86 protein-coding genes and 7 pseudogenes are annotated in these 99,590 nt (G+C 58.0%); 45 read left to right on the top strand and 48 right to left on the bottom strand.

What is annotated here, in order from left to right; translation table 11 throughout:
- Positions 1 to 328: 328 nt before the first annotated feature.
- Positions 329 to 1,486: a rubredoxin-NAD(+) reductase gene (gene alkT / locus ACODSV_RS16565; protein WP_126589108.1), complete on the bottom strand. Its 1,158-nt coding sequence runs from the start codon at positions 1,484 to 1,486 to the stop codon at positions 329 to 331.
- 48 nt (positions 1,487 to 1,534) lie between these two features.
- Positions 1,535 to 4,015, bottom strand: a complete 2,481-nt coding sequence (locus ACODSV_RS16560) for a LuxR C-terminal-related transcriptional regulator (RefSeq protein ID WP_223820630.1) — start codon at positions 4,013 to 4,015, stop codon at positions 1,535 to 1,537.
- A gap of 403 nt (positions 4,016 to 4,418) precedes the next feature.
- Between ACODSV_RS16560 and ACODSV_RS16555 the strand changes: the two are divergent.
- Positions 4,419 to 5,509: pseudogene (locus ACODSV_RS16555) on the top strand (IS630 family transposase).
- A 501-nt stretch (positions 5,510 to 6,010) separates the two neighbouring features.
- Here the strand turns inward: ACODSV_RS16555 and ACODSV_RS16550 are convergent.
- From ACODSV_RS16550 to ACODSV_RS16525, 6 genes and pseudogenes are all read right to left on the bottom strand, one after another.
- Positions 6,011 to 6,646 (bottom strand): annotated as a pseudogene (locus ACODSV_RS16550) (transposase); the annotation flags it as partial.
- 264 nt (positions 6,647 to 6,910) lie between these two features.
- Positions 6,911 to 7,066, bottom strand: a pseudogene (locus tag ACODSV_RS16545) (IS5/IS1182 family transposase); the annotation flags it as partial.
- A gap of 63 nt (positions 7,067 to 7,129) precedes the next feature.
- Positions 7,130 to 8,698, bottom strand: a complete 1,569-nt coding sequence (locus ACODSV_RS16540) for an efflux transporter outer membrane subunit (protein ID WP_454843932.1) — start codon at positions 8,696 to 8,698, stop codon at positions 7,130 to 7,132.
- Positions 8,699 to 8,756: 58 nt separating this feature from the next.
- Positions 8,757 to 9,836, bottom strand: a complete 1,080-nt coding sequence (locus ACODSV_RS16535; RefSeq protein ID WP_126589729.1) for a lipid A deacylase LpxR family protein — start codon at positions 9,834 to 9,836, stop codon at positions 8,757 to 8,759.
- The gene (locus ACODSV_RS16530) at positions 9,833 to 13,159 is read right to left on the bottom strand and encodes an efflux RND transporter permease subunit (RefSeq protein WP_025167810.1); all 3,327 of its coding nucleotides are present in this window, start codon (positions 13,157 to 13,159) and stop codon (positions 9,833 to 9,835) included. Before ACODSV_RS16530 ends, ACODSV_RS16535 begins: the two co-directional genes overlap by 4 nt.
- A complete protein-coding gene (locus tag ACODSV_RS16525) occupies positions 13,156 to 14,256 on the bottom strand; it encodes an efflux RND transporter periplasmic adaptor subunit (protein ID WP_150056066.1) in 1,101 nt (366 codons plus the stop codon). Before ACODSV_RS16525 ends, ACODSV_RS16530 begins: the two co-directional genes overlap by 4 nt.
- 100 nt (positions 14,257 to 14,356) lie before the next feature.
- Here ACODSV_RS16525 and ACODSV_RS16520 point away from each other — a divergent pair, with 100 nt between their 5' ends.
- The 3 genes from ACODSV_RS16520 to ACODSV_RS16510 are packed head-to-tail and all read left to right on the top strand — an operon-like array spanning position 14,357 to position 16,467.
- On the top strand, positions 14,357 to 15,016 hold the full coding sequence (locus ACODSV_RS16520; protein WP_126589731.1) for a CerR family C-terminal domain-containing protein: 660 nt from the start codon (positions 14,357 to 14,359) through the stop codon (positions 15,014 to 15,016).
- A gap of 59 nt (positions 15,017 to 15,075) precedes the next feature.
- A complete protein-coding gene (locus ACODSV_RS16515; protein ID WP_126589732.1) occupies positions 15,076 to 15,684 on the top strand; it encodes a sll1863 family stress response protein in 609 nt (202 codons plus the stop codon).
- A 57-nt stretch (positions 15,685 to 15,741) separates the two neighbouring features.
- Positions 15,742 to 16,467 carry a hypothetical protein gene (locus tag ACODSV_RS16510; RefSeq protein WP_126589733.1) on the top strand — a complete coding sequence of 242 codons (726 nt, stop codon included), beginning with the start codon at positions 15,742 to 15,744 and terminating at the stop codon, positions 16,465 to 16,467.
- 278 nt (positions 16,468 to 16,745) lie between these two features.
- On the opposite strand, the pseudogene ACODSV_RS16505 reads toward ACODSV_RS16510, so the two are convergent.
- A pseudogene (locus ACODSV_RS16505) lies at positions 16,746 to 17,192 on the bottom strand (IS630 family transposase); the annotation flags it as partial.
- On the opposite strand from ACODSV_RS16505, the pseudogene ACODSV_RS16500 reads away from it, so the two are divergent.
- Positions 17,189 to 17,359: pseudogene (locus ACODSV_RS16500) on the top strand (IS1595 family transposase); the annotation flags it as partial. The pseudogenes ACODSV_RS16505 and ACODSV_RS16500 overlap by 4 nt on opposite strands.
- Here ACODSV_RS16500 and ACODSV_RS16495 read toward each other — a convergent pair.
- Entirely contained in the window at positions 17,292 to 17,642 is a 351-nt protein-coding gene (locus ACODSV_RS16495) for a LysR substrate-binding domain-containing protein (RefSeq protein WP_269816595.1), read from the bottom strand. The pseudogene ACODSV_RS16500 and the gene ACODSV_RS16495 sit on opposite strands and share 68 nt — an antisense overlap.
- Positions 17,623 to 17,952, bottom strand: a pseudogene (locus ACODSV_RS16490) (transposase); the annotation flags it as partial. The pseudogene ACODSV_RS16490 and the gene ACODSV_RS16495, both read right to left, overlap by 20 nt.
- 440 nt (positions 17,953 to 18,392) lie before the next feature.
- Here ACODSV_RS16490 and ACODSV_RS16485 point away from each other — a divergent pair.
- From ACODSV_RS16485 to ACODSV_RS16430, 12 genes and pseudogenes are all read left to right on the top strand, one after another.
- Positions 18,393 to 19,601, top strand: a complete 1,209-nt coding sequence (locus ACODSV_RS16485; RefSeq protein WP_025167106.1) for an alkane 1-monooxygenase — start codon at positions 18,393 to 18,395, stop codon at positions 19,599 to 19,601.
- A gap of 282 nt (positions 19,602 to 19,883) precedes the next feature.
- Positions 19,884 to 20,288 carry a rubredoxin gene (locus ACODSV_RS16480; RefSeq protein WP_126588970.1) on the top strand — a complete coding sequence of 135 codons (405 nt, stop codon included), beginning with the start codon at positions 19,884 to 19,886 and terminating at the stop codon, positions 20,286 to 20,288.
- A gap of 40 nt (positions 20,289 to 20,328) precedes the next feature.
- Positions 20,329 to 20,856 carry a rubredoxin gene (locus ACODSV_RS16475; protein ID WP_126588969.1) on the top strand — a complete coding sequence of 176 codons (528 nt, stop codon included), beginning with the start codon at positions 20,329 to 20,331 and terminating at the stop codon, positions 20,854 to 20,856.
- A gap of 41 nt (positions 20,857 to 20,897) precedes the next feature.
- Positions 20,898 to 22,349 carry an aldehyde dehydrogenase family protein gene (locus ACODSV_RS16470; protein WP_022963143.1) on the top strand — a complete coding sequence of 484 codons (1,452 nt, stop codon included), beginning with the start codon at positions 20,898 to 20,900 and terminating at the stop codon, positions 22,347 to 22,349.
- A gap of 38 nt (positions 22,350 to 22,387) precedes the next feature.
- Entirely contained in the window at positions 22,388 to 24,046 is a 1,659-nt protein-coding gene (locus ACODSV_RS16465) for a GMC family oxidoreductase (RefSeq protein WP_022963142.1), read from the top strand.
- 84 nt (positions 24,047 to 24,130) lie between these two features.
- The gene (locus ACODSV_RS16460) at positions 24,131 to 25,771 is read left to right on the top strand and encodes a long-chain-fatty-acid--CoA ligase (RefSeq protein WP_126588968.1); all 1,641 of its coding nucleotides are present in this window, start codon (positions 24,131 to 24,133) and stop codon (positions 25,769 to 25,771) included.
- Positions 25,772 to 25,874: 103 nt separating this feature from the next.
- Entirely contained in the window at positions 25,875 to 26,567 is a 693-nt protein-coding gene (locus tag ACODSV_RS16455) for an OmpW/AlkL family protein (RefSeq protein WP_022963140.1), read from the top strand.
- A 117-nt stretch (positions 26,568 to 26,684) separates the two neighbouring features.
- Positions 26,685 to 28,244 carry a methyl-accepting chemotaxis protein gene (locus ACODSV_RS16450; RefSeq protein ID WP_126588967.1) on the top strand — a complete coding sequence of 520 codons (1,560 nt, stop codon included), beginning with the start codon at positions 26,685 to 26,687 and terminating at the stop codon, positions 28,242 to 28,244.
- Positions 28,245 to 28,483: 239 nt separating this feature from the next.
- Positions 28,484 to 28,588 (top strand): annotated as a pseudogene (locus tag ACODSV_RS16445) (lycopene cyclase family protein); the annotation flags it as partial.
- 453 nt (positions 28,589 to 29,041) lie between these two features.
- Positions 29,042 to 30,037 carry a BtrH N-terminal domain-containing protein gene (locus ACODSV_RS16440; protein WP_232925853.1) on the top strand — a complete coding sequence of 332 codons (996 nt, stop codon included), beginning with the start codon at positions 29,042 to 29,044 and terminating at the stop codon, positions 30,035 to 30,037.
- 35 nt (positions 30,038 to 30,072) lie between these two features.
- Entirely contained in the window at positions 30,073 to 30,543 is a 471-nt protein-coding gene (locus ACODSV_RS16435; protein ID WP_025167099.1) for a PaaI family thioesterase, read from the top strand.
- Complete coding sequence (locus ACODSV_RS16430; RefSeq protein ID WP_198717401.1) at positions 30,540 to 32,486, top strand: hypothetical protein; 1,947 nt, start codon at positions 30,540 to 30,542, stop codon at positions 32,484 to 32,486. The genes ACODSV_RS16435 and ACODSV_RS16430 overlap by 4 nt, the downstream gene beginning before the upstream one ends.
- Positions 32,487 to 32,588: 102 nt before the next feature.
- On the opposite strand, the gene ACODSV_RS16425 is transcribed toward ACODSV_RS16430, so the two are convergent.
- The 5 genes from ACODSV_RS16425 to ACODSV_RS16405 all read right to left on the bottom strand — a co-directional run bounded on the left by ACODSV_RS16425 (position 32,589) and on the right by ACODSV_RS16405 (position 36,311).
- Complete coding sequence (locus ACODSV_RS16425) at positions 32,589 to 32,801, bottom strand: hypothetical protein (RefSeq protein ID WP_126588966.1); 213 nt, start codon at positions 32,799 to 32,801, stop codon at positions 32,589 to 32,591.
- Positions 32,802 to 32,854: 53 nt separating this feature from the next.
- Positions 32,855 to 33,751 carry a recombination directionality factor gene (locus ACODSV_RS16420; RefSeq protein ID WP_126588965.1) on the bottom strand — a complete coding sequence of 299 codons (897 nt, stop codon included), beginning with the start codon at positions 33,749 to 33,751 and terminating at the stop codon, positions 32,855 to 32,857.
- A gap of 86 nt (positions 33,752 to 33,837) precedes the next feature.
- Positions 33,838 to 34,839 (bottom strand): YqaJ viral recombinase family nuclease, encoded by a 1,002-nt coding sequence (locus ACODSV_RS16415; protein WP_126588971.1) that lies wholly within the window; start codon positions 34,837 to 34,839, stop codon positions 33,838 to 33,840.
- A gap of 78 nt (positions 34,840 to 34,917) precedes the next feature.
- A complete protein-coding gene (locus ACODSV_RS16410) occupies positions 34,918 to 35,886 on the bottom strand; it encodes a DUF932 domain-containing protein (protein WP_126588964.1) in 969 nt (322 codons plus the stop codon).
- Between the two features lie 95 nt (positions 35,887 to 35,981).
- A complete protein-coding gene (locus ACODSV_RS16405) occupies positions 35,982 to 36,311 on the bottom strand; it encodes a hypothetical protein (RefSeq protein ID WP_126588963.1) in 330 nt (109 codons plus the stop codon).
- A 283-nt stretch (positions 36,312 to 36,594) separates the two neighbouring features.
- Here ACODSV_RS16405 and ACODSV_RS16400 point away from each other — a divergent pair, with 283 nt between their 5' ends.
- Complete coding sequence (locus ACODSV_RS16400; protein ID WP_126588962.1) at positions 36,595 to 36,864, top strand: hypothetical protein; 270 nt, start codon at positions 36,595 to 36,597, stop codon at positions 36,862 to 36,864.
- Positions 36,865 to 36,957: 93 nt separating this feature from the next.
- Here ACODSV_RS16400 and ACODSV_RS16395 read toward each other — a convergent pair whose 3' ends face one another.
- On the bottom strand, positions 36,958 to 37,917 hold the full coding sequence (locus ACODSV_RS16395) for a hypothetical protein (protein ID WP_126588961.1): 960 nt from the start codon (positions 37,915 to 37,917) through the stop codon (positions 36,958 to 36,960).
- 37 nt (positions 37,918 to 37,954) lie between these two features.
- Between ACODSV_RS16395 and ACODSV_RS16390 the strand changes: the two genes are divergently transcribed.
- On the top strand, positions 37,955 to 38,194 hold the full coding sequence (locus ACODSV_RS16390; RefSeq protein WP_126588960.1) for a hypothetical protein: 240 nt from the start codon (positions 37,955 to 37,957) through the stop codon (positions 38,192 to 38,194).
- 298 nt (positions 38,195 to 38,492) lie between these two features.
- Here ACODSV_RS16390 and ACODSV_RS16385 read toward each other — a convergent pair whose 3' ends face one another.
- Together ACODSV_RS16385 and ACODSV_RS16380 are read right to left on the bottom strand one after the other, a co-directional pair.
- Positions 38,493 to 39,911 carry a YfjI family protein gene (locus tag ACODSV_RS16385; protein WP_126588959.1) on the bottom strand — a complete coding sequence of 473 codons (1,419 nt, stop codon included), beginning with the start codon at positions 39,909 to 39,911 and terminating at the stop codon, positions 38,493 to 38,495.
- A 67-nt stretch (positions 39,912 to 39,978) separates the two neighbouring features.
- On the bottom strand, positions 39,979 to 40,323 hold the full coding sequence (locus tag ACODSV_RS16380) for a helix-turn-helix transcriptional regulator (RefSeq protein ID WP_223817932.1): 345 nt from the start codon (positions 40,321 to 40,323) through the stop codon (positions 39,979 to 39,981).
- 397 nt (positions 40,324 to 40,720) lie between these two features.
- Between ACODSV_RS16380 and ACODSV_RS16375 the strand changes: the two genes are divergently transcribed.
- The gene (locus tag ACODSV_RS16375; protein ID WP_126588958.1) at positions 40,721 to 41,842 is read left to right on the top strand and encodes a hypothetical protein; all 1,122 of its coding nucleotides are present in this window, start codon (positions 40,721 to 40,723) and stop codon (positions 41,840 to 41,842) included.
- A 276-nt stretch (positions 41,843 to 42,118) separates the two neighbouring features.
- On the opposite strand, the gene ACODSV_RS16370 is transcribed toward ACODSV_RS16375, so the two are convergent.
- From ACODSV_RS16370 to exaC, 10 genes are all read right to left on the bottom strand, one after another.
- Positions 42,119 to 43,321 (bottom strand): tyrosine-type recombinase/integrase, encoded by a 1,203-nt coding sequence (locus ACODSV_RS16370; protein ID WP_095039838.1) that lies wholly within the window; start codon positions 43,319 to 43,321, stop codon positions 42,119 to 42,121.
- Positions 43,322 to 43,698: 377 nt separating this feature from the next.
- Complete coding sequence (locus ACODSV_RS16365) at positions 43,699 to 44,472, bottom strand: LexA family transcriptional regulator (protein ID WP_081329255.1); 774 nt, start codon at positions 44,470 to 44,472, stop codon at positions 43,699 to 43,701.
- A gap of 213 nt (positions 44,473 to 44,685) precedes the next feature.
- Positions 44,686 to 45,213, bottom strand: coding sequence for an inorganic diphosphatase (gene ppa / locus ACODSV_RS16360; protein WP_003176323.1), 528 nt, complete (start codon positions 45,211 to 45,213; stop codon positions 44,686 to 44,688).
- Between the two features lie 108 nt (positions 45,214 to 45,321).
- The gene (locus ACODSV_RS16355) at positions 45,322 to 46,137 is read right to left on the bottom strand and encodes a M90 family metallopeptidase (protein WP_024077599.1); all 816 of its coding nucleotides are present in this window, start codon (positions 46,135 to 46,137) and stop codon (positions 45,322 to 45,324) included.
- A gap of 6 nt (positions 46,138 to 46,143) precedes the next feature.
- Positions 46,144 to 46,803 carry a DedA family protein gene (locus ACODSV_RS16350; protein ID WP_150295765.1) on the bottom strand — a complete coding sequence of 220 codons (660 nt, stop codon included), beginning with the start codon at positions 46,801 to 46,803 and terminating at the stop codon, positions 46,144 to 46,146.
- A gap of 291 nt (positions 46,804 to 47,094) precedes the next feature.
- Positions 47,095 to 47,553 carry a GNAT family N-acetyltransferase gene (locus tag ACODSV_RS16345; protein ID WP_069077089.1) on the bottom strand — a complete coding sequence of 153 codons (459 nt, stop codon included), beginning with the start codon at positions 47,551 to 47,553 and terminating at the stop codon, positions 47,095 to 47,097.
- 90 nt (positions 47,554 to 47,643) lie between these two features.
- Positions 47,644 to 48,477, bottom strand: coding sequence for an ethanolamine ammonia-lyase subunit EutC (gene eutC / locus ACODSV_RS16340; RefSeq protein WP_150095509.1), 834 nt, complete (start codon positions 48,475 to 48,477; stop codon positions 47,644 to 47,646).
- Positions 48,474 to 49,868 carry an ethanolamine ammonia-lyase subunit EutB gene (locus ACODSV_RS16335; RefSeq protein ID WP_150054209.1) on the bottom strand — a complete coding sequence of 465 codons (1,395 nt, stop codon included), beginning with the start codon at positions 49,866 to 49,868 and terminating at the stop codon, positions 48,474 to 48,476. Before ACODSV_RS16335 ends, eutC begins: the two co-directional genes overlap by 4 nt.
- 52 nt (positions 49,869 to 49,920) lie before the next feature.
- Positions 49,921 to 51,354 (bottom strand): ethanolamine permease, encoded by a 1,434-nt coding sequence (eat, locus tag ACODSV_RS16330; protein WP_024077594.1) that lies wholly within the window; start codon positions 51,352 to 51,354, stop codon positions 49,921 to 49,923.
- Positions 51,355 to 51,499: 145 nt separating this feature from the next.
- On the bottom strand, positions 51,500 to 53,020 hold the full coding sequence (gene exaC / locus ACODSV_RS16325; RefSeq protein WP_454843930.1) for an acetaldehyde dehydrogenase ExaC: 1,521 nt from the start codon (positions 53,018 to 53,020) through the stop codon (positions 51,500 to 51,502).
- A gap of 273 nt (positions 53,021 to 53,293) precedes the next feature.
- Here exaC and ACODSV_RS16320 point away from each other — a divergent pair, with 273 nt between their 5' ends.
- The 4 genes from ACODSV_RS16320 (at position 53,294) to ACODSV_RS16305 (ending at position 57,525) form a co-directional block, all read left to right on the top strand.
- Positions 53,294 to 55,198 (top strand): sigma-54-dependent Fis family transcriptional regulator, encoded by a 1,905-nt coding sequence (locus tag ACODSV_RS16320; RefSeq protein ID WP_150095545.1) that lies wholly within the window; start codon positions 53,294 to 53,296, stop codon positions 55,196 to 55,198.
- A gap of 74 nt (positions 55,199 to 55,272) precedes the next feature.
- Positions 55,273 to 56,622 (top strand): UDP-N-acetylmuramate:L-alanyl-gamma-D-glutamyl-meso-diaminopimelate ligase, encoded by a 1,350-nt coding sequence (gene mpl / locus ACODSV_RS16315; protein ID WP_150095544.1) that lies wholly within the window; start codon positions 55,273 to 55,275, stop codon positions 56,620 to 56,622.
- The gene (gene ubiX, locus ACODSV_RS16310; RefSeq protein ID WP_010206807.1) at positions 56,619 to 57,248 is read left to right on the top strand and encodes a flavin prenyltransferase UbiX; all 630 of its coding nucleotides are present in this window, start codon (positions 56,619 to 56,621) and stop codon (positions 57,246 to 57,248) included. Before mpl ends, ubiX begins: the two co-directional genes overlap by 4 nt.
- The gene (locus ACODSV_RS16305) at positions 57,241 to 57,525 is read left to right on the top strand and encodes a YceK/YidQ family lipoprotein (RefSeq protein WP_024077590.1); all 285 of its coding nucleotides are present in this window, start codon (positions 57,241 to 57,243) and stop codon (positions 57,523 to 57,525) included. Before ubiX ends, ACODSV_RS16305 begins: the two co-directional genes overlap by 8 nt.
- 339 nt (positions 57,526 to 57,864) lie before the next feature.
- Here the strand turns inward: ACODSV_RS16305 and ACODSV_RS16300 are convergent, their stop codons facing one another.
- From ACODSV_RS16300 to ACODSV_RS16290, 3 genes are all read right to left on the bottom strand, one after another.
- Entirely contained in the window at positions 57,865 to 58,506 is a 642-nt protein-coding gene (locus tag ACODSV_RS16300) for an oxidoreductase (protein ID WP_024077589.1), read from the bottom strand.
- A gap of 31 nt (positions 58,507 to 58,537) precedes the next feature.
- On the bottom strand, positions 58,538 to 60,256 hold the full coding sequence (locus ACODSV_RS16295; protein ID WP_024077588.1) for a C13 family peptidase: 1,719 nt from the start codon (positions 60,254 to 60,256) through the stop codon (positions 58,538 to 58,540).
- A 105-nt stretch (positions 60,257 to 60,361) separates the two neighbouring features.
- Entirely contained in the window at positions 60,362 to 60,817 is a 456-nt protein-coding gene (locus ACODSV_RS16290) for a MaoC family dehydratase (RefSeq protein ID WP_003194496.1), read from the bottom strand.
- A gap of 287 nt (positions 60,818 to 61,104) precedes the next feature.
- Here ACODSV_RS16290 and ACODSV_RS16285 point away from each other — a divergent pair, with 287 nt between their 5' ends.
- Genes ACODSV_RS16285 through ACODSV_RS16275 form a run of 3 tightly spaced genes read left to right on the top strand, consistent with a single transcriptional unit; the run spans position 61,105 to position 62,795 of the window.
- A complete protein-coding gene (locus tag ACODSV_RS16285) occupies positions 61,105 to 61,467 on the top strand; it encodes a CidA/LrgA family protein (RefSeq protein ID WP_069077075.1) in 363 nt (120 codons plus the stop codon).
- The gene (locus ACODSV_RS16280) at positions 61,464 to 62,180 is read left to right on the top strand and encodes an LrgB family protein (RefSeq protein WP_024077585.1); all 717 of its coding nucleotides are present in this window, start codon (positions 61,464 to 61,466) and stop codon (positions 62,178 to 62,180) included. The genes ACODSV_RS16285 and ACODSV_RS16280 overlap by 4 nt, the downstream gene beginning before the upstream one ends.
- A gap of 21 nt (positions 62,181 to 62,201) precedes the next feature.
- Positions 62,202 to 62,795, top strand: a complete 594-nt coding sequence (locus ACODSV_RS16275) for an LON peptidase substrate-binding domain-containing protein (protein ID WP_024077584.1) — start codon at positions 62,202 to 62,204, stop codon at positions 62,793 to 62,795.
- Here the strand turns inward: ACODSV_RS16275 and ACODSV_RS16270 are convergent.
- Both ACODSV_RS16270 and ACODSV_RS16265 read right to left on the bottom strand, forming a co-directional pair.
- On the bottom strand, positions 62,789 to 64,105 hold the full coding sequence (locus ACODSV_RS16270; RefSeq protein ID WP_150095391.1) for a bifunctional DedA family/phosphatase PAP2 family protein: 1,317 nt from the start codon (positions 64,103 to 64,105) through the stop codon (positions 62,789 to 62,791). The genes ACODSV_RS16275 and ACODSV_RS16270 overlap by 7 nt on opposite strands.
- A gap of 134 nt (positions 64,106 to 64,239) precedes the next feature.
- Positions 64,240 to 64,923 (bottom strand): DNA-3-methyladenine glycosylase, encoded by a 684-nt coding sequence (locus ACODSV_RS16265; protein WP_024077582.1) that lies wholly within the window; start codon positions 64,921 to 64,923, stop codon positions 64,240 to 64,242.
- A 174-nt stretch (positions 64,924 to 65,097) separates the two neighbouring features.
- On the opposite strand from ACODSV_RS16265, the gene ACODSV_RS16260 reads away from it, so the two are divergent.
- From ACODSV_RS16260 to ACODSV_RS16200, 13 genes are all read left to right on the top strand, one after another.
- Positions 65,098 to 66,363 carry a glutamate-5-semialdehyde dehydrogenase gene (locus ACODSV_RS16260; protein ID WP_150054685.1) on the top strand — a complete coding sequence of 422 codons (1,266 nt, stop codon included), beginning with the start codon at positions 65,098 to 65,100 and terminating at the stop codon, positions 66,361 to 66,363.
- A complete protein-coding gene (gene nadD, locus ACODSV_RS16255) occupies positions 66,363 to 67,007 on the top strand; it encodes a nicotinate-nucleotide adenylyltransferase (protein ID WP_041161029.1) in 645 nt (214 codons plus the stop codon). The genes ACODSV_RS16260 and nadD overlap by 1 nt, the downstream gene beginning before the upstream one ends.
- Before the next feature lie 69 nt (positions 67,008 to 67,076).
- The gene (gene rsfS / locus ACODSV_RS16250) at positions 67,077 to 67,571 is read left to right on the top strand and encodes a ribosome silencing factor (RefSeq protein ID WP_003176298.1); all 495 of its coding nucleotides are present in this window, start codon (positions 67,077 to 67,079) and stop codon (positions 67,569 to 67,571) included.
- Positions 67,572 to 67,580: 9 nt separating this feature from the next.
- A complete protein-coding gene (gene rlmH, locus ACODSV_RS16245) occupies positions 67,581 to 68,048 on the top strand; it encodes a 23S rRNA (pseudouridine(1915)-N(3))-methyltransferase RlmH (RefSeq protein ID WP_003176297.1) in 468 nt (155 codons plus the stop codon).
- Between the two features lie 15 nt (positions 68,049 to 68,063).
- Entirely contained in the window at positions 68,064 to 69,962 is a 1,899-nt protein-coding gene (mrdA, locus tag ACODSV_RS16240; protein WP_024077579.1) for a penicillin-binding protein 2, read from the top strand.
- Positions 69,963 to 69,993: 31 nt separating this feature from the next.
- Complete coding sequence (gene rodA, locus ACODSV_RS16235) at positions 69,994 to 71,097, top strand: rod shape-determining protein RodA (protein ID WP_051448934.1); 1,104 nt, start codon at positions 69,994 to 69,996, stop codon at positions 71,095 to 71,097.
- A 17-nt stretch (positions 71,098 to 71,114) separates the two neighbouring features.
- Positions 71,115 to 72,125: a lytic murein transglycosylase B gene (gene mltB / locus ACODSV_RS16230; RefSeq protein WP_024077577.1), complete on the top strand. Its 1,011-nt coding sequence runs from the start codon at positions 71,115 to 71,117 to the stop codon at positions 72,123 to 72,125.
- On the top strand, positions 72,125 to 73,123 hold the full coding sequence (locus ACODSV_RS16225) for a septal ring lytic transglycosylase RlpA family protein (RefSeq protein WP_024077576.1): 999 nt from the start codon (positions 72,125 to 72,127) through the stop codon (positions 73,121 to 73,123). The genes mltB and ACODSV_RS16225 overlap by 1 nt, the downstream gene beginning before the upstream one ends.
- 183 nt (positions 73,124 to 73,306) lie before the next feature.
- Positions 73,307 to 74,464, top strand: coding sequence for a D-alanyl-D-alanine carboxypeptidase family protein (locus tag ACODSV_RS16220; protein WP_010562459.1), 1,158 nt, complete (start codon positions 73,307 to 73,309; stop codon positions 74,462 to 74,464).
- Positions 74,465 to 74,549: 85 nt separating this feature from the next.
- Positions 74,550 to 74,825, top strand: a complete 276-nt coding sequence (locus ACODSV_RS16215) for a DUF493 domain-containing protein (RefSeq protein ID WP_024077575.1) — start codon at positions 74,550 to 74,552, stop codon at positions 74,823 to 74,825.
- A complete protein-coding gene (gene lipB / locus ACODSV_RS16210; protein WP_024077574.1) occupies positions 74,825 to 75,472 on the top strand; it encodes a lipoyl(octanoyl) transferase LipB in 648 nt (215 codons plus the stop codon). Before ACODSV_RS16215 ends, lipB begins: the two co-directional genes overlap by 1 nt.
- Positions 75,473 to 75,498: 26 nt before the next feature.
- Positions 75,499 to 76,500, top strand: a complete 1,002-nt coding sequence (lipA, locus tag ACODSV_RS16205; RefSeq protein WP_162163623.1) for a lipoyl synthase — start codon at positions 75,499 to 75,501, stop codon at positions 76,498 to 76,500.
- A 139-nt stretch (positions 76,501 to 76,639) separates the two neighbouring features.
- Positions 76,640 to 77,560, top strand: coding sequence for a S66 peptidase family protein (locus tag ACODSV_RS16200; protein ID WP_150056136.1), 921 nt, complete (start codon positions 76,640 to 76,642; stop codon positions 77,558 to 77,560).
- A gap of 68 nt (positions 77,561 to 77,628) precedes the next feature.
- Here the strand turns inward: ACODSV_RS16200 and ACODSV_RS16195 are convergent, their stop codons facing one another.
- The 5 genes from ACODSV_RS16195 to leuS form a co-directional block, all read right to left on the bottom strand.
- Complete coding sequence (locus ACODSV_RS16195; protein ID WP_150056137.1) at positions 77,629 to 78,954, bottom strand: lytic murein transglycosylase; 1,326 nt, start codon at positions 78,952 to 78,954, stop codon at positions 77,629 to 77,631.
- Positions 78,955 to 79,015: 61 nt separating this feature from the next.
- Positions 79,016 to 79,180, bottom strand: coding sequence for an alternative ribosome rescue factor ArfA (gene arfA / locus ACODSV_RS16190; RefSeq protein ID WP_003176285.1), 165 nt, complete (start codon positions 79,178 to 79,180; stop codon positions 79,016 to 79,018).
- Between the two features lie 228 nt (positions 79,181 to 79,408).
- Positions 79,409 to 80,446, bottom strand: a complete 1,038-nt coding sequence (gene holA / locus ACODSV_RS16185) for a DNA polymerase III subunit delta (protein WP_150055651.1) — start codon at positions 80,444 to 80,446, stop codon at positions 79,409 to 79,411.
- 39 nt (positions 80,447 to 80,485) lie between these two features.
- Complete coding sequence (locus ACODSV_RS16180; protein WP_024077569.1) at positions 80,486 to 81,091, bottom strand: LPS-assembly lipoprotein LptE; 606 nt, start codon at positions 81,089 to 81,091, stop codon at positions 80,486 to 80,488.
- An 89-nt stretch (positions 81,092 to 81,180) separates the two neighbouring features.
- Positions 81,181 to 83,787 carry a leucine--tRNA ligase gene (leuS, locus tag ACODSV_RS16175; protein WP_024077568.1) on the bottom strand — a complete coding sequence of 869 codons (2,607 nt, stop codon included), beginning with the start codon at positions 83,785 to 83,787 and terminating at the stop codon, positions 81,181 to 81,183.
- 262 nt (positions 83,788 to 84,049) lie between these two features.
- Between leuS and ACODSV_RS16170 the strand changes: the two genes are divergently transcribed.
- Positions 84,050 to 84,367: a hypothetical protein gene (locus ACODSV_RS16170; RefSeq protein ID WP_102624170.1), complete on the top strand. Its 318-nt coding sequence runs from the start codon at positions 84,050 to 84,052 to the stop codon at positions 84,365 to 84,367.
- Positions 84,368 to 84,474: 107 nt separating this feature from the next.
- A complete protein-coding gene (locus ACODSV_RS16165; protein WP_069077079.1) occupies positions 84,475 to 85,236 on the top strand; it encodes a YdcF family protein in 762 nt (253 codons plus the stop codon).
- A 122-nt stretch (positions 85,237 to 85,358) separates the two neighbouring features.
- Here the strand turns inward: ACODSV_RS16165 and lnt are convergent, their stop codons facing one another.
- From lnt to miaB, 5 genes are all read right to left on the bottom strand, one after another.
- A complete protein-coding gene (gene lnt, locus ACODSV_RS16160; protein WP_150055088.1) occupies positions 85,359 to 86,882 on the bottom strand; it encodes an apolipoprotein N-acyltransferase in 1,524 nt (507 codons plus the stop codon).
- 8 nt (positions 86,883 to 86,890) lie between these two features.
- The gene (locus ACODSV_RS16155; RefSeq protein WP_010206772.1) at positions 86,891 to 87,730 is read right to left on the bottom strand and encodes a CorC family transporter; all 840 of its coding nucleotides are present in this window, start codon (positions 87,728 to 87,730) and stop codon (positions 86,891 to 86,893) included.
- A 42-nt stretch (positions 87,731 to 87,772) separates the two neighbouring features.
- Positions 87,773 to 88,231 (bottom strand): rRNA maturation RNase YbeY, encoded by a 459-nt coding sequence (ybeY, locus tag ACODSV_RS16150; protein ID WP_024077563.1) that lies wholly within the window; start codon positions 88,229 to 88,231, stop codon positions 87,773 to 87,775.
- Positions 88,224 to 89,228: a PhoH family protein gene (locus tag ACODSV_RS16145; protein ID WP_024077562.1), complete on the bottom strand. Its 1,005-nt coding sequence runs from the start codon at positions 89,226 to 89,228 to the stop codon at positions 88,224 to 88,226. The genes ybeY and ACODSV_RS16145 overlap by 8 nt, the downstream gene beginning before the upstream one ends.
- Positions 89,229 to 89,446: 218 nt before the next feature.
- Complete coding sequence (miaB, locus tag ACODSV_RS16140; protein WP_024077561.1) at positions 89,447 to 90,775, bottom strand: tRNA (N6-isopentenyl adenosine(37)-C2)-methylthiotransferase MiaB; 1,329 nt, start codon at positions 90,773 to 90,775, stop codon at positions 89,447 to 89,449.
- Positions 90,776 to 90,906: 131 nt separating this feature from the next.
- On the opposite strand from miaB, the gene ACODSV_RS16135 reads away from it, so the two are divergent.
- Positions 90,907 to 91,233 carry a DUF1820 family protein gene (locus ACODSV_RS16135; protein ID WP_003194436.1) on the top strand — a complete coding sequence of 109 codons (327 nt, stop codon included), beginning with the start codon at positions 90,907 to 90,909 and terminating at the stop codon, positions 91,231 to 91,233.
- Positions 91,234 to 91,377: 144 nt separating this feature from the next.
- On the opposite strand, the gene ACODSV_RS16130 is transcribed toward ACODSV_RS16135, so the two are convergent.
- The 4 genes from ACODSV_RS16130 to ACODSV_RS16115 form a co-directional block, all read right to left on the bottom strand.
- The gene (locus ACODSV_RS16130) at positions 91,378 to 91,932 is read right to left on the bottom strand and encodes a tetratricopeptide repeat protein (RefSeq protein ID WP_024077560.1); all 555 of its coding nucleotides are present in this window, start codon (positions 91,930 to 91,932) and stop codon (positions 91,378 to 91,380) included.
- Positions 91,933 to 92,156: 224 nt separating this feature from the next.
- A complete protein-coding gene (gene hemL, locus ACODSV_RS16125; RefSeq protein ID WP_024077559.1) occupies positions 92,157 to 93,440 on the bottom strand; it encodes a glutamate-1-semialdehyde 2,1-aminomutase in 1,284 nt (427 codons plus the stop codon).
- Positions 93,441 to 93,451: 11 nt separating this feature from the next.
- Positions 93,452 to 94,081, bottom strand: coding sequence for a thiamine phosphate synthase (gene thiE / locus ACODSV_RS16120; RefSeq protein WP_150055105.1), 630 nt, complete (start codon positions 94,079 to 94,081; stop codon positions 93,452 to 93,454).
- Positions 94,082 to 94,099: 18 nt separating this feature from the next.
- A complete protein-coding gene (locus ACODSV_RS16115) occupies positions 94,100 to 94,897 on the bottom strand; it encodes a hydroxymethylpyrimidine/phosphomethylpyrimidine kinase (protein WP_024077557.1) in 798 nt (265 codons plus the stop codon).
- A gap of 288 nt (positions 94,898 to 95,185) precedes the next feature.
- Here ACODSV_RS16115 and ACODSV_RS16110 point away from each other — a divergent pair, with 288 nt between their 5' ends.
- Both ACODSV_RS16110 and ACODSV_RS16105 read left to right on the top strand, forming a co-directional pair.
- Positions 95,186 to 97,585: a hybrid sensor histidine kinase/response regulator gene (locus tag ACODSV_RS16110; RefSeq protein ID WP_150055106.1), complete on the top strand. Its 2,400-nt coding sequence runs from the start codon at positions 95,186 to 95,188 to the stop codon at positions 97,583 to 97,585.
- 189 nt (positions 97,586 to 97,774) lie between these two features.
- Positions 97,775 to 99,430, top strand: a complete 1,656-nt coding sequence (locus ACODSV_RS16105; protein WP_150054936.1) for an acyl-CoA dehydrogenase family protein — start codon at positions 97,775 to 97,777, stop codon at positions 99,428 to 99,430.
- The last annotated feature ends 160 nt before the right edge of the window (positions 99,431 to 99,590 follow it).

Here is a 99,590-nt window from a genome sequence, read left to right as displayed (position 1 = left end):
TATGCGGTAGTTCCGCACGTACGGATCTGTGCGGGGGGCGGCAGGTAACTGCCGTCCCTACCGCGACCTGAGCATCCACCGCGAGCTGCGCCGCAAGGGTGTCACCTTGCAACTGCTGTGGGAGGAATATCTCGCCGCGCATGCGGGGCATGCCGACCTACCGCTACACCCAGTTCGTCGAGCACTACCGACGCTACGCCCAGACGCTTACCGATTTAACCGGGGGGACGCTTCGATCTGAGTACGCGGCATTCGTGTCTACTAATCGCCGCCACTACCTGCCCCCCTCACAACACTTGCGGTTGGTTCGAGTGGCTGAGCATCATTGCTAATCAGGTAATTTTATACTCCCTCCAAGCGCACCTTGACGTTTAGGCCGATTTATTGTCTCAGTTGCAATCAGTCGCTCCTGCTTGTACGCAAGGACTTCTAGTTCAACAGTTTCGTTATTAATTGCAACAACGAGTTTATCGTAGTCCTTTAGAGCACCAAGTCCTTGCAGCGTCATCCCTTTAAGATCAGACCAGAACCGTGGTGGGGTTGGTGCTGGCGTTGACGTGCCACAGATGCTGCTTGCGACAATTTGAGCTTGTGTAACCGCATTATGAATTGTTTCTAAACGTACCATCGTTCCAAAAAAAAGATTCCTAGCCAGTGCGCAGTCGCCGATCGCATATATACTGGTATCCGATGTACGCATCTGATCATCGACCACAACGCCATTACTCACTTCAAGGGCCGCCTCAGTTGCCAGCTCTAGCTCAGGGATAGCACCGATTCCAACTATAATCAGATCCGCCTGAATTTCTTCTCCACTTTCAAGTACGCATTGATCAACATGGCCATTCCTGCCCTTTATGGACGTTAATTTCGCATTCAGCTTGAACCCAACTCCTTCAGCCTCCAGGCGGGCTCTGACTAAGTTGGCTGCTGCCGGCGTAACCACGCGCGCCATTACACGCGGGGCGGCTTCTATCACTGTGACCCTCCTCCCTATGCCCACCGCAGCTGAGGCGACTTCAAGCCCGATCACTCCGCCGCCCAACACAACAACAGACGCACTCTCCACAAGTTTCCTACGTAAATTTTTGGCGTCTTCCATACTGCGTAAATAGCAGACTCCAGACAGCTCAGATCCCTCGCAGGTTAATCTACGCGCGCTAGCACCTGTTGCAAGAATCAATTTTTCATACGCGTACTCTTCTCCGTCTTTAGCAGCAACTACCTTACGCCCCACGTCAATTGATACAATCTGTGTATTTAACGAAATGCTAATATTATTATTCGTATAAAAACTTTCTGGCTTTAGTGGTATTGCGGATTCTGCAGTCTCACTTGTCAGAAAAGACTTGGATAGGGGAGGCCGCTGATAAGGTACCACAGACTCCCTGCTCAAAAGTCTAATGCCCCCTTTATAACCATATTGACGAAGCCAGAACGCAGCATTTACTCCAGCTGTACCAGCGCCAACAATAACAATTGCCATAATATTCTCTCTGATATATTTTCACTATATTGCTTAATGCCGATCACCTCAGATAACACCCTGACGTTCGGCTTCACTTATTGCTTGCGTGCGACTCTTTACATTAAGGATGGTAAATATTTTCCTCATATGCCACTTTATAGCATCTTCGGTGACATACATCTTTGTTGCTATTTGTTTGTTTGAGCACCCCTCTTTTACAAGTTTCAAGATACTGACCTGCTTCAGTGTCAAAAAATCACCAGCTTTATTTTCTGCGGATTTTCTAATCTCCACCATTTGCGGCAGACTAAAAGCTCCAATCGCTTGATCTAAATTAACTGCTGCGAAGACTTCACATGAAGTCGGTATTAACCTCTTAATCAAACGTATTTCATCCAGCACTGTTTGAAAGCATTGAAGCTGTTTTGCCATCTCCAATGCATAAGCAATGTTATGCTGAGCCTTCTTTAATGTGCCGCCACCTGCTTGCGCTCCGGCTAAATACAATAAGCCACGGACTTCCAATTGGCCTGCGCTAATTTTACGGGCTTGCTGAATAGCCAATAGCGCTCTGTGCGCGGCAAGATGAAAGTTCTGATCTCGGGAAAGCGCGAGTGATTGAACAAGCAGCAGGCGTGCCTTTAGGGGGGCTGAGTGCGGTCCGGAGAAAATCTTGCGATCTTCAAAAGCTTGTAACGTATTTATGTACGTTACGCCTTGAAAGAGCAGGCGTTGATAGATCTCAATTTGGCTCATAACTTCCAATCTTGGTAGATTTTTTTCAGCCGCATGTGCCTTCGCCCACTCCAAAATCTCAATGGAACCATTCAGGTCATTCCTTCCAAGCCGCCAAGCTGACACAACACGGCATACGGAAAAAAACACGTCTGTCACCCCGTGATTGGCAATAAACTCTAAAATTTCGGAGAATTTTTCTTCTGAGGTGTCCAAGCGGCACAATTCATAATTTGACTCAAGCTCTAGAGCGTCCAGCATTTTCGAAGTAAACGCGGTCTCCATAATCTGCGCGCCACTGTCTGTGCGTGCTTGAGTTATAAGCTGCCTGGCCCAGCTCATTTTCCCGCTTGCTAGCGCTTGTTGAAGCTTGGCGACATACAGCCAACCGAAAGCAAAATCTTGTTTTGCAAATTTATTCACGGCTTGGGCCTGAGTCAGCACCTTCTCTAACTCTGCAAATCTATACTCACTGGCAAAAATAAAAGCCAAGCAGGTTAGCGCGGCCCCTTTTCCAACTGCGTTTGAATCCCCAAATAAACTAATCCACTTATTACAGAGCTCCTCACTTAAAAGCATTTCATCATTCGTTGCTTTACCTATTGCAAACACAAGCTGCGGCCATCCTTTTTCTTGCCATTTGTTTTTTTTTATCGGGTGGGGTATAATTAGGTCTTTAAGTAACTTCTCTTCTGCTCGCGCGCTTTGCTGACTGAAATACAATACCCACGCGTAACTAATAAGTACTATGGGGTTCTTGTGCAAGTCCTTCACTGGCAGCTCCGACAGCCAGTGTCTCAGCGTATCTATTTCGCCCTGACGAAATGACAAATCTAAAATTATTCCCTCACTCATGCCGACAGCCCAGCGACAGTCATTCGCCCGTAGGGCTATTCGTATTGCGTACTGGTATTCGCCTCTACGCCAATGCCAGAAAGCAGCGCGCTTAAGCAAGTAGGATCTTTTAGCAGGATTTTCAGCCCAAGTAATTCCTTGAAGAAAATCACGCAATACTGGATGTAGTGTAAACTGCGCCGGCTCACTTTCTACATGGCGAAGCAACATGTAATTCGTGCTCAGATATTTAATACATGAGGCCGCATTGACGCATTTGAATACATAATTGTAGCCATCAGGCGTCACGACATCGAGCAATGAAGAATTTACAAGAAAAACACGATACCGCTCGGGAAGCGCCTCAAATATTTCATCATTAAAGTAATTACCTATTTCAACTACTGTTGAAATAGACTTGGCCGGCAACTCACATTTTAACAAAAACCCTATAAGAGCAGGCCACCCCTCCACTTCTTGCACCAAGGCCTCTATCTGTACCTCAGAAACTCCAAGAACAGCCTCTGCCTCCGCTAATGCCACTGCCTCGTCTGCGCTAAAGGCCAAATCTTTCTCGGTGTGCTCCTGCATAGCGCCTGCAAGTTTAAGCCGCGAGAACCCTTTTATTGTATTACCTGCGACTGCAAACCTGATACTTTTTGGTGTTTCTAACATGAACTCCATAAGCGCGTGCAACAACGGCAAGCCCAAACCCTGATTAATATTATCCAAACAAATTAGCGTTTCTATCTCGTTACTCGAGGTACTCTGCCAAAGACTGGATGCAAGGTCTCGCAAGAGCGTAGGCTTGCTCACACCCTCCCTCGCATGGCTGAATTTTACCAGTTCGAAAGCTTCAAGCTGCTCAATAATCTCTGCGCAGATATCAAATTCACTGTAAGAACTGGCTCTTAAAGAAATCCACACTGCAGGACGTCCGGTTGTTCTGTGGCGTAGCCACTCGAACGCAAGAGCCACGGTTTTTCCATATCCAGGCGGGGCTCTGTAAAGGCATACTCTGGGCGCAGTTCCATCCGCGATACTCAATCTGGGCCGATATATGCAGTTATGGACTTTGGCACTTACTAGAGTTGTAATTCGATCCAGCCCGATCTTGGCAACCGGGAAATCATTATTTATTATTTTTATTTTCATTATGCTATTCTCGCGCCAGCTAACTGGAGATTCTCACCATAGGTTACGGTGTTAAATATTTAAACTACACTTAAGTGTAGTCGATATGATCGGTGGTGCAAAATGCTGCCTCTTAGTCGGGTAGCCCCTAGGCCACTGCTGGCTTAGTTGGCTGTCCGTAAAGTTCGTTTATCGATAGGGGGATAACAAATATACTGTGCATCCCTCCTTTTTCGGCGTGTGTAGCATGGCTCGACCAGCGGCTTCTTTTTGTTTAAAACCCACTGATGTTGAGACGCTGCAAAGCTGGTTATGCATGGGAACTCTGCCGCAAAACCTTGGGCAACGTGCCCGAATTCTGTTGCTGCTGGCCAGCGGTCTCACGCCCAAGCAGGTGAGTGATCGGTTGGAAGTTTCGGCACCTGTCGTATTCAAATGGCGCAAGCGCTATCAGGAAGCTGGCCTCGTTGGGCTGAGCGATCTCCCGCGTAGCGGACATCCACGCAAGCTCGACGAGGCGAAGATTAAGGAAATCCTCACCCTGACGACCCAGCGTGTACCGCGTGAGGCGACTCACTGGAGCCTGCGCCTGATGGCCAAATACGTGGGCGTTACCGTCTGGCAAGTCGCCCAGGTATGGGCCGCTGCCGACCTCAAGCCCCACCGGCTGAAAACCTTCAAGATCAGCAACGACCCACACTTTGCTGGCAAAGTGGTCGATGTGGTTGGGCTGTACCTGAACCCGCCTGACAATGCGATGGTGCTGTCAGTGGACGAGAAAACCCAGATCCAGGTGCTGGATCGCACCCAGCCCATGCTGCCGCTCAAGCCGGGTCAGATCGAACGCAGGACGCATGACTACAAGCGTCACGGTACGGCCAGTTTGTATGCCGCCTTCGACATCCTGACGGGCCAGGTCATTGGTCGCATCACCCAACGACACAGGGCCAAAGAGTTCCTTGAATTCTTGCGACAGATCGACCGCGCGACGCCTGCCGAGCTGGATCTGCATTTGATTCTGGACAACAGCTCGACTCACAAGACAGCCGCCGTCAAGGCGTGGCTGGAGAAGCATCCCCGCTTCAAGCTGCACTTCACGCCGACCAGCGCCTCATGGTTGAACGCCGTTGAGGGTTGGTTTGCTCAATTGGAAGGCGGGCGCTGTATCGCGATGCGTTCAGCAGCGTGGCTGATCTGAAAGCGGCAATTCGCCGTTTTATCGAGGCCCATAATGAACATTCAGCCAAGCCATTTCGCTGGAACAAAACGGCTGAATCCATCATCAACTCTGTTAGTCGCGCAAAGCTCACCGCAATCAAGAATAAGTTATTGAACTAACCAAACAGTCCGCTAGGGCCCCCTAAGAACTGTACGTGCGACTTTCACCGCATACGGCTCAATCCGTTGTAAGCCCGATCAAGAGCCGATCTATCTGCCTTGATTCCTTCTGGGTACAGATGGATCTTCACAATCCGCTCTGAGCTGGCCAGTTTCCGCTATACGGACTCAGGTCGCGGACATGGGGAACCCATGCTCTTGCGCGCTGACCTGCACCCTTTCAGGCCCAACCTAATCTTCGCTCATGTGTTCAACGACCACGCAGAAGTCAGCCCGGTTTCCCGTAGAGTAATGTTCCAACCCCTTTCCGAGCCATTACAGCCCGGCATTCGCTTTCTCTACGGAAGGTCTGAAGTAGTCGCGATTTTCATGGTGTTTTTCTCAACGACTCGAAAAAACAACGTCTCAATCGAAAAACGGATCATTTTCCACCTTCAAATGCATAGTTTTGCGCCTTGAGGGGGGAATCCCCCCATTTTTAGCACTCGCCAAAAGTAGAGGTCAGGCCGCGCGGGCCAACTTCTGTTTGGGGGTGATACCTCCCTGGGCCATGTTTGGCCGTTCGTGATTGTATGTCCACATCCAGCGAGTTGCATGTTCCTGCACCTCGGTGATCGACTCGAACAAATAATGCCCCAGCCAGTCGTAACGCACCGTGCGATTGTAGCGCTCGACGTAGGCGTTCTGCTGTGGATTTCCTGGCTGGATGTACTCCAGGCGAACGCCGCGCTTTTCCGCCCACAGAACAAGCTTACTGCTGATGTACTCCGGGCCGTTGTCACTACGGATGGTCTGTGGTTTCACACTCTTGCGAGCCGGAGTGATGAGTAGCTTGCCGGTGTACTTGCGTACGTTCTGGCCCAGAAAATCGAAGCCTTGCGAGATATGCGTTATCTGAGTCTTTTCATCAGAGAGTTCCAAACCTCGCTCTTTCAGGAACGCCTCAATTGCAGGACGAACCTGATGTTGCAAAACAGCTTTCGTGGCCCCTGTGATGATGAAGTCATCGGCATATCGTACGACGTGTATCTTGAATGGCTTACGCTTGCGCTCTGTCGAAGCCACGCTTGCATGGACGACATCTTCCAGGCCATCCAGCGTCCAATTCGCAAGTGCCGGAGAGATAACGCCTCTCTGGTTGAATCGCTCCCTTGGCATCGCAATGACAGATTTCCATGTTCCGTACATGTGCCTGAATGATCGTCACGCCACCTCTATGCCGGATACCGCCAGACCAGAACCCAGGCGCCCGTCTGACTTGTCCCAGAGCGTTGTCGAGTCTCTGGTTTCGATATCGTCTGCAATTATCGACACTTCTTCGATGGTTCACTTACGTTCGTCTCAATCACTCATACCTGACTGACTCTTGGTCAGCCTTTTCCCGTGGCGCTCACCACACACGCTCTTTACGTATGCAGCCCAGGGTGGTTTCACATAACCGAACTGGCGCTTGATCACTCTGAATGGGTGTTCAACCTTTGCCTTTGCCTTCTCGATCTTGCACTTGGCTTTATATAGAGCGCTACGCTTGCCCAGTTTCTTGTAGGTGCCACGGCGAGTACGACGATGAATGCGATGAGACGGTGGCTTGAGGAAAGACATTTGTGCCATTGCGCAGCCTTACTCTTGATGGGGGAGCCTGGTGGTCAGGGAGGGATTCGACGGACTGCCGGCAGTACTCTCGACAGTACGGTCGAAACCGGCGCCACCGCCGAGCGCGGCATACAGGGCCACCTGGCTGGCCAGCAGCTGTCGGCGCACCTGAACGAGTTGTTGCTGTGCCTCCAGCTGGTTGCGCTGCGCGTCCAGGACTTCAAGATAGGCGGCGGCACCGCTCTCATAGCGCAACTGCGCCAGCCGGGCGCGCCGGTCCTGCACATCGCGGGCCTGGCGCAGTTGCTCGACCAACTGCGCCAGCGCCTGGCGAGCGGAGAGCGCATCGGCCACTTCGCGGAAGGCGTTCTGAATGGTCTTCTCGTAGCTGGCCACGGCGATGTCGCTGCGCACCTCGGCCAAGTCCAGCGCAGCGCGGCGTCGCCCGCCATCGAAGATCGGCAGGGAGATCGTGGGTGCGAACACCCAGGTGCGGCTGCCGGACTCGAAAAGACCGGCGAGTTCGGCGCTCAATGTGCCGAAATTTCCTGTCAGCGCAATGCGCGGGAAGAAGGCAGCCCGAGCCGCACGGATGTTGGCGTTGGCGGCGGCGAGCTGGCGCTCGGCCGCGATGATGTCGGGGCGGGCCGTCAGCAGGTCGGAGGGCAGGCCAGCATCCAGCGCGGCGAAGATGGCCTCGTCGCGCAGCGCAGGCTCGGCGATGGTTAGCTGCTCGATGGACGCGCCCACCAGTTGGGTCAGCGCATGGGCCTGCGCCGCACGGGCCTGCTGAAGCTGCGTGCCCAGCGTGCGGGCCTGGATCAGCAACGTTTCGACCTGGGTCAGCTCCAGGTCGGAGGTCGACCCCATCTCGTTGCGGCGGCGGAAAATGCGGTAGGACTCCTCGCGGCTGGCAATGGTCTGATTCGCCAGCGCGATGCGCTCATCGTAGTCGCGCTGGCTCAGGTAGGCTTGCGCGACGGCTGTGATCACGCTGGCCCTTACGGCGCGTTGTGCATGGTCGGTCGCCAGGTAGTTCTGCAGTGCGGCCTCATTGAGGCTACGCACCCGGCCCCACAGGTCGAGTTCCCAACTGGTCAGGCCGACCGCTAGGCCAGCCACCTCATGGATGGCAGGTTCTCCGGTCAGAATCAGATCGTCCGGCACGCGTGCGCGAGCCCCCACGCCGGTCAGACCGATCATCGGGAACTGCTCGGACCGCTGGATACCGTGGGCGGCACGCGCTTCCTCGACACGCAGCAGCGCCAGGCGTAGGTCGCGGTTGTTCGCGAGCGCCTTCTCGATCAGCGCGCGCAGTTGCTCGTCGACTACGTAGTCGCGCCATGGCGACTCCACAGGGCGGATGCCTTGTCTCTCGGCAGGCAGGGCATTGGCAGGCCAGTGGGTGGCCACCGGCAACTCCTCGGGCACTGCGCGGATGTTCAGGGTGGGCGCGCAGCCCGCGACGGCCATTGCCGCCATCACGCATCCCAGATGCCACACGGCACGCTTCAGGAGGGGGAAAACTTCAGCCCTGTGCTTTGCGGCAAAGGCCGGCCCTCCGAGCCTGCCCGATCCAATTACCGTACTCCGCATGAGAGATTCCTTACGTTATGAATGACCAACCAATAACGATCTGCGCAGCCCATGCAGATCAAAACCTGCGGTTGATGGTGAAACTGCCGTAGACGGGCAACTCCTTCTGCTCGCGGAACTCCCGCGTGCGTAGGTGGTGCGCGAACGCAAACTTCCAGTCGCCACGGGTCACCGCGATGCCCTGGCCGACGTCGGCCACGGAGGAGCGCTTGTCGACGCTATGGCTGTTCTTCCAGGTGTTGCCATCGAGCGTGAGGTCGTAGAGCACCCAACGGACGTCGGCGGCGACGAAGAAATGTCCGGCCCAGCCGCGGTACGTGTTGCCGGAGACCGGCGGTGCGGTGTTCTCTCCTGCCGGGCGCAGTGGCGAACTGCCGAAGTCGTCGGGCAGCCGCCAACCGATACGCCACTCGGCGCCGAAGTTGGCATGGGTGCCGAAGTTGCCCAGCGCGCCGCCCCAGTGAGTGATCATGTCCTGCGACAGACCGCTACCACGTGCGAAAGGCACCGGCGGCAGATCGTGGCGGCGCATGCGCTCATGCAGGAGCTGGAACACGGGCTCATCACGCAACTGGTGATCCCAGCCATTGAAGTGAGGGCTGCCGATCACCTTGTGCACGCTGCTCTGTACCTCATTGCCGCGTGCGGAGGGTCCCACCATGCCCAGCCGCAACTGGTTGGTTGTCAGGTGATCGCCCTTGCGGGCGTTGTAGCCCACACTGAACAACAACACCGCAGCGTACGGGCGATCGTCTGGAGTCAGCTCCGAAGGTCCGTGATCTTCCGGGGTGAACAGGCCTTGCCCGAAGCTGGCAATCATGTTGATCTGGTCGAAGTCGTCGACCTGCAGCCATGTCAGGCCACGGTTGATCCACCTGGCGGCTGTCGGCAGGAAGGGGTCGTCCAGGTAATCGAGCAGGTTGGGCGACACCAGCGTCACCAGCAGGCCGTTGGTATAACCCTGATCCTGGGATCTGCCGCCGAACAGGTCGTTGTCCACGCGCAGACTCACAGTCGGCCGGCTGATCTGATCCAGCACCGACTGGCATTCCGACGCCATGGCTTCGGTCGCCAACAGCGCGGCAGCGCACAGCGTTGCCCCCAGCCAGGCAGTCCGACGGAAAACTGCATGATTCATTGGGTGTTCTCCTTATCGACGGCCAGGCCTGCTTGCGGCGTAAGCCCTTCACGGCGTAACGCGTCGAGGTAATAGAGGGTGGGCACAACGAAGACGGTAAGCACCGTGGAGGCCAGCGTGCCGAAGATCAGCGAGATCGCCAGCCCGCCGAACACAGGGTCGGGCACCATGATGGCCGAGCCGAGGATGATGGCCAGCATGGTCAGCAGGATGGGCCGCAGCCGCACCGCACCGGCCTGACGCACGGCTTCTGCCAGCGGCATGCCCTGCTTGAGGTTGTCCTGGATGAAGTCGATGATCAGCAGCGAGTTGCGCACCACCACGCCCGAAAGCGCGATGATCCCGACTATTGAGGTGGCTGAAAAATCCGTGTCCAGCAGCCAGTGCCCGGGCAGGATGCCGATCGCTCCCAGCGGCACCGCGGCCATCGCGATCAGCGGGATCAGGAAGGAACGGTAGTAGGCCACCAGCAGCACGTAGACCGCCGCCAGCGCCGCGCCGAGGGCGGCGAGCATGTCGCGGTAGATGTTCAGCGTCAGCCGCATCTCGCCGTCCCACAGCAACTGGTAGCCGTCGATGGTGTCGGGCACAGTCTCGCGCAGACCGAGATTGCCGATCGCTAGCGGCTGCCCGTCAGGTGCGCGCATCCCTGACAGTCGCTGCGTCAGATCGAGCACGGCATAGGTGGGCACGCTGCGCGCCAATTCGCCGCCGATGAAGATGACCGGTTCGTTGTCCTTTCGCAGGATCGGCCGATCGGCCTCGGCGGGCACGCGCCGCACTATTTCAGCCAGTGGAATCTGCCGGCCTTCGGCATTGGGCACGTACAGCCCTTCAAGCCGTGCCGGATCGGGCTGTGCGGCGCGTGGTACGTAGGCGCGGATGGACACCGGATTGCGTTCGCCGTCCAGGTGCGCGCGGCCGACCACTCGGCCGCCGTAGGCAATGTCCAGCACCTCGGCGATCTGCGCGGTCGAGACGCCCGACAGCGCGGCCTTCTCGCGGTCGGGCACCAGCCGCCACTGCGGCATATCGGTCGGCTCGCTGTTGCTGATGTCCACCATGTCATAGGTCTGGACAAATTCAGCCTCGACCTGACGCGAGAGTTGCCGCAACACCTCCAGATCGGTGCCGTAGAGCTCCGCCAGCACCGTGGCGCGCACCGGCGGGCCGGGAGGGTCCTCGACCAGGCGAATGCGCGCGCCGGGATGACGGGCGCGGATCGCCTCGATGTCCGGGCGCAATGCGTGGACGATGTCGATGGAACTCTCGGAGCGGTTGTGCTTGTCAGTCAGGTTGACGCGGATCTCGGCAATGTGCTCGCCGGTCAGCAAGGAGGTGCCCTGAATCAGGCCGTTGAAGTCTGTTACTCCGGTTCGGCCGACCCAGCTCTGGTAGTTCGTCACCTGAGGAAGCCGGGCCAGTACCCGGCCGATTTCTCGCACCAGTCGGTCGGTTTCCTCCACCGGGCTGGCCTGCGCGGCCTGAAGCACGATGCTGAAGGTGTTCTTGTTGTCCTTGGGCAGAAAGCCCAGCGCCACGCCCAGATAGGGTGCCGGCCCGCCAATGCCGGCCGGTCGCACGAACTGCCAGCCGCCCTGGGCCAGCGACAGCCCCATCGCTACCGCAATGCCGATCGCCAGCCAGCGGCGCACCCGCGGGCGCTCTTGCAGCGGGATGAAAAACTTCAGATAGGTACGTTGTAGCCAGTCCGGCCTGGACTCGTGGTGGTCATCACCTTGCGCATTACCAGCCACGGCCGTGCCGGCAGGTTGGGGCCGCTTGAGCCAGCGGTTGGCTGCCCACGGCGTGATGATGTAGGCCACCATGATCGACGCCAGCATCGCCACCGGCACGTTGAAGGCCAGCGGATAGAAATAGTCTCCGGCCATGCCGGTTATCAGCAACAACGAGAGGAACACCAGCATGATGGCGAAGGTGGCCAGGTTGGTGGCGTTGCCAATCTCGTTGGTCGCAAGGACGGTGACTTCTTCCTTCGAGCCGGGCGTTCGGGCGTGGTGGTAGTGACGATGGATGTTCTCGATCACCACGATCGCGGCATCGACCAGCAGACCAAGCGCCAGGATCAGAGCAAACAGCGTGATGCGGTTGATGGTCACGCCGCCAAGCAGGTCGACGGCCAGCGTGATCGAGAAGATGACCGGCACCGTCACCGAGACGATCAGCGCCTCGCGCCAGCCCAGGAACAGCAGCATCACAAAGCTGACCGTGACCAGTGCGATTATGATGTGTTCCATCAGGCCATTTACGGCATCCTCAGCCTTCTGACCGTCGTCGCGCGTCACCACTACGTGCACCGCCTGCGGAATGAAGCTGGCCTGCATGCGCTGCACCCGGTCTTTCACTGCGCGCGCGACTGCGACGGCGCTTTCGCCTTTCTTCTTGGCCACGGCGATGGTTACCGCCGGCATTTCGCCGATGGCTTCTTCGGCGCGCGCATCGCCAGGGCCGAAGGCAAACCGGCTGAGTTGCGTGATCTCCTCATTTGAGCCGTCGGTGACGGTGGCGACGTCGCCGAGCTTGATCGGCTGCCCGTCGTGCACACTGACGACCAGGTTGCGGATTGCCCTGGCCGAGTCCAGGTCACCGGCAAAGCGCAGTTCGTGTGTCTCGTTGCCGGAGACCGGTCCGTTCAGCGTCAGCGCGGAATTGGCCGCCGTAAGCGCCGCCTGTGCGGTCGCCAGCGAAATCGCGAAGGCCTGCATCCGCACTGGATCGAGCGCCACGCCGATCTCGCGGTCGCGACCGCCGTACACCGTAACCCCGGCTGCGCCGGGCGTGCTACGCAAGCGCTCGGCCACCGCGTCAGCCAGGCGCTTGAGGCCGTGGTCGTCGTAGGCGTCGGATGCCAATGTGACGGTGACGATGGGCACATCATCGGCATCCACGGCCTGGATCAGCGGAACGCCCGCATCCATCGGCAGGCGAGCGCGGCTGGTAATCACCCGGTTGTAAAGCTTGACCAGCGAATCCTCCGGCGGCTCGCCGACTTTGAACTGCACCTGCACCGTGCCCAGGCCCGGACTGGCGTTGCCGTAGCTGTGGTCGACGCCGGTCATCTCGCTGAGGATGCCTTGCAGTGGCGAAACCACCAGCCGATCCACTTCCTCAGCGGTGGCACCCGGCAGTGCGACGACCACCACGGCACCGGGCACGACGATCTGCGGGTTCTCCTCGCGAGGATTCAAGAGCACGGCCAGAGCGCCGAGGGCCAGTGCGCCGAGCACGAACACGATGGTCAGCTTGGACGTGATGAAGCTGCGCGCGAGCCGGCCGGCGAGGTTCAGGGATGACCCGCTCATTGAGCGGGCACCACTGGCACCAGGTGGGCGCCGTCGCGGACCGATGGATCGATCCGAGCCAGCACTTGTTCGCCCGCGGCCAGTCCGCTGGTGACCAGCACCTGGTCTCCGAACCGCTCGGTCAGGCGCAGCCAGCGAAACGCCAGCCGTTCGTCTTTGCCGACCACGAATACGCCGGTCAGCCCGCCTTGTTCGGTGAGCGCCGCGGCGGGGATCGTCACCGCCGTTGCGCTGTGCGCGCTATTGGCAGGCAGGCGCACGCGACCGAACATGCCGGCCAGCAGCGCGCTGTCCGGAGGCAGGCTGATCTCGACCGTGTAGCGCCGGGTTGCCGGATCGGCCGACGGCACGATGGCGCGCACCGTGCCCGTGACAGGCTGATCCTCACGCTCGTCGATCAGCACCGGCACTGTGGCGCCGGAAGCGAAGGCATGCAGGCTGGCCTGTGGCGCAGAGAAGCGGAACAGCAACTGGTCGCGCCCCTCCACGGTCAGCAGCAATACGCCCGGCTGCACGATGTCGCCGTCGCGCACGTGGCGCGTGATGATGGCACCATCGATCGGGCTGGTCACGCGCTGGTCGCGCCGGTTGGCTTCGGCGATCGCCATCGCAGCGCGTGCCTGCTCGACAGCAGCCGCCACGACCTGGGCGCGCAACTGATCCTGCTCAAGATCCGTTCGGGAAACCCCGCCGGCACGCGCCAGCGGTTCGTTGCGAGCGACATCGGCATCGGCCTGGCGCTGTTGTGCCTGTGCAGCATGCAACGCCGCGCGCGCCTGCTGCACGGCACCCTCGGCCTGTTGCGCATCGATCGTCACCAGAACCTGGCCGGCCCTTACCGGCTGGCCTTCATGCAGCCCGGGGGCCCGTACTGTGCCTGCCGTGCGGGCAGCTAGCTGTACCCTCTCGTCGGCCACGACCGTGCCGCTGGCCAGGTCACCGAGGGCCACCTCGGCTTTGCTGGCGGTGACCACGGGCAGCGCCACCGACGGTGGCTCCACCGGTGCGACGTGCTCTGCACCGCCACAGGCGGCGAGCGTGAGCGCTGTAATGAGTACCGCCAGTTTATGGAGCAGCATTGGGACGAGTGGGGTCATATCGCATGGTTCCCAAGGAGGGCTTCGATCCGAAAGCCTTTATTTGATTGTTCGTTCGAACGAACGTATAATTTAAATACGTTAAACGAGGAAGACGTGCATGACAGCACCAAGCGGGCATGAAGTCCGTAGCGCCAAGACGCGAGCGCAGCTCATCGAGGCTGCCATCGATGTGATCGGCGCGGTGGGCTACGAAGGGGCTAGCACTCGGGTCATCACGCAGGTGGCGAAGACGCCGCTTTCAGCCATCCCTTACCACTTCGGGGGCAAGAGCGAGCTCTACATGGCAGCCGCCCAGATGATTGCCGAGTACGCCCGCGAGCGTTTCGGGGAGGTCATCCACATTCTCGATGCACCGGCTTCCGGAAGCGAATCCCAGGCATTCGAGAAGGCACTCCTTCATCTTCTGCACATCATTCTGAGCAACGCAGAACCGCACTCATGGACGTCATTCGTCGCGCGCTGTGCCTACGAGAACGACGAGGCGTTCTCCCTGATCCACAAGCAGGCGATCGAGCCCATGCTGCAGCGTCTCGTAGAGGCTGTGACGGCCATCTCGTCTGGCGATCTCGGCATCGCCGCGGCCCGGCTGCGGATCAATGCGGTCGTGACGGCCATTTTCAGTTTCAGGTTCCTGCGCGGCGTCATGGTCCGCGGCATGGACTGGGAGAACCTGCAGGACGATGGCGCCGCTCAGCTCGAAAAGATGATCAGCGACCTCTGCCGCAGCAGCTTTCTCCCCGTCAGGCCCGCCACATGACACTGTGTTCACAAGATGGCGCTCCGGCTTTTTACCCACCCAAGAAAGGTATTGACGTTATGAACACTCAAACCCATATCCACGAAACCATTGCATGGGCCAAGCAGCGCCTGGACGAACTGGACGCGGGTATCGCTGCGGCCGAGAAGTCCCTGGACGAAGTGAATGGCGACATCCGCCGGGAAGCCGACGACGCACTGGCTCGCCTTCGAGAGGCACGAGGCAAGCTCCAGGTTCATTACGACAAGCTCCGCGCCGAGACCGGTGCCACCAAGCAGGGCGTCAAGGCTGTTCAGGACGCACTGGAAGCAGAATGGGTCGAGGTGGAAGCCGCGTTCCATTCGTTCACGTCCGCCGTTGGTGAACATGCCCAGACGGCGCGGGGTATCGTACTCGCCCGTGTTAAGGCCCAGCGCAGTGCGTGGGAGGCCTCGCTTCAGGAACTGCGTGGCCAGACTGCGGATGCCGTGGAAAAGGCCCGCGCCGAACTCGATGCCGCCATTAAGCGCGTGTCGGACGAAGCCGAGAAGTTCCAGACCAGGATTGGTGAAGTCAAGGATGCCGGCGACGCGTCCTGGGAAGCCGTCAAGAGCGGGCTTGAGGAAGCCAAGCAGGTGCATTCCCGCACGATCCAGAAGATCCGCGACGCGCTCTCTAAGCCGCTCTGAGCGAGGGAGAGCTTCCTCTTCGCATGAATCTAATTTGATTTGGCAAGGAGCTTGAGCATGAAACCCCGTCTATCCACCGTGGCATTGGCCGTGCTGGTGCAGGCAGGCCTTGCGCAGGCACAGGCACAGGCACAGCAGTCATCAGAATCTACCCCGGCAGCCCAAGCCAGCGAACCATCGCTCGCCAGGCAATCCATCGAATGGTCACAGACACGCCTGACCGAACTGGACGCCGCCATCGCCGTGTTTGAGCAGAATCTCGCCAAGCGCAACGGCAATACTCGCGCCAAGGTTGAGGTTGCACTGCAGGAGCTGAAGGGCAAGCGCGACGCCTACCGGGCCGAGGCCGAGGCGGCTGCCGCCCAGGCCAAGATCCGCAGTGAGCAGGAGCTGGCGCAGGCCAGGCAGTCGCTTGACGATTCCTGGACGGCGTTGCAGGGCACCAAAGACCGTTATCTCGATACCGTGCAGGCCGACGTTGCCACCCGCAGGGCAGTCCTGCAGGCCGAATTCGATGCGCGCCAGAAGGCATGGCAGGAAGCCATCGATGGACTCAGTGCCGATGCTGCTTGGCTCTCTGCCGAGCAGCGTGTCGCTATCGAGGTGCGCATCGAGGCACTCAAGGTCAGAGTCGAAGAGGAGAAAGCCCGCGCCGCACGACTGCGGGACGCTTCCACACAGGCCTGGGAAAACGCAAAGCAGAGCTATGCCGAAGCACAGCAGAATTTCGCTCAAACCTATTCCTCGATTCGCGAGTCGATCGCAGAGGCGGCCAAGAAGTGATGATGTGACCATGCGGCAGTACTGCCGCATGCGGCCTCTCGCATGGGGGCTGGCGCCGCTTTGGCTTGTCGCCCAGCCGGTCCTTCCGGTACTGACGAAAGGCAGGAGCTTGCAGACCGGAGTTCCGGGCATCAGTGACCTACTGACGCTTGCTTTGTCGCCAGACTCAGGCTGGCTGTGCCCCCCCCGAGGCTGCATTGACCGGATATTGACCAGACGCCGCTCCACTTGCGGAAGCCGCATCGGGGGAGCCTCCGCCAAGCTGTCCACCCGAGCGGATCAGTCGAGCTCAGGTACAGCCCAACCACATCGACCACTTTGCCAGCAAAGTGTGGGTCGTTGCTGATCTTGAAGGTTTTCAGCCGGTGGGGCTTGAGGTCGGCAGCGGCCCATACCTGGGCGACTTGCCAGACGGTAACGCCCACGTATTTGGCCATCAGGCGCAGGCTCCAGTGAGTCGCCTCACGCGGTACACGCTGGGTCGTCAGGGTGAGGATTTCCTTAATCTTCGCCTCGTCGAGCTTGCGTGGATGTCCGCTACGCGGGAGATCGCTCAGCCCAACGAGGCCAGCTTCCTGATAGCGCTTGCGCCATTTGAATACGACAGGTGCCGAAACTTCCAACCGATCACTCACCTGCTTGGGCGTGAGACCGCTGGCCAGCAGCAACAGAATTCGGGCACGTTGCCCAAGGTTTTGCGGCAGAGTTCCCATGCATAACCAGCTGGCTCAAGAGCTGGATGATTCCTTTTCATGGTGTGGCCACCAAGTACCTAACGAACTATCTGGGCTGGCGGCGCCTACTTGAACGCTACAAAGCGCAGCTCAACCCATTGATTTTCTTGGGAGAGTCGCTGGGGTATACGGGCGTGCAACAGTTAACTCAGACATAGCCTTATCGAAATAGGACGATGCGCCGACGATGGCCATCGGAATGTCTGGCGAAATGCGTAGCGCGATCATGTCCTTATCGACATCCTCACCAAGGCGGACGCCGGCATCAAAGCGTTCGGCAACGATGTCCGTCAGCCCATAGTCCAAAGTGATATCGGTCTTGATGTCAGGGTAGGTGATCATCAGTTCCCGCAGCACAGGCCACAGGATGGTTTTGGCTGCGTCCTCCATTGATGTGATGCGTATGGTACCTGCAGGCCTACTCAAGAAAGAATTTTTCATCTGCCTCGACAATGCCGCTTTCACGCGCATCGTGATGCGCAGCCGCATCGCGCAAAAAGCGATGACGCCAGCGAAAGGCGGTGTTCTTGCTGACGCTGCAGTGCTTGGCCGCCGCCCTCACGGTCAACCCAGCAATAGGTGCCTGGGCATAATCCAGCCAGCAGTACTTTTTTCGCAAACGCGCCAGGGGTGTACAGGTCAATGCGTTGCACGTGCGGCGACAGGCCTTGCAGCGATAGCGCTGCAAGCCACCACTGCGACCCCATGAGGCCAACTGCGTGGCATCTGCGGCACAGTGAGGGCAGGATTTCAGGTCAGGAATGGCCTCTACAAGGTCATCTCTCGGCACGCTGATTTGGAGAACATGCTGAACGATGGACTTCTGTTTGACCGTCAGGCGATCAAGCCGAGCCAGTAAATGTTGAAAGGATTGGGCATCCATAACGGCACTCCTTGATGAGCACACGTCTTCAGTCTAGGCCTGCAACAGTTAATGGGTACATAGCCTAATTCAAGGCCAGGACACTGGCTCGCCTTGGCCTGGAGGGATGACATTGACTGCGGATCTCGTCGCCGAGATGGTTAATGTTATTCAGAAAACTACACCAAGGAGTAGTTGAAGCAGGCTTAAGGTGAGTGCAGTTTTACCATGTCAGATGTGAGAGTAGATGGCCTGATTTTCCCTGTTGGGACAGAAATTAGGTTGTGTGGTGCTCGCAGAGACTTATTGGACAATAGGAGAACAACAAAATGAATGGCAAAAACAGCGTTCTGGATTCTGCTCCAGAATACGTGGATAAAAAGAAATATTTTTGGATACTTTCAACTTTTTGGCCGGCTACTCCGATGATCGGAATCTGGCTTGCCAATGAGACTGGCTGGGGTATCTTTTATGGCTTAGTTCTAGCTGTGTGGTACGGGGTTCTTCCATTGCTTGACGCGATGTTTGGTGAGGACTTTAATAATCCGCCTGAGGAAGTAGTGGAGAAACTGGAGAAAGAACGTTACTACCGAGTTTTAACGTATCTAACAGTTCCAATGCATTACGCAGCACTAATCGTGTCTGCATGGTGGGTAGGGACTCAGTCAATGTCTTGGTTCGAAATCGGCGCACTTGCCTTGTCACTGGGCATCGTGAATGGTTTAGCGCTTAATACAGGTCACGAACTGGGTCACAAAAAAGAAGCCTTTGATCGTTGGATGGCGAAAATTGTGCTGGCGGTTGTCGGGTACGGCCACTTCTTTATTGAGCATAATAAAGGCCATCACCGTGATGTTGCTACACCGATGGACCCTGCGACCTCACGTATGGGAGAAAATATATATAAATTCTCAACCCGTGAGATTCCTGGAGCGTTTCGTCGTGCTTGGGGGCTTGAGGAACAACGCCTTTCGCGCCGCGGGCAAAGCGTTTGGAGTTTCGATAATGAGATCCTCCAGCCAATGGTCATCACAGTTGTTCTCTACACCCTCCTGCTTGCCTTCTTTGGTCCGAAGATGCTGGTATTCCTTCCAATTCAGATGGCTTTCGGGTGGTGGCAGTTAACAAGCGCGAACTACATTGAACACTACGGTTTGCTGCGTGAAAAAATGGCCGATGGACGATATGAACATCAAAAGCCACATCACTCGTGGAACAGTAACCACATCGTGTCAAATCTGGTTCTGTTTCACCTTCAACGGCACTCTGATCACCACGCGCACCCAACTCGCTCTTACCAGTCATTACGTGATTTCCCCGGCCTTCCCGCACTTCCGACTGGCTACCCCGGTGCATTTTTGATGGCAATGATTCCTCAATGGTTTAGATCGGTCATGGACCCTAAGGTGGTAAATTGGGCTAATGGCGACCTGAGCAAGATTCAAATTGAAGATTCAATGCGTGCAGAATACATAAAAAAGTTTACTCATAATGTTGGTGCGGATGATAAACGGGGCGCAACCGCGGTAGCATCATAGTGGTGTGAGCATGCAGAAATAACGGTGGATTTTTAATATATCTGTTTGAGTTCGTCGTGCGTTAACAAGTTAAATTGTAATGAGCCTTATGCACTAGAAGTCTGACGATTGATTAACTGTTGCATTCTGCAAGTTATTTATATAATTGAGCTCTTCCGATAGATTCATTTCTATGGATCTATCGGCAGACGTCCATAATAATAAATTTCATAGTTAGACTTGCTCAGTAAATAAGCGGTAGCCTCAAGGGCTGCGAGCACCGGTCTAAAAGGAGAAGGGGTAATGGCGAAGTACCAGTGTCCAGATTGTCAGTATATCTATGATGAATGCAAGGGGGAGCCGCACGAGGGTTTTCAGCCTAATACTAATTGGGGTGAAATCCCTGAAGAGTGGGCCTGCCCTGACTGCGCTGTTCGAGACAAAATTGACTTTAAGATGCTCGCGGATCCACGGTGCGAAATCACACAATTAAAGCAAAACGATCCCGTCATTAAGCAAGATAATAATATTATCGAAGACACGTTATCCGAGCCTTCAATATTGAGTGCAGAGCTAGAGTTTACAGCGGAAAAAATCAGTATAACTGATGAGTGTGAAAATACGCCTGATAATAAAGTTGAGCGACGAAGTCAATCACAAGCTGTGCGTAGGTCTTCCGTAAAGAAGATAAAAAATAACGAGCGTTAACGTACTGTAGAGTACGCAACTCATTAACACGGTAATAGATATGGCTAGGTATCAGTGTCCAGATTGTCAATATGTTTATGATGAAAGTAAGGGGGAAGAGCATGAAGGGTTTGCCCCAAATACTCCTTGGATCGTCATTCCTGAGGATTGGTGTTGTCCCGACTGTGCCGTTCGAGACAAGCTAGATTTCGTATTGATTGAGGGAAGTACAGGCGAGAAAAATATCAGTTCAAACAACACTCTTTCAGTTTCGGCAAAAGTGAGCAGCTCTGATGTAAACACTGAAATATCAAATACGACGATGGGTGCAGAGATAGCGCTTGACGTTGCAACTGAAGGACAGCATCTGAACGGGCATAAGCCGCGGGTAACTAATTCGCAGAGCGGAGCAGCATTCCTTAAATGGATTTGTATTACTTGCGGCCATATATATGACGAGGCGTTGGGTGACGAGGTCGAGGGCTTTGCTCCAGGTACTCGCTTTGAGGATATCCCTAGTGACTGGTGCTGTCCGGATTGTGGAGCCACTAAAGAAGACTATGTACTCTATCAGGAAAAGTTAGGCTAAAAACATTAAGTCATTCAGAATAATACAGGAAAATAATAAAAATGACTATGCACACTAGGCTAGCTGAGTCCAACTCAAGCACTGAAAGCCATTCAGTCATTGACATCTTTAATGCGCAAAAAAAAGCAAGTAGCGCTCGCCGTGGAAAATTTAGTTTAGCAGAGCGTATTGCGGCCCTTAATATACTGAAAGAAATAATTCAGCGTCGTGAGTCAGAAATTATCGCTGCACTTGCGGCAGACTTCCGTAAACCGGCGAGTGAGGTAAAGCTGACAGAAATATTTCCGGTATTGCAAGAAATCAGTCACGCAAAACGGAACCTAAAAACCTGGATGATGCCACGAAGAGTGAAGGCAGCACTCAGTGTACTTGGCACCAAAGCAAGGCTTAGTTTCGAGCCAAAGGGGGTTTGTTTAATCATTGCGCCTTGGAACTATCCCTTCAACCTTAGTTTTGGCCCACTTGTTTCTGCGCTGGCGGCAGGTAATAGCGTTATTATAAAGCCATCTGAGTTGACACCGCACACTGCTTCATTGATCGGCTCTATCATTCGGGAGGCTTTTTCCGTTGATCTAGTCACTGTGGTGGAGGGCGACGCCGCTGTTTCCCAAGAGCTGTTGACTCTACCATTTGACCATATCTTCTTCACAGGGAGTCCACGAGTTGGAAAATTAGTAATGGAAGCAGCGGCGAAAACACTCGCTTCGGTTACGTTGGAGCTAGGCGGAAAATCCCCAACCATTATTGGTCCGACAGCAAATTTAAAAAAAGCTGCGCGTAACATCGTATGGGGCAAATTTTCGAATAATGGACAGACGTGCATTGCACCTGACCATGTATTTGTGCATAGAAGCATAGCCCATGATTTTCATAAAATCATAATGGAAGAAGTGACGCGGGTTTATGGGAAGGATTTTGAGGCGCAGAAGAAATCGCCGGACTATTGCAGAATTGTAAATGATCAGCACCTTAATAGACTTTATGAGCTCATAGGTGACGCAAAATCAAAAGGCGCGAAAATTTTACAAGGGGGCGAGATTGATGCATTGGATAGATTTGTAGCGCCAACTATAATATCCAAAGTCACGCCTGAGATGGACATTTCGCGTGAAGAAATATTTGGCCCATTACTGCCGATTATTGAATACGATGATATAGATCATGTGATTAAGCAGATAAACGATAACGCCAAGCCTCTAGCGCTTTATATTTTCTCTGAAGACAAAGAGTTTGCTCAGGATATTGTGGGTCGCACAAGTTCTGGGTCAGTTGGGATAAATTTAAGCGTTGTCCAATTTTTGCATCCCAATCTTCCATTTGGCGGAGTTAATAATAGCGGTATTGGTAGTGCTCATGGGTTTTACGGTTTCCAGGCGTTTTCTCACGAGAAGCCCATTCTGCTGGATAGGTTCTCAATTACACATTTGTTGTTCCCCCCTTACACTGGAAAGGTGAAGCGATTAATTAGCATGACGGTAAGGTATTTGAGCTGAAGTGTTATTGCAATATTTATCTTTTAGGATAACAAAAAATGTATGATTATATAATTGTTGGTGCTGGATCCGCTGGGTGTGTTCTTGCTAATCGCCTTTCAGCCGACCCGTCGAAACGAGTTTGCTTACTTGAGGCCGGGCCGCGAGATACAAATCCGCTAATTCATATGCCGCTAGGTATTGCTTTACTTTCAAATAGTAAAAAACTCAACTGGGCATTTCAAACTGCACCACAACAACACCTCAATGAACGTAGTCTATTTTGGCCCCGAGGGAAGACGCTAGGTGGATCAAGTTCGATCAATGCGATGGTGTATATCCGGGGGCATGAGGAGGATTACCAGGCTTGGGAGCAAGCGGGGGGGGAATATTGGGGATGGAAGCGTGCTTTCGCGTTATTCAAAAAACTTGAGCACAACCAGCGCTTTGATAAGTCAAACTATCATGGGACGGACGGAGAACTGGCCGTTAGTGATTTAAAGGATCTCAACCCGCTTAGCAAATCATTCGTTCAGGCCGGTATGGAGGCTAAAATTAGCTTCAACGGTGATTTTAACGGTGCGCACCAAGAGGGAGTAGGATTTTATCAAGTAACACAAAAGCATGGACAGCGCTGGAGCTCAGCTCGTGCATTCTTACATGATGTGATTGATCGACCTAATCTAGATATAATTACTGAAGCGCATGCTACAAAAGTACTTTTCGAAGATCGTAAGGCAGTAGGGGTGTCTTATATTCAAAAAAATATGCATCAGCAAGTTAAGACTACAGATAGTGGTGAAGTGATTCTTTCTCTTGGTGCGGTTAACACACCTCAACTTCTAATGCTTTCTGGAGTTGGGGCGGCAGCCGAGCTTAAGGAGCATGGAATTGCTCTAGTGCACGACCTTCCTGAAGTTGGAAAAAATCTTCAAGACCATTTAGATATTACTTTAATGTGCGCCGCAAATTCTAGAGCGCCGATAGGTGTGGCATTTTCTTTCATCCCTCGTGGTCTTGTGGGTTTGTTTTCCTATATTTTTAAGCGCAAGGGTTTTCTGACGAGCAATGTGGCTGAGTCAGGTGGTTTTGTGAAAAGCTCCCCTGAGCGTGATCGGCCTAATTTGCAGTTCCATTTTTTGCCAACCTATTTAAAAGATCATGGTCGTAAAATAGCCGTTGGTTATGGATATACGCTACACATATGTGATCTTTTACCTAAAAGCCGAGGTAGGATTGGACTTAAAAGTGCTAATCCTATGGATGATCCACTGATTGACCCCAACTACCTTAGTGATCCTGAAGATATTAAGACTATGATTGCTGGTATAAAGATCGGTCGCGCTATCTTTGATGCCCCATCCATGGCTAAGCATTTTAAACGGGAAATAGTTCCTGGCCCTGCTGTTACTAGCGATGATGAAATAGTTGCAGATATTCGTAGTCGAGCTGAGACGATTTATCATCCGGTAGGTACTTGTAGAATGGGTAAAGATCCAGCGTCAGTCGTTGATCCATGCTTGCAGGTGCGCGGTTTAAGAAACATTAGAGTCGTTGATGCATCAATTATGCCGAATTTAGTCGCAGGGAATACAAACGCTCCGACTATTATGATTGCTGAAAATGCCGCGGAAATAATTATGCGAAAAGTTGATATGACATCATTAGATGCAAGTATTGGTTTTGCTCGCCAAAATTTAGAGCCAGAGCTACTGTAGAATTAGTTTGCACGTAATAGAAAACTAATTTTTGACTAAATTTACTGATTCAATTGAATTTAGTTGTCGATATGGAGCAGCGCTATGATTGGTCAGATGATGCGTCAGCCGTTGATCATAAGTTCACTTATTGATCATGCTGCACGATACCATGGTAATACAGAGGTGGTTTCTGTTGAAACCTCTGGTGAAGTAACAAGAACTTATTGGTCAGGAGTGGCGCTGCGTGCCCGTAAGCTTGCTTCTGCGCTAGGCAAGATGGGGCTCACGCAAAGTGATCATTGTGCAACCATTGCGTGGAATAATGTCCGCCATCTTGAGATTTACTTCGGTGTCTCAGGTGCAGGGATGGTATGTCATACGATAAATCCTAGGCTTTTCATAGAGCAGATTGCCTATGTGATAAATCATGCGGAGGATAAGGTAGTATTTTTTGACGAGACATTCTTGCCGATAATTGCTGGGCTAGATGGGCTATTAACAACAGCCAAAGCCTTTGTCTTGATGGGATGTGCAAATTTAAAGGCATCCGCCAAGATTCCAGGATTACTTGTCTACGAAGATTTGATTGGACAAGGTGATGATGACTATGTGTGGCCCGATGTAGATGAAAAAGAGGCTTCTAGTCTCTGCTATACTTCGGGTACTACGGGTAATCCTAAGGGCGTACTTTATTCACACCGCTCGACAGTTTTACATTCAATGACGACTGCAATGCCTGATACGCTCAATTTGTCTGCGCGAGATACAATTTTGCCAGTTGTTCCGATGTTTCATGTAAATGCGTGGGGGATTCCATACTCCGCTGCAATGGTTGGTGCAAAATTAGTTCTTCCTGGCCCGGCACTTGATGGCGCTAGCTTAGCGAAGCTAATTGATCAGGAATGTGTCAGTATTGCTCTTGGAGTGCCGGTTATTTGGCAGGGGTTGTTAGCCTCTCTAGCGGAAAGTGGTTCGAAAGCAGAAAGCCTTACGCGAACTGTTGTAGGAGGCTCGGCCTGCCCTCCTTCTATGATTAAAGAATTTAACGATCTATATGGTGTCGAAGTTATTCATGCTTGGGGTATGACTGAGCTTTCGCCATTTGGTACGGCAAACACGCCACTCGGGCATCAAGTGAATTTGCCATGGGATGAAAAACTTGCACTGCGCCAAAGCCAGGGACGTCCACCTTATGGTGTCGAACTAAAGATAGTTGATGATGAGGGTGTCACACTATCTGAAGATGGTGTTACCAAAGGCAATCTTATGGTTCGAGGGCATTGGGTTATTAAAGATTATTTTCGTAGCAATATTGGTACAACACTCTCGAATGGATGGTTTTCAACTGGGGATGTGGCCACTATTGATCAGGATGGCTTTATGACAATTTGTGATCGCGCAAAGGATATTATAAAGTCTGGTGGTGAATGGATTAGTACGGTAGAGCTAGAAGGTGTTGCGATTGCGCATCCCGCGATAGTTGATGCTGCAGTCATAGCTGTAAAGCACAAAAAATGGGATGAGCGGCCTCTTCTTGTTGCAGTCAGAGCCCCTAATTCAGTGCTAACGGATGATGAATTGCTTAGTTATTTCGAAGGTAAGGTGGCTAAGTGGCAAATTCCAGACGCCGCTATATTTATTGATGAACTGCCGCGCAATGGGGCTGGTAAGATTCTGAAGAATCGTTTGCGTGAGAAATATGCTGATATTCTTTCGTGTAATGATTCTTCGGCACTTGAGTAACGCTTTTGGTACGGACTTTGGCTAATTTTTTTCGAAAATCAGCCTCTGTGAAAGGTAGTAACTTGTTTATGAATTCACTTATATAACAAAAAATGGAAGTATAATGAATCCGACTATTGTAAAAAAACTCGCTATGTCGATATTAGCAACTAGTTTTGTGTTGGGTGGGGCCAGTGCGTGGTCAGGTGAAATCTATTCGACTGAAACTGCTGGCTACAATCAGGGCGACTGGGTTGCTAGCTTTAATATGTCTAAAGTTTATGTAGACGAGACGCTAGGCTCCCTAAATGTAGGTGGGGCTACTGTACCCAATGCTGCTGTAAGCATCGGTAATGATACAACAGTTACTTTTGATATTTCCTATTTTATTAGTAACAATGTAGCTCTGGATTTTTTCGTCGGGATTCCAGCTAAAGCTAAGTTTCAAGGTGAAAAATCCATCTCTGCGCTGGGAAGAGTCAGTGAAGTTGATTATGGCCCTGCAATTTTGTCACTTCAGTATCATTTTGATAATTTTGAGCGACTTTATCCATATGTCGGACTAGGTGTCGGTCGAGTGTTTTTCTTCGACAAAACTGATGGTGCCTTGACTTCATTTGATATCAAAGATAAATGGGCGCCTGCTGCTCAGGTCGGCCTTAGATATGATTTTGGTAACTCATGGATGTTAAATTCAGATGTGCGCTATATTCCTTTCAAAACAGATATTTCTGGTACACTTGGGGCTGCACCTGTTTCTACCAAGATTGAGATTGATCCTTTCATTCTGAGTCTTGGAGCATCATATAAGTTCTGAGGTATTATAATTTCGCTCGTTTAACAGCGCTCTTCTAGATTGTAGAAAGAGTGCTGTTTTATATCTTGCCTAAGAATAAATATATTTCAATATTGGTTGAGATATAATATTCCATTCATGGTGCTAAGGGGTGGTATGAATATCAACTGTTCGCTGCGCTGTCGATTTTTTTTGATTCTTATTATGGCAGGATTTTCTTTTTTTGTTGCGCTGTTCGGGATGCGCTTAATGCATAAGTTGACAGAGTTTTCTTATTATGAAAGGGAGCATGTTGTTGCCTTGAGCAATGTACACTATGAACTGCAGAAAAAAGAAATAAATATAAATGTAAATTTTATAGTAGAGCAGGTGCAGAGGGCGCGTAGACAAACTACGTCTGTAAACAGTTTGTGGGATGGCGATAAAGCTCTTTTAAGATTATTGGGGAAGGGATTGATTCTTGAGCTATCTGATGCTTCAGAAATAAAGCTTGGGCAGCTCGTGAGGTATGCAAGTAGCATTTCTAAAGATGGATTAAACTCTGAGAGCGTTGAGGAAATGAAACGGCTTGTAAGTTGGTCGTACACTAACTCTGATCGCTTTGGGATGGAACTTGCTGATATTTCCAAGCGTGTTAAAAGCTATGTGTATTTTCTTGTTGTGGCAATTAATTGTATCTTCTTTTTTGTTATTTTGCTTCTTATGAAAAAGACTCGCAATTCAATAGATGAGATAGTTCATGTTATGGATGGTATGTCAAAAGGTGATCTTACATACCGCACTATACCGAGCAATGATGAAGTGGGTAAAATGCAGTCATCAATCATGGCGATGGCTGCTGGGGTGTGTGCCTTGATTGAATCGATAAAACACGTACAAGGTGATTTGTTTAATTCAGCAGTCGAGGCTTTAAGTATTTCACAAAGCACGTCAAGTGATATATGTGATCAGGCAGGTAAAATTGATGAATTTGTCAGTGCGCTATCACAGATTTCTTTCGCTATAACTGAAACTTCAAATGCGGCAAGTAAGTCTGAAGTAATATCATCTGAGGGGCGGCAGTTGGCGGTTCATGGTCAAAAAGCTATTGACACAGCCGTATCATCTATAAATGCTTTGTCGCAACGGGTTAATGATTCATACGTGGCTATTAAATGCATTGAAACTGATATTTCAAAAATAGGTACAATTATTGAAATTATTGATCTAATCACCGATCAAACAAATCTGCTGGCTTTGAATGCCGCAATTGAGGCCGCGCATGCAGGCGAGGCCGGGAAAGGATTTGCTGTTGTTGCTGATGAAGTTCGAAGCTTAGCTCAACGTACAAATAATTCCACGTATGAAATTCAGGCGATGATTGCTTCTTTAAATAAAAGTATATGTGTTGCTCTTGATGTCATGGGCGACTGTGTCTTTGTGTCAAAAAATAGCGTTATTGCAGCTGGCGAAGCTAGTAGATCAATTGAGGATATTGTAAATTCAGTATCCCAAGTCATGTTGCAGATTACACAAGTTGCAACTGCTTCAGAAGAGCAGAGCGCAGTTGTTGAAGATATGCTAAATAATGCGAATGTTATTAGAGAAATCGCGGCAGGAGTTGAGTTGGGTAGTGAGAGGATTTCGGAGGTAAATCAATATTTAGTTAAGTTGGCTGGTAATTTGGGGGGGGCGGTAGAGGTATTTAAGTTACATTAATTTTTGGCGACTCTGTAATTCTGGGCGGGGACAGCCTTTTTAAGGCCTGCTGAACTCAGCACCATAAGTGCAACGCTCGAGGGTGTGCAGAATTTTGTGTGTCCAGGGTTGGGGGGTTACTACTGCGGCAGTCTGTTGTCGCAAAAAGTCAAAAAATGGTCGTAATAAGCCAATAAAGCTCCTACCACAACCACTGAGAATTCCACTGTTCTCCTCGCCACCAATCGAGGCCCGCACAGATGGAATTCGACTACATTATCGTCGGCGCCGGCTCTGCCGGCTGCGTCTTGGCCAACCGACTGAGCGCCAACCCGGACACTCGCGTCTGCCTGCTGGAGGCTGGACCAAAAGATACCTCCCCGCTGATCCACATTCCTGTGGGCGTCGCCGCGACCCTACCAACCCGTCACAGGAGGCACAATGTCATCGATTGAGACCCAATTCCTTTCTCTGACGGAACATCATGCCCGATATGATGCGATCGACCCTGCCTCAGCGTTGAGAGACAGTGCGTCGGGCAAGGTTATATTCATCACCGGCGCACCACGGGGAATCGGCCAGGCCACCGCTGTAGCATCCCTGTGATTGGTAAAATTGATCGACCCGGGGCGCTCTCGGCTACGGTGTTCGGTGACCGGGTGCTGGCGCAAGCCACCTGACGCGAGCGCTGAACTCACCGGCCGCACCTGAAACGTTTCCGGGTAATTGACCGGGCCAACCGTCACGTCAACGCAGATTGCGACGGAACGATATGAGCCCAAGTTTATTCATCAGTCTTCAAAAAGGGTAAGTCGATAATGAAATCACATGCAGCAGAGATGGCACCAGTCCCTGCCATTCCCCATCGGCCCGGCCGCCATTGCGGGAGTTCGGCCATCCGGGACTTGCTCGAGTTCCATGGCACGACACTGACCGAGGCCATGTGTTTTGGGCTGGGCTCGGGGCTAGGGATCACGTATCTGACGCTGCCCGATGCGCCGGTACCCTTTCTGGTCCATGTGCGCTCGCTCGGATACGAGGAGCGGGTATTCCAGGCGCTTGACGTACCGTTCGCCTGGACAAGTTACGGCTCGGTCGAGGAGGGCGCGCAGGCGCTGGATGGCCTGCTCGACCAGGGGCGCCCGGCCCTGCTGCTGACCGATATTTTTCACCTGCCGTACTTTGCCAGCCGCACGCATTTTCCCGGCCATGCCATCATGGCCTGGCAGCGCCAGCCGGCGGATGGCTGCATTCTGGTGACGGATACCGAGCGCCCTGCGCCCATCTCGGTGGCACGTGCAGCCTTGGCCCGTGCCCGCTTCGCGGAGCTGCCTCCCTTTTTTCATGCCGGTAACCTGTTCGCTCCTCCCGCCATTCATACCCGGCTTTCGGTCGAGCGGGTGGCGGCAGCCATACGCCACAACGCACGTTTGCTGCTGGAGGGCGGACCCTATACCGGCGTGGCCGCGCTCGATACCTGGCAGGCCGATCTTGGCCGCTGGGAACGCGAGGGCGACTGGCGCTGGACGACGCGTTTTGCTTATCAAATCATCGAACGGCGCGGCACGGGCGGCGGCGGTTTTCGCAAGATGTACGCAGAATTTCTGGAGGAAGCCGCATCGGCTGATCCACGCATCAGCGAGCTGCAGCTGCCGCAGCTGATGACAGGTTGTGCCAGATGCTGGACAGCGCTGGCGCTAGCGCTGAAAGCAGGCTCCGAGAGCGAATGCTTCCCTACGGAGCTACTCGCAGATGCCCTGCAAGCCGTACGGGTGGCGGAGCTTCGTTATGTCGACGCTGCTCTGACGTATTGAGTGAACGCAGTTGCAGTGCACATAGAGGAGTAGGCATGTCCCATATGAAGCCGGAACTGGACCAAGCTGCCATGGCCAAAGCATTTTTCGGCAGCCAGCATCCGCTGTTCAACGCCTTCGGCATCGACGTGGTGGCGGTGGTCGACGCCAGGGCAGAGATGACGATGCCGTTTTCCGAGACTCTGGCCGACGGCCATAGAGCGTTGCATCGGGGCACGCTGGTGACCCTGCTCGACACGACGTGCGGACTGGCCATTTTCTCCGCGCTCCGCTCGCTCCGGCCTATCGCCACCATCGACCTGCGCGTCGATTACCTGCGTGCCATTCCGGCGGGCAGCGGCCTGCGCGCGGTGGTCGAATGCATCGGCTGGACAGACAGCGTGGCCTTTGTCTCCGGCCGAGGTTATGCGGTGGGTGACAAGATGCCGCTTGCCACGGTTACCGGATCCTTTGCCATCGATACCTTGGGGCCGGCTTTCGATACGACGGATAGGAGTGCGGCATGACGGGGTTGGTTCGACCAATACCGGATTGTACCGAGGCGGCAATGGTCCTGGTGCCGGCGGTGCCCTTCCATCGGTTTCTGGGGATGCGGGAGGAGGTAGTGGAGGGCGAGACACGCTACCTCATGGATTTTTGCGAAAATCATGTCGGCAATCCCCTGATCCGGACCTTCCATGGTGGTGTTCTTGCCAGCTTTGGCGAAGTGGTCGCGGCTACTCATCTTGCACGTTCCCTGGCGAGGGTCGAGTTACCTGCCTGCTCCACGCTTATATTCCGTCGCCGTCCTGCTTTGGAGGCAGATGTTGGTGCTGCGGATGATGACGACTTACGTGAGCGCTTGGCGCTGGAAATGATTTATCGCGATCGGGTCGAGTTCGCTGTAGGTCATGGCGTTGCAGTGCATGCGGTGGCTGGCCCAGACGTGGCAAGGGCCGTAGAGCTGCGCACCGCGGTGATGCCGCAATACGAAGTGCCGGTCACCGAGACGCCGGGGTTGAATTCGCAGGACCGGCCGGCGATGCGCAGGCTGGTCGACGAAGGTTTGCTGGATATGAAATATCTGGCGGAGCTGAAGAAGGAAGAGCTTGTTGTCGCGCTCGGGATACTGACCGAGGACTATGCATCCTGGATCGAAGATCAGCACGCACGTGTCGAGAGCGATGCCGCTGGCTACGTACAGCAGGCCGATGAAGCGCTGGGGCACTGCGAGTCGATTCTGGTTCGTCTGCGCGAGGGGGTGAGTCTGCTGGCGACAGACGATAATGCCCTGGCAGCATTTCGTTTCGCAAACCGAGCGATGGCAATTCAGCGGGTACACAGCGCTTTCGCCTTGCAACGCCGTCGCGGGCGCACTGTCGAGCTAACGGAGTTCGATATTCCCAAGAACCGCTCCTGGCGTCCCTTCCAGTTGGCCTTCCTGCTGTTGTCCGTGCCTGGGCTGACCGATCCGAAACATACCGACCGGACTCAGCCTCTGCAGGCCTATGCGGATCTGCTCTGGTTCCCCACTGGTGGTGGCAAGACCGAGGCATACCTGGGTGTCGCTGCATTCACCATGGCGATTCGCCGCCTGCAAGGAAATCTGGGTGGCTACGACTCATCCCGCGGACTAGCCGTGATCATGCGGTACACCCTACGTTTGCTGACCTTGCAACAGTTCCAGCGTGCCACTGCCTTGATCTGTGCGATGGAACATATTCGCCGGGAAGCGCTTGCAGCAGGCGACAAGTACTTAGGTGAGAGCGCGTTCACTATCGGCCTTTGGGTTGGTAACAAGGTGACCCCGGGTACCACTGAGGATAGTCACAAGTTCATTGAGGCCATTCGTACCCCAGGGAGAAACCCGACCGGAATGGCTTCGCCGGCACAGCTGACAGGCTGCCCGTGGTGCGGAGCGGAGATCGACCCGAAGAGAGATATTGAGGTCGATAAGATCGCCGGGCGTACGACGATTTATTGCGGCGACAAGCTAAGTGCCTGTGACTTCTCTCGTGGTCGTTCGAGCAAGCAGGCACACCCAGGTTTGCCTGTGATGGTCGTGGATGAGGAGATGTATCACCGCCCACCGTCGATGATGATCGCTACGGTGGACAAGTTCGCGATGATGGCCTGGCGCGGTTCGATAAGGAACCTGTTCGGCCGGGTATCGAAGGAGTGTTCCAGGCACGGATTGCTCTGGCCTGGTTCGGAGTGCAACACCGGTCACAGGGCCGTCGCGGGTAGGGTGGCTGCGACGGTTATCATAGCGTGTGCTGTTTTCGTTGGGTTAGACGACATCTTCCAGGCCATCCAGCGTCCAATTCGCCATTTCCGGAGAGATGATTCCTCCTTGTGGGGTTGGCCCAACCCTGTGCAAGTTCGGCTGCAGTCGGTCCTGGTGCTTGGAGAGATCGACAAAAAGAAAGGGCAGTATCATCAATCCTCATGGCTGCTTCCTGCGTCATGACTGCTGCGGACTCGCATATCAAACACTGTCTGAGCATGGTTCATTCTCCAGATGAGTGAATGCGGCCACGCCCTGGCAGGCCGCTTATGAAGGTTTATGAGGTCACCGCTGCGACGCGGAATCTGACGTGGGGGGATTTGAGCGGAGCGTGTGCAGTAGCTTGAGCAGGCGGTTCAAGATCCAACACGCCAGGACTACGGCGATCAGCAACGGCGGAAAACGCAGCATCAGCAGAATGCTCAGCACCAGAACTCCAGCCGCAGCCAGTGCGCCGATGAAGATGAACAGGCACAGCAGAAATCGAAGCAAGGTCATGACGGCTCTCCGAAAGAGCCCGACTGGCCGATAGGCTCAATCGGGGGTAGTGCTCAGTTGGTTGATGAGGCGAGCACTTCCAGTTTGCCCGCAAGCGACTTGGTAGCTGGTTGCAGCACTTCACCCTTGACGTTGGCAGTGGTGGTGTCCGCGCTCGAATAGAACTCTTCGATCACTGCACCGGCATCCTCCACGCTGTCCTCGAATGCCCCGTTGCCAAAGCCACGGTGTGCAGCCTCATCCAGCGCGGATTGATCGAAGCCAGCGTTTTGCCGTTGTGTGTCCAGTTCGTTGGCAGTTAGCAGCGCCTCGGACATATCCATGCCGTTACGCACTGTGAGATCTACGTAGAAAATCGGCGTGCCATGGCTTTGTCGGGTGGATTTGCCACGCAGGCGCAACTCCAGCGGTAAGCAGGCCAGTCGATTGCCAGAAATGGCCTGGAAGTAATGCAGGCGAGCAGCCAGGGTGCGGATGCTGTTGAACCCGGTGGTACGGAACACAAAGCTACCCAGTGGGTCGTCATCACCAATGAGCACGTTCAGCCGGCCGTAAGGCTTACAGGCACCGCCTTTGGCCAGTGGGCAAGTATCGGGCGAAGGGCAGGGCAGTGATTGCATGCCGTCCTGGGTAATTCGCTTGCAGGTCTCGCCATTGCCTACGCACAACGGTCGGCCAGACTGCCGATCAAACAGTGTGTAGTCAGCGCGAAAATTCAGCTCAGGTTCGTTGAACAGCAGGCGCACCGGGATGCTGCGCAGTTTGTCTTCCTGGCTTTTGCGTAGCTCGTCATTAAGCGGGTGCAGCAGCCAGCCGTCCTTACCTTGCACCTGTGAGGTGATGGTGAATTGATCATCTTTCTCCGGTAGGCGTTTACCGTTTTTCTCGATGACTTTACCGATAGAAATCCGTCCGAGAACCGGCGGGGTTATAGCGAGACCTTTAAGCATGGTGGTTCTCCTGCAAACGAAAAAGGCCAGCCACGCAGCGCTAACTGCATGTACTGGCCAGGGGGAGGGAATGGTTGAGCGGGGGATTAGCTGATCAGGAAGCGCCGACTGCCTTCCTTGAGTTTGGTGTAACGAACCTGCAGGTAGGGCTTGTCCTTTAGCATGGTTTGAACATCGAGCACGTTGCTGTCTTGAGATTTCTTCCAGCTGATAAATCCGTGGCTGAACTCCGCGCGTGTGGCATCACCCATGGCCTGCTGCAGCATCTGCTTGAGCTGGGCTTCGCGGGTTTCCTTCTCGCTGATGGATTGGCGTACCGCCTTGAGCTCCAGGAAGGCTGCTGCCAAACTGGCACGGCCACTGAAGTCGACGGTCTGGCCGTTGTCTTCCGGATAGAGGCAGCGGAGCGCCATTTCAGCTGATGCTGAGCCATCAGCAGCCGGTGGCGTGTCGGTCTCCACGTAGTGCCAGAACTTGCGTTCCAGTTCGATCAGGCGAGCAATCATCTGCTCGTCACGCTCGATGCGGTGGATCTCCAGCGTCTGGCCGCCCAGCAGTACCGCGACATCCGCTGCCTGCTTGCCGGTGACAGCGAGCTGGTGCATCACCTGCAGCTGCACATACTCGGGTACGCCTTCTTTCCAAAGGCGTGCGCCGTTTATGCCGGCTGTCTTGCATTCGAGAATCTGCACATCGTCAGCACCGATCACCTCGCGGTCGATGTTGGCCAGCATCCAGGGCAGTTGAGGATCAGGGTGTTGCAGCACGGCGTTGATGCGTCGCACCTTGTTCTTCGTACGCTTGCTGTAATGCCAGGCCACGACCGGCTCCAGCACATTGCCCCAGTACATCGGACTTTCTTCATCGTGCGGATCTGCCTTGGGCAATGTGGTGTCACGCCCGGTTTTCTCCATCCATAGTTCGAGCTGCGATTTATAGGGATTTAGGCCAACGGCCGCGCCAGCATCAGAACTGCCAATGCCTTGCTTGCGCACCGCCAACCAATCTTCACGCGGTAGTTCCTTGGTACTGATCAAGCGCAGCGCCGGGCGCGGCTTGCTGGTGCTGCTCAACGGAGTAGCTGTCATTGCGTTCACCTTGCGGAAATAGAAACGCCCGATCAGCAACTAGGCTGATCGGGCGTTATGGGGTGGGTAAGTAAGCGGTCAGGCGACCAGTTGCAGGGCGGTGTCCAGGGCACGTTGCTTGATCTGCGCGCCCTGGCCGAACCAGGCCGAGTCCATGCGGTACTCGTTGCTGCGTGCCCGGCGCTCGTGATCGACAAACTCGGTCACGGAATTGAGCAGGCCCCAGGCGGTGCCGCGTGCCGAGTCGAGCTGACTGCCCCGACCACGACCTTCATACAGCTCCTGGACTTTGCGCAGGGCGCGCTCGTTGGGAAGCACCTCCGGCAGTGCACCGGTCGGATTGGTCTCGCACAGCACGTTCATAAAGAAGCCCAGCGCCTCATGCCACTGCACCTTGCGTTCGGCCAGCGCACGCATGCGGTACATAAAGTCGTCCCATTGCGAGACGGCGATGCCGAGCTGTTTCTTTACCACCGATGAATCGAAGCGGGTGTTGTGCGGCACCTTGATGGCGCGGCTGGTGCCGTCCAGGGCGATGGTCAGGGTGTTATTACACACCACCCGAACCGTGGTGGGCGTTGCGGTGGTGGCCAGGGTGCCGTCGCAGGATGTGGCAAGCAGCAGATAGCCGTTTACCTGGTCATTACCCTTTATTGCAGCACCCTGCCCGGTACGCGCCAGTGCCCAGAATTTGCGCCCGCCTTTCAGTACACCAGCAGTTTCTAGCTCATAGCCGGAGACCTCGGTGAGATCCCGGTAGAACTCCAGCACATCGCGTGGCTGCACTGTGTGATAACGGTTAGAAACCACCGACAGCGGTGCCTTGGTATCCGAGCGGAACAGCACCTTTTGCTCTGGGAACGAGTGGATCGCGCCCAGTGTGCCGATGCTGTCCGATTTGAAATGCACGGGGCTTTCCTGGATCTGCCAGTCCATGCCGGCTTCGCGTTGCCAGACTTCGATGGGTTGTTTTTGCGTGAGCTGATTGCCCAGGCCGTGCCAAGGAGCAGCGCCAGCGTAGGCCATAGTTTCGACGAGATGAGCCATGGTTGAGATTCCTTAGGGTGCAGGCCGGCAAAAAGCGCCGCGCCCAGCGCAGCACCGTCCGGACGATATGGATTGAAATGTGTGGTGCGGCCAGATCAGGCCGGTAGATTGAAGCGGTGACCGCAGAGCAAGCAGAGGTTGTGGGCCAATACGTGGCGGTCAAGCGTATCGCCCAGCTGTGCGCCGAGAGCACAACCACCAACCCCGCCGGCCAGGCCGCCGAGGATGGCACCTGATACATAGCCGAGCGTGATGCCGAAAGGTCCAGCGATAGTGCCAACCAACGCACCAGCTTGGCCTCCGGCCAGTGCAGCGCTGACGCCACGCGCAACACCGCCTACTGTGCCGATGGCCGCGCCAACTTTCATGGCTTGATGGAATGAAGCAACTTTGGGTGAGTGACAGCGAGGGCAGTGCAATGACATGGGTCGAACCTTCTTGGTGGTGATGTCATTGCAGTTATGTGTGGTTGAGATTTTTTTGAATCGAAAACCTCAACAATCGAGCCCTTGTAATCGGGCTATGGTCAGTAATAAGATTCACCAACGCTTGAGTGCGTGTGGTGCCTGAGCAACCACGGCTGAGCAGTTGCCTCCTCAGTTGATCAGCTCAAAGGACCTTGCCCTCTCTCTCCAAATCCCTGCTGACCATGACCTGTTGCCTGAGGCAGCACGGTGCTTTGTTGCCGTGGCTTTATTGGAGAGAGCTATGAATATGCCTGATTTGTTGCGTGCATCGCGTGACGTCCATGTCCTGACTGAGAAGCCGAACACCGAAGACTGGGGTTCTGAGCGCTTCTGGTCCATGCGAATCGAAGGCCTTCATCACGACCACATCCGTGGTGCTGTAGACGAGCTGCGCAGTCGTTGGTCGCGGCCCATTCCCAAGCAGATTGCGCGCTCCGTCAAATCGGTTGCGCTACAGGACGCACTTGCCCGCACCCTCGGTGCGCAGTCCGCTTCGCAGATTATCCATTGAGTGGCCCCATGGGGCCCCTCAATGGAAGTAGAAAAGGTCATTCGCTAAAAGGCGTTGATTGCTTCAATGTGGCATTCCGGCCTCACTGTAGAGTTAACGCCGCTTCCCTTCGCTACACCAGTCTTTCCACTCACCAGGCCAATTGGCTGCCGTTCCACCTTCGGCGTAATGACGCGATTCTGCATCGTGCTCCAGCTTTTCCGCCCAAGTGCCGGTTGCAAAGTACAAATGCCCGTCCAGCTTGCTCCGGTCCATAGCCTTGGGGACTTCGTCCTTATTAAAGAACGGGTAAAGCGGATTGGAGGAAAACTCCTTGTCGCGCTGATCACGAACAACCCAGTCAAAAGCGCCGTTAGCACCTTTCAGGAATATAAGGTTGGCATTTCCTGGAACTGGTAATACGTCCACCCAGCCATCATCGGAGCCTTCAATTTCTTTACGGAACAGCCGGAACAGCTGCAGCTCAAACGCCAGATCTTCTTCGGACATGTTGTAACTGCGCATCACCGGCTTACCCACTGCCGGCTCCATCAGATTGCTGCCCATCATGTTGTACATGCAGCCGATGAACTCACTTACCGCGTTGAGCATCAACATCCGGCCGGTCATATCGAGGTAGTCGAGACCGCAGCCATCCTGCATGTACTCTGCACGCATGAGGATTTTGTCCTCATGCTGCTCACAAAAAGCGTATCGCTGCTGGTCTGTCCAAAATGTGCGGCCAGCTACTTGGTCAAAATCCAGACGACCGTACGCGCGCGGAGCGAACAGGCAAGAACCCACCCCGGTAAAGATCCGCTTGGGCAGTGCCAGACCGGAGTTGAACAACCGATCGGCAACCTGCTGCGCCGCTAGAGCACCAACCATTCTTGGCGAATACGACCACTTAATGAGATCAGTCGGCACCGACATGCCGTGCTCGCACAGAAAGTCGGCAACCCTCTCGCTCTCCGAAGTGCTGGTCCGCGCAAAGACGCAGAATTCGGCTCTGCGATTGAAGGTTAATACAGTGGTCAATGCACTGAACCACCAAGAAGACATGACGCCGATCATGCATGCGCTTATGCCAGACCGATGGAAAGTGTTACGCATGCTGCAGGTAGTAACCAGTGATCTGGCCGTTTCCTCCGAAGACTTTCTCGCCTTCGTCGCTCGCCATGACGCACTTCGAGAGGTGATGTGCGTCGAGGACAACGACGACATGAGTGAGTCGTACATCATGGTCGATCCGTTGGGACGCTTCTTTCAGAACACTGCCGGGCAGAAGGGTTTCCTATCCCGATTTTCCGTCATTGCAGACACCGACATATTTCCGGTAGCCGCAGTCTGAATGTGCTCATTCCGCCAGGTCGTCATCGGACTCTTGCGCTCAACTTAGAAGTGCCTGCTAAGCAGCTCGTTTATAGCCCTCGCTTTGATATGGGAGGTGCTATGCGCGTTAAGCCAGTTGGTGAGCTCGTTTTCGAGAAAGACGGCCATGAACATTTTATTTCAGCTAGCCAACTGTCCCAGGCTGAGCAGAAAAAGGAGGCTGGCGGCATACATGGGGAAAGTGAGGATTGGTCGGTAATCTGAATCGTATTACAAGTAAAAAAACACCGGCGCAAGGCCGGTGGTAAAGTACTGGATTATAAAAAGCTTCGATTTATTTCAATTCGGACTGGTCTGACTTTATCATTCACAATTATTTTTCCTGAGGCTACTAAGCAGTCTAGTGTGGGGTTGAGTTTCGAAACTGCTCGAAACTTTGATGGGCCTTTTCGGAGGATGTCGTTTTTATCAACCCAGTTAAATATATTCGAGTTTTTACAGTTAGATTGAATCCAGGCGAATAAAATTTCTGAATCACTGATGATCTTGGGCATAAATGTAAATTCATTTCGAAAGGTTTTGGAGCATTCGAGAACAATTTTTTCTGCCGCTTGAAGCTCTTCTAGGGTGATAAGCCCTTCGCCGAATTCGAAGTAACGTAAAAGTGCAGCTACGCGAGCAATATTCTCGCTAAGCTTAGATGCATGATCCTTAGATCTTTCATAAGTGCCACCTACTTGCAGTTCTGACTCTATCTTGTTGTATGATTCAGTCCAGTACGCAGCTGCACTAGTTGATAAGCTTATAGTTTTCTTTTCTTCGGAAGTATTGCGTAGGCGGTGCATGCATTTTTCAAGCAGGTTGTGCACCCGCTCGTTATATTTTGCGATAACTGCGTTATTGATGGTTTTGTTCTTTATGAAGCGCGTCCCCTGAGTCGATTCTGGATGAAAAACTAAGGCGCGAGATAGTAATCCAACAGAGCGAGCAAGATCCCCCTTGCCCTCTAGATACTCTTTTAGTACTTCGAGCTGAATCATAATCCCTAAAGTCAATCGTGCATCATGTAGTGAACAGCCTTCTACTGTTGCTCGTGATACGTCTATAGTGCTTCCGGTCCATAATGCATTAATCTTGCCGAAGTCATTGAATACGCCTTTTAAAACCGAAATCCCTTCGCTAGACATCAGGGCTGCCCAAGGCATGTCAAGTCGCATGCCCTTTATAAGGGCTGCTGTAGTGGCGTCTTCGTAAAACGGGTTGAATGCCCGTGGTCGTTCAGGTTTCAGTTCTTGATGGCTTAGTAGCTCACTTTCATGTAATTGGTATTCTGGTTCAGTTTGAGGCGTGTTACTCATGTCTTTGATGATTTTCCGCTTTCGCGCCTCCCAAACTTCCAATTTAATACTCCAGGCGAGTAGTTCTTTCTGGTGTGTGATTAATGCATTCTTTACATATTCTCGAATATACCCTAGAAACATACTCTCGATTGTTGACTTTCTCTCGCCAGAGCTTGCAATGCTAATGATCAAAAGTGAAACTGGTCCGATCATATTCCCTGGTCGTTTTACATCTATTAATGGCTGGCATAGCATTGAAATTGTTGAAAGGGCCGAAGCTAGGGCTAGCTCAAGCGGAGCTTGTGTTGTTTCGGCTACTTCAAAAATAAATTCTTTCAGTAGGGGGAACTTATCAAGTGCTGAGAGGATTGTTTTATTTGTGGTTTCTTGGTTCATATCTGTGTCTCTATAAGGTTCTATTTGCGGTGTTTTTCAAAGCTTCATGTATTGAATTTATTGATAGTCAGTCGCGACTGTCGAGCCATGCCATGATTGATTCCAATCGCCAGCCGACTGCTCCTCCACTGCTTCGCCCGGATAGCCGAACTTGTTTTGGAAAGGATGGGTCATGCCGTGGTGAGCTTGGGTTTAGCCAGTCGTAAATGCAGGAGCGAGAGATCGATAGCATCTCAGTAAGTTGGCTTAATCGAATTATTTTAGATTTTGATAGTTCCTCTTTATGCGTTTTTGTTTGATTTAGGTGCTGCTCGGATAACGAGTTGTGCGTGTTTGTATAACGCTCACCTTGATGAAGGGTGCTTTTATGCTTTTTAACTGCCATTGCCTCTAATGCGTGTTTGTCAGCCATTTTTTTGCCTCCGATTTGGTGAGGCGATGCTATGCCTGTGCTGGACCCAGTTCACGGTTTCTGCTTAGCGGTTTTTTTTTACCTGCAAGCTGTTTTGTTGATTAATTTTCCTGTGTGTGATGAGGGCTTTTCAGCCTGCATGTAACGACTAGGGGTGGGATGAAAGGTAATTACTTCTAAAAATCAGATACTTAAAGCTACTTTCAGTCAGGCCCGTTCGTAAAAAATGACTCTCCCTCAGCACCTAATTCCCGCGACAGCTGCGACAGCTGTCGCAGCTGTCGCGGTCTTGTGTAGGCCCTTCTATTCTCGGAACATGGAAGAAGCCGGCCCTGTGATTGGCCTCAAGGGTCCGGATGCGGTGGGAGGCTGGGTCTACGGTTGAATGGATGGGCTTATGACGTTTGATGTGCCGGATGCGAGCTATTACGGAGCATTAATTACCAATGACTCCTTTGAGATTTTGGTGCGCAAGAATGCTAATACGGGTGAGGGTTTATTTTTAAGATGGCCACATGATTCAGATACCCGGCCAGATCTGCTTGTACAATCATGTTTGGATAAAGAATTTGGTGTGAACGCTCAATTGATTGAGGGTTATGATGCTATAGTTTTTATTAAAGGTGGCTCGCTCGTTAATTTTATTGTGCACTATTTGGGTGGTGATATAGAAGCTGTAGGTCTTCAGTGGGTTACACTAAAAACTGCTTGGGAACTTGTGTTTAAGTTGGAAGACCATGAAGTGCTTTTGTCTGACTCTGCGTCGCTCGGAGTTCTGGATAGATGGATCCGGAATCGAAGGCGTAAAATTGCTGAAGAGTCGTTTGATGGAGAGCAAAAAAAATGGCTTGAGAAATTTGATAGGCTCTGCGATCGCGTGCGTTATGTGCTTGGTAGAGATTCAGCGTGCTATGGTGGTGATGGGCTTTACTCTGAATATATTAAGTCGATAATCAGTTCGGCTATATCAACTATGAAGGAGCAGGAAGATTTAGATTTATATTTGAATGATTTGTTCGGTCGGACAAGTAAGCCTGGTAGGAGTGCGGCCCGAGAGGCGGATCTGATTCAAGCGATACACGTTAGCTTGGCGCTTTCCAGTCTTGATTTATATAATGCAGAATATACTAATCATGTTAAGGAGTGTAGGCGTGTTCTAGGGTTTTTAGTTGCGCTAGAAAATATTTACGGTAGTAGTTCGTTAGAGATAAGGCGTCGTGCTATTGAGGGTGGGAATGGGCGTTGGCGAGGCCATGATAAAGCTGGTCGTATCAAGTCTGATCAAATTAAGGTAGGTCAGGTTAAAAGCATAGAGTCCGCCATCCTTAAAGTTCTTGAGGATAAGAAATTATATCGGAAATCAGATCGGGTAGATGTGATAGCTGGAAAGATAGCTGGTGCTGTGCAAGGCGAAATTTCAACCCTGGGCCTGGGTGATTTTTTCGTGGATAAGGATTTGCAGCTTTTTATCTGGCATTTTATAAGTGAAAACAAGGTTGCGAGGGGGTTGATAAAGTAAAGGTTTAGTGGGGTGTTTCATTGGTTTGGCTATGCCTTTGATAAGTTCTTCTGGTTTTATTTTCTTCTGTATGGCTAAGGCGTATTTCGTCTTATTTTGTAGGAGTACTTTGTTATTATTCTTGCGCCGGTTTTGCCGGCATATTGGGGGGCCATTGTTCGTCTTTCAGAAAAAAGGCCTCTGCCTTGGTGCTGTGGTTACTAAATACTCTGTCGTCTGATTCGCGTTTCTTGTCTTTTATGAAATTTGATTTTGGGTCACTGTATTTTCTAAGGGTTATAATGTTTTTGTGCTCAGATATTTCGCCCAATCTTCCATTAGTTCTCTGCGCTTTTCTAAATAGTCAGATCTGGAATATGCCCCTTCGGTTTGATCGCGTTCGTCATGTGCAAGTGCCATTTCACAAATTTCACGCGGGTAGTGTGTGCGTTCACCAGCCCAGTCGCGAAATGATGAGCGGAAACCATGTCGCGTAATAGATTTATATCCCATGTCATGCAGTAGGGTGCGGATCGCATTTACATGCATTACACCGCTTTTACCTTGGCCAGGGAATAAGAATGGACTGCCTTCAATACGTGGAATATCTCGCAGGCAATCAATGACTTGGTTAGCAAGTGGTATGACGAAGGCGACGCGCATTTTCATGCGCTCGTCGGGAAGTGACCACGTACGAGCTTCAAAATCAAACTCATCCCAGCGTGCGAATCGCACCATGTGTGCGCGTGCGGCGGTCATGATCAGCAATTGTGCGGCAAGAGATGGCGATGTCATGTTCGCTTTCAATTGATGCATTAGCTTTGGTACGTCTTGCCACGGCATTGCGGGAAAGTGCTCGCGCTTTCGAGCTTTTTTCTTTTCTGCCCGGCTGAGTAAGTTGTCCAGGTGGCCACGCCACCGTGCTGGGTTTTCTCCGTCACGAAGTCCGCGCGCTTTTGCTGCGTCCAGAATTTGTTCGATCTGTCCGCGTACCTCGTCAGCTGTCCGGGTTTTGGTGGTCCATATGGGCTGCAGAACCTTGAGAATGTGTGCTGTGTCGATCTGCTCGGCAGCCAGCTTGCCGATATGGGGGAATGCATAGAGCTCTAGCTTGCGCATCCAGCCTTTACGCCACTGCGCAGACCAGCTCCCGCCGTGGGCTATCCAGTAATCTGTTGCCAGAACTTCAAACTTGAGCTGTTTTGCCTCTTGGGCTCGCTGAGCCTCGCGCAGGGCTTCACGTTCCTGATCTCGGGCGGCAAGTGGGTCGATACCATCTATCAGCTGGCGGCGTTTGGTGCTTGCTTCGAGTCGGGCGCTCTTGAGGCTGATCTCTGGATACGAACCTAAACCCATTTCCCGGCGGCGACCAGCGAGCTGGAAGCGCAGTAGCCAAGACTTGCGCCCTGTGTGTTTGACGACTAGGCGAAGCCCATCTCCATCTTCGTAGGTGCCAGGTTCTGTCAGGTTCTCGACCTGTTTCGGATTTAGCTTACCCATAGTGTCCTCCGCCGCAATGCCATTTCTGCTTGTCCCCCCACTTGTCCCCCCACTTAGTCATCGGATGGGGTTGTATTGCATTGGACTCGGTTGGTTGGGTAAATGGCTGTAGCCCTTTATTTATCTAGGCTAGCAGCTTAGGTTTCGGATTTGGTAGGATTATTTCGGGCATAAAAAAAACCGGCTTGTGGCCGGCTTCTCGGGGACCGCCTCAGCTTGTTTTTGACAAACCTCACCAGCCTTCAAATCGCTCAGCCAACATTGCGTCTGGCTGAATAGTAGGGGCATCCGCGGGAACGTCTCCGCTTCGCCAGGCAAGGTGGAAAGCCTAAGACCACCCCCTGCCAAATGTGCGGCGCATGATACCCACATTCACTTCAAATGCCCACCTCCGGATCCGATTTAGAGCCTTCCCAGCCGAGCAGGTGTTCATCCAGTGGCACCGGTGGGCGGCGGTTGTTGAGGGTGGACCACCAGAATACCCAGCCCACGACCTGGAAGTTTTGTTCGAAGCGTTCCTCGTAGGTGAGGTGTTCGTCCGGGTGCTCGTTGGCGTTGTGGCTGCGCATGCGCAGGCCGCCGCCCGGGCGGTTGTAGAGGTATTTGATGCGCAGCATGCCGTCGTGTTCGACGGCGTAGATTTCGCCGTCGATGATTTGGGTGCGGCCGCGGTCGATGGCGAGGGTGGCGCCTTGTTGGATGATGTCGATCATGCTGTTGTCGACCATATAGGCGCCTACCGCGCGGTCGGGGTTGACGGTGAGGGTTTCGAGGGTGTGCAGGGAGACGCGGATGCGCTCGGTGGAGGTGAATGACGGGTGGAGGGGGATCTCCACGTCGATTTTTTCCGGGGGGCAGGCTGGGCCTGTGAGGTATTTGCCGCTCTCTTCGCGGAAGGGGAGTGCTTTCCTTGCAGTGGGGCCGTCCAGCAGGAAGTTGGCCGGCGGATGTTTGGGGCCCAGGCCGGCGTGTAGCCAGCGGCTGGAGACGCACAGTAGCTCTGCGATCTCGTTGAGTCGGCCCATGGGGACGCCGCGTTTGAACCAGTTGTTCACGTGTTGAGGCGTGACGCCGCGGTTCTTGGCGAAGTCGGAGGCGGAAAGATTAACTTCCCGTAATAGCGCTTTTAAGCGATCACCTGATGTATTCATAAACGCAGAGTTTACTGGCCGGAAAAACAGATCAAATAAACCATGCGTTGAATCGCGCGAGTAGGATTTTGCTTAGTTGTGGCTTTATCTTTCGGACTTGCTGGTTAGTTGAACGCTGCGAGTTAAACATTGAACTTGGCGTTTAATTTTCCCCACAAAAAAGCCCCGAATAATCGGGGCTTTTTTAATTGCCGGGGCAATGAGGAGCGGGTATCAGCCTTTGTAGGCCGCGACCGACTTCATGATCTCGGCACGGGCGGCGTCTGCGTTGCCCCAACCGTCGATCTTCACCCATTTGCCTTTTTCGAGGTCTTTGTAGTTCTCGAAGAAGTGTTTGATCTGTTCCAGTAGCAGTGGGGGCAGGTCGGTGTATTCCTTCACGTCGACGTACAGCTGGGACAGCTTGTCGTGTGGCACTGCGATCACTTTGGCATCGCCGCCGCCGTCGTCAGTCATGTTCAGGATGCCGACTGGGCGTGCGCGGATGACCGAACCTGGGGTAACCGGGTAAGGGGTTACAACCAGCACGTCGAGGGGGTCGCCGTCGTCAGCCAGGGTGTTGGGGATGAAACCGTAGTTGGCCGGGTAGAACATCGGGGTGGCCATGAAACGGTCAACGAACAGACAGTCGCTGTCTTTGTCGATTTCGTATTTGATCGGCGCGTGGTTGGCCGGAATTTCGATGGCGACGTAGATGTCGTTCGGCAGGTCTTTGCCAGCCGGAATCTTGCTGTAGCTCATTGGGCGTTGCCCCCGTAGTTGGCCATGGAACATGGCCGGATTGGCCTAAAAGTGGCGGCGATTATAGGCATATTCTGACGCCGATGCCATGCGCCAGACGTCGTACGGTCATTCGCCTTGTGGCTGATAACGCGGGTCGCTGGCTTGCAGTTGGTTCAGGCGGGCCAGGGGATCCTGGCGATAAAAGCGGCTCAGTTGCGCATACACCTGTGGATAACTTTCCGTCAGTAAATCCGGCGCGCTGAAAAAATATTCGCTGGTGACGGCAAAGAATTCCGCCGGGTTTTCGGCGGCGTAAGGGTCGATGGCCGTCTCGGCGTCGGGGTTGGCATCGAGTTGGCGGTTGAGGTCGTCAAACGCGCTTTGCATCACGCTGGCCCACTCCTGCACGCGCATGTCGTGGTGCAACGGCGGCAGGCCGTTGGCATCGCCATTGAGCATGTCGAGTTTGTGCGCCAGTTCGTGGATAACCAGGTTGTAGCCTTCCCAGTTGCCGCTGGCCAGCACGCCGGGCCAGGCGAGGATCACCGGACCCTGCTGCCAGGCTTCGCCGCTGTGTTCGCCGTCCCACTCATGCTCGACACCGCTGGCGTCGCGATGGCGTTGCGGGCTGAGGAAGTCGTCTGGGTACAGCACGATTTCGTGGAAGCCCTGGTACCAGTCGAGGTCGCCGAGGTTCATCAAGGGCAGTTGCGCCTGGGCGGCGAGCAGCAGGCGTTGTTCCTGATGCAGGTCGACGCCGGGCAGGGCGGTGAGGTGTTTTTCGGCGAGGAATACCACGCAGGCTTCACGCAGCCACTGGTCCTGTTCAGCGCTGAGGCCGTCGAGGAAGGTCAGGTGGTGGCGCACCCGCTGCCAAGTGTCATCGGCAATCGGGTGCTTGGCCAGCAGGCGCCGGCGACGCCAGGCGCTGAGGGACCACATGGCCGGTCAGTGCGGCTTGGCTTCGGAGGAGGTGCGACCACCAAAGCGGCTGCGGACTACACCAATGATCATCGGCACCAGCGACAGCAGAATGATGAACACCACCAGCAACGACAGGTTTTTCTTGATGAACGGTACGTTGCCGAAGAAGTAGCCCAGCGTCACCAGGCCGCCGACCCAGAAGATGGTGCCCAGCACGCTGAAACCGAAGAAACGCGGGTAGGGCATTTTCGCGATACCGGCGACGAACGGTGCAAAGGTCCGCAGGATTGGCAGGAAGCGCGCCAGGGTCACGGTTTTGCCGCCGTGCTTGTCGTAGAAATCGTGGGTTTTTTGCAGGTAGTCGCGGCGGAAGATTTTCGAGTTCGGGTTGCTGAACAGGCGTTCCCCGGCCGTTCGCCCGATCACGTAGTTGGTGCTGTCACCGAGGATCGCCGCCAACATCAACAGGCCGCCGAGCAATACCGGGTCCATGCCACCGCCCGCTGCGACGGCGCCGGCGATAAACAGCAACGAATCACCCGGCAGGAACGGCATGACCACCAGGCCGGTTTCGCAAAAGATGACGAGGAACAGAATGGCGTAGATCCACGGACCGTAATTGGTAACCAGCAGGTCGAGGTAGACGTCGAGATGCAGGATAAGGTCTAGCGGGTTGAAATCCATGGATGGCACCTGTGTGGACGGCCCGGCTCGGCAGGCCTGTGCGGAAGCTCGGGTAATAAGGCTACAAGTGTATGTAGTGTTTCTTACAACCCTGAAAGGTCCGCATTATACGGATTGAGAGGTGAAAAGCGTGTTGGTTTTGTAGCGGGGGATGTCGCGATGCACGGTCCACAGATCGCCAGAAATGCATTGTGGGAGCGAGTTTCCTCGCGAAAGCATTCGGTCAGTTATAAATAGTCTGACTGAAAAGCCGCTATCGGGGCAGGCCCCCTCCCACAAGGTGTCAGGGCGTCAGTCTTCGCTGATCGGCAGGGTGTAGTTCTTGAACTCGGTGTCCTCGCGAAACCCGATCGACTCATAGGTCTTCTGCGCCACTTGATTGTTACTGCTGGTCGACACCCGCAGCCGCACCGCATGAGTCTCCTTGGCCATCTTCTTCGCTGTACGTATCAGGTTATCCGCCACCAGTTGCCGACGCGCGTCTTCGGCCACATAGATGTCGTTGAGTATCCACACGCGTTTGAGCGACAACGACGAAAAGCTTGGGTACAGCTGACAGAACCCCAGCAGCCGCTTGTCGTCATCGTCGGCCAGGGCCAGGTAAATCACCGACTCCTTGCGGCGCAGGCGCTTTTCCAGGAAGGCCCGCGACGAATCCGGGAACGGCAGCGCCCCGTAGAACTCGCGGTATTTGACGAACAAGGGGGTCAACAGGTCCAGGTGTTCCAGGGTCGCTTGAGTGATCCGCATGCCAGGCCTCAACTTCCAAAGGGTATGACCACGCGAGCGGCCGTGACTCGATGCTGCCTAAAGACGCAAAAAAGCGCAATCGTGCCGCGATCAGTCCAACGGCGGGCTGAGCAGGAAGTTGCCTTTCATCAGGTCCGGGTCGTCGGACTCAATGGTCTGCACCTGCGCCTCATCCTTGAGGTTGACCCCCGACAACTGCCGGCGACACGCCTCTCGCATCAAGTACAGCAGGCGGTGGGCCGCCATGCCATAACTCAAGCCTTCCAAGCGCACGTTGGAGATGCAGTTGCGGTAGGCATCGGTCAGGCCGACCTTGGGGTTGTAGGTGAAATACAGCCCCAGGCTGTCCGGCGAACTGAGTCCCGGCCGTTCGCCGATCAGGATCACCACCATCTTGGCCCCCAGCAATTGCCCGATCTCATCCGCCACCGCCACGCGGCCCTGTTCCACCAGGATCACTGGCGACAAGGACCACCCCTCGGCGTGAGTCTGTTCCTCCATGCGTGCGAGAAACGGCAAGGTGTGTTTATGCACGGCCAGCGCCGACAGGCCATCGGCCACCACCACCGCCAGGTCCACACCGCCAGGATTGGCCGCCGCATAGTCGCGCAGGCGCTGGGCCGATTCATCACTCAAGCGCCGCCCCAGGTCGGGGCGTTGCAGGTAGCTATGCCGATCGACAGCCGCACTGTGCAGCAACAGGCTGTCACGCCCGCGTTCGGCCAGTTGGCTGCTGAGGCCCCCATGGTCGAAGGGCAGGTGCACTGCGTCCCGCGCCTGGGCATGGGCGAACTGGAAGTCCAACTGTGCGCTGGTCGGGATGCTCGTGCCGGTACGGCCCAGGGCAATGCGCGCCGGGGTCAGGCGGCGTAGCTCCAGCCACGGGTTTTCAGGAAGGTCGAGTTGCACGGGTGGCTCCTTCATCCCAATTGCGCCAAGGCGTGGCGAAATGCCGGGGGCAGACTGTTGCCGAAGCGCACCTTGCCGTCGGCTTGCGTGAAGATGCCCATCTTCGCCAGCCACTGTTCAAATTCCGGTGCCGGCTTTAAACCCAGGGTTTGGCGGGCGTACAGGGCGTCATGGAATGAGGTGGTCTGGTAGTTGAGCATGATGTCGTCGGAGCCGGGGATGCCCATGATGAAGTTGATGCCGGCCACGCCGAGCAGGGTCAACAGGGTGTCCATGTCGTCCTGGTCGGCTTCGGCGTGGTTGGTGTAGCAGATGTCGCAACCCATCGGCACCCCCAGCAGCTTGCCGCAGAAGTGGTCTTCAAGGCCCGCGCGAATGATCTGCTTGCCGTTGTACAGGTACTCCGGGCCGATAAAGCCAACCACGGTATTCACCAGGAACGGCTTGAAGTGCCGGGCCACCGCATAGGCGCGAGTTTCGCAGGTTTGCTGGTCGACGCCAAAGTGCGCATTGGCCGACAAGGCGCTGCCCTGGCCGGTTTCGAAATACATCAGGTTCTGGCCCAGGGTGCCACGGTTCAGGCTCAAGCCCGCCTCGTAGCCTTCCTGCAACACACTCAGGCTGATGCCGAAACTGGCGTTGGCCGCCTCGGTACCGGCAATTGATTGGAATACCAGGTCCAGCGGCACGCCACGGTTGATGGCTTCGATGGAGGTGGTGACGTGGGTCAGCACGCAGGCCTGGGTGGGAATGTCGTAGCGCTGGATGATCGCGTCGAGCATTTCCAGCATGGCGCAGATCGAGGCGATGCTGTCGGTGGCCGGGTTGATACCGATCATGGCGTCGCCGTTGCCGTAGAGCAGGCCGTCGAGAATGCTGGCCGCGATACCGGCCGGTTCATCCGTGGGGTGGTTGGGTTGCAGGCGGGTCGATAAGCGCCCGCGCAGGCCCATGGTGCCGCGAAACTGGGTGACCACGCGGATCTTCTGCGCCACCAGCACCAGGTCTTGCACGCGCATGATCTTGGAGACGGCGGCGGCCATTTCGGGTGTCAGCCCTGGCGCCAATGCGCGTAGGGATTGTTCATCGGCCGCATCGCTGAGCAGCCAGTCGCGCAGGCCGCCGACGGTCAGGTGGCTGACGGTGGTAAACGCGTGTTTATCGTGGGTGTCGATGATCAGTCGGGTGACTTCATCGCTTTCATAGGGGATCAGCGCTTCTTGCAGGAAGTGCTTGAGCGGGATATTGGCCAAGGCCATTTGCGCCGCCACCCGCTCACCGTCGTTCTGCGCGGCGACGCCGGCGAGAAAGTCCCCGGAGCGTGCGGGGCTGGCCTTGGCCATCACGTCCTTGAGGCTGTCGAAGCGGTAGGTCTGTGCACCCACCGCGTGGGAAAAGCTTGCCATACAGTGTCTCCTTGACGACGCGGGCAGGAACCCGCGTCGAGGTTTACGGCAGTTAGTGCAGGGCGGCCTCTGCGGCCTGGATCGCCGCGAATTCCTCTTCCGGCGTGCCCGCTACCAAGTGATGCCGGCTGTAGAAAGCAAAGTAAGCAATTAATACTCCATAGATGATTGCGGCGCCAATCACCACCCTTGGATCCACCAGAAAGCCCGCAACGACGGCCACACAGGCCAGTACCAGGGCGACACCGGACGTGAAGATGCCGCCCGGCGTGCGGTACGGACGGTCCATTTTGGGGCGACGGATGCGCAGCGTGATGTGCGCGGCCATCATTAGCACGTAGGAAATGGTCGCGCCGAACACCGCCACCAGGATCAACAAGTCACCCTGGCCGGTCAGCGACAGGCCAAAACCGATAATGCCGGGGATCACCAGCGCCAGGACCGGCGCCTTGCTCTTGTTGGTCTGGGACAGTTTGCGCGGCAGGTAGCCGGCGCGGGACAAGGCGAAGATCTGCCGCGAATAGGCGTAGATAATCGAGAAAAAGCTGGCGATCAAGCCGGCCAGGCCGACCAGGTTGACGAAGCTGCCCATCCAGGTCGAGCCGCCATAGGACAACGCCAGCGCTTCCACCAACGGGTTGCCGGACTTGACCAGCGCATAGGTGCCGGCGCCGCCCGGTGCGATCACCAGGATCAGCAGGGCAAAACTGGTCAGCACCACAATGGCGCCGATCAGGCCGCGGGGCAGGTCGCGTTTGGGGTTCTTGGTTTCTTCAGCGGCCAGGGGCACGCCCTCGACGGCAAGGAAAAACCAGATCGCATAAGGGATCGCCGCCCACACGCCGACATAGCCGAAGGGCAGGAAGGTGCTGGCGCCCTTGGCTTCGGTCACCGGGATATCCAGTAGGTTGGCGACATTGAAGTGCGGCACCATCGACACCAGGAACACGCCCAGGGCAATCGCGGCGATGGCGGTGATCACGAACATCAGCTTCAAGGCTTCACCCACGCCAAAGATGTGGATGCCAATAAAGATGATGTAGAACGCCAGGTAGATCATCCAGCCGCCAATGCCGAACAGCGACTCGCAATAAGCGCCGATAAACACCGCGATGGCGGCGGGCGCGATGGCGTATTCGATCAGGATCGCGGTGCCCGTCAGGAACCCGCCCCAGGGCCCGAAGGCGCTGCGGGCAAAACCGTAGCCACCGCCGGCAGTGGGAATCATGGAAGACAGTTCAGCCAGGGAAAAGCACATGCACAGGTACATGGTGGCCATCAGCAATGTCGCGAGGAACATGCCGCCCCAGCCACCCTGGGCCAGGCCGAAGTTCCAGCCGGCGTAGTCGCCGGAGATCACGTAGGCAACGCCAAGGCCAACTAACAGCACCCAGCCAGCGGCGCCTTTTTTGAGTTCGCGTTGTTGGAAATATTGGGAGTCGACTTTTTCGAAGTCGACGGAAGATCCAGTCGGTTCGCTAGGCATGAAGAAGTACCTTTCATTGTTATTGTTTTTAACTCGGCCTCTGTGTGCCGAATGCAATTCGCAAGTACTTGTGGAGAGCTAAGTGTGGGAGGGGCGCCGCCCCTCCCACATTTGATTGCATTTTAAATGTGGGAGGAGGGGTTAGTTAGAAGAAGCCCAGCGGATTAATGTCGTAGCTCACCAGCAAGTTTTTGGTCTGCTGGTAATGATCCAACATCATCTTGTGTGTCTCACGGCCCACACCGGACTTCTTGTAACCGCCAAACGCGGCATGCGCCGGGTACAGGTGGTAGCAGTTGGTCCACACGCGGCCGGCCTTGATCGCGCGGCCCATGCGGTAGGCGCGGTTGATGTCGCGGGTCCACAGGCCGGCACCCAGGCCGAACTCAGTGTCGTTGGCAATCGCCAGGGCTTCGGCTTCGTCCTTGAAGGTGGTGATGCTCACCACCGGGCCAAAGATTTCTTCCTGGAACACGCGCATCTTGTTGGTGCCCTTGAGCAGGGTCGGCTGGATGTAATAGCCGGTGGCCAGATCGCCGGTCAGCTTCTCCACCTTGCCGCCGGTCAGCAGCTCGGCGCCTTCGCCCTTGGCGATTTCCAGGTAGGACAGGATCTTGTCGAACTGCTGCTCGGACGCCTGGGCGCCGACCATGGTGTCGGTGTCGAGTGGGTCGCCACGCTTGATCGACTCAACCTTCTTCATCACCACTTTCATGAAATCGTCGTAGATCGACTCTTCCACCAGTGCGCGCGATGGGCAGGTGCACACTTCGCCCTGGTTGAAGAAGGCCAGTACCAGGCCTTCGGCGGCCTTTTCGATGAACTGCGGTTCGGCTTTCATGATGTCGGCGAAGAAGATGTTCGGCGACTTGCCGCCCAGTTCCACGGTCGACGGAATGATGTTCTCGGCCGCGCAATGCATGATGTGCGCGCCCACCGGGGTGGAGCCGGTGAAGGCGATCTTGGCGATGCGCTTGCTGGTGGCCAGGGCTTCGCCCGCTTCTTTGCCGAAGCCGTGCACCACGTTCAGCACGCCGGGTGGCAGCAGGTCGCCAATGACTTCCATCAGCACGTTGATGCCCAGTGGGGTTTGCTCGGCGGGCTTGAGCACCACGCAGTTGCCGGCGGCCAGGGCCGGGGCGAGTTTCCAGGCGGCCATCAGCAGCGGGAAGTTCCACGGGATGATCTGGCCAACCACGCCCAGGGGCTCATGGAAGTGGTAGGCGGCAGTGTGTTCGTTGATTTCGGCGCTGCTGCCTTCCTGGGCACGGATGCAGCCGGCGAAGTAGCGGAAGTGGTCGGCGGCCAGCGGAATGTCGGCGTTGAGGGTTTCACGCACGGCCTTGCCGTTGTCCCAGGTTTCGGTGATGGCCAGCAGTTCGAGGTTCTGTTCGATGCGGTCGGCGATTTTCAGCAGTACCAGCGCGCGGTCCTGGGCCGAGGTCTTGCCCCAGGCGTCAGCGGCGGCATGGGCGGCGTCCAGCGCTTTGTCGATGTCTTTGGCAGTGGAGCGGGGGAACTCGGCGATGGGCTTGCCGTTGACCGGCGAGGTGTTGGTGAAATAGTTGCCATCGACCGGCGCAACGAATTCGCCGCCGATGTAGTTGCCGTACTTGGCCTTGAACGAAACGATCGCGCCTTCAGTACCGGGGTGTGCGTAACGCATGATGGGTATCTCCTGGCTTTTATGTTTATTGGAGTGCAGCGCGGCAAGCGCTTATTAAAGCGTAGAGCAAAGGTTGGGCCACTGCTTTGCAGGCCAGGTAAATCAAGGGGTTGGTCGTTGTTGCAAAGCGTTGCTGTAGCAGTCGTGGTACAGGCGCAGTGACAGTTTGTGCCATAAACGGTACAGCCTGTGACCAATGGGTCGGCTCGGCATTGCAAAGGTCGGATGGCTGGGGGATGCTGGGGGCTCTCACGTAGAGAGAATAATAAGAACATGCAGAACGATCATTTCAGTCGCCATGCCCAGCAAGTCCTCACCGTGGCCCAAGGGCGCGACCCGTCCAGCGACCCGTCGATCGCCCGCTCCTGGCTGAGGTGCCTGGAGGACTACCACCTCGACCCTGCGCAAACCATCGCCCCTACCGTGCTCGAACATGGCCGCCTGCTGGAAAGTCGCGAGCGCCTGCAACAGGTGCTGCACATCGCCGGCAGCGAGATGAACAGCCTGCATCAACAGCTCTCGGGCGCCGGCCATGCAGTGTTGTTGACCGATGCGCGCGGGGTGATCCTCAACTGTGTCACCGCGTCGAGTGAGCGCAAGATTTTCGAGCGCGCCGGGCTGTGGCTGGGCGCGGACTGGAGCGAGGCCTGCGAAGGCACCAACGGCATCGGCACCTGCCTGGTGGAGCGCCAGTCGTTGACGATTCATCGTGATGAACACTTCCGTGGCCGGCATACCGGGCTGACCTGCTCGGCCAGCCCGGTGTTCGACCCCCATGGCGAATTACTGGCGGTGCTGGATGTGTCCTCGGCCAGGGAAGCGGTGTCGCGCCAGAGCCAGTTTCACACCATGGCGCTGGTCAATCTCTCGGCGAAGATGATCGAGAGTTGTTACTTCCTGCGGCATTTCGAGAACCAATGGTTGCTGCGCTTTCATTTACAGGCGGAATCGGTGGGCCTGTTCAGCGAGGGGTTGCTCGCGTTCGACGGCGAAGGGCGTATCTGTGCGGTCAACCAGAGCGCGTTGAACCTGCTGGGGCAGGTTCGCGGCGGCTTGCTCGGGCAGCCGGTGGAGGCGTTGTTCGAATGTTCGCTGGATCAGCTGCTCGGTCGCGCCAGCGCAAATGCCACCACCAGTTGGCCGTTGCGTACCCGGGATGGCCGGCATTTGTTCGCGGCCCTGCGCGGTCAGCCTCGCGGCGTAGGGGTACCCGCCCCCATTGCCAAGTTGCCGGAGCCACCACGGCTGCCCGGTATCTGCCTGGGTGACCCGGCCTTGCAAAACGATTTCCGTAAGGCGTTGCGGGTATTCGAGCGCGACGTGCCGTTGCTGATCAATGGCGAGACCGGCTCCGGCAAGGAGGCGTTCGCAAAGGCGGTGCACCATGCCAGCCAGCGCGCCGACAAAGCCTTTGTTGCGCTCAACTGCGCGGCTATCCCGGAAAGCCTGATCGAAAGCGAACTGTTCGGCTACCGCGGCGGCAGCTTTACCGGCGCGCGCAAGGAGGGTATGCAGGGCAAGTTGCAACAGGCTGATGGCGGTACGCTGTTCCTCGATGAAATCGGCGATATGCCCCTGGCGTTGCAGACGCGGCTATTAAGGGTGCTGGAGGACCGCATGGTCGTGCCTCTGGGCGGTGAGCCCCAGGCGATCGATGTCAGGATCATCAGCGCGACCCACAGGGATTTGCTCGGGCGTGTGGCGGACGGCAGTTTCCGCGAAGATCTGTATTACCGGCTCAACGGCCTGGAAGTCGGGTTGCCGCCGTTGCGTGAGCGCAGTGATAAATCTCAATTGCTGGATTTCCTGCTGGCAGAAGAGGCGGGCGGGCAGGCCGTGTTGCTTGAGCTGGCGGCGCGTTCGGCGCTGCTTCGCTTTGCCTGGCCCGGCAATGTCCGGCAGATGCGTACCGTGCTGCGTACGCTGGCGGCGCTGTGTGACGACGGGCGAGTCGGCCTTGAGGACCTGCCCGCGCAGATCCGCCAGGCCCAGGCGCAACCGGTGGCCGAGGCCCTGTCCATGGAGTCGCCTCTGGAGGACGCCGAGCGCCTGGCGTTGCTCGCGGCGCTGGAGCAACAGCGCTGGCACATGACCCACACGGCGGAACAGCTGGGGGTCAGCCGCAACACCCTCTATAGAAAGCTGCGCCGGCACGGTATTGCCCGCGCCTCCCTATGATCGGGTCCTACAGCTAAAAGGTGCGATTTTTGCCCCCCTGCGCTAACCTGCCTCGATGTTTTACGAGGTCGACTATGCACATTCATATTCTTGGTATCTGCGGCACGTTCATGGGCTCGATGGCGGTTCTGGCCAAAGAGTTGGGCCATCACGTTACCGGCTCCGACGCCAATGTTTACCCGCCCATGAGCACACAGTTGCAGGCCCAGGGCATTGAGCTGACGCAGGGCTACGACCCATCCCAATTCGATCCGGTCCCCGACCTGGTGGTGATCGGCAACGCCATGTCTCGTGGCAACCCAGCGGTCGAGTACGTCCTGAACAAAGGCTTGCCCTATGTCTCCGGCCCGCAATGGCTGGCTGATCACGTGCTGCAAGGCCGCTGGGTATTGGCGGTCGCCGGCACCCATGGCAAGACCACCACCAGCAGCATGCTGGCCTGGGTCCTGGAGCATGCGGGCATGAGCCCGGGCTTCCTGATCGGCGGCGTGCCGCAGAACTTCTCGGTGTCGGCGCGCCTGGGCGATACGCCGTTCTTCGTGATTGAGGCCGATGAGTACGACAGCGCCTTCTTCGACAAACGCTCCAAGTTCGTCCACTACCGCCCTCGCACTGCGATCCTCAATAACCTAGAGTTCGATCACGCGGACATCTTCCCCGATTTGCAGGCCATCGAGCGGCAGTTCCACCACTTGGTGCGCACGATTCCAAGCGAAGGCCTGGTGATCCACCCGACTACCGAGCCGGCCTTGCAGCGCGTGATCGACATGGGCTGCTGGACCCCGGTGCAAACCACCGGTGCGGGCGGGCAGTGGCAGGTCAAGTTGCTCAGCGAGGACGGCTCACGCTTTGAAGTGCTGTTCGAAGGCCAGGCCCAGGGCATCGTCGAATGGGATATGACCGGCCAGCACAACGTAGCCAACGCCCTGGTGACCCTGGCAGCCGCGCGCCATGTGGGCGTGGTGCCGTCGATGGGCATTGCCGCGTTGAGCGCATTCAAAAGCGTGAAGCGGCGCATGGAGAAGGTCGCCGACGTGAATGGGATTACCATCTACGACGACTTTGCCCACCACCCGACGGCGATTGCCACCACCCTTGATGGCCTGCGCAAGCGGGTTGGGGATGCGCCGATCATCGCCATTGTCGAGCCGCGCTCCAACTCCATGAAACTCGGCGCGCACCGCGACGGCTTGCCGGAAAGTGTCAACGACGCCGACCAGGTGGTGTGGTATGCACCGGTCAACCTCGGTTGGGACCTGCCCGCGATTGCGGCGCTTTGCAGCGTGCCGTCGAAGGTCTGCGATTCCATTGAAGGCATCATCGAATTCGTCAAGCAACAGGCCAAGCCTGGCACCCACGTGGTGGTCATGAGCAACGGCGGCTTTGGCGGCTTGCATGGCAAGTTGGCCGAGGCGCTGAAATGAGCGGCCCGGAACGCGTTACCCTGGCGATGACCGGCGCGTCCGGCGCGCCCTATGGCCTGCGCCTGCTGGACTGCCTGGTGCGCGAAGAACGTGAGGTCCACTTCCTGATTTCCAAGGCCGCGCAACTGGTGATGGCCACCGAGACGGACGTGGCGCTGCCGCCCAAGGTGCAGATGATGCAAGCCTTCCTCACCGAGTACACCGGTGCGGCGGCAGGGCAGATCAAGGTCTATGGCAAGGAAGATTGGATGTCGCCGGTCGCCTCGGGCTCCGGCGCGCCAGCGGCGATGGTGGTGGTGCCGTGTTCCACCGGGACCTTGTCGGCGATTGCCACGGGCGCCTGCAACAACCTGATCGAGCGCGCGGCGGATGTGACGCTCAAAGAGCGCCGCCAGTTGATCCTGGTGCCACGCGAAGCGCCGTATTCGAGCATTCACCTGGAGCACATGCTCAAGTTGTCGAACATGGGCGTGACCATCTTGCCGGCATCGCCTGGTTTCTATCACCAGCCGCAGACCATCGATGACCTGGTGGACTTCGTGGTGGCCCGGATTCTCAACCTGCTGAATATTCCCCAGGACATGTTGCCGCGCTGGGGTGAGCATCATTTGAGCAGCGATGAATAAGGCCCTGCTGGTCATCCTGGCGTTGCAACTGGCCGGCTGCGCCACCGCGCGTACGCTGGATGCGGCCAAGCCCGGCGCGCCGGTGGTGTATGCCGGCACGCGGCTGGATTTGTATGCGATGAATGGCGGCTGCTGCGCCATGGACCGGTTTGGTGCGCAGGCGCCGAGCTATCCCGGTGTCGACCTGCCAGCCAGTGCATTGCTCGATACGCTGCTGTTGCCGCTGTCGGTGTTGACGGTGCTCGGTGTGGGGTTTAACGCCACGGGCGGGCTCTAGCCTGGATTTTAAACCAATGTGGGAGGGGGCTTGCCCTGAGGCCAGTCAGTTATAGGGATAGAACGAGCAAACACTAACCCGTTGCGAGCGGGCGTGTTGTGGCGAGCGGGCTTACTGTGGCGAGCGGGCTTGCCCCGCGTTGGGCTGCGAAGCAGCCCCAATCAATCGGAATGCGGAGTATCAGGCACTCCTCTGCGGCTGGTTCTGGGGCTGCTGCGCAGCCCAACGCGGGGCAAGCCCGCTCGCCACAACAAGCCCGCTCGCCACAGTTACAGTGTTCTTCCTTAACTGACGGGCATTGGGGCTTGCCCCCTCCCACATTTTGCTGTGTGTCCGGCTTTATTTACCGAGCTTGCGCAACTCATCCGACTCCACCACCCGCACGCCGTCCTGCTCTTCCAGCGCCAGGCGCCACATGGCGCGGGCCAGTTCGCACACTTCAATGCCGTGGTACTTGCCTGGAATCAGGCGTGACAACGGCCCGGCCAATTGCTCGGCCAGGCGCGGCTCAACACGTTCCCCCAGTAGCAGCGAAGGCCGCACGATGGTCAGTTGCGGCCAGTCCTGGGCCTTGAGCGCCTGTTCCATTTCCCCTTTGACCCGGTTGTAGAACACCGAGGATTTCGGGTCGGCGCCAATCGCACTGATCACGATCAAGTGCCGCGCGCCCATTTCCCGGGCGCGCTTGGCGAAGGCCACGACCATATCCAGGTCAACGGCACGGAAGGCCTCTTCCGATCCGGCTTTCTTGATGGTGGTGCCCAGGCAGCAGAAGGCAATATCCACCTGGCCGCTCAGTTGCGGCAGGAGCACCGCCGGGTCGCCTACCGGGTTTTCCAGGCGCGGGTGTTCAGCCAGCGGTTTGCGGCTGGGCGCCAGCACACGGGTCACGGTGGGTTCGTTGAGCAGGCGGTCAAGCAGGTGCTCGCCGGTAAGCCCGGAGGCGCCCGCGAGCAGGATATGCTGAGGTGTCAGGTACATGGTGTTTCCCCCCCTTGTTACACAGTTCAGCTTAGTTGCCTTTGGCTTCCTTGCTATTCATTGAGACGCTTTCGAGCGCCTTTCGTGCCTGCTGTTTGCGTAATAATTGCCAATGGGCGATCACGCCTTTGGGGGCCCACATCTGCGGTTCGGAAGGCTCGAAGTTGTCCGCCTGTTCGCGTTCGCTCACGTGCAGTTGCGCCAGTTTGAAAGCTTGTTGCAAATCGTCGGTCTGGTTGAAGGCCTGGGCGAAGAGGGCGTCGCCGAAGTAGGTGAAATCGGCTTCCTCGGAGCACCCGAACGACACACGGTCGGCGCGGGAGGCGGTCATGATCAGGGTGTGTTCGTCTTTAAGTGCCGGGATGAAACCGCCGGAGTAGCAGGCGGAGATCACGATGATCTTGTCGCGGTTCTTCAGCGGCGCGAGCACGGCGGCCAGCTCATCGGCAGGCAGGTCGGCCAGCTCCATGCGCGGCTGGTCCAGCACCAGTTCATGTTCGTGGGTGCCGTGGCTTGTCAGGTAGATAAACACCAGGTCTTCCGGCCCGCTGCGTTCGGCGAGGGTTTGCACCGCGCGGCGCAGGCTTTCGCGGGTGGCCAGGGGGCGGTCGGCAATATGGTCGCGGTGGTTGACCAGGCGGATCTGCCCCCGGGCACCGAAGCGGGTGGCGAGCATATTGCTGACGTAGTCCGCTTCGCGCAGGAACACGCTTTGTTTACCGTCACCGGCCACGGCCAGGGTGTACAGCTCCACGGCCGGGGTGGAGGCGGGTACGGCGGCGAGGGCGGCTTCGAGCAAGCGGCCCTGGGCGAGCACGCCAATTTCCAGCGGGTCGGGCAGCAACTTGCCGTCGGCATCCCGCACGCGCATGCCATTGACCCAGGTGCCGGCCTGCACGGTGCCGTCGGTGAGCACCAGGGTGCCACGCCCCTGGTAGTTGTCGCTGTCGAAGCCGCCGATATAGAAGCTGCCATCGGTCAGGTTCAGGCGGCCTTCGCCGCTGAAGCGCCAGTCGGCGAACTCGCCGACATAATGGCTACCGTCCACGCCAATCAATTCGCCCTTGCCGCTCAGGGCGCCTTCCTTGAACTGGCCGATCCACACGTCGCCGTCGGCGTTTTCATAACGGCCCTTGCCATTGAGCTGGTTCTGCTTGAACTGGCCGACATAAATGTCGCCGTCAGCGCTGTTGAACGTGCCGTTGCCTTCCAGTTGGCCATCGACGAAGTGGCCGCTGAACTGGTTGCCGCTGTCGTCGTTGCGCTGGCCTTCGCCATTTGGTTTGCCGTGGGCGAACTGGCCCTGGTATTGGCTGCCGTCGGCCAGCTCCAGGCGACCGAGGCCGGAGTACTGGTCGTCCTTGAATTCGCCGCGATAGGTCATTTGCCCCTCTTTGAGGGTGCCTTCGCCGTTGCGTCGACCGTTCTTGAAGCCGCCCACATAGTGGCTGCCCGCCGTGCTCAAGCTGCCCTGGCCATCGAACAGGCCTTGCTTGAACTGGCCTTTATAGACTTCGCCGTTGCTGCCGTGCCATTCGCCCTGGCCGTGCCACTGGCCTTGGTCGAACTGGCCGGCGTACCAGCTGCCGTTGGGGTAGTCCACGCGGCCCTGGCCTTGCAGCAAGCCATTGACCACATCACCCCGGTAGCGGCCGCCGTCGGGCAGGCGCGCATCGGGCGGCAACAGCGATTCGCCGTCTCCGCAAGCGGTGAGCAACAGGGCAAGGGCAAGGGGAGCAAGTGGGCGCATAGCGGGATCCGGATAATTGAGCGCCGAGTATGCCGTAGCTGCGAGTTTCTTACATAAATTTACATACCCTGTGGCGAGTTTCAGTGCCTCACCACAGGGAAGGGCTTACACGAAGCAGAGCGACAACGACTCGGCGATGTAAGCGGGTTTTTCCTGGCCTTCGATTTCCAGGGTGGCGGTGGCCTTGAACAGCCATTGGCCCGGTTTTTTCTCGGTGACGTCCGTGAGGGTGACGTTCAGGCGCACCTTGGAGTTGACCTTCACTGGCTGGATAAAGCGCACGCTGTCCAGGCCATAGTTGACCGCCATCTTCAGGCCCTCGGGCATGATCAGGATGTCTTCCATCAGCTTGGGCATCAGCGACAGCGACAGGAACCCGTGGGCGATGGTGCTGCCGAACGGCGTTTGCGCGGCCTTGACCGGGTCGACGTGGATGAACTGATGGTCGCCAGTGGCTTCGGCGAACAGGTTGATTCGGGCCTGGTCGATGGTGAGCCATTCGGAACGTCCCAGTTCCTTGCCGACATAATCTTTGAGCTGCGCTACGGGTACATAGGGCATTGCGTCTCTCCTTGGTTCATCGGTTTGTCCCTCCGCTGCAGGCGCGAGCTTGCTCACGAAGGTCGTTAACGATAACGCCGGCTTTTCTGGTTCGGCGCGGCGCACTCGAGTTTTTCGCGAGCAATCTCGCTCCTGAGGGAGGCAGTTGCTGTTTTTTTGGGGTTACAGAGAACCAATGTAGATCATCATGGGCTACCCGCCCGGTCAACCCACCATGCTTATGGCGAATGCCGGAGCATAGAGCGGGCATGCTTATAATGCGGGCGAGCCTTGAGGGGGGAGAACGGATGCTGTTACGCGGTCTGACATGGCTGGTGCTGTTTCAATTGATCGGCACCGCGATCAATCATTTGCTGGTGCCGGTACTGCCGGGGCCGATCATTGGCCTGTTGCTGATGCTGGGTTACCTGGTATGGCGCGGCGAAGTCGGTGAGCCGTTGAGCCTGGCGGCCAGCAGCCTGTTGCGTTACCTGCCGTTGCTGCTGGTGCCACCGGCGGTGGGGGTGATGGTGTATGCCAAGGACATCGCCGCGGACTTCTGGGCCATTGTCGGCGCACTGGTGCTGTCGCTGGTGATCGCCATGGGGTTTGTCGGCGTGCTGATGCAAAAGCTGGTCAAGCGCCAGGCGCAACAGGAGGAGGAACAATGACCTTCGACTGGCAGGGCGCGTGGGCGGCGGTGATTCATCACCCTCTGTTCGGCATCGGTATCACCCTCGGCGCCTATCAACTGGTGCTGGCGGGCTTTGAGAAAACTCGCTGGATTTTCCTGCAACCGGTGCTGGTCTCCATGCTGCTGGTGATTGGCGTGTTGCTCAGTTGCGGCCTGAGCTACGCCGAATACCGCAAGAGCACCGAGATCATGGGCATCCTGCTCGGCCCTGCGACGGTGGCCCTGGCAGTGCCGCTCTATTTGAACCTGCGGCGGATTCGGCAGTTGTTCTGGCCGATTTTTACTACGCTGGTGATAGGTGGCGTATTGGCTACTGGCCTGTGTGTGCTGCTGGGCTGGTGGTTTGGTGCCGAACACATGATGTTGATGACCATGGCGCCCAAATCGGTGACTTCGCCGATCGCCATGCTGGTGGCTGAGCAGATCGGCGGTGTCGCCGCATTGGCTGCGGTGTTTGTGCTGATCACCGGGGTCATCGGTGCGATGATCGGTCCGGCATACCTGTCGCGACTGGGCGTACACAGCCCCGAGGCGCGCGGCATGGCCCTGGGCATGACCGCGCATGCGGTCGGCACCTCAGTGGCCTTGCAGGAAAGCGAAGAGTGCGGCGCCTTTGCGGCGCTCGCGATGAGTCTGATGGGCGTGGCCACGGCGGTGTTCCTGCCGTTGGCGGTGTCGGTAATTGTTTAAACCGGGTTTAAGGAAACCTTTATGAGTCTGGCGCTGTTCCCGCTCAATACCGTGCTGTTCCCCGGCTGCACCCTCGACTTGCAACTGTTCGAGGCGCGCTATCTGGACATGATCAGCCGTTGCATGAAAAAGGGCGAAAGCTTCGGCGTGGTGTGCATCCTCGACGGCCAGGAAGTCGGCATGGCCCCGGATGGCTACGCGCTGATCGGCTGTGAAGCGCTGATCCGCGACTTCAAGCAGCAGGATAATGGCCTGCTGGGGATTCGTGTCGAAGGCGGTCGCCGTTTCCGTGTGCGTGACGCCGGGGTGCAGAAGGACCAGTTGCTGGTGGCCGAGGTGCAATGGCTGGAAGAGCTGCCGGACCAGGCGCTGGAAGAAGAGGACGCCGACCTGCTGGCCTTGCTCCAGGCCCTGGCCGAACACCCGATGGTTGCCTCGCTGGACATGGGCACCCACGCCGATGGCCAGCAGGCGCTGGGCAATCAGCTGGCGTATCTGCTGCCGTTCACCGAGGCCGACAAGATCGACCTGCTGCAACTCGACGACCCACAGCAGCGGCTGGATGCGATCCAGATGCTGCTCGACGAGTTGCAGGGCGAGCTATTCACTCAATAGGCATAGCGCAGCAGCGCATGGGACATGCCGGCAAGCGCGATAAAACTCAGCACCGCCACCAGCGCCGGCAGCAGCAGCCACCAGGTTTTTTGGGGCATGGCCGGCAACGGGCTGCGGTACTGGCTGGCGTTCAGGCTGAAGGCACACACCGTCATCGCCAGCAACGTACCGGCCAGGATGTCGGTGGGCCAATGGGCGCCCAAATAGACCCGTGACAGCGCAATGAAGGCGGCGGGGATACACCCCAGCAGCATCCAAGTCAGGCGCATCCGTGTGGGTTGCCCGCGACCGGCCAATACCGCCAGCGCCAGGAAGAACGCGAACGCGCCGGAGGCATGGCCGCTGGGCATGCTGAAACTGGTCAGTGGGTCGGTGAGGATTTCCGGTCGGCCACGGGCAAAAAACAGCTTGGTCGCGGTGTTGATCAACGCCGCCCCTGCCAGCGTGACACCGACAAACACCGCATGCCGCCATTGTCGCGCCAGTAACAGCAGGCCGGTGAACACGGCGCTGGCGACGAACATCTTCTTGAACTCACCCAGTTGGGTGATGCGCACCATCACCTCGTCCAGCCATGGGCTGCGGTGCTCCTGCACCAGTGCGCTCAGGCCCTGGTCGAAATCGTTGAGGTGGGGGTAGCCGATGAACAGCGCGATCAACAACGTCAGGCTGGCACACCCAATCCACAAGGTTGCACGACGATGGCCTCGCAGGCTGCTGTTCAAGCACAGTCCGATCAATACCGCCAGGCAGGCCGTGACCACGCCCGCCTCTGGCCAGAACCCTTCCGGCAAGGGTAGGCGGAACGCGGCACCGGTCGCCCAGCCGGGTATCAGGTAGGCCACCGACCAACCCCCCGCCGCCAGAATGCTCACGGCGGCGAAGCGTGGGAACGGCATGTCGCACATGCCGGCGACCATTGGCAGCATCGGCCGCAGCGGGCCGATGAAACGGCCGACCAACAGGCTGGCGATGCCGTACTTGTGGAAGTAGGTCTCGGCACCGTTCATCCATTCCGGATGATGGCGCAGGCCGGGTAGACGGCGAATGTTCTGATGGAAATGCCGCCCCAGGTAGTAGGAAACCCCATCGCCCAATAGTCCGCCGAGGAAGCCCATCAGCAAGGTTTCACTCAACGACAGCGCCCCGCTGCCGGCCAGCACCGCAATGGCAAACAACAACACGGTGCCCGGCACGATCAGCCCGGCAATGGCCAGGCATTCCACGCACGCCACGATAAGCACCGCCGCCGCCAGCCATTGCGGGTTCAGGGTCAGCCAGCCGGTAATGCTATCGAGCCATTGGCCCATAAAACGTCACTCCCTCTATGTCATACATAACGCGAAACGCTGAAGATTTAATGTGGGAGGGGGCTTGCTCCCGATAACGGTGTAACAGGCCGCAGATGTGTCGCTGACCCACCGCTGTGTTGCGGCGATAGTGTTCAAACCAGAAAGTAGTCGCGGCCTTCGACCTGGCCGCGACGCAGCGGGTTCCGTGTGCAGTAGGGCGCATAGCCGGCATCGACGAAGCGATACATCAGGTGTTCATCGCGGCCGCTGGGAATGCCCAGGCGGGTGGTCTGGATAATCTGCGTCGGCACCTGGCCTATGTCTTCTACATAGAGCTGTTCCTGATCGAAGCGCTTGGCATCCCACATCGGGACTTTCAAACCCAGCGCCTTGCACAACAAGGTCTGGCCCGCGCAAAGCTTCTGCGAGGGGCGGGGGCTGCCGTCGGCATTCGGGTTGTTCAACAGCATCTGCGCCAGGCTGGCGGGACCTGAGAGTTCGTCAATCCAGGGATAGGCCGACTTGATCAGCACGGCATTGCCCGGCCCCTGGGCGCTGAAGTTCAGCGAATCACCGCCACGGGCGTAGTACATGTAGATATGCCCGCCATCCAGAAACAAAGCCTTACGCTTTTCTGTGTAGCCGAGGGAGGCGTGGCTGCCTTTTTCGGCCACGTAATACGCTTCGGTTTCGATAATTCGCGCTGAAAGCCAGATATCGCCGACGCGGTGGCGAATGATTTTTCCGAGCAATTCCCGTGCAAGCAGTTGTGCATCGCGGTCGAAGAAGCCGTCGGGCAGGGCGCTGGCGGGCAGTTGGGGGGTAAAACTGGACATGGCGTTCAGGGTTATTACGGCTAAATGTGACGGAATAATAACAACTCCCACCTTAATTACGGCTGAACCCCAGGTTTTTACAGTTCATTTCGACCATCCGCCCCACACCGCTGTCAGTCGGGCGGCGTCACAGCTATAATCTGCCGCTTTCCTCTTTGCCAAGACTCCCTGACCATGACTGAGTCCGTTCTTGACTACATGACCCGCCTGGGTCGCGCTGCCCGTCAGGCCTCGCGGTTGATCGCCCGTGCGAGCACCGCGCAGAAGAACCGTGCCCTGCTGGCCGCCGCCGATGCTCTGGATGCCTCGCGCTCCGAGCTGGCCGCCGCCAACGAACTGGACCTGGCCAACGGCCGCGCCAATGGTTTGGAGCCGGCCCTGCTGGATCGCCTGGCACTGACCCCGGCGCGTATCGACGACATGATCGAAGGCTTGCGTCAGGTGGCCAAGCTGCCTGATCCCATCGGTGAAATCCGTGATATGCGTTACCTGCCGTCCGGCATCCAGGTCGGCAAGATGCGCGTGCCCCTGGGCGTGATCGGCATCATCTATGAGTCGCGCCCGAACGTGACCATCGACGCCGCGAGCCTGTGCCTCAAGTCTGGCAATGCCACCATCCTGCGTGGCGGTTCCGAGGCGATCCATTCCAACCGCGCCATCGCGGCCTGCATCCAGCAGGGCCTGGCCGTGGCCGAACTGCCGGCCGAAGTGGTGCAAGTGGTGGAAACCACCGACCGCGCAGCGGTTGGCGCGCTGATCACCATGCCGGAATTCGTCGACGTGATCGTACCGCGCGGTGGCAAGAGCCTGATCGAGCGCGTCAGCCGCGATGCCAAGGTGCCGGTCATCAAGCACCTGGATGGCGTGTGCCACGTGTTCATCGACGTTGCCGCCGATATCGACAAGGCAATCCGCATCGCCGATAACGCCAAGACCCACCGCTACGCCCCGTGCAACACCATGGAAACCTTGCTGGTGCACGCCGGCATTGCCGAGCGCGTGCTACCGCCACTGGCTGCCATCTACCGTGACAAGGGCGTGGAGCTGCGCGGCTGCGAGCGTACCCGTGCGCTGCTCGGCAGCGACGTGATCGAAGCGACTGAACAAGACTGGTACACCGAGTACACGGCACCGATCCTGTCGATCCGCATCGTTGACGACCTGGACCAGGCCATCGAACACATCAACCAATACGGCTCCAAGCATACCGACGCCATTGTTACCGAGCATTTCAGCGATGCCCGGCGTTTCCTCAACGAAGTGGATTCCGCTTCGGTGATGGTCAACGCCTCGACGCGTTTTGCCGACGGCTTCGAGTATGGCCTGGGGGCTGAGATCGGTATTTCCACCGATAAGCTCCACGCACGCGGCCCGGTTGGCCTGGAAGGCCTGACCAGCGAGAAGTACGTAGTGTTCGGCGACGGTCATGTGCGCACTTGATGGCTAAACGCATCGGGCTGCTCGGCGGTACCTTCGACCCCGTACACATCGGCCATTTGCGCAGCGCCCTGGAAGTCGCGGATGCCCTCGCGCTGGATGAGCTGCGCCTGGCGCCCAATGCCCGGCCGCCGCATCGCGACACGCCGCAGGTGTCTGCGCAGCAACGCCTGGAGATGGTACGCCTGGCCGTTGCCGGTATACCGCCGCTGGTGGTGGACGATCGTGAGCTCAAGCGCGATAAACCGTCCTACACTGTCGACACCCTGGAACTGATGCGCGCTGAACTGGCGGCAGATGACCAGTTGTTTCTGCTTTTGGGCTGGGACGCATTTTGCGGCCTGCCCTCTTGGCATCGTTGGGAGGAACTCCTCCAGCATTGCCACATCCTGGTGCTGCAACGCCCGGATGCCGACAGCGAACCGCCGGATGCCTTGCGCAACCTGCTGGCCGCGCGGTCGGTAAGTGACCCCTTGGCCCTGACCGGGCCGAACGGGAATATTGCATTCGTCTGGCAGACCCCGCTTGCGGTGTCTGCCACCCAGATCCGTCAACTGCTGGCCAGCGGGAAGTCGGTACGTTTCCTGGTGCCTGACGCGGTCCTGGCCTACATCGATGCGCACGGGCTTTACCGTGCGTCGAACTGAAAAGGCGCGCTTGAACGCACGAACAGTCGTGCAGCAAGCGCCCGAACATACGAGCAAAACGAGTTTTTTATGACGAACAAAGACGTAAGCAAAGTAAAACGCAAAGGCACGTTCAAAAGCGCGCCGCTGCCGGTTGAAGCCCATGTTGGCCCGGAGCTGGCTGGCGAAGAACTGGTAAAAGTCGCCGTTGCCGCCCTGGAAGACGTGAAGGCCCAGGACATCCAGGTCCTGGACGTGCGCGACAAGCAGAGCATCACCGACTTCATGATCATCGCCACGGGTACCTCCAACCGCCAGATCGGCGCGATGCTCGACAAGGTTCGCGAAGCCGTCAAGGCCCAAGGCGTCAAGCCGCTGGGTGAAGAAGGCAAGGGCGACAGCGACTGGGTGCTGCTGGACATGGACGACGTGATCGTTCACATGATGACGTCCAACGCCCGTCAGTTCTACGACCTGGAACGTCTGTGGAAAGGCGCCGAACAGAGCCGCGCCGCTGATGGCAAGCACCACAGCCCGGAAGTGGGCCACGCGCACTTCGACAAGCTCAACAAAGACCAGGAATAAGGAACGGCTGTGCGCCTGCGTCTGATTGCTGTCGGTTCACGCATGCCCAAGTGGGTGGAGGAAGGCTGGCACGAGTATGCCAAGCGTCTGCCCGCCGAGCTGTCGCTGGAACTGGTGGAAATACCGCTCAATACCCGGGGCAAGAATGCCGACGTGGCACGCTTTATCCGTCAGGAAGGCGAAGCCATGCTGGCCAAGGTCGGCCCCAACGAGCGCATCGTCACCCTCGAAGTGCACGGCAAACCCTGGAGCACCGAGCAGTTGGCGGTGGAACTGGATCGCTGGCGCCTGGACTCGCGCACCGTCAACTTCATGGTCGGTGGCCCCGAAGGGCTGGCGCCGGAAGTCTGCGCGCGGGCGGACCAGCGCTGGTCGCTGTCGGCGCTGACGCTGCCGCACCCGTTGGTAAGGATTCTGATCGGTGAACAGCTGTACCGCGCCTGGACAGTCCTGTCCGGGCACCCTTATCACAAATAATCTGCGCCCCTCCCGATGACCCAGCCGATCCGCATCAAGGACCACGAGAAAGACGCACGTCTGGTACGCGCGCGCGTGGTGTTTGGCGCGATCATGGTGGTGACGCTGATTGGGGTGCTGATCGCTCGTCTGTATTTCCTGCAGGTGATCCAGTACGACTATCACTCCACATTGTCGGAAAACAACCGGGTGCACGTGCAACCGATTCCACCGACCCGTGGCCTGATCTTCGACCGCAATGGCGTGGTGGTAGCGGATAACCGGCCCAGCTTCAGCCTGAGCATGACCCGCGAGCGTTCCGGCGATTGGCAGCAGGTCCTCGACGTTATCGTCGAAGTACTGCAACTGACCCCGGAAGACCGGGTGATCTTTGAGAAGCGCATGAAGCAGGGGCGTCGGCCGTTCGAGCCGGTGCCGATCCTGTTCGAGCTGACCGAAGAGCAGATTGCACGCATCGCGGTGAACCAGTTCCGCCTGCCGGGTGTGGAGGTGGTGGCGCAGTTGGTGCGGCATTACCCGCAAGGGCCGCACTTTGCCCACTCCGTCGGCTACATGGGGCGGATCAACGAGAAAGAGCTGAAAAGCCTCGATCCGGTCAATTACAGCGGCACCCACCATATCGGCAAGACCGGCATCGAGCGTTTCTACGAGCCCGAGCTGCACGGCCAGGTGGGTTACGAAGAAGTCGAGACCAACGCCCGCGGCCGCGTGCTGCGGGTGCTCAAGCGCACCGATCCGGTACCGGGCAAGGACATCGTGCTGAGCCTGGACATCAAGTTGCAGGAGGCGGCCGAGATGGCGCTTGGCGGCCGTCGCGGTGCGGTGGTGGCACTGGATCCGAGGACGGGCGAAGTGCTGGCCATGGTCAGCCAACCGAGTTTCGACCCCAACCTGTTTGTGACCGGCATCAGCTTCAAGGCCTACGCCGAACTGCGTGACTCCATTGATCGCCCACTGTTCAACCGTGTGCTGCGTGGCCTGTACCCACCGGGTTCGACCATCAAGCCGGCGGTGGCGATTGCCGGCCTGGATGCGGGCGTGGTGACGGCGTCGAGCCGCGTGTTCGACCCCGGCTACTACATGCTGCCCAACTACGATCACAAATACCGTAACTGGAACCGCACCGGTGACGGCTATGTCGATTTGGATACCGCGATCATGCGCTCCAACGACACCTATTTCTACGACCTGGCCCATAAGCTGGGGATCGACCGTTTGTCCGCCTACATGGGCAAGTTCGGCCTGGGTCAGAAAGTCTCCCTGGACATGTTCGAAGAGTCCCCCGGCCTGATGCCGTCGCGGGAATGGAAGCGCGCGACCCGCCGCCAGGCGTGGTTCCCCGGTGAAACCTTGATCCTCGGTATCGGCCAGGGCTATATGCAGGCCACGCCTTTGCAGTTGGCCCAAGCCACCGCGCTGGTGGCCAACAAAGGCATCTGGAACCGTCCGCACCTGGCCAAGACCATCGAAGGCGAGAAGCCGGTGGATGAAAACCCGATCCCGGATATCGTGCTGCGCGACCCGTCCGACTGGACCAAGGTCAACCACGGCATGCAGCAAGTGATGCACGGCGCCCGGGGTACTGCACGCAAGGCGGCCCTCGGCGCGCAATACCGCATTGCAGGCAAGAGCGGTACGGCCCAGGTCGTGGCAATCAAGCAGGGCGAGAAATATGACCGCTCCAAGGTCCAGGAGCGCCACCGCGACCACGCCTTGTTTGTGGGGTTCGCCCCGGCTGACGACCCGAAGATTGTGGTGGCGGTGATGGTCGAGAACGGTGAGTCCGGCTCCGGTGTCGCCGCGCCTGTGGTGCGGCAGATCATGGATGCCTGGTTACTGGCCGACGACGGCAAGCTCAAGCCGGAATATGGCGGCCCCCCTTCAAGCACCGAGGTTACGGCCAGTGAAGAGTAATTTTGATCGCATCCTCTCCAGCGAGGATGTGATGCGTCGTCGCGCGACGTTGCTGCAACGCATGCACATTGATGGCCCGCTGTTGATTCTGCTGCTGACCCTGGCCGCCGGCAGCCTGTTCGTGCTGTATTCGGCCAGTGGCAAGAACTGGGACCTGCTGATCAAGCAGGCATCCTCGTTCGGCCTGGGCCTGTTGTCGATGGTGGTGATCGCCCAGCTTGAGCCGCGTTTCATGGCGCGCTGGGTGCCGCTGGGCTACGTCGCTGGCGTATTGCTGTTGGTGGTGGTGGACGTGATGGGCCACAACGCCATGGGCGCGACCCGCTGGATCAACATTCCGGGGGTTATTCGCTTCCAGCCGTCGGAATTCATGAAGATCCTGATGCCGGCGACCATCGCCTGGTACCTGTCCAAGCGCACCTTGCCGCCGCAGCTCAAGCACGTGGGGATCAGCCTGATCCTGATCGGCGTGCCGTTTGTCCTGATCGTGCGCCAGCCGGACCTCGGCACATCGCTGCTGATCCTGGCCGGCGGTGCGTTCGTGCTGTTTATGGGGGGGTTGCGCTGGCGCTGGATCCTCAGCGTGCTGGCGGCTGCCATCCCGGTGGCGGTGGCCATGTGGTTCTTCTTTATGCACGACTACCAGAAGCAACGGATCCTGACCTTCCTCGACCCGGAGAGCGACCCGCTGGGCACCGGCTGGAACATTATCCAGTCGAAAGCCGCCATCGGTTCCGGCGGCGTATTTGGCAAGGGTTGGCTGCTGGGCACGCAGTCGCACCTGGACTTTTTGCCTGAGAGCCACACCGACTTCATTATTGCGGTGATGGGCGAGGAGTTCGGCCTGGTCGGCATTTGCGCCCTGTTGCTGATCTACCTGTTGCTGATTGGTCGCGGCCTGGTGATTACCGCCCAGGCGCAGACACTGTTCGGCAAATTGCTTGCCGGCAGCCTGACCATGACTTTTTTTGTTTACGTTTTCGTCAACATCGGTATGGTCAGTGGCCTGCTGCCGGTGGTTGGGGTGCCATTGCCGTTTATTAGCTACGGCGGAACTTCGCTGGTGACATTGCTGTCAGCGTTTGGGGTTTTGATGTCGATTCATACGCATCGCAAGTGGATCGCTCAGGTTTGAATAAGGTGAAGATGTCAATGCAAGTAATGCGCGGCTGGGCGACTCGGCATGCGTCCTGGATGAGCCTGATTGGGCTGCTGGGGGCAACGCAAGAGGCGCAGGCCGGTGACTACGATGGTTCACCCCAGGTCGCCGAATTTGTCGGTGAAATGACCCGCGACTACGGTTTTGCCGGTGAACAGCTGATGGGCGTGTTCCGCGAAGCCCAGCGCAAGCAGGCGATCCTCGACGCCATCTCCCGCCCCGCCGAACGCGTGAAGCAATGGAAGGACTATCGCCCAATGTTCCTCACCGACGCCCGTGTGGCCCGCGGCGTGGACTTCTGGCGCCAGCATGAGGCCGTGCTGGCCCGCGCCGAGCAGGAATATGGCGTGCCGGCCCAGGTCATCGTGGCGATCATCGGCATTGAAACCTTCTACGGGCGCAATACTGGCAGCTACCGGGTGATCGACGCCTTGTCGACCCTGGGCTTCGATTACCCGCCCCGCGCCGAGTTCTTCCGCAAGGAACTGCGCGAATTCCTGCTGCTGGCCCGCGAAGAGCAAGTCGACCCGCTGACCCTCAAGGGGTCCTACGCCGGGGCCATGGGCCTGCCGCAATTCATGCCGAGCAGCTTCCGCGCCTACGCAGTGGATTTCGACGGCGACGGGCATATCAATATCTGGAGCAACCCGGACGACGCCATTGGCAGCGTGGCCAGCTACTTCAAGCGCCATGGCTGGGTCGGGGGCGAACCCGTGGTGGTTCGCGCCGAGGTCAGCGGGGAGCGGGCCGATGAAGGCTTGACCCAGGGTATCGAACCGGTCAAGACCGTCGGGGAGTTGCGGGCGCTGGGCTGGTCGAGTCAGAATGCGCCACGTGATGACATGCCGGTGACGGCCTTCCGCCTGGAAGGCGAAAACGGCCCGGAATACTGGATGGGCCTGAAGAATTTCTACGCAATCACGCGTTATAACCGCAGTGTGATGTACGCCATGGCCGTACATCAGCTGTCAGACATGCTGGTCCAAGCACGGGGCAACAAGTAATGCGGGCATCGCTGTTCAATAAACCGCTCAAGCTGGTGGCGTTCACCGCGTTGTCCTTGCTGGTTGTCAGTTGCTCCACCAGTCGCGGTCCGGCGCAGAAGTCGGGCGGCAGCGCGATTCGTTCCCAGCCGGGCCTGGACATCAACCGCGCGCACAAAGATGGCGCGCCGTGGTGGGATGTCGACGTGTCGAAAATCCCGGATGCCACGCCCACCCTGCATACCGGCGCCTACAAGGCCAACCCGTATACCGTGCTGGGCAAGACCTACTTCCCGCTGCAGGACTCCAAGACCTACGTGCAGTCGGGCACGGCGTCGTGGTACGGCACCAAGTTTCACGGCCAGAACACCGCCAACGGCGAAGTGTATGACCTGTATGGCATGAGTGCGGCCCACAAGACGCTGCCGCTGCCCAGCTATGTACGCGTGACCAACCTGGACAACAACCGTACGGTGATCCTGCGGGTCAACGATCGTGGACCGTTCTATTCAGACCGGATCATCGACTTGTCCTACGCTGCCGCGAAGAAACTCGGCTATGCCGAAACCGGCACCGCGCGGGTCAAGGTCGAAGGCATCGACCCGGCGCAGTACTGGGCCCAGCGTGGCAAGCCCGCACCGTTGATGCTCAATGAGCCGCAGACGCCGCAACCGCAGGTGACCGCTTCGGCCGGCAAGATCGAGCAGTGGACGCCACCACCGGCACAGCACGCCCCAGATACTGTCGTCGTGCCGCATGCCGCGCCGGGGGCTTCTACCGCCGGCGGCCAATACCTGCAAGTGGGCGCTTTCGCCAACCCGGACGCGGCAGAACTGTTAAGGTCCAAGTTGAGCAGCATGGTCAACGCGCCGGTGTTCATCAGCTCCATCGTGCGTAACCAGCAAACGCTGCACCGCGTGCGCATGGGGCCGATCGGCTCGCCGAGCGAGGTTGCGCAAGTGCAGAACAGCGTGCGCCTGGCCAACCTGGGGCAACCCAGTGTGGTCACCGCCGAATAAGTACCAAAAGATAGATGGTTCGGGCCCGTGCGCGGGTCCGAACCCTGGTTGTTGGCTCGTTGAACAATAAAACCCAGGGGCAAGGGGTGAGCGGGCAACCGAACACGTGACAGTCTGGCAACGGGCTGTCTGAATGAGTTTTGCCCGCGAGGGCAAGTTTCCATAAGTAATTTCGAGAGACGGATGAACATCACCACCTTAGCCAAACGCACGTGCCTGCTTATCTCGCTGATCATCACCCCGGCCGCCTGGGCGGTTGAAATGGTGCCGGCTTCACCGCAACTGGCCGCCAAGGCCTGGGTCCTCATGGATGCCGCCAGCGGCAACGTGCTGGTCGAGAACAACGGTGACCAGCGCCTGCCGCCGGCCAGCCTGACCAAACTGATGACTGCCTACATCGCGACCCTGGAAATCCGTCGCGGCCAGATCGGCGAGAACGACCCGGTGACCGTCAGCGAAAACGCCTGGCGTACCGGCGGTTCGCGCATGTTCATCAAGGTTGGCTCCCAAGTAACGGTGAGCGACCTGCTGCACGGCATCATCATCCAGTCCGGTAACGACGCCAGCGTCGCCCTGGCCGAGCACATCGCCGGCAGCGAAGACGCGTTCGCCGACATGATGAACAAAACCGTGGCCGACCTGGGCATGACCAATAGCCACTTCATGAACCCGACCGGTCTGCCGAACCCTGAGCACTACTCGTCGGCACATGACATGGCGATCCTGGCGCGCGCGATCATTCGTGTCGACCCGGTGCACTACGCGATCTACTCCCAGAAGGAATTCTTCTGGAACAACATCAAGCAGCCTAACCGCAACCTGCTGCTGTGGCGCGACAAGACTGTCGACGGTCTGAAGACCGGCCACACTGAAGAAGCCGGCTACTGCATGGTGTCGTCCGCCGTGCGTGACGGCCAGCGCCTGATCGCCGTGGTCTTCGGCACCAACAGCGAGCAGGCGCGTGCCGCCGAGACGCAAAAACTGCTGACCTACGGCTTCCGCTTCTTCGAAACCCAGACCTTCTACCAGAAGGGTGCTGAACTGGCGACCGCGCCGGTTTGGAAGGGCGCGACCTCGCAAGTCAAGGCCGGCCTGGCTGAAGACCTGACCCTGACCATGCCTAAAGGCCAGCTGAAAAAGCTCGCTGCCAGCATGACCATGAACCCGCATCTGGTTGCACCAATCGCCAAGGGTGATGTGATCGGTAAAGTCGAAGTGAAGCTGGACGACAAGGTGGTGCACAGCGCCGACCTGATCGCCCTGGACGCCGTCGACGAAGGTGGTATCTTCCGCCGCGTGTGGGATAGCATCCGTCTATTCTTCTACAGCTTGTTCAACTGATAAGTGTGCACCTGCAAAGCCCCGTGTTGATCCGACACGGGGCTTTGCCCGTCGCCACGGCTTACGCTTACGAGGCCGTTACGCCATGACCGATAAAGAAGTAAAGGCGCCAAAGATCGAATTCCCAAACGTGGATTATCCCGTCAAGGTGATCAGCGATACCGGTGTAGGCAACAAAGACACGATTCTTCAGATCGTGCGTAAACACGCGACGATCAATGACAACCGGGTGGACGAGCGTTTGAGCTCCAACGGTAAATACACCACGATCCAGTTGCACATCGTTGCGACCGGTCAAGACCAGCTCTACGACATCAACAGCGAACTGCGGGCCACCGGCTTCGTGCACATGGTGCTGTGATGCCACAGGTCCTGGGCTTTCGCGAGCTCGGCCGGATGGACTACGAGCCCGTCTGGCACGCCATGCAGCGGTTCACGAATGAGCGCGGCACTTCGGCGCCCGATGAAATCTGGCTGGTGGAGCACCCGCCGGTGTTCACCCAGGGCCAGGCCGGCAAGGCCGAACATCTTCTGCTGCCGGGGGATATTCCGGTGGTGCAGGTCGACCGAGGGGGGCAAGTGACTTACCATGGGCCCGGTCAACTGGTGGCTTACCTGCTGCTGGACGTGCGCAAGCTGGGTTTTGGCGTGCGCGACCTGGTGAGCCGCATGGAGGCTTGCCTGATCGAGCTGTTGGCCAGTTATGGCGTGAGCGCCGCGGCCAAGCCCGATGCACCCGGTGTGTATGTGGACGGCGCGAAAATCGCGTCCCTCGGTTTGCGGATTCGCCACGGTTGTTCCTTTCATGGCCTGGCCCTGAACGTGGACATGGACCTGGCACCGTTCCGGCGCATCAACCCGTGCGGTTATGCCGGGCTGGCGATGACCCAACTGAGCGACCACGCCACACCGATTAAATTTGCCGAGGTAAGTGCCCGGCTGCGTGCGCAGCTCGTCAAACACCTCGACTATGCTGAGCAGACGACCCTCACGGGCGGAATCGACTGATTATGACTACTGATGCAGTGCAAACCATGATCCCGACGCTGGACGTTACCGAGCGTCCGGCCCCGGCCCCGCGTGCCAAGGTGGAAGCCGGCGTCAAGCTGCGCGGCGCCGAAAAGGTTGCACGCATCCCGGTCAAGATCATTCCGACGACCGAACTGCCGAAAAAGCCTGACTGGATTCGCGTGCGTATTCCGGTCTCGCCGGAAGTCGACCGGATCAAGGCCCTGCTGCGCAAGCACAAGCTGCACAGCGTGTGCGAAGAAGCATCGTGCCCGAACCTGGGCGAGTGCTTCTCCGGCGGCACCGCCACCTTCATGATCATGGGTGACATCTGCACCCGTCGTTGCCCGTTCTGCGACGTCGGCCACGGCCGGCCGAAGCCACTGGACGTCAACGAACCGGAAAGCCTGGCCATCGCCATCGCCGACCTGAAACTCAAGTACGTGGTGATCACCTCGGTAGACCGTGACGACCTGCGTGACGGCGGCGCCCAGCATTTCGCCGACTGCATCCGCGAAATCCGCAAGCTGTCACCGAACGTGATGCTCGAAACCCTGGTCCCGGACTACCGTGGCCGTATGGACGTGGCGCTGGAAATCACCGCCGCCGAGCCACCAGATGTGTTCAACCACAACCTGGAAACCGTGCCGCGCCTGTACAAGGCCGCGCGCCCGGGTTCGGACTACCAGTGGTCGCTGACCCTGCTGCAGAAGTTCAAGCAGATGATGCCGCATATTCCGACCAAATCCGGCTTGATGCTGGGCCTGGGCGAAACCGACGAAGAAGTGATCGAAGTCATGAAGCGCATGCGCGAACACGACATCGACATGCTGACCCTGGGCCAGTACCTGCAACCGTCCCGCAGCCACTTGCCGGTACAGCGCTTCGTGCACCCGGACACCTTTGCCTGGTTCGCCGAGGAAGGCTACAAGATGGGCTTCAAAAACGTCGCGTCGGGCCCGCTGGTACGTTCCTCGTACCACGCCGATGAGCAAGCCAAGCTGGTCAAGGCTAGCCTGGTTTCCTGATAGGGATTGAGACCCAGTGTGGGAGGGGGCTTGCCCCCGATTGCGGTATGTCAGTCACTCCATGTGCTGGCTGATCCACCGCTTTCGGGGGCAAGCCCCCTCCCACATTTCGTTCCGCGTTAGTTAGGGAGAGTTGTGTATGACTGCAGCCGTTCCAGCCCTTCGCTCTGAAGGCACCATCGCCCTGATCGCTCCCGCCGGCCCTGCCGTGCTGGACGTTGAAAAGGCTGGCCAATGGATGCGCACGCGCGGCTACGATCTGCGAATTTCCCCCGGTGTCTATGAACGCGACGGCTACCTCGCCGGCAGTGATGCAGTACGTCTGCGTGACCTGCACGCCGCTTTTGCCGATCCGGAAATCGACGCTATCTTCTGTTTGCGTGGTGGTTACGGCACACCGCGACTGCTCGACGCGCTGGACTTCGACCTGCTGCGCGCCAACCCCAAACCCTTTGTGGGCTACAGCGACATCACCGCTTTGCACCTTGCGATCAGCCGCTATGCGGGCTTTGTGACCTTCCACGGCCCGATGCTGAATGCCGACTTGCTTGGCGGCAAGCAACCCCCCACCGAGTCATCACTGTTCAACCTGCTGCGGGGCCAGCTGGGCGCAGGCAGTGTGTTGGTGCACCCGGTGGCCTACCCGTTGACTACGATCGAGCCTGGTATCGCCTGTGGGCGCTTATTGGGGGGCAACCTGTCAATGATCGCGGCGGTGATGGGGACGCCCTACGAAATCGATGCCGAGGGCATCATCCTGTTTATCGAAGACGTCAACGAGCCGATCTACCGCATCGACCGTCTGCTGACGCACCTGCGTCTGGCGGGCAAGTTGGCTCAGGTCGCCGGTGTGCTGGTAGGGGATGTGGCGGGGGTGGATAACGTTGCGCTGGAGCGCCTGCTGAAGCAGACGTTCGAGCCGTTGTGCATACCCGTGCTGGCCGGTTGGCGCAGCGGGCATTGCGATCCGAACCTGACGCTGCCGATGGGCGCGTTGGTGCGGTTGGATGCGGGGGAGCAGCAGTTGGTGTTGGAGCAGGATGTGGTTGTCCGGCCCTGAATCTATTGGCGTTTGCTAAACCGCTATCGAGGGCTTGCCCCCGATAGCAGTCGTCGCCATAAGCAGATCTAACGGTTCTGCAACGACTCCAGCAACTTCACCGTCGGATACCCATCCGCTGGCCAGCCCAACGATTGCTGCGCCGCCCGAATCGCCTTGCGCGTGTTCGCGCCGATAATTCCGTCCGGGTTGCCCGCGTCATAACCATTGGCGCTCAACGCCGTCTGCAGGTCGATGCGCTGTGAACGGCTCAGCGGCAGCTCATCCTTCGGCCAATCCCCACGGATCACACCGCCTCCACCAAACCGTTCCGACAGCAGGCCCACGGCCAGCGCGTAGGACGATGAGTTGTTGTACTTGAGGATCGCGCGGAAATTATCCAGCACCAAGAACGCCGGGCCACGGTAGCCGGCTGGCAGCAGCAGCGCGGCGGACAGTTGCCCAACGTTGGCCGGCATGCTGGCCCCCGGTGGCAACTGGATACCCAGTTTCAGCCATTCGGCCACGGTCTTGCGTACACCGCCGTCGGCCAGGGCGTAATCGAAGTTCGCCGGCAGTTGTTGCACCTCGAAGCCCCACGGTTGGCCTTTCTGCCAGCCGGAGCTTTGCAGGTAGTGAGCGGTGGAGGCGAGGGCGTCGGCCGGGCTGTTCCAGATATCGCGGCGACCGTCGCCATCGAAGTCCACGGCGTGGGTATTGTAGGTGGTCGGGATAAATTGGGTCTGGCCCATGGCGCCGGCCCAGGAGCCTTTCATCTGGTCGGCCTGGATATCGCCATGCTGGATGATCTGCAGTGCGGCGAGCAATTGCGCCTGGGCAAAGGCCGGGCGACGGCCTTCGTAGGCCAGGGTCGCCAAGGAGCGGATCACCGAGTTATTGCCTTGGAACTGGCCGAAGTTGCTTTCCATGCCCCAGACCGAGACCAGTGCCTGGCGGTCGACGCCATACCGTTGCTCGATGCTTTGCAGGATATCGGCGTACTTGATCAGCATTGACTGGCCGTTACGCACGCGCACCGGCGACAGGGCGCCATCGAGGTATTCCCACACCGGGCGGGAAAACTCCGGCTGGCTGCGGTCGGCGCGGATCACTGCCATGTCGGGGGTAACACCGGCAAATGCATTATCGAAGACGGCGGGTGTAATCCCGGCCTTCAAGGCTTGCTCGCGGAAACCGGCCTGCCATTCGGCAAAGGTCTGGGTGGGCTGGATGTCGAGATTGTCCACGGCCAGCGGGGCCACGACAGCGGGCGCTGCGACGGGGGCGGTCTGCAATGTCGGCAGGGGTTGAGCGTCCGCGGCGGTGGGCTTTTCCGCGCAGGCGACGAGCAGTATGAGGCTGGAGGCAGCGATCAATTGGCGAAGGTGCCAACGACGGGAAAGACTAGAGGGCATGCACAGGTCCAGGGATTACAAATCAGGTGCAGACCTTATCATGCCGGAGGGGCGCTTGCCTTCAGGCAGCCAGAAAGTAAGAAGCCTCCCAGCTATTAGACTGGAAGGCTTCGCGGCGGTAGCTGCCTTTGCCCTTGCCGGCGCGTTCCTGACGGCTGCGGAACAGTGGCTGGGCGATGATGGATTTGGCCTTGTTGGGGCCATGCTTGGATGGCTTTTTGCTCATGGTCGATGCTCTCTTCAGGTGGGATGCAGCGGTGCAAATCATCTGCCGAAGCCAGGCTGCTGTAAAGCCCATGAATTGTAAACGCAGTCAAAAATGTGGGAAGGGCGGTGCGATGATTCGACTTGCTCCCGATCGTGGTGGATCAGCTGAAGATGCAGTGGCTGACACGCCGCTATCGGAGGCAAGCCCCCTCCCACATTGGTTTTGCGGTGTTTTTAAGAGGGGGGGCTATTCGGCGGGGAGTGTCAGGCGCTGTCCGGACATCAACAGCGACAAACGACTCAGGCTCATCCACGGCGAACCGGCTGCCTGGCCCTTGATCTGCGCATCGATGCGCTGCGCTTCCAGCAGCAATTGCGCCCAGCGTTGCGCCGAGTGCCGTTGCAGGGCTTTGCTCATCAGGGGCTTGCGTTTGTCCCACACGGGCGGCCGGGCCTGGCTGAAGCATTTGTCGAGCGGCGTGCCCTGGCTGTATTGCAGGGCGATATTGGCCAGCACCCGCAGTTCCCGGGCCAGGGCCCAGAGGATCACCGGCGGTTCCACGCCTTCACCGCGTAACCCTTCGAGCATGCGCAGGGCGTGGGCCGGTTCGCCATTGAGGATCGCGTCCACCAGCCCGAACACGTCAAACCGCGCACTGTCGGCTACCGCGCCTTGCACGGTCTCGACGGTGATCTGCCCGTCTTCAGCCATCAGCTTGAGCTTTTCGATCTCCTGGGCGGCGGCAAGCAAGTTGCCTTCGACCCGGGCGGCGATCAGCTCGACGGCATCTTGCGTCGCCGATAGCCCCGACTGTGACAGGCGCTGACGAATCCATTGCGGCAACTGGCTGCTATCCACCGGCCAGATCTGGATGAACTGGGTCTGCGTCCCTTCCACCAGCGCCTTGCCCCACTTGGTTTTCTGCGCACTGCCGTCGAGCTTGGGCAGGCTGATCAGCAGCACTGTGTCTTCGGCAGGTCGTGAACAGTACTCGATGAAGGCGGCTGCGCCTTTGTCTCCGGGCTTGCCCGACGGCAAGCGCAGCTCCAGCAGGCGTTTTTCCGCAAACAGCGACATGCTGGCGCCGGCTTGCAGCAGCGTGCCCCAGTCGAAACTGGCGTCGGCGCTGAACACCTGTCGCTCATCGAAGCCGTGCTGGCGTGCGGCAGTGCGGATGGCGTCCGCCGCTTCCTGGCACAGCAGCGGGTCATCGCCGCTGACGATGTATACAGGCGCGAGGCCACCTTGCAGGTGTTTGGCGAGTTGGGCGGGGGTGAGTTTCATAGGCTGGGCGAACGGGGCGCCTGGGGCGCCCCGTCTGGCTTACTCGACAGGGACTTCAACAGGCGATTGTTTCGGCGTGTTGTTTTCGTACTCTTGCGCGGCTTTCAGGGCGTCGGCGTCAGCCTTGGCCTTGTTGTCGGCGTTTTGCTGCAAGGTGTCGAGTTGTTGTGGGGTCAGCATCTGCAGGCGCACCACCATGCGTTGCACCAATTCACGACGCATTTCCTTGCGCACCTGGATGCTTTCCGAGTCCGAACCCACCAGGTTGTTGCCGTCGTGGCTGACGATTTTCTGCACCTGGACCTTGTCACCCATCAATGGCAGGTGTTCGCGGCCCTGGATTTCGAAGTTGAGCTCACTGCTCAGTTCGATGTCCGAGGCGCGGCCGGCACTGGCGTAACTGAGGTTACGCTGGGTTTCTTTCTCGTTTATCAGGACCAGCTTATAGGGCGCGCCGGTGTAGACGTGCACACCACTGTTTTCCAGTACCTGGCGCAACTGGGTCACAGTATTGCCGTAGGCGTCGCGGGCGCTGACGTCCAGTTCCTTGATCGCCAGTTCATTGGTGCCAGTACCGCGCAGCTGGAAGCCGCAAGCGCTCAGCAGCACGGCAAGGCCCATCACCAGCAAATTGCGTTTGATCATTTTGTTGCTCCCCTTGAAACCATGTGGGCCTTATCGAGGCCCTGGAGGTTTTGTTCGGCGCAGGGCCCAAGCCCTGCGCCCGATCCGATTTAGCTCGCGACGATATTGACCAGCTTGCCGGGCACCACGATCACTTTGCGGATCGTCAGGCCTTCGGTAAAGCGCAGCACGTTCTCATTGATGCGGGCGGCCGCTTCGACGTCTTCACGGCTGGCGCTGGCAGGCATGTCGATGTGCCCGCGCAGTTTACCGTTGACCTGGATCACCAGTTGCAACGTGTCCTGTACCAGCGCGCTGTCATCCTGCACCGGCCAGCGGGCATCAATGACCGCGTCGCTGTGGCCCAGGCGGCTCCACAGTTCGTGGCTGATGTGCGGCGTGATCGGGGCCAGCAGCAAGGTGACCGTTTCCAGGCCTTCCTGAACCAGCGCACGGTCCTGTTCGGTGGCGTGTGGTGCTTTCTCCAGCACGTTCATCAGGGTCATCACCTGGGCGATGGCGGTGTTGAACTTGTGGTGCTGGCCCACGTCCTGGCTCGCTTGCTTGATGGCCAGGTGGGTGCTGCGGCGAATGGCTTTCTGCTCATCATTCAAGCCCGCTACATCCAGCTTGCCAGGCAGGCCCTGGCTGACATGGGCATGGGCCAGGCGCCAGACGCGCTTGAGGAAACGGTGCGAACCTTCGACGCCGGAGTCGGACCATTCGGCGCTCATGTCAGGCGGCGAGGCGAACATCATGAACAGGCGGCAGGTGTCTGCGCCGAACTGGTCGATCATCGACTGTGGGTCGACGCCGTTGTTCTTCGACTTGGCCATCTTCTCGGTGCCGCCGATTTCCACCGGCAGGCCGTCGGCGATCAGCTTGGCGCTGATGACCTTGGCCTTGCTGTCGCGCTCCAGTTCGACGTCCGCCGGGTTGAACCAGGTGTAGGCGCCATTGGCCTCGCGGCGATAGTAAGTCTCGGCGACGACCATGCCCTGGGTCAGCAGGTTCTTGAACGGTTCATTGGAACTCACCAGGCCTTCGTCGCGCATCAGCTTGTGGAAGAAGCGTGCGTACAGCAGGTGGAGAATGGCGTGTTCGATACCGCCGATGTACTGATCCACCGGCAACCAATGGTCGGCCGCGGATTTTTCCACCAGGCCGCCTTCATAGTGCGGCGAGGCGTAGCGGGCGTAGTACCACGAGGACTCGACGAAGGTGTCCATGGTGTCGGTTTCACGCTTGGCAGGCTGGCCGCATTTCGGGCAGTTGCACTCGTAGAACTCGGGCATGCGCGCCAGCGGCGAACCGGCGCCGTCCGGCACCACGTCTTCCGGCAGGATGACCGGCAGTTGGTCTTCCGGCACCGGCACGTCGCCACAGCTTTCGCAATGGATGATCGGGATCGGGCAGCCCCAATAGCGTTGGCGGCTGATGCCCCAGTCGCGCAGGCGGAACTGGGTGCGCGAGGCGCCGAGGTTTTTCTTGATCAGTGCGACTTCGATGGCGTCGAAGGCGCCGGCGAAGTCCAGGCCGTCGAACTCGCCGGAGTTGATCAGCTCACCGTGCTCACCGTAGGCGTCTTGCCACGGGGCCGGGTTGGTATCGCCCGAGCTGGTGCGCACCACTGACTTGATCGGCAGGCTGTATTTGGTGGCGAATTCGAAATCGCGCTCGTCGTGGGCCGGCACAGCCATTACTGCGCCATCGCCGTAGTGCATCAGCACGTAGTTGGCGACCCAGACCGGCAGCTTTTCGCCGGTCAGCGGGTGCTCGACGAACAACCCGGTCGGCAGGCCCTTTTTCTCCTGGGTGGCGACGTCGGCCTCGGCCACGCTACCGCCTTTGCATTCGGCAATGAACGCCTGCAGTTCAGGGTTGTTGCGGGCAGCCTGGGTGGCCAATGGGTGCTCGGCAGCCACGGCGACGTAGGTCGCGCCCATCAGGGTGTCTGGACGGGTGGTGAAGACTTTGAGTGCGCCGGCTTCGCCGATGGAGTCGACGTTGTACGGGAACTGAACTTCCATGCCCTTGGACTTGCCGATCCAGTTGCGTTGCATGGTCTTGACCTGTTCAGGCCAGCCCGGCAAATCGTCGAGGCTCGACAAGAGTTCGTCCGCGTAGGCGGTGATCTTGAAGTAGTACATCGGGATTTCGCGCTTTTCGATCAGCGCGCCGGAGCGCCAGCCGCGACCGTCGATGACCTGCTCGTTGGCCAGTACGGTCTGGTCGATCGGGTCCCAGTTCACGGTGCCGCTTTTTTTGTAGATCACGCCTTTTTCGAACAGGCGAGTGAACAGCCATTGTTCCCAGCGGTAGTAGTCCGGCTTGCAGGTGGTTACTTCGCGAGACCAGTCCACCGCCAGGCCCAGGCTGCGCAGCTGGGACTTCATGTAGGCGATGTTTTCGTAGGTCCACTTGGCGGGAGCCACGTTGTTTTTCATCGCGGCGTTTTCCGCCGGCATGCCGAAGGCGTCCCAACCCATGGGTTGCAGGACGTTCTTGCCTTGCATGCGCTGGTAGCGGGAAATCACGTCGCCGATGGTGTAGTTACGCACATGCCCCATGTGTAGCTTGCCGCTGGGGTAAGGGAACATCGATAGGCAGTAGAAAGTCTCCTTGCCTGGCTGTTCACTGACTTCAAAGGACTTTTGCTCGTCCCAGAAGGTTTGGGCGGCATTTTCTATTTCACGGGGCTGATATTGTTCGTGCATGGCTACTTTTGAACTGGATAGGGGTGGCCTAATCCTCTTCGGTGCACTGTCCGGGTTGATCGACACCAAAAAGCGGCGCGTCCGTGCCCAAACCCTGCGGGAAGTGGAGTTACAGGAAGCGCCGTAGCATACATGACCCCACTCTATCGAGGGAAACCCTGATTGCGCCACCGAGGCCGTCTGTCGCGGCACCGGGCAGGCGCAGCCATGGGGGCTACGCTGTTTATTGGGGAGTGAGTCTTATCTTCAATGAGGTGAGGGGATGGTGGAATCGCAGCGAATGTTATCTAAATCGGATGTATACCAAGGACTGATCGACCGCTTGGGTCGGGCACTGGATGCGGCAAGTACTGCGGACCGATTGCGTGATGAACGGCCTGTGGAGTTGGAACTGCGAGGCTTGAGCCGCGCAGAGTTGGAACTGATCACGGCTTACCTGGAAAGGAATGGACGCGCGGTGTCGAGCGGTGTGGCTTCCCCGCCATACGGTGAACCCCCGCGGTCGGCCAAGGTGGTGTGGCTCAAGGATGTGTTGGCTGGTCGCGGCCCGGAAAAACGTCGGGCCGTACGGTTCAAGTAATGCACCCTCCTGTTGCTGCCTGATCATCGCAACCACAGCTTTGCTCTTAAATAGTGTCGCTCAACCCCCGTTACACCTTAGGCTTCGGGCATCTATGGAGATGCCCGATGCCTATTCGTTACTTCATCAAACAACTGTTACTGCCGCCTGGCATTCTTTTGCTGTTGCTCGCGCTTGCCTGGTGGTTTCGTCGCAGCCGTCCGCGCCTGGCGGGATGCTGTTTTGCCCTTGGGCTGGGGGGCATGTGGCTGATGAGCTTGCCGGTCGTGGTGGAGTGGGGCGCGCGGGCCCTGGAGACGCAACCGCCCTTGGTTCGCGAGGACTGGTCGACCCTGGCCGAGCGCGCTGATGCCATTGTGATATTGGGTTCGGGCCGAGAGCGTGGCGATCCGGCCTGGGGTTCGGACCAGCCCACGGGAATCGGGCTTGAGCGCCAGCGCTATGCCGCGCGTTTGGCCAAGGCATCCGGGTTGCCGGTGTTGACCAGCGGTGGTTTGCACTACGGGACGCCGCCCAGCGAGGCTGAGTTGATGGCGGTGTCGATGCAAGATGACTTTGGCGTCATGGTGCGCTGGAAGGAAGAGCGCAGCCGTACCACGTGGGAAAACGCGCAGATGAGCGCCGGGATTCTGTTACCCGAGGGCATCAAGCGCGTGGTGCTGGTGACCCAGGCCTGGCATATGCCGCGTTCGGTCTGGAGCTTTGAAAAGGCCGGCTTTACCGTGGTGCCGGCGCCTGTCGGTTTCCTGGGCGTGGACAACGCCCGGCCACTGGGCGGCTGGATGCCGGAGTTCAAGTCAGTGTGGCAGAGCGGGCAGTTGCTCAACGAGGCGGTGGGGCAGGTGGGGTATCGGTTGTTCTATCGATAGCACCGCAAATCAAAATGTGGGAGGGGGCTTGCCCCCGATAGCGGCATTTCAGTCAAAACATCTGTGTCTGAACAATTGCCATCGGCGCGCGCGCCCTCCCACATTGGTTTGGTGTTGCCTGGTCAGACGGTTTTGGACATCCGGCCCGCCAGCAGTGCCCAGCCAAACAGCCCCACGCACAGGATGATCAACGGCCATGAGCGCCATTGCAGATACGGTGTCAGGTTGTGCATCGGCACCACGTCGCCGTAGAGAATGCCGCGCTCGAACTGCGGGATTTGCGCGGTGATCTGACCATACGGGTTGATCAGGCCGGTCACGCCATTGTTGGTGGCGCGGATCATCCAGCGGCCGGCTTCCAGCGCACGCATTTGCGCCATTTGCAGATGCTGCAAGGGGCCGATGGAGGTGCCGAACCAGGTGTCGTTGCTGATGGTCAGCAGCAGGTCGCTCTGGGCCGACAGGCCAGCGGCGAATTCCGGGTACACCACTTCATAGCAAATGAACGGTGCAATCTGATAGCCCTTGGCTTGCAGCATTGCCTGGTCGGACGGGCCACGGGCGAAGTCCGACATGGGCAGGTCGAAGAAGGCAATCAAGCCGCGCAACATGTCCTGCAGTGGCACGTACTCGCCGAAGGGCACCAGTTTCTGCTTCAGGTAAGTGCCGTCCCCTTCACCCACCACCGTGATGCCGTTGAAGTAGCGCTTGTGATGATGCACTTCCTGGCGAATCGGCACGCCGGTGATCAGGGCGGTATGCCGCTCGGCGGCGAACTTGCCCATCATCCCCAGGTAACCCTCGACCGACTCCTTGAGCACCGGCACCGCTGTTTCGGGCCATACCAGCAGGTCGACGCGCTTGGAGCTGAAGCTCATGTCGCGGTACAGCGCCAGTTGCGCATTGAGCTGCTCGGGGTCCCACTTCATGCTTTGTTCGACGTTGCCCTGGATCGCCGCCACGCTTAACGGTGCGCCGGAAGGCGAGGTCCAGTCGTGATGCTTGAGGGCCAGGCCGATTGCCCAAGGCGCCACCAGCAACAGCAGGCCAGTGCCGATAAAGGCGTTGCGCCGGGTTGCGAGCAGGCGTGGCAGGTTGCACAGCAAGGCTGCGGTCAGCGCCAGCGCAAAGGAAATCAGCCACATGCCACCCACTGGCGCGAGGCCGGTGAGGGGGCCGTCGAGTTGACTGTAACCGGAGTACAACCAGGGGAAACCGGTGAGGAACCAGCCACGAAAGGCTTCCTGGCCGACCCACAGTGCGGCAAAGGTCAGGGCGTCGGCCAGCGGCGCTTCATTGCGGCGCAGCCAGCGCGCCCACAGCCACGCGGGTAAGGCGAAGAACAGGGCAATGGCGGCGGTGAATGCCAGCATCAGCAGCCCGGCCAACAGCACCGAGGCGCCGCCGAAGTGGTGGATGCTGTAGTAGATCCAACTGGTGCCAGCGCCAAACAGACCGAAACCGAAACACCAGCCACGGCCCAGGGCCTGGCGTGGGGACAATTCCCGCAGCCCGACATAAAACAGTCCGACCGCCAGCAGCGCAAACGGCCACAGGTCGAAGGGCGCCAGCGCCAGGGTGGTGATGGCGCCGGCCACCACGGCCAGCAGGTTACCGGGCCAGCCGGGAGCGATGAAACGGCGCATGTCAGTCCTTAGCGGGCAATAGGTGTCAGACGGATCAGGTGGATGCGACGGCTGTCGGCATTCAGGATGCGGAAGCGATACGCACCGATCTCGGTGGTTTCATTGCGCTTGGGCAAATGACCAAATGCACTCATCACCAGGCCGCCGACGGTATCGAACTCATCGTCGGAGAACTCGCTGTCGAAGAACTCGTTGAAGTTCTCGATCGGTGTCAGCGCCTTGATCAGGAAGTCACCGCTGGGCAGTGGTTTGATGTAGCTGTCTTCTTCGACGTCGTGCTCATCTTCGATATCGCCGACGATTTGTTCCAGCACGTCCTCGATGGTTACCAGGCCAGCCACGCCGCCGTATTCGTCGATCACGATGGCCATGTGATTGTGGTTGGCGCGGAATTCACGCAGCAGCACATTCAGGCGCTTGGATTCCGGGACGAACGTGGCGGGACGCAGCAGGTCCTTGATGTTGAAGCTGTCGCCGTTCTCCTTGAGGATCAGCGGCAGCAGGTCCTTGGCCAGCAGGACACCCATGACGTCGTCATGGCTTTCACCGATCACCGGGTAGCGCGAGTGCGCCGAATCGATCACGGCCGGGAGGAATTCCCGTGGGGTCTGGGTCGCCTTGATGCTGATCATCTGCGAGCGCGGGACCATGATGTCGCGAACCTGCAGGTCAGCCACCTGGATGGCGCCTTCGACGATGGCCAGCGCTTCGCTGTCCAGCAACTTGTTCTGGTGGGCTTCGCGCAGCAGCTCCAGCAGCTCCTGGCGGTTTTTCGGCTCGTGGGCAAAAGCCTGGGTCAGTTTACCCAGCCATGACTTTTGCCCGTTGCTCGATCGGTCTTCGCTCATAGCGATTACTCTAAATCCTTTGTTGTTTCAGTTAAGTGTCGATCAGTTTTCGTCGTCTGCATACGGATCGCGATGACCCAATTCTGCAAGCAACGTTCGTTCCAGCGCTTCCATCTCTTCGGCTTCGTCATCGTCTATATGGTCGTAGCCCAGCAGATGCAAGCAGCCGTGGATGACCAGATGGGCCCAATGGGCCTCAAGAACCTTGCCTTGCTCCCGAGCTTCGCGTTCGACCACTTCGACGCAGATCACCAGGTCGCCCAGCAGCGGGATATCCAGCAACTCGTCGGGTACGTCGGCGGGAAAGGACAGCACGTTGGTCGCGTAATCCTTCTGGCGCCAGGTGTGATTCAGTTCGCGGCCCTCGGGCTCGTCCACCAGGCGAATGGTCAGTTCCGAGTCAGCGGTGCGCTGGCGCAGGGCCAGGGTGCACCATTGACGGAACTGCTCTTCGCTGGGAGCGGGCGCGTCGGTGGCCAGCTGCAGGTCAAGCTCAAGCATCGCGGCGCGCATCCTGGGTCGGTGCGTCGTCGCGATGGTCGAAGCGCTCGTAGGCCTCGACAATGCGCTGCACCAGCGGGTGGCGGACCACGTCCTTGGGCATGAAGTGCGTGAAGCTGATACCCGGCACGTCCTTGAGCACCTCGATCACCTGGGCCAGGCCGGATTTGGTGCCCTTGGGCAGGTCGACCTGGGTGACGTCACCGGTGATCACGGCGGTGGAGCCGAAACCGATACGGGTGAGGAACATCTTCATCTGCTCGACAGTGGTGTTCTGGCTTTCGTCGAGGATGATGAAGCTGTTGTTCAGCGTACGGCCACGCATGTAGGCCAGCGGGGCGATTTCGATCACTTGGCGTTCGATCAGCTTGGCCACGTATTCAAAGCCGAGCATTTCGTAGAGCGCGTCGTAGAGCGGGCGCAGGTACGGATCGATCTTCTGGGCCAGGTCGCCGGGCAGGAAGCCGAGTTTTTCACCCGCCTCGACCGCTGGGCGCACCAACAGGATGCGGCGCACTTGCTCGCGCTCCAAGGCGTCGACCGCACAGGCCACGGCCAGGTAGGTCTTGCCGGTACCGGCGGGGCCGATGCCGAAGTTGATATCGTTGCCGAGAATTTCTTTGACGTAGCGCTGCTGATTCAAGCCGCGTGGGCGAATCATGCCTTTTTTGGTGCGCAGGGCCACGCTGGCTTCGGCCACCGGGTTGTTGGCCAGGTCTTCCACGGCGGATTCCTGCAGGTACAGGTGCACCGTTTCCGGCGACAGCTCACTACCCTTGGTTTCGCGGTAGAGGCGGCGGAGCAGGTTTTCTGCAGACGTGGTGTGCTGGGGTTCGCCAATAAGCTCGAATTGATTGCCGCGGTTGCGGATCTCGATGCTCAGGCGTTGTTCGATCAGGCGCAGGTGCTCGTCGAACTGTCCGCACAGATTGGCGAAACGGCGAGCCTCAAACGGCTCGAGGAGGAAACGATGGGGTTCTGCTATGGGTGCGTTCAAGGTTGCTTTTAGCCGCCCTTTGGCTGTTTAGGTGAAAGAGAGGATAACGCCAGTGGCGCGGGTACGAAAGCACTTATCTAACCCTGACGCCATGCAATTCAAATGTGGGAGGGGGCTTGCCCCCCCGATAGCGCAGGTTCAGATAAAACATCTGTGTCTGACACGCAGTCATCGGGGGCAAGCCCCCTCCCACATTTTGAGCCGTGGTGATTTGAGGGTTATTGCACCAGAGACCCGCGCAACGAATGCGGTTGCGCCGCATCGATGTGCACATCGGCAAACTGGCCGATCAAGGTCGGATTGTCGCAACGGAAGTTGACGATGCGGTTGTTCTCGGTGCGCCCCTGCAATTCGCCCGGGTCTTTTTTCGAGTAGTCGGTGACCAGGATGCGTTGGGTGGACCCGACCATTTGTCGGCTGATCTCGAAACCCTGCTGGTTCAGGCGATGTTGCAGGGCGTTCAAGCGCTCTTTTTTCAGTTCTTCCGGGGTTTCGTCCAGCAGGTCGGCGGCCGGGGTGCCCGGACGCTGGCTGTAGACAAACGAATAGGAGAAGTCAAAACCGACGTCTTCGATCAGCTTCATGGTCTGCTGGAAGTCTTTCTCGGTTTCGCCGGGAAAACCGACGATAAAGTCCGAGCTGATGCAGATACCCGGCACCGCCGCGCGCAATTTGCGCAGTTTGGATTTGTATTCCAGGGCGGTGTGGTTGCGCTTCATGGCCGCCAGGATGCGGTCCGAGCCCGACTGCACCGGCAAATGCAGGTGCTTGACCAGCTCCGGCACTTCGGCGTGGGCCTGGATCAGGCTGTCGGAAAACTCCAACGGGTGCGAGGTGGTGTAGCGAATGCGCTCGATGCCATCGACGGCGGCGACCACGCGGATCAGCTCCGCCAGGTCCGCCAGGCGGCCATCGTGGGTCTGGCCGCGATAGCCGTTGACGTTCTGGCCGAGGAGGGTCACTTCGCGCACGCCGTGTTCGGCCAGGTGGATGATTTCCGACAGCACATCGTCAAACGGCCGGCTGACTTCTTCGCCACGGGTGTAAGGCACCACGCAGAAGGTGCAGTACTTGCTGCAGCCTTCCATCACCGACACATAGGCGCTCGGCCCGTCGATGCGTGGCTCGGGCAAATGGTCGAATTTTTCGATTTCCGGGAACGAGACGTCGACCTGGGGCAGCCTGGTGAGGCGCGCAGCGTCGATCATTTCCGGCAGGCGGTGCAGGGTCTGTGGGCCGAACACCACGTCGACATAGGGCGCGCGGTCGCGGATGGCGGCGCCTTCCTGGCTGGCCACGCAACCGCCGACGGCGATCACCATGTCCGGGTTGGCCAGTTTCAGTTCGCGCCAGCGGCCCAGTTGCGAGTACACGCGGTCCTGGGCCCGTTCGCGGATCGAGCAGGTATTGAGCAGGATCACGTCGGCATCTTCGGCGCGGGCGGTGACTTCCAGGGCCTGGTGTTCACCCAGCAGATCGACCATGCGCGAGCTGTCGTACTCGTTCATCTGGCAACCGTGGGTTTCGATATAAAGCTTCTTGGCCATGGGAATCGTCAACTGGTGGTAAAGAACCGCGCATTATAGGGGGCATGCCCATTGGTTCCTAGCGTTGTGCATCGGGTGCCATGCTATAGTTCGCGCCCTCTTTTATATCCCCGATGTGTTGTTCGCCCACCATGACCAAACGTGAAGCTCCAATCTACAAGGTGATTTTCCTGAACCAGGGCCAGGTGTTCGAAATGTACGCCAAGCAGATCTATCAGAGCGATCTGTGGGGCTTCCTGGAGGTGGAAGAGTTCGTCTTTGGCGAGCGCACCCAGTTGGTCGTCGACCCGGGCGAAGAGAAACTCAAGGCCCAGTTCGAAGGCGTGGTGCGTAGTTTTGTGCCGATGCATTCGATTGTGCGCATCGATGAAGTCGAGCGCCTGGGAACACCGAAGATCAGCGAAGCCCGTGGCACGAGCAATGTCATGCCGTTTCCGATGCCGATGCCCGAAAAGTAAGGCGTTTGTGACGAGGACGCTTACTCCCGCCGGGGCTCGAAGCGGCCCCAATGCAATTTACAGATGCGTCAGATAGAAGTCAGTGAAGGGTTGTGAACCCGCTTTGCAGGCTGGCGAGGAACACGCGCCCTCGCCGCAGATCGATCAGGGCAGGGGTGAGAACGGCGAACGCCCATCGGCACTCTGCAATTCCTGCAGGTAATTGCGGAAAATCTGCCCCAGCACCTGGGTAGCCACTTCCAGCTCATCGCGCTGCATGTGCTCGGCCACTTCGTCGGCGGTGTCCAGCGCGTCTTCGGCGCCATTGACCGCAGCCATTTTCAGCACGATATACGCCTGGACGTTATTGGCCGGCACGCCTTCACCGTGGAAGAACATGGTGCCCAGTTGGAATTGCGCCTGGGCGTGGCCCTGCAACGAGGCTTTCTCGAAGTAGTTCAAGGCCTTGTTGAGGTCGCGGGCGGGGTTTTTGCTGTCGTAGAAGAACTCGCCCAACTCGTATTGCGCCTGCGCATCCCCGCCGTCGGCCTGTTTCTGGCACGCGCTCAGGGCTTCGGCCTGGCTGTCTGGCTGGGTATTGAGGGTGCAACGACCCATCGCTGGGATTAACAACGAGTTGCCGCCTGCTTGTGCATGTGCCAGCAGCGGCTGAAGGAGCAACAGGCAGCCCAGGACCAGGGTGCGGCCGGTGCGTTTCATGGGAATCGACTTACCTCTGACGGGGCACGCGGACCCTCGGGGGTCCAATAAGCGCGCATTATGAAATAAGCAGGCCTCTGCTTACAAAGTCTTTACTCGTTTTTCTGCTGGTTGGGCAAGTTATCTGCCGGATTGCAGGTGAATTCTCGAAAAAATAAGGAAAACGCTGTAGGCAAAGTAGAAAATCTGACGCTGCCGAGGGCAGCATCAGAGTGTGCACCTGTTTATTTCAGGGCGGCGAAGGCGCGCTCGGCGGCGTCAAGGGTCAGTTTCAGCTCGGCGTCGCCGTGGGCGATCGAGGTGAAACCCGCCTCGAAGGCGCTCGGCGCCAGGTACACGCCGCCTTCCAGCATCAGGTGGAAGAAGCGCTTGAAGAGGTCGGCATCGCTGCCCATCACGTCCTCGAACGTGACGATATCGTCGGCACCGCTGAAATACAGGCCGAACATGCCACCGGCCTGGGTGGTGACAAACGGGATACCGGCGGCATCGGCGCGCTGTTGCAAGCCGTCCAGCAGGCGAGTGGTGTAGTCGGTCAGCTCGGCGTGGAAACCCGGGCGGCTGATCAGGCGCAGGGTGGTCAGGCCGGCCGCCATGGCCAGTGGGTTACCGGACAGGGTGCCCGCCTGGTACACCGGGCCCAGCGGCGCGATCTGCTGCATGATTTCACGCTTGCCGCCAAAGCAGCCCACCGGCATGCCGCCGCCAATGATCTTGCCAAAGGTGCTCAGGTCTGGCGTGACGCCATAGTGCGCTTGGGCGCCGCCGAGGGCGACACGGAAACCGGTCATCACTTCGTCGAAAATCAGTACCACGCCGTGTTTGTCGCACTGCTCGCGCAAGCCTTCGAGGAAGCCCGGGGCCGGCGGTACGCAGTTCATGTTGCCGGCGACCGGCTCGACGATGATGCAAGCCACGTCCTGGCCGACTTCGCTGAGCATCTGCTCGACCGCGGCAATGTCGTTGAACGGCAGGGTCAGCGTGTGTTTGGCGAACGCGGCGGGTACGCCGGCCGAACTCGGAACGCCCTGGGTCAGTGCGCCGGAACCGGCCTTGACCAGCAGGCTGTCGGAGTGGCCGTGGTAGCAGCCTTCGAATTTGATAATGCTGTCGCGGCCGGTGAAACCACGGGCCAGGCGGATTGCGCTCATGGTGGCTTCGGTGCCGGAACTGACCATGCGCACCATCTCCATCGACGGCACGATCGAGCAGACCAGGTCGGCCATCTCGGTTTCCATCGCGGTCGGCGCGCCGTAGGACAGGCCGTGCTGCAATTGCTGGCGGACGGCGTCGAGGACTTCAGGATGGCTGTGGCCGAGGATCATTGGACCCCAGGAACCAACGTAGTCGACGTAGCGCTTGTCATCTTCGTCGGTGACGTAGGCGCCTTCGGCATGCTTGAAGAACAATGGCGTGCCGCCGACGCTCTTGAACGCACGCACGGGGGAGTTCACACCACCGGGGATGTGTTTCTGGGCATTGGCAAACAGGCTTTCGGAACGGGACATGGTCGGGCTCTCTAAACGGAATATTTAAGAAGATCGTTAAAGGCGCGGGCGCGGCGCGTGACTTCCTGGGTGCTCTCGGCGCCGAACAGGCCATGCACCACGGCCAGCAGGTCAGCACCGTGGGCCACCAGCGGTTCGGCGTTCTCCAGGGTGATGCCGCCGATCACGCAGATCGGCGATTGCAGGCGCTTGCGGGCCTGGGCCAGCATCTCGACAGTGGCGGCGGGCGCGCCAGGCTTGGTGTTGGAATTGAAGAAGCGGCCGAAGGCGACATAGCTGGCGCCTTCCTTCGCGGCCTGCTCGGCCAGTTCGATCTGGCTGTGGCAGGTGGCGCCGATGATCGCCTTGGAACCCAGCAAGGCACGCGCCGGGGTCAGTGGGCCGTCGGTCTGGCCCAGGTGTACGCCGACGCCGAGGCGCGCAGCCAATTCGGCATCGTCGTTGATGATCAACTGGGTCTTGTAGCGAGAGCACAGCTCCCGCAACTTTTCGGCTTCGCGCAGGCGCCGGGCTTCGTCGGTGCTTTTATCGCGGTACTGCAACAAGGTCACGCCACCGTCCAATGCCGCTTCGACATAGGCGAGGAATTTGCCGGCCAACAGTTGGCCGTCGGTAATGGCGTAAAGGCCACGTAATTTCATCGGGCAGGCCTCTTGGTCTTACGAGCAGAAATCCAGCGGCAGCCGGCGAGGCACGAACTGGCCCTGGCCGAGTTGTTCGGCGTCACGCAGGGTACGCCAAGTGTAGTTGAGGGCAGACTGTACGGCGCTCACCAGGCCCTCGCCCTGGGCGATCCGCCCGGCCAGTGCACTGGCCAGGGTGCAACCCGATCCGTGATAGTTGCCGGGCAGGCGCTGGCAGGTGAAGGTCTGGCGCGTGCCGTCGCGGCTGTACAGGCGGTTGTGCACTTCGTGTTCGTCGCCATGGCCGCCCGTGATCAGCAGGTGCTTGATATACGGCAGCAGCTTTTCGGCGCATTCGTCCGCGGTGCCGTCGGGCAGCTCTGCAAGGATGCGGGCTTCGGGCAGGTTGGGTGTGGCGATCAGCGACAGTGGAAACAGCCGCTCGCGCATCGCGTAGCCGACTTCATCCTTGCCCAGGCTACCACCGCCGCCGGCACGCAGCACCGGGTCGCACACCACCGGCAGGTGCGGATGCGCCTGCAGCAGTTCGACCACGGTGTCGACCATCGCGGTAGAGCCCAGCATGCCCAGCTTGACCGCCGCGACTTCGGAGTCGCTGAGCACGGCATTGGCCTGGGCCATTACCCACTCGCGATCGAGTACGCGAAAGTCGCTGACATTGACGGTGTTCTGCACGGTCAGGGCGGTGACGGTCGGAGCCGCATGGCAGCCCTGGGCGAGCAGGGCTTCGATATCTGCCTGCAAGCCGGCGCCCCCACTGGGATCATGGCCGGAGAGACAGAGGACAACAGGGCGAGAGCTGTAGATATTCATGGAGCGCGAGCTTACCACCAAACGCTTTTGGCGTGGCCGTCTGGCGCTGGCAGAATTTTGCCCGGATACAGGGGTATTTATGGCTGTTTGCTAGTATCCGTTACGGGTTGTAAAACCCTCTGTAAGCCGCGTTCTAGAGCCTTTCAAAAAATTATTTCAATGGTGTCTAATGGCCTCTAGCGGCTATGCTAGAGTGGATCCAAACAACTTACTGTATCGCCGGTATTCGTCTTCTCAAAAGGAATGGGGGGCTTTTTGACATAACCGGACAGGTCACGCTGGGGCTCTATGCGCTATTTGCTGATTTTATTGTTGTGCGGACTGCCAATGTTCGCCAGCGCCATCGAGTTCACTCAGGACACGCGAAGCTTGCCACTGGGCCGCGCCATGCAGGTGCTCGAAGACCCGACCGACGCCCTGACCATCGCCGATGTGAGTTCCCCCGTCTACGCCGCACAGTTCAAGCCCCATGACAAAGCCACCCTCAATGCCGGCTATTCGCGCTCGGTGTTCTGGCTCAAGATCGACCTGCATTACCTGGCCCAAGACCCGCGTTCCCCACGTACCTGGTTCCTGGAACTGGCCTACCCGCCACTGAACCACCTGGACCTGTACCAGCGCGACCCCACCGGCAACTACCGCCTCACCGCGCGCACCGGCAGCGCGCTGCCTTTTTCCAGCCGGGAGGTGCGCCAGAGCAATTACCTGTTCAAGCTCAACTTTGTGCCCAATCAACAGGAAACCCTCTACCTGCGCCTGCAAAGCCAAGGCTCGATCCAGGCCCCGTTGACGCTGTGGTCCGGCACCGCCTACCTGGAAGAACAACCCTTGCGCCTGTATGTACTGGGGGCGATTTACGGCGTATTGCTGGGGATGTTGATCTACAACCTGTTCATCTACCTGAGCGTGCGTGACACCAGTTACCTGTATTACATCCTCTACATCGCCTCGTTCGGCCTGTACCAATTGTCGGTCAATGGGGTGGCGGCGGAATATTTGTGGCCGGACAACCCGTGGTGGACCAACGCGGCGGTGCCGTTCCTGATTGGCTCGGCGGCGCTGTTTGGCAGCCTGTTCGCCCGCAGCTTCCTGCACACTGCCCAACACAGTCGCTGGATCAATCGTCTGTTGCTGGCACTGGTGGCCTGCGGGGCGGTGGTGATGCTGCTCTCGCTGATGACCAGTTACGCGCTGGCCTTGCGCCTGGCCACCGGCCTGGCGCTGGTGTTCACCGTGACCATCTTCATCGCCGCCATCAAGGCCTGGTGCTGCGGGCAGCGCATGGCGCGGTATTTCATCATCGCCTGGACCGCGTTCCTGCTGGGCGGGGTGGTCAATACCATGATGGTGCTGGGCTACTTGCCCAACGTCTTCCTCACCATGTACGCCAGCCAGATTGGCTCGGCCATTGAGGTGGCGCTGTTGTCCCTGGCCCTGGCGGACCGCATCAACGGCATGCGCGAGCAACAGGCGCAAATCCTGTTCGACGCCAGCCAGAAGCTGGAAGTGCTCAACCAGCAGTTGGCCCGCAGCAACCGGCTCAAGGACGAATTCCTCGCCACCCTGACCCACGAACTGCGCACCCCCATGAACGGGGTGATCGGCTCGCTGGAACTGATGCAAACCGTGCCTCTGGACGGCGACCTGGCGCAGTACCAGCAAACGGCCGCTGGCTCGGCGCGAGACATGATGCGCATGGTCAACGGCATCCTCACCCTTACCGAGTTGCAGGCCGGACGCCTGAGTGCCAAGCCCGAGGTGTTCAGCCTGCGCAGCGTGCTCGACGCCTTGCGCCAGCAGTTCAGCGCCAGTGCGCAGAACAAGGGCCTGGGGTTTTCCATCGACGTGGCCGATGAACTGCCCGACCGCGTGATCGGCGATGCCGACAAACTGCTTCAGTGCCTGGATTGCCTGCTGGACAACGCCTTCAAGTTTACCCACCAAGGCACGGTGCGCCTGCGCGTGGTGGGCGTGCCCCGCAGCGACGGTGGCCTGCACCTGAGCTTTATCGTCACTGACACGGGCATTGGTTTCGCCTTCCTTGACGAGGCCACTCTGTACCAGCGCTTCTTCCAACTTGATGGTTCGACCACCCGCGAATACGGCGGCCTGGGTATCGGCCTGGCGATCTGCCGGCAATTGATCGAGCTGCTGGGCGGGCGTCTCACCCACCATTCCGAGCCGCACAAGGGCAGCCGCTTCCAGTTGGAGATGGACGTCGATGCCGTACCGCCCGCGCCCAAAGTCACGAGCCCGGCGCCTGAGCAGCGACGCGCGCCGCAGGATTGTGCGGTGTTGTTGGTGGATGACAACAGCGTCGGCCAGTTGGTGGTACGCGGCATGTTGCTCAAACTGGGCTATCGGGTGAAAACCGTGGACAGCGGCCCGACCGCATTGGCGGCCTTGCAGGCGGGCACCTTCGACGCGGTCTTGCTGGACGTGCCTGAAGGTGGGTTCTCGTTGTGTTGTCGGATACGGGCGTTGCCGGGCTGTGGTGAGTTGCCGGTGATCGCCTTGAGTTCGTCGCTCAATGCGTCGGAGCGTGAGCGCTGCCATGGCATTGGTATCACTGATCGCCTGGCCAAGCCTGTGCGTTTCGAGGCGTTGCAAGCGGTGCTGGAACGTCGCGTGTTATGCCCGCAAGAGGGCGAAAGCGCCGGACATTCGGCGCGTATGCCACTTTTTTAAGGCGGTTGACGGTGCTTAACTGAAAAAACCGGCCTCAATCGATTCGTACCCTGTAGGAGCGAGCTTGCTCGCGAAAAACCTGAGAGCAACGCGTTTATCCAGGATGCACGCGTTATCGTTGACGTTCTTCGCGAGCAAGCCCGCCTACAAACAGCAACAATCGACGTGGCCTTTTTTCTGGAGGCCACCATGAACCTGCATCAGTTCGCCGAAACCCACGACGTCACCAACCAGCCGCCGTCCCTGGACGGTGCCAACCTGTATCGCATCGACCTGCCCCTGCAAGACTGGTCGCGTCGCTTTGACGCGGGCTGGGCAGAGGCGCGCATCGATACCTACGGCGCGTTAGCCGGTGGGCCGCTGATGGAAGCAGGGTTCCTGGCGAACCAGAACAAGCCGGTGTTCAAAAGCCATGACCGTTATGGCCATCGCATCGACCTGGTGGAGTTTCACCCGGCCTACCACGAACTGATGCGCACCGCCGTCGAACACGGCCTGCCCTCGCTGCCTTGGGCTCATCCGCAAGCTGGCGCGCATGTGGCCCGTGCGGCCATGACTTACCTGCACAGCCAGGCCGAAGCGGGCACGGGTTGTCCGCTCACCATGACCTTCGCCTGTGTGCCCGCCCTGCGCCTACAACCGGACCTGGCGCAGGCCTGGCTGCCAAAAATCCTCAACACCCAATACGACCCCCGCAACGTCGGCATCGCCCACAAGGCCGGCGCCACCATCGGCATGGCCATGACCGAGAAACAGGGCGGCACTGACGTGCGCGCCAACACCACCCGCGCTTACCCCGTAGGGGCCGGTGGCCCTGGGCAAGCCTATGAGTTGGTCGGGCATAAGTGGTTCTGTTCGGCGCCGATGTGCGACGCCTTCCTCACGCTGGCCCAGACCGACAAGGGCCTCACCTGTTTCCTGCTACCCCGGCATCGCCCGGATGACACGCGCAATGAGTTCTATATCCAGCGCTTGAAAAACAAGCTGGGCAACTGCTCCAACGCGTCCAGCGAAGTCGAGTTTCGTGGCGCCCTGGCCTGGATGGTCGGCGAAGAAGGCCGTGGTGTCCCGACCATCATCGAAATGGTCGCCATGACCCGCTTCGACTGCATGGTTGGTTCCAGCGCCTTGATGCGCCAGGCGCTGACCCAGGCCAGCCATCACTGCGCCCACCGCCTGGTGGGGGGGCGCGTGCTCAGCGAACAGCCGCTGATGCAAAACGTCCTGGCCGACCTGGCCCTGGAAAGCGAAGCCTCGTTGGCGCTGAGCCTGCGTATGGGCCGCGCCCTGGACCATCTGGGCGATGAGCACGAAGCCAAGTTCGCACGGCTGGTGACGGCGGTGGGCAAGTATTGGATCTGCAAGCGTGCCCCAGCGATGATCAACGAAGCCGCCGAGTGCATGGGCGGTGCCGGCTACGTGGAGGACAGCATCCTGCCGCGTCTATACCGTGAGGCTCCGGTGAATTCGACGTGGGAAGGTTCCGGCAACGTGCAGTGCCTGGACGTGCTGCGCGCCCTGTCGAAGGAGCCGGGTGTGCTCGAGACGCTGTTTGTCGAATTGGGCGATGGGCATGGCGACCGGCAGTTGGCGCGGCATATCGAACAGTTGAAGTCGGCGTTTATGGATACCCAGGATATTCAATACCGCGCGCGGCAACTGACCGAGGACATCGCCGTGGCGTTGCAGGCCAAGTTGCTGCTGGAAGCCGGCAATGCGGCGGTCAGCGATGGGTTTATCGCCAGCCGGTTGGGCGAGTCGTCCGGTCGGGTGTATGGCACCTTGCCGCGTGGGGTGGATGTTGGAGCGATCGTCGCTCGCTCAACTCCGCATTCATCTCTGTGAACGCGGTCCAGGTGTGGGAGGGGAAAGCTCCAAAAATAAGATAACTTATTGATATATAATGATTTAATTTTTATTAAACGACCGGATTTTTGTTGGCGATCGGGCTGTTGTGGCGAGCGGGCTTGCCCCGCGTTGGGCTGCGCAGCAGCCCCAGAACCAG

Source organism: Pseudomonas sp. FG86, assembly GCF_057808775.1.
Note: the sequence above shows the minus strand (reverse complement) of the source record. Positions and strands in the feature narration are given on the sequence as shown.

What these genes read in the sequence shown, in the direction of transcription:
- ACODSV_RS16265 (WP_024077582.1), bottom strand. Translation starts at nt 64,923, where the DNA reads ATGTCCAGTTTTACCCCCCAACTGCCCGCCAGCGCCCTGCCCGACGGC.
- nadD (WP_041161029.1), top strand. Translation starts at nt 66,363, where the DNA reads ATGGCTAAACGCATCGGGCTGCTCGGCGGTACCTTCGACCCCGTACAC.
- arfA (WP_003176285.1), bottom strand. Translation starts at nt 79,180, where the DNA reads ATGAGCAAAAAGCCATCCAAGCATGGCCCCAACAAGGCCAAATCCATC.
- ACODSV_RS16405 (WP_126588963.1), bottom strand. Translation starts at nt 36,311, where the DNA reads ATGTCATTGCACTGCCCTCGCTGTCACTCACCCAAAGTTGCTTCATTC.
- holA (WP_150055651.1), bottom strand. Translation starts at nt 80,446, where the DNA reads ATGAAACTCACCCCCGCCCAACTCGCCAAACACCTGCAAGGTGGCCTC.
- rsfS (WP_003176298.1), top strand. Translation starts at nt 67,077, where the DNA reads ATGACGAACAAAGACGTAAGCAAAGTAAAACGCAAAGGCACGTTCAAA.
- exaC (WP_454843930.1), bottom strand. Translation starts at nt 53,020, where the DNA reads ATGCGTTACGCACACCCCGGTACTGAAGGCGCGATCGTTTCGTTCAAG.
- ACODSV_RS16395 (WP_126588961.1), bottom strand. Translation starts at nt 37,917, where the DNA reads ATGATCGGCGTCATGTCTTCTTGGTGGTTCAGTGCATTGACCACTGTA.
- ACODSV_RS16435 (WP_025167099.1), top strand. Translation starts at nt 30,073, where the DNA reads ATGTCCCATATGAAGCCGGAACTGGACCAAGCTGCCATGGCCAAAGCA.
- ACODSV_RS16275 (WP_024077584.1), top strand. Translation starts at nt 62,202, where the DNA reads ATGAGTCTGGCGCTGTTCCCGCTCAATACCGTGCTGTTCCCCGGCTGC.
- ACODSV_RS16180 (WP_024077569.1), bottom strand. Translation starts at nt 81,091, where the DNA reads ATGATCAAACGCAATTTGCTGGTGATGGGCCTTGCCGTGCTGCTGAGC.
- ACODSV_RS16475 (WP_126588969.1), top strand. Translation starts at nt 20,329, where the DNA reads ATGGCTAGGTATCAGTGTCCAGATTGTCAATATGTTTATGATGAAAGT.
- ACODSV_RS16305 (WP_024077590.1), top strand. Translation starts at nt 57,241, where the DNA reads ATGAATAAGGCCCTGCTGGTCATCCTGGCGTTGCAACTGGCCGGCTGC.
- ACODSV_RS16295 (WP_024077588.1), bottom strand. Translation starts at nt 60,256, where the DNA reads ATGCGCCCACTTGCTCCCCTTGCCCTTGCCCTGTTGCTCACCGCTTGC.
- mpl (WP_150095544.1), top strand. Translation starts at nt 55,273, where the DNA reads ATGCACATTCATATTCTTGGTATCTGCGGCACGTTCATGGGCTCGATG.
- ACODSV_RS16540 (WP_454843932.1), bottom strand. Translation starts at nt 8,698, where the DNA reads ATGCGGAGTACGGTAATTGGATCGGGCAGGCTCGGAGGGCCGGCCTTT.
- lipB (WP_024077574.1), top strand. Translation starts at nt 74,825, where the DNA reads ATGCCACAGGTCCTGGGCTTTCGCGAGCTCGGCCGGATGGACTACGAG.
- ACODSV_RS16380 (WP_223817932.1), bottom strand. Translation starts at nt 40,323, where the DNA reads ATGGCTGACAAACACGCATTAGAGGCAATGGCAGTTAAAAAGCATAAA.
- ubiX (WP_010206807.1), top strand. Translation starts at nt 56,619, where the DNA reads ATGAGCGGCCCGGAACGCGTTACCCTGGCGATGACCGGCGCGTCCGGC.
- thiE (WP_150055105.1), bottom strand. Translation starts at nt 94,081, where the DNA reads ATGAAATTACGTGGCCTTTACGCCATTACCGACGGCCAACTGTTGGCC.
- ACODSV_RS16370 (WP_095039838.1), bottom strand. Translation starts at nt 43,321, where the DNA reads ATGGGTAAGCTAAATCCGAAACAGGTCGAGAACCTGACAGAACCTGGC.
- ACODSV_RS16450 (WP_126588967.1), top strand. Translation starts at nt 26,685, where the DNA reads ATGGTGCTAAGGGGTGGTATGAATATCAACTGTTCGCTGCGCTGTCGA.
- ACODSV_RS16280 (WP_024077585.1), top strand. Translation starts at nt 61,464, where the DNA reads ATGACCTTCGACTGGCAGGGCGCGTGGGCGGCGGTGATTCATCACCCT.
- ACODSV_RS16440 (WP_232925853.1), top strand. Translation starts at nt 29,042, where the DNA reads ATGAAATCACATGCAGCAGAGATGGCACCAGTCCCTGCCATTCCCCAT.
- ACODSV_RS16520 (WP_126589731.1), top strand. Translation starts at nt 14,357, where the DNA reads ATGACAGCACCAAGCGGGCATGAAGTCCGTAGCGCCAAGACGCGAGCG.
- ACODSV_RS16350 (WP_150295765.1), bottom strand. Translation starts at nt 46,803, where the DNA reads ATGGATTTCAACCCGCTAGACCTTATCCTGCATCTCGACGTCTACCTC.
- ACODSV_RS16385 (WP_126588959.1), bottom strand. Translation starts at nt 39,911, where the DNA reads ATGAACCAAGAAACCACAAATAAAACAATCCTCTCAGCACTTGATAAG.
- ACODSV_RS16220 (WP_010562459.1), top strand. Translation starts at nt 73,307, where the DNA reads ATGAACATCACCACCTTAGCCAAACGCACGTGCCTGCTTATCTCGCTG.
- ACODSV_RS16495 (WP_269816595.1), bottom strand. Translation starts at nt 17,642, where the DNA reads ATGAAAAATTCTTTCTTGAGTAGGCCTGCAGGTACCATACGCATCACA.
- ACODSV_RS16535 (WP_126589729.1), bottom strand. Translation starts at nt 9,836, where the DNA reads ATGAATCATGCAGTTTTCCGTCGGACTGCCTGGCTGGGGGCAACGCTG.
- ACODSV_RS16470 (WP_022963143.1), top strand. Translation starts at nt 20,898, where the DNA reads ATGACTATGCACACTAGGCTAGCTGAGTCCAACTCAAGCACTGAAAGC.
- ACODSV_RS16110 (WP_150055106.1), top strand. Translation starts at nt 95,186, where the DNA reads ATGCGCTATTTGCTGATTTTATTGTTGTGCGGACTGCCAATGTTCGCC.
- ACODSV_RS16485 (WP_025167106.1), top strand. Translation starts at nt 18,393, where the DNA reads ATGAATGGCAAAAACAGCGTTCTGGATTCTGCTCCAGAATACGTGGAT.
- ACODSV_RS16195 (WP_150056137.1), bottom strand. Translation starts at nt 78,954, where the DNA reads ATGCCCTCTAGTCTTTCCCGTCGTTGGCACCTTCGCCAATTGATCGCT.
- hemL (WP_024077559.1), bottom strand. Translation starts at nt 93,440, where the DNA reads ATGTCCCGTTCCGAAAGCCTGTTTGCCAATGCCCAGAAACACATCCCC.
- ACODSV_RS16515 (WP_126589732.1), top strand. Translation starts at nt 15,076, where the DNA reads ATGAACACTCAAACCCATATCCACGAAACCATTGCATGGGCCAAGCAG.
- ACODSV_RS16410 (WP_126588964.1), bottom strand. Translation starts at nt 35,886, where the DNA reads ATGGCTCATCTCGTCGAAACTATGGCCTACGCTGGCGCTGCTCCTTGG.
- ACODSV_RS16430 (WP_198717401.1), top strand. Translation starts at nt 30,540, where the DNA reads ATGACGGGGTTGGTTCGACCAATACCGGATTGTACCGAGGCGGCAATG.
- ACODSV_RS16290 (WP_003194496.1), bottom strand. Translation starts at nt 60,817, where the DNA reads ATGCCCTATGTACCCGTAGCGCAGCTCAAAGATTATGTCGGCAAGGAA.
- mltB (WP_024077577.1), top strand. Translation starts at nt 71,115, where the DNA reads ATGCAAGTAATGCGCGGCTGGGCGACTCGGCATGCGTCCTGGATGAGC.
- ACODSV_RS16200 (WP_150056136.1), top strand. Translation starts at nt 76,640, where the DNA reads ATGACTGCAGCCGTTCCAGCCCTTCGCTCTGAAGGCACCATCGCCCTG.
- ACODSV_RS16155 (WP_010206772.1), bottom strand. Translation starts at nt 87,730, where the DNA reads ATGAGCGAAGACCGATCGAGCAACGGGCAAAAGTCATGGCTGGGTAAA.
- ACODSV_RS16135 (WP_003194436.1), top strand. Translation starts at nt 90,907, where the DNA reads ATGACCAAACGTGAAGCTCCAATCTACAAGGTGATTTTCCTGAACCAG.
- ACODSV_RS16225 (WP_024077576.1), top strand. Translation starts at nt 72,125, where the DNA reads ATGCGGGCATCGCTGTTCAATAAACCGCTCAAGCTGGTGGCGTTCACC.
- ybeY (WP_024077563.1), bottom strand. Translation starts at nt 88,231, where the DNA reads ATGCTTGAGCTTGACCTGCAGCTGGCCACCGACGCGCCCGCTCCCAGC.
- ACODSV_RS16365 (WP_081329255.1), bottom strand. Translation starts at nt 44,472, where the DNA reads ATGAATACATCAGGTGATCGCTTAAAAGCGCTATTACGGGAAGTTAAT.
- ACODSV_RS16355 (WP_024077599.1), bottom strand. Translation starts at nt 46,137, where the DNA reads ATGTGGTCCCTCAGCGCCTGGCGTCGCCGGCGCCTGCTGGCCAAGCAC.
- ACODSV_RS16455 (WP_022963140.1), top strand. Translation starts at nt 25,875, where the DNA reads ATGAATCCGACTATTGTAAAAAAACTCGCTATGTCGATATTAGCAACT.
- ACODSV_RS16260 (WP_150054685.1), top strand. Translation starts at nt 65,098, where the DNA reads ATGACTGAGTCCGTTCTTGACTACATGACCCGCCTGGGTCGCGCTGCC.
- ACODSV_RS16270 (WP_150095391.1), bottom strand. Translation starts at nt 64,105, where the DNA reads ATGGGCCAATGGCTCGATAGCATTACCGGCTGGCTGACCCTGAACCCG.
- ACODSV_RS16105 (WP_150054936.1), top strand. Translation starts at nt 97,775, where the DNA reads ATGAACCTGCATCAGTTCGCCGAAACCCACGACGTCACCAACCAGCCG.
- ACODSV_RS16165 (WP_069077079.1), top strand. Translation starts at nt 84,475, where the DNA reads ATGCCTATTCGTTACTTCATCAAACAACTGTTACTGCCGCCTGGCATT.
- mrdA (WP_024077579.1), top strand. Translation starts at nt 68,064, where the DNA reads ATGACCCAGCCGATCCGCATCAAGGACCACGAGAAAGACGCACGTCTG.
- ACODSV_RS16130 (WP_024077560.1), bottom strand. Translation starts at nt 91,932, where the DNA reads ATGAAACGCACCGGCCGCACCCTGGTCCTGGGCTGCCTGTTGCTCCTT.
- ACODSV_RS16525 (WP_150056066.1), bottom strand. Translation starts at nt 14,256, where the DNA reads ATGACCCCACTCGTCCCAATGCTGCTCCATAAACTGGCGGTACTCATT.
- lnt (WP_150055088.1), bottom strand. Translation starts at nt 86,882, where the DNA reads ATGCGCCGTTTCATCGCTCCCGGCTGGCCCGGTAACCTGCTGGCCGTG.
- lipA (WP_162163623.1), top strand. Translation starts at nt 75,499, where the DNA reads ATGATCCCGACGCTGGACGTTACCGAGCGTCCGGCCCCGGCCCCGCGT.
- ACODSV_RS16480 (WP_126588970.1), top strand. Translation starts at nt 19,884, where the DNA reads ATGGCGAAGTACCAGTGTCCAGATTGTCAGTATATCTATGATGAATGC.
- ACODSV_RS16425 (WP_126588966.1), bottom strand. Translation starts at nt 32,801, where the DNA reads ATGACCTTGCTTCGATTTCTGCTGTGCCTGTTCATCTTCATCGGCGCA.
- ACODSV_RS16115 (WP_024077557.1), bottom strand. Translation starts at nt 94,897, where the DNA reads ATGAATATCTACAGCTCTCGCCCTGTTGTCCTCTGTCTCTCCGGCCAT.
- ACODSV_RS16300 (WP_024077589.1), bottom strand. Translation starts at nt 58,506, where the DNA reads ATGTACCTGACACCTCAGCATATCCTGCTCGCGGGCGCCTCCGGGCTT.
- ACODSV_RS16335 (WP_150054209.1), bottom strand. Translation starts at nt 49,868, where the DNA reads ATGGCAAGCTTTTCCCACGCGGTGGGTGCACAGACCTACCGCTTCGAC.
- eutC (WP_150095509.1), bottom strand. Translation starts at nt 48,477, where the DNA reads ATGAAGGAGCCACCCGTGCAACTCGACCTTCCTGAAAACCCGTGGCTG.
- ACODSV_RS16465 (WP_022963142.1), top strand. Translation starts at nt 22,388, where the DNA reads ATGTATGATTATATAATTGTTGGTGCTGGATCCGCTGGGTGTGTTCTT.
- ACODSV_RS16460 (WP_126588968.1), top strand. Translation starts at nt 24,131, where the DNA reads ATGATTGGTCAGATGATGCGTCAGCCGTTGATCATAAGTTCACTTATT.
- miaB (WP_024077561.1), bottom strand. Translation starts at nt 90,775, where the DNA reads ATGGCCAAGAAGCTTTATATCGAAACCCACGGTTGCCAGATGAACGAG.
- ACODSV_RS16375 (WP_126588958.1), top strand. Translation starts at nt 40,721, where the DNA reads ATGACGTTTGATGTGCCGGATGCGAGCTATTACGGAGCATTAATTACC.
- ppa (WP_003176323.1), bottom strand. Translation starts at nt 45,213, where the DNA reads ATGAGCTACAGCAAGATTCCGGCTGGCAAAGACCTGCCGAACGACATC.
- ACODSV_RS16215 (WP_024077575.1), top strand. Translation starts at nt 74,550, where the DNA reads ATGACCGATAAAGAAGTAAAGGCGCCAAAGATCGAATTCCCAAACGTG.
- ACODSV_RS16170 (WP_102624170.1), top strand. Translation starts at nt 84,050, where the DNA reads ATGGTGGAATCGCAGCGAATGTTATCTAAATCGGATGTATACCAAGGA.
- ACODSV_RS16345 (WP_069077089.1), bottom strand. Translation starts at nt 47,553, where the DNA reads ATGCGGATCACTCAAGCGACCCTGGAACACCTGGACCTGTTGACCCCC.
- ACODSV_RS16320 (WP_150095545.1), top strand. Translation starts at nt 53,294, where the DNA reads ATGCAGAACGATCATTTCAGTCGCCATGCCCAGCAAGTCCTCACCGTG.
- ACODSV_RS16530 (WP_025167810.1), bottom strand. Translation starts at nt 13,159, where the DNA reads ATGAGCGGGTCATCCCTGAACCTCGCCGGCCGGCTCGCGCGCAGCTTC.
- leuS (WP_024077568.1), bottom strand. Translation starts at nt 83,787, where the DNA reads ATGCACGAACAATATCAGCCCCGTGAAATAGAAAATGCCGCCCAAACC.
- ACODSV_RS16390 (WP_126588960.1), top strand. Translation starts at nt 37,955, where the DNA reads ATGCTGCAGGTAGTAACCAGTGATCTGGCCGTTTCCTCCGAAGACTTT.
- ACODSV_RS16285 (WP_069077075.1), top strand. Translation starts at nt 61,105, where the DNA reads ATGCTGTTACGCGGTCTGACATGGCTGGTGCTGTTTCAATTGATCGGC.
- ACODSV_RS16400 (WP_126588962.1), top strand. Translation starts at nt 36,595, where the DNA reads ATGAATATGCCTGATTTGTTGCGTGCATCGCGTGACGTCCATGTCCTG.
- ACODSV_RS16420 (WP_126588965.1), bottom strand. Translation starts at nt 33,751, where the DNA reads ATGCTTAAAGGTCTCGCTATAACCCCGCCGGTTCTCGGACGGATTTCT.
- alkT (WP_126589108.1), bottom strand. Translation starts at nt 1,486, where the DNA reads ATGGCAATTGTTATTGTTGGCGCTGGTACAGCTGGAGTAAATGCTGCG.
- eat (WP_024077594.1), bottom strand. Translation starts at nt 51,354, where the DNA reads ATGCCTAGCGAACCGACTGGATCTTCCGTCGACTTCGAAAAAGTCGAC.
- ACODSV_RS16510 (WP_126589733.1), top strand. Translation starts at nt 15,742, where the DNA reads ATGAAACCCCGTCTATCCACCGTGGCATTGGCCGTGCTGGTGCAGGCA.
- rodA (WP_051448934.1), top strand. Translation starts at nt 69,994, where the DNA reads ATGCGTCGTCGCGCGACGTTGCTGCAACGCATGCACATTGATGGCCCG.
- ACODSV_RS16415 (WP_126588971.1), bottom strand. Translation starts at nt 34,839, where the DNA reads ATGACAGCTACTCCGTTGAGCAGCACCAGCAAGCCGCGCCCGGCGCTG.